General features: G+C 69.3%; 93 protein-coding genes, 1 tRNA gene and 2 pseudogenes (2 of these 96 cut by a window edge). 56 read left to right on the top strand and 40 right to left on the bottom strand.

What is annotated here, in order from left to right; translation table 11 throughout:
• From WMF19_RS23840 to WMF19_RS23830, 3 genes are all read right to left on the bottom strand, one after another.
• Positions 1-851, bottom strand: partial view of a hypothetical protein gene (locus tag WMF19_RS23840; protein WP_437901201.1) — the 5' end (the start) only. Its footprint begins 1,372 nt before the window's first position; only the first 851 of its 2,223 coding nucleotides appear in the window; it begins with the start codon at positions 849-851; its stop codon lies off the left edge, out of view.
• A gap of 279 nt (positions 852-1,130) precedes the next feature.
• Entirely contained in the window at positions 1,131-1,685 is a 555-nt protein-coding gene (locus tag WMF19_RS23835) for a hypothetical protein (protein ID WP_437901199.1), read from the bottom strand.
• A 307-nt stretch (positions 1,686-1,992) separates the two neighbouring features.
• On the bottom strand, positions 1,993-2,901 hold the full coding sequence (locus tag WMF19_RS23830; RefSeq protein ID WP_437901664.1) for an NmrA/HSCARG family protein: 909 nt from the start codon (positions 2,899-2,901) through the stop codon (positions 1,993-1,995).
• Between the two features lie 128 nt (positions 2,902-3,029).
• Between WMF19_RS23830 and WMF19_RS23825 the strand changes: the two genes are divergently transcribed.
• The 3 genes from WMF19_RS23825 (at position 3,030) to WMF19_RS23815 (ending at position 4,849) form a co-directional block, all read left to right on the top strand.
• Complete coding sequence (locus WMF19_RS23825; protein WP_437901197.1) at positions 3,030-4,064, top strand: AraC family transcriptional regulator; 1,035 nt, start codon at positions 3,030-3,032, stop codon at positions 4,062-4,064.
• A gap of 78 nt (positions 4,065-4,142) precedes the next feature.
• Positions 4,143-4,295 carry a hypothetical protein gene (locus WMF19_RS23820; RefSeq protein WP_437901195.1) on the top strand — a complete coding sequence of 51 codons (153 nt, stop codon included), beginning with the start codon at positions 4,143-4,145 and terminating at the stop codon, positions 4,293-4,295.
• The gene (locus WMF19_RS23815) at positions 4,289-4,849 is read left to right on the top strand and encodes a hypothetical protein (protein WP_437901193.1); all 561 of its coding nucleotides are present in this window, start codon (positions 4,289-4,291) and stop codon (positions 4,847-4,849) included. The genes WMF19_RS23820 and WMF19_RS23815 overlap by 7 nt, the downstream gene beginning before the upstream one ends.
• Positions 4,850-5,037: 188 nt before the next feature.
• Here WMF19_RS23815 and WMF19_RS23810 read toward each other — a convergent pair whose 3' ends face one another.
• Positions 5,038-5,802 carry a CAP domain-containing protein gene (locus WMF19_RS23810; RefSeq protein ID WP_437901191.1) on the bottom strand — a complete coding sequence of 255 codons (765 nt, stop codon included), beginning with the start codon at positions 5,800-5,802 and terminating at the stop codon, positions 5,038-5,040.
• Between WMF19_RS23810 and WMF19_RS23805 the strand changes: the two genes are divergently transcribed.
• The gene (locus WMF19_RS23805) at positions 5,747-6,292 is read left to right on the top strand and encodes an RCC1-like domain-containing protein (RefSeq protein WP_437901190.1); all 546 of its coding nucleotides are present in this window, start codon (positions 5,747-5,749) and stop codon (positions 6,290-6,292) included. The genes WMF19_RS23810 and WMF19_RS23805 overlap by 56 nt on opposite strands.
• 100 nt (positions 6,293-6,392) lie before the next feature.
• On the opposite strand, the gene WMF19_RS23800 is transcribed toward WMF19_RS23805, so the two are convergent.
• Positions 6,393-7,679, bottom strand: a complete 1,287-nt coding sequence (locus tag WMF19_RS23800) for an extracellular catalytic domain type 1 short-chain-length polyhydroxyalkanoate depolymerase (protein ID WP_437901188.1) — start codon at positions 7,677-7,679, stop codon at positions 6,393-6,395.
• A gap of 445 nt (positions 7,680-8,124) precedes the next feature.
• Here WMF19_RS23800 and WMF19_RS23795 point away from each other — a divergent pair, with 445 nt between their 5' ends.
• Genes WMF19_RS23795 through WMF19_RS23785 form a run of 3 tightly spaced genes read left to right on the top strand, consistent with a single transcriptional unit; the run spans position 8,125 to position 11,496 of the window.
• Positions 8,125-9,678 carry a protein kinase domain-containing protein gene (locus WMF19_RS23795; RefSeq protein ID WP_437901187.1) on the top strand — a complete coding sequence of 518 codons (1,554 nt, stop codon included), beginning with the start codon at positions 8,125-8,127 and terminating at the stop codon, positions 9,676-9,678.
• On the top strand, positions 9,668-10,660 hold the full coding sequence (locus WMF19_RS23790; protein ID WP_437901185.1) for a hypothetical protein: 993 nt from the start codon (positions 9,668-9,670) through the stop codon (positions 10,658-10,660). Before WMF19_RS23795 ends, WMF19_RS23790 begins: the two co-directional genes overlap by 11 nt.
• The gene (locus WMF19_RS23785) at positions 10,660-11,496 is read left to right on the top strand and encodes a hypothetical protein (RefSeq protein WP_437901184.1); all 837 of its coding nucleotides are present in this window, start codon (positions 10,660-10,662) and stop codon (positions 11,494-11,496) included. The genes WMF19_RS23790 and WMF19_RS23785 overlap by 1 nt, the downstream gene beginning before the upstream one ends.
• A 134-nt stretch (positions 11,497-11,630) precedes the next feature.
• Here the strand turns inward: WMF19_RS23785 and WMF19_RS23780 are convergent, their stop codons facing one another.
• From WMF19_RS23780 to rph, 4 genes are all read right to left on the bottom strand, one after another.
• A complete protein-coding gene (locus WMF19_RS23780; protein ID WP_437901183.1) occupies positions 11,631-13,421 on the bottom strand; it encodes a trypsin-like serine peptidase in 1,791 nt (596 codons plus the stop codon).
• A gap of 289 nt (positions 13,422-13,710) precedes the next feature.
• On the bottom strand, positions 13,711-14,715 hold the full coding sequence (locus WMF19_RS23775) for a peptide-N-glycosidase F-related protein (RefSeq protein ID WP_437901182.1): 1,005 nt from the start codon (positions 14,713-14,715) through the stop codon (positions 13,711-13,713).
• 370 nt (positions 14,716-15,085) lie between these two features.
• Positions 15,086-15,208, bottom strand: a complete 123-nt coding sequence (locus tag WMF19_RS23770) for a hypothetical protein (protein ID WP_437901181.1) — start codon at positions 15,206-15,208, stop codon at positions 15,086-15,088.
• Positions 15,205-17,817, bottom strand: coding sequence for a rifamycin-inactivating phosphotransferase (gene rph, locus WMF19_RS23765; protein WP_437901180.1), 2,613 nt, complete (start codon positions 17,815-17,817; stop codon positions 15,205-15,207). The genes WMF19_RS23770 and rph overlap by 4 nt, the downstream gene beginning before the upstream one ends.
• Before the next feature lie 208 nt (positions 17,818-18,025).
• On the opposite strand from rph, the gene WMF19_RS23760 reads away from it, so the two are divergent.
• The 3 genes from WMF19_RS23760 to WMF19_RS23750 all read left to right on the top strand — a co-directional run bounded on the left by WMF19_RS23760 (position 18,026) and on the right by WMF19_RS23750 (position 25,026).
• On the top strand, positions 18,026-22,060 hold the full coding sequence (locus WMF19_RS23760) for a protein kinase domain-containing protein (RefSeq protein ID WP_437901177.1): 4,035 nt from the start codon (positions 18,026-18,028) through the stop codon (positions 22,058-22,060).
• Positions 22,061-22,275: 215 nt separating this feature from the next.
• Complete coding sequence (locus WMF19_RS23755) at positions 22,276-23,550, top strand: hypothetical protein (protein ID WP_437901176.1); 1,275 nt, start codon at positions 22,276-22,278, stop codon at positions 23,548-23,550.
• A 96-nt stretch (positions 23,551-23,646) separates the two neighbouring features.
• Positions 23,647-25,026: a serine/threonine-protein kinase gene (locus WMF19_RS23750; RefSeq protein WP_437901175.1), complete on the top strand. Its 1,380-nt coding sequence runs from the start codon at positions 23,647-23,649 to the stop codon at positions 25,024-25,026.
• Positions 25,027-25,088: 62 nt separating this feature from the next.
• Here WMF19_RS23750 and WMF19_RS23745 read toward each other — a convergent pair whose 3' ends face one another.
• From WMF19_RS23745 to WMF19_RS23735, 3 genes are all read right to left on the bottom strand, one after another.
• Positions 25,089-25,874 carry a hypothetical protein gene (locus tag WMF19_RS23745; protein WP_272092956.1) on the bottom strand — a complete coding sequence of 262 codons (786 nt, stop codon included), beginning with the start codon at positions 25,872-25,874 and terminating at the stop codon, positions 25,089-25,091.
• Between the two features lie 195 nt (positions 25,875-26,069).
• On the bottom strand, positions 26,070-26,735 hold the full coding sequence (locus WMF19_RS23740) for a dihydrofolate reductase family protein (protein WP_437901173.1): 666 nt from the start codon (positions 26,733-26,735) through the stop codon (positions 26,070-26,072).
• Positions 26,736-26,933: 198 nt separating this feature from the next.
• Positions 26,934-27,956, bottom strand: coding sequence for an RCC1 domain-containing protein (locus WMF19_RS23735; protein ID WP_437901172.1), 1,023 nt, complete (start codon positions 27,954-27,956; stop codon positions 26,934-26,936).
• 28 nt (positions 27,957-27,984) lie between these two features.
• Here WMF19_RS23735 and WMF19_RS23730 point away from each other — a divergent pair, with 28 nt between their 5' ends.
• The 4 genes from WMF19_RS23730 (at position 27,985) to WMF19_RS23715 (ending at position 29,778) form a co-directional block, all read left to right on the top strand.
• Positions 27,985-28,302, top strand: a complete 318-nt coding sequence (locus WMF19_RS23730) for a hypothetical protein (RefSeq protein WP_437901171.1) — start codon at positions 27,985-27,987, stop codon at positions 28,300-28,302.
• A 228-nt stretch (positions 28,303-28,530) separates the two neighbouring features.
• Positions 28,531-28,779, top strand: coding sequence for a hypothetical protein (locus WMF19_RS23725; RefSeq protein ID WP_437901170.1), 249 nt, complete (start codon positions 28,531-28,533; stop codon positions 28,777-28,779).
• A gap of 139 nt (positions 28,780-28,918) precedes the next feature.
• Positions 28,919-29,284: an ArsR/SmtB family transcription factor gene (locus WMF19_RS23720; RefSeq protein WP_437901168.1), complete on the top strand. Its 366-nt coding sequence runs from the start codon at positions 28,919-28,921 to the stop codon at positions 29,282-29,284.
• Entirely contained in the window at positions 29,281-29,778 is a 498-nt protein-coding gene (locus WMF19_RS23715) for an SRPBCC family protein (RefSeq protein ID WP_437901166.1), read from the top strand. Before WMF19_RS23720 ends, WMF19_RS23715 begins: the two co-directional genes overlap by 4 nt.
• Before the next feature lie 85 nt (positions 29,779-29,863).
• On the opposite strand, the gene WMF19_RS23710 is transcribed toward WMF19_RS23715, so the two are convergent.
• From WMF19_RS23710 to WMF19_RS23700, 3 genes are all read right to left on the bottom strand, one after another.
• Complete coding sequence (locus WMF19_RS23710; protein WP_437901165.1) at positions 29,864-30,667, bottom strand: phytanoyl-CoA dioxygenase family protein; 804 nt, start codon at positions 30,665-30,667, stop codon at positions 29,864-29,866.
• Positions 30,668-30,939: 272 nt separating this feature from the next.
• Positions 30,940-31,518 (bottom strand): superoxide dismutase, encoded by a 579-nt coding sequence (locus tag WMF19_RS23705; protein WP_437901164.1) that lies wholly within the window; start codon positions 31,516-31,518, stop codon positions 30,940-30,942.
• Positions 31,519-32,189: 671 nt separating this feature from the next.
• Entirely contained in the window at positions 32,190-33,443 is a 1,254-nt protein-coding gene (locus tag WMF19_RS23700) for an acyl-CoA dehydrogenase family protein (protein WP_437901163.1), read from the bottom strand.
• Between the two features lie 270 nt (positions 33,444-33,713).
• Between WMF19_RS23700 and WMF19_RS23695 the strand changes: the two genes are divergently transcribed.
• A complete protein-coding gene (locus WMF19_RS23695) occupies positions 33,714-34,667 on the top strand; it encodes a LysR family transcriptional regulator (protein WP_437901162.1) in 954 nt (317 codons plus the stop codon).
• A 100-nt stretch (positions 34,668-34,767) separates the two neighbouring features.
• Here WMF19_RS23695 and WMF19_RS23690 read toward each other — a convergent pair whose 3' ends face one another.
• The 3 genes from WMF19_RS23690 to WMF19_RS23680 all read right to left on the bottom strand — a co-directional run bounded on the left by WMF19_RS23690 (position 34,768) and on the right by WMF19_RS23680 (position 39,404).
• Positions 34,768-35,991 carry a GNAT family N-acetyltransferase gene (locus WMF19_RS23690; RefSeq protein ID WP_437901161.1) on the bottom strand — a complete coding sequence of 408 codons (1,224 nt, stop codon included), beginning with the start codon at positions 35,989-35,991 and terminating at the stop codon, positions 34,768-34,770.
• Between the two features lie 102 nt (positions 35,992-36,093).
• A complete protein-coding gene (locus tag WMF19_RS23685) occupies positions 36,094-37,464 on the bottom strand; it encodes a sigma 54-interacting transcriptional regulator (RefSeq protein ID WP_437901159.1) in 1,371 nt (456 codons plus the stop codon).
• A gap of 152 nt (positions 37,465-37,616) precedes the next feature.
• Positions 37,617-39,404 carry a hypothetical protein gene (locus WMF19_RS23680; RefSeq protein WP_437901158.1) on the bottom strand — a complete coding sequence of 596 codons (1,788 nt, stop codon included), beginning with the start codon at positions 39,402-39,404 and terminating at the stop codon, positions 37,617-37,619.
• 669 nt (positions 39,405-40,073) lie between these two features.
• On the opposite strand from WMF19_RS23680, the gene WMF19_RS23675 reads away from it, so the two are divergent.
• A complete protein-coding gene (locus tag WMF19_RS23675; protein ID WP_437901157.1) occupies positions 40,074-40,391 on the top strand; it encodes a hypothetical protein in 318 nt (105 codons plus the stop codon).
• A 130-nt stretch (positions 40,392-40,521) separates the two neighbouring features.
• Here the strand turns inward: WMF19_RS23675 and WMF19_RS23670 are convergent, their stop codons facing one another.
• Together WMF19_RS23670 and WMF19_RS23665 are read right to left on the bottom strand one after the other, a co-directional pair.
• Positions 40,522-41,718 carry a hypothetical protein gene (locus tag WMF19_RS23670; protein WP_437901156.1) on the bottom strand — a complete coding sequence of 399 codons (1,197 nt, stop codon included), beginning with the start codon at positions 41,716-41,718 and terminating at the stop codon, positions 40,522-40,524.
• A gap of 125 nt (positions 41,719-41,843) precedes the next feature.
• Positions 41,844-42,656: an alpha/beta hydrolase gene (locus WMF19_RS23665; RefSeq protein WP_437901155.1), complete on the bottom strand. Its 813-nt coding sequence runs from the start codon at positions 42,654-42,656 to the stop codon at positions 41,844-41,846.
• 534 nt (positions 42,657-43,190) lie between these two features.
• Here WMF19_RS23665 and WMF19_RS23660 point away from each other — a divergent pair.
• Both WMF19_RS23660 and WMF19_RS23655 read left to right on the top strand, forming a co-directional pair.
• The gene (locus WMF19_RS23660; protein WP_437901154.1) at positions 43,191-44,891 is read left to right on the top strand and encodes a DUF1592 domain-containing protein; all 1,701 of its coding nucleotides are present in this window, start codon (positions 43,191-43,193) and stop codon (positions 44,889-44,891) included.
• On the top strand, positions 44,888-46,264 hold the full coding sequence (locus tag WMF19_RS23655; protein ID WP_437901153.1) for a DUF1552 domain-containing protein: 1,377 nt from the start codon (positions 44,888-44,890) through the stop codon (positions 46,262-46,264). The genes WMF19_RS23660 and WMF19_RS23655 overlap by 4 nt, the downstream gene beginning before the upstream one ends.
• Positions 46,265-46,428: 164 nt before the next feature.
• On the opposite strand, the gene WMF19_RS23650 is transcribed toward WMF19_RS23655, so the two are convergent.
• Positions 46,429-47,595, bottom strand: coding sequence for a S1C family serine protease (locus WMF19_RS23650; protein ID WP_437901152.1), 1,167 nt, complete (start codon positions 47,593-47,595; stop codon positions 46,429-46,431).
• Positions 47,596-47,778: 183 nt separating this feature from the next.
• Here WMF19_RS23650 and serA point away from each other — a divergent pair, with 183 nt between their 5' ends.
• The gene (gene serA / locus WMF19_RS23645; RefSeq protein WP_437901151.1) at positions 47,779-49,038 is read left to right on the top strand and encodes a phosphoglycerate dehydrogenase; all 1,260 of its coding nucleotides are present in this window, start codon (positions 47,779-47,781) and stop codon (positions 49,036-49,038) included.
• Positions 49,039-49,074: 36 nt separating this feature from the next.
• On the opposite strand, the gene WMF19_RS23640 is transcribed toward serA, so the two are convergent.
• The 3 genes from WMF19_RS23640 to WMF19_RS23630 all read right to left on the bottom strand — a co-directional run bounded on the left by WMF19_RS23640 (position 49,075) and on the right by WMF19_RS23630 (position 52,829).
• A complete protein-coding gene (locus WMF19_RS23640; protein WP_437901150.1) occupies positions 49,075-50,310 on the bottom strand; it encodes an MFS transporter in 1,236 nt (411 codons plus the stop codon).
• A 126-nt stretch (positions 50,311-50,436) separates the two neighbouring features.
• Positions 50,437-51,309: an alpha/beta fold hydrolase gene (locus WMF19_RS23635; protein ID WP_437901149.1), complete on the bottom strand. Its 873-nt coding sequence runs from the start codon at positions 51,307-51,309 to the stop codon at positions 50,437-50,439.
• A gap of 113 nt (positions 51,310-51,422) precedes the next feature.
• Positions 51,423-52,829: an FAD-binding oxidoreductase gene (locus tag WMF19_RS23630; RefSeq protein WP_437901148.1), complete on the bottom strand. Its 1,407-nt coding sequence runs from the start codon at positions 52,827-52,829 to the stop codon at positions 51,423-51,425.
• Between the two features lie 167 nt (positions 52,830-52,996).
• Between WMF19_RS23630 and WMF19_RS23625 the strand changes: the two genes are divergently transcribed.
• The 3 genes from WMF19_RS23625 (at position 52,997) to WMF19_RS23615 (ending at position 56,243) form a co-directional block, all read left to right on the top strand.
• Complete coding sequence (locus tag WMF19_RS23625; RefSeq protein WP_437901147.1) at positions 52,997-53,935, top strand: alpha/beta hydrolase; 939 nt, start codon at positions 52,997-52,999, stop codon at positions 53,933-53,935.
• A gap of 584 nt (positions 53,936-54,519) precedes the next feature.
• Positions 54,520-54,960, top strand: a complete 441-nt coding sequence (locus WMF19_RS23620) for a hypothetical protein (RefSeq protein ID WP_437901146.1) — start codon at positions 54,520-54,522, stop codon at positions 54,958-54,960.
• Positions 54,961-55,418: 458 nt separating this feature from the next.
• On the top strand, positions 55,419-56,243 hold the full coding sequence (locus WMF19_RS23615) for a CBS domain-containing protein (RefSeq protein ID WP_437901145.1): 825 nt from the start codon (positions 55,419-55,421) through the stop codon (positions 56,241-56,243).
• Between the two features lie 22 nt (positions 56,244-56,265).
• Here WMF19_RS23615 and WMF19_RS23610 read toward each other — a convergent pair whose 3' ends face one another.
• From WMF19_RS23610 to WMF19_RS23600, 3 genes are all read right to left on the bottom strand, one after another.
• Positions 56,266-58,077 carry a hypothetical protein gene (locus WMF19_RS23610; RefSeq protein ID WP_437901144.1) on the bottom strand — a complete coding sequence of 604 codons (1,812 nt, stop codon included), beginning with the start codon at positions 58,075-58,077 and terminating at the stop codon, positions 56,266-56,268.
• Between the two features lie 126 nt (positions 58,078-58,203).
• Complete coding sequence (locus tag WMF19_RS23605; protein WP_437901143.1) at positions 58,204-59,316, bottom strand: HmuY family protein; 1,113 nt, start codon at positions 59,314-59,316, stop codon at positions 58,204-58,206.
• A gap of 11 nt (positions 59,317-59,327) precedes the next feature.
• Positions 59,328-61,505, bottom strand: a complete 2,178-nt coding sequence (locus WMF19_RS23600; protein WP_437901142.1) for a TonB-dependent receptor plug domain-containing protein — start codon at positions 61,503-61,505, stop codon at positions 59,328-59,330.
• Between the two features lie 463 nt (positions 61,506-61,968).
• Between WMF19_RS23600 and WMF19_RS23595 the strand changes: the two genes are divergently transcribed.
• Positions 61,969-62,043 (top strand) — tRNA-Glu (locus WMF19_RS23595).
• Here the strand turns inward: WMF19_RS23595 and WMF19_RS23590 are convergent.
• Positions 62,015-62,413, bottom strand: a complete 399-nt coding sequence (locus WMF19_RS23590; protein WP_437901141.1) for a hypothetical protein — start codon at positions 62,411-62,413, stop codon at positions 62,015-62,017. The genes WMF19_RS23595 and WMF19_RS23590 overlap by 29 nt on opposite strands.
• Before the next feature lie 18 nt (positions 62,414-62,431).
• Positions 62,432-62,731, bottom strand: a pseudogene (locus WMF19_RS23585) (hypothetical protein); the annotation flags it as partial.
• Between the two features lie 1,058 nt (positions 62,732-63,789).
• Between WMF19_RS23585 and WMF19_RS23580 the strand changes: the two are divergent.
• The 27 genes from WMF19_RS23580 to WMF19_RS23450 all read left to right on the top strand — a co-directional run bounded on the left by WMF19_RS23580 (position 63,790) and on the right by WMF19_RS23450 (position 93,926).
• On the top strand, positions 63,790-63,981 hold the full coding sequence (locus WMF19_RS23580) for a hypothetical protein (RefSeq protein WP_272092922.1): 192 nt from the start codon (positions 63,790-63,792) through the stop codon (positions 63,979-63,981).
• 522 nt (positions 63,982-64,503) lie between these two features.
• The gene (locus tag WMF19_RS23575; protein ID WP_437901140.1) at positions 64,504-65,856 is read left to right on the top strand and encodes an eCIS core domain-containing protein; all 1,353 of its coding nucleotides are present in this window, start codon (positions 64,504-64,506) and stop codon (positions 65,854-65,856) included.
• Between the two features lie 98 nt (positions 65,857-65,954).
• The gene (locus WMF19_RS23570) at positions 65,955-67,250 is read left to right on the top strand and encodes a hypothetical protein (RefSeq protein ID WP_437901139.1); all 1,296 of its coding nucleotides are present in this window, start codon (positions 65,955-65,957) and stop codon (positions 67,248-67,250) included.
• A 307-nt stretch (positions 67,251-67,557) separates the two neighbouring features.
• Entirely contained in the window at positions 67,558-69,774 is a 2,217-nt protein-coding gene (locus WMF19_RS23565; protein ID WP_437901138.1) for an AAA family ATPase, read from the top strand.
• Positions 69,775-69,851: 77 nt separating this feature from the next.
• Positions 69,852-70,592, top strand: coding sequence for a DUF4255 domain-containing protein (locus WMF19_RS23560; RefSeq protein WP_437901137.1), 741 nt, complete (start codon positions 69,852-69,854; stop codon positions 70,590-70,592).
• A 421-nt stretch (positions 70,593-71,013) separates the two neighbouring features.
• A complete protein-coding gene (locus tag WMF19_RS23555) occupies positions 71,014-72,660 on the top strand; it encodes a phage tail sheath family protein (RefSeq protein ID WP_437901136.1) in 1,647 nt (548 codons plus the stop codon).
• A 55-nt stretch (positions 72,661-72,715) separates the two neighbouring features.
• Complete coding sequence (locus WMF19_RS23550; protein WP_437901135.1) at positions 72,716-73,156, top strand: phage tail protein; 441 nt, start codon at positions 72,716-72,718, stop codon at positions 73,154-73,156.
• Between the two features lie 24 nt (positions 73,157-73,180).
• On the top strand, positions 73,181-73,552 hold the full coding sequence (locus WMF19_RS23545) for a phage tail assembly protein (protein WP_437803716.1): 372 nt from the start codon (positions 73,181-73,183) through the stop codon (positions 73,550-73,552).
• Positions 73,549-73,737, top strand: a complete 189-nt coding sequence (locus WMF19_RS23540; RefSeq protein WP_437330783.1) for a DUF6760 family protein — start codon at positions 73,549-73,551, stop codon at positions 73,735-73,737. Before WMF19_RS23545 ends, WMF19_RS23540 begins: the two co-directional genes overlap by 4 nt.
• Before the next feature lie 59 nt (positions 73,738-73,796).
• Entirely contained in the window at positions 73,797-74,261 is a 465-nt protein-coding gene (locus WMF19_RS23535) for a phage tail protein (RefSeq protein WP_437901134.1), read from the top strand.
• A gap of 2,065 nt (positions 74,262-76,326) precedes the next feature.
• Positions 76,327-77,001, top strand: a complete 675-nt coding sequence (locus tag WMF19_RS23530) for a CIS tube protein (protein ID WP_437901133.1) — start codon at positions 76,327-76,329, stop codon at positions 76,999-77,001.
• Positions 77,001-78,029 carry a phage late control D family protein gene (locus tag WMF19_RS23525; RefSeq protein ID WP_437901132.1) on the top strand — a complete coding sequence of 343 codons (1,029 nt, stop codon included), beginning with the start codon at positions 77,001-77,003 and terminating at the stop codon, positions 78,027-78,029. The genes WMF19_RS23530 and WMF19_RS23525 overlap by 1 nt, the downstream gene beginning before the upstream one ends.
• The gene (locus WMF19_RS23520; RefSeq protein WP_437901131.1) at positions 78,026-78,721 is read left to right on the top strand and encodes a phage baseplate assembly protein V; all 696 of its coding nucleotides are present in this window, start codon (positions 78,026-78,028) and stop codon (positions 78,719-78,721) included. The genes WMF19_RS23525 and WMF19_RS23520 overlap by 4 nt, the downstream gene beginning before the upstream one ends.
• A gap of 8 nt (positions 78,722-78,729) precedes the next feature.
• Complete coding sequence (locus WMF19_RS23515) at positions 78,730-79,125, top strand: PAAR domain-containing protein (protein WP_437901130.1); 396 nt, start codon at positions 78,730-78,732, stop codon at positions 79,123-79,125.
• Position 79,126: 1 nt separating this feature from the next.
• Positions 79,127-79,522 carry a GPW/gp25 family protein gene (locus WMF19_RS23510; protein ID WP_437330777.1) on the top strand — a complete coding sequence of 132 codons (396 nt, stop codon included), beginning with the start codon at positions 79,127-79,129 and terminating at the stop codon, positions 79,520-79,522.
• Between the two features lie 131 nt (positions 79,523-79,653).
• Positions 79,654-79,812 carry a hypothetical protein gene (locus WMF19_RS23505; RefSeq protein WP_437901129.1) on the top strand — a complete coding sequence of 53 codons (159 nt, stop codon included), beginning with the start codon at positions 79,654-79,656 and terminating at the stop codon, positions 79,810-79,812.
• 10 nt (positions 79,813-79,822) lie between these two features.
• Entirely contained in the window at positions 79,823-82,834 is a 3,012-nt protein-coding gene (locus tag WMF19_RS23500) for a putative baseplate assembly protein (RefSeq protein ID WP_437901128.1), read from the top strand.
• Complete coding sequence (locus tag WMF19_RS23495) at positions 82,824-84,059, top strand: hypothetical protein (protein WP_437901127.1); 1,236 nt, start codon at positions 82,824-82,826, stop codon at positions 84,057-84,059. The genes WMF19_RS23500 and WMF19_RS23495 overlap by 11 nt, the downstream gene beginning before the upstream one ends.
• The gene (locus tag WMF19_RS23490) at positions 84,056-84,985 is read left to right on the top strand and encodes a phage tail protein (protein WP_437901126.1); all 930 of its coding nucleotides are present in this window, start codon (positions 84,056-84,058) and stop codon (positions 84,983-84,985) included. The genes WMF19_RS23495 and WMF19_RS23490 overlap by 4 nt, the downstream gene beginning before the upstream one ends.
• Before the next feature lie 77 nt (positions 84,986-85,062).
• Positions 85,063-85,950, top strand: a complete 888-nt coding sequence (locus WMF19_RS23485; RefSeq protein ID WP_437901125.1) for a tail fiber domain-containing protein — start codon at positions 85,063-85,065, stop codon at positions 85,948-85,950.
• Positions 85,947-87,758, top strand: a complete 1,812-nt coding sequence (locus tag WMF19_RS23480; protein ID WP_437901124.1) for a hypothetical protein — start codon at positions 85,947-85,949, stop codon at positions 87,756-87,758. The genes WMF19_RS23485 and WMF19_RS23480 overlap by 4 nt, the downstream gene beginning before the upstream one ends.
• Before the next feature lie 14 nt (positions 87,759-87,772).
• Entirely contained in the window at positions 87,773-89,746 is a 1,974-nt protein-coding gene (locus WMF19_RS23475) for a hypothetical protein (protein ID WP_437901123.1), read from the top strand.
• Positions 89,747-89,763: 17 nt separating this feature from the next.
• Complete coding sequence (locus tag WMF19_RS23470) at positions 89,764-91,437, top strand: hypothetical protein (RefSeq protein ID WP_437901122.1); 1,674 nt, start codon at positions 89,764-89,766, stop codon at positions 91,435-91,437.
• Between the two features lie 12 nt (positions 91,438-91,449).
• Positions 91,450-92,538, top strand: coding sequence for a pentapeptide repeat-containing protein (locus WMF19_RS23465; RefSeq protein WP_437901121.1), 1,089 nt, complete (start codon positions 91,450-91,452; stop codon positions 92,536-92,538).
• A 38-nt stretch (positions 92,539-92,576) separates the two neighbouring features.
• Positions 92,577-92,960 (top strand): hypothetical protein, encoded by a 384-nt coding sequence (locus tag WMF19_RS23460; protein ID WP_437901120.1) that lies wholly within the window; start codon positions 92,577-92,579, stop codon positions 92,958-92,960.
• Positions 92,961-92,996: 36 nt separating this feature from the next.
• Positions 92,997-93,398, top strand: a complete 402-nt coding sequence (locus tag WMF19_RS23455) for a hypothetical protein (protein ID WP_437901119.1) — start codon at positions 92,997-92,999, stop codon at positions 93,396-93,398.
• 120 nt (positions 93,399-93,518) lie between these two features.
• Complete coding sequence (locus WMF19_RS23450) at positions 93,519-93,926, top strand: hypothetical protein (protein ID WP_437594357.1); 408 nt, start codon at positions 93,519-93,521, stop codon at positions 93,924-93,926.
• A 661-nt stretch (positions 93,927-94,587) separates the two neighbouring features.
• On the opposite strand, the gene WMF19_RS23445 is transcribed toward WMF19_RS23450, so the two are convergent.
• The 4 genes from WMF19_RS23445 to WMF19_RS23430 form a co-directional block, all read right to left on the bottom strand.
• Entirely contained in the window at positions 94,588-95,040 is a 453-nt protein-coding gene (locus WMF19_RS23445) for a hypothetical protein (RefSeq protein ID WP_437901117.1), read from the bottom strand.
• 71 nt (positions 95,041-95,111) lie between these two features.
• On the bottom strand, positions 95,112-95,594 hold the full coding sequence (locus tag WMF19_RS23440) for a hypothetical protein (RefSeq protein WP_437901115.1): 483 nt from the start codon (positions 95,592-95,594) through the stop codon (positions 95,112-95,114).
• Positions 95,591-96,496 (bottom strand): PLAT/LH2 domain-containing protein, encoded by a 906-nt coding sequence (locus WMF19_RS23435; protein ID WP_437901113.1) that lies wholly within the window; start codon positions 96,494-96,496, stop codon positions 95,591-95,593. The genes WMF19_RS23440 and WMF19_RS23435 overlap by 4 nt, the downstream gene beginning before the upstream one ends.
• Positions 96,497-97,150: 654 nt before the next feature.
• Entirely contained in the window at positions 97,151-100,195 is a 3,045-nt protein-coding gene (locus tag WMF19_RS23430) for a class I SAM-dependent methyltransferase (protein ID WP_437901112.1), read from the bottom strand.
• 274 nt (positions 100,196-100,469) lie between these two features.
• Here WMF19_RS23430 and WMF19_RS23425 point away from each other — a divergent pair, with 274 nt between their 5' ends.
• A complete protein-coding gene (locus WMF19_RS23425) occupies positions 100,470-101,933 on the top strand; it encodes a methyltransferase domain-containing protein (protein WP_437901111.1) in 1,464 nt (487 codons plus the stop codon).
• A 79-nt stretch (positions 101,934-102,012) separates the two neighbouring features.
• Here WMF19_RS23425 and WMF19_RS23420 read toward each other — a convergent pair.
• A pseudogene (locus tag WMF19_RS23420) lies at positions 102,013-102,177 on the bottom strand (DUF5131 family protein); the annotation flags it as partial.
• Between the two features lie 569 nt (positions 102,178-102,746).
• Complete coding sequence (locus WMF19_RS23415) at positions 102,747-103,049, bottom strand: helix-turn-helix domain-containing protein (protein ID WP_437901110.1); 303 nt, start codon at positions 103,047-103,049, stop codon at positions 102,747-102,749.
• Between the two features lie 1,193 nt (positions 103,050-104,242).
• Between WMF19_RS23415 and WMF19_RS23410 the strand changes: the two genes are divergently transcribed.
• Both WMF19_RS23410 and WMF19_RS23405 read left to right on the top strand, forming a co-directional pair.
• Complete coding sequence (locus WMF19_RS23410) at positions 104,243-105,751, top strand: cytochrome P450 (RefSeq protein ID WP_437901109.1); 1,509 nt, start codon at positions 104,243-104,245, stop codon at positions 105,749-105,751.
• On the top strand, positions 105,748-106,239 hold the full coding sequence (locus WMF19_RS23405; RefSeq protein WP_437901108.1) for a nucleoside deaminase: 492 nt from the start codon (positions 105,748-105,750) through the stop codon (positions 106,237-106,239). Before WMF19_RS23410 ends, WMF19_RS23405 begins: the two co-directional genes overlap by 4 nt.
• A gap of 24 nt (positions 106,240-106,263) precedes the next feature.
• On the opposite strand, the gene WMF19_RS23400 is transcribed toward WMF19_RS23405, so the two are convergent.
• Positions 106,264-107,160 carry a LysR family transcriptional regulator gene (locus WMF19_RS23400; RefSeq protein ID WP_437901107.1) on the bottom strand — a complete coding sequence of 299 codons (897 nt, stop codon included), beginning with the start codon at positions 107,158-107,160 and terminating at the stop codon, positions 106,264-106,266.
• Between the two features lie 64 nt (positions 107,161-107,224).
• On the opposite strand from WMF19_RS23400, the gene WMF19_RS23395 reads away from it, so the two are divergent.
• A complete protein-coding gene (locus WMF19_RS23395; RefSeq protein WP_437901106.1) occupies positions 107,225-107,776 on the top strand; it encodes a ferritin-like domain-containing protein in 552 nt (183 codons plus the stop codon).
• A 91-nt stretch (positions 107,777-107,867) separates the two neighbouring features.
• Here WMF19_RS23395 and WMF19_RS23390 read toward each other — a convergent pair whose 3' ends face one another.
• The gene (locus WMF19_RS23390; RefSeq protein ID WP_437901105.1) at positions 107,868-108,896 is read right to left on the bottom strand and encodes a hypothetical protein; all 1,029 of its coding nucleotides are present in this window, start codon (positions 108,894-108,896) and stop codon (positions 107,868-107,870) included.
• 237 nt (positions 108,897-109,133) lie between these two features.
• On the opposite strand from WMF19_RS23390, the gene WMF19_RS23385 reads away from it, so the two are divergent.
• Positions 109,134-110,210: an ABC transporter substrate-binding protein gene (locus WMF19_RS23385; protein WP_437901104.1), complete on the top strand. Its 1,077-nt coding sequence runs from the start codon at positions 109,134-109,136 to the stop codon at positions 110,208-110,210.
• A 43-nt stretch (positions 110,211-110,253) separates the two neighbouring features.
• On the opposite strand, the gene nudC is transcribed toward WMF19_RS23385, so the two are convergent.
• Complete coding sequence (gene nudC / locus WMF19_RS23380) at positions 110,254-111,063, bottom strand: NAD(+) diphosphatase (RefSeq protein ID WP_437901103.1); 810 nt, start codon at positions 111,061-111,063, stop codon at positions 110,254-110,256.
• A gap of 102 nt (positions 111,064-111,165) precedes the next feature.
• Positions 111,166-112,212 (bottom strand): ABC transporter substrate-binding protein, encoded by a 1,047-nt coding sequence (locus WMF19_RS23375; protein ID WP_437901102.1) that lies wholly within the window; start codon positions 112,210-112,212, stop codon positions 111,166-111,168.
• A 719-nt stretch (positions 112,213-112,931) separates the two neighbouring features.
• On the opposite strand from WMF19_RS23375, the gene WMF19_RS23370 reads away from it, so the two are divergent.
• On the top strand, positions 112,932-115,265 hold the full coding sequence (locus WMF19_RS23370; RefSeq protein ID WP_437901101.1) for a glycoside hydrolase family 15 protein: 2,334 nt from the start codon (positions 112,932-112,934) through the stop codon (positions 115,263-115,265).
• A 37-nt stretch (positions 115,266-115,302) separates the two neighbouring features.
• On the opposite strand, the gene WMF19_RS23365 is transcribed toward WMF19_RS23370, so the two are convergent.
• Positions 115,303-115,343 carry the end of a polysaccharide deacetylase family protein gene (locus WMF19_RS23365; RefSeq protein ID WP_437901099.1) on the bottom strand. The gene runs 781 nt beyond the window's last position, so only the last 41 of its 822 coding nucleotides appear in the window; its start codon lies off the right edge, out of view; its stop codon occupies positions 115,303-115,305.

Below are 115,343 nucleotides of genomic sequence, written 5' to 3'. Positions count from 1 at the left end.
CTGCCGTCACCGGTGCCCGGCGCGCTGGCCTCGAGGACGACCGGGCTGTTCGGCCGTTCCGCGCCGGTGGCGAGGTCGAGCGCGCGGAGCCGATAGACCTGCTCGCCGCCGTTCTCCTTGGTCTTGGCGACCGCGTAGATCGTGCCCGTCGCGTCGTCGATCACGGGCGTGCTCAGGATGCCGATGTTGCCGCTGATGTCCCGGTAAACCCCGCACGCCTGGCCGACGTCGAGGTGGTCGACCGGCGTCACGCCGTTCGCCGGATCGTTGAAGTTGACGTGCCAGAGCGGCTCGCCGGCCTGCGGATCGCGGGCGTCGAACGCGTAGACCGAGTTGTTCATCGTGGCGACGTAGACGACGTCGCGCGTGCCCTGGCCGGGGATGGCCACGCCGGGCACGTAGAGCGGCTGCGCGTAGATCTGGTCGTCGACGGCGCGCCGGAACAGGAGCCCGAACTGGCTCGCGTTCACGTTCTCGGTGGTGAGCGTGGTCTCGGCGAGGTTCGCGCCGGTGCGCTCGTTGTCGTTGTGGAACGTGAGGACGCGCGTGCTGCCCGGCGCGGTGCCGCCGCCTCCGCCGCCCTGCTCTACCGCTCCGGCGGAGCCGCCGTCGCCGCCGTCACGGCCTCCGGCGCCGCCGCCGCCGTCACGGCCTCCGGCGCTGCCGTCGCCGTCGCCGTCGCGGCCTCCGGCGCCGCCCGCGCCCGGGGCCTGGGCCGGCGACACGACCTCTGGAGCGACGCACGACGCGGCCGCGGCGCCGAGCGCCAGAGAGAGCCCGAGCGCGGTGATGGACGTGAGATGCCGGCGCGGGGCGCCCATGCGCCGGCCTGTGGAGAGCGAGCTTGCCATGACGAGCCTTTCGATGAAATCGGACCGAAACGCGCCGGACGGGGCGGGCCGCGATGGCCCCGGACGTCCGGCGATCGACGGGCGGCCGGCAGAGGCGCAGCGGTGGATGCGCGCCTCCGGCTCATGAATGCACCCGGCTCATCCGTCCTTCATGTCATAGCGCTCATCCGTGTCGTTTTCGTGACACCGGCGTCGGTCGCGCCGCGGCGCGGGCGCGCCGTCGGCGAGGCGACATGAGCCCTCGCGTGAGCGTGGAGCTCATACGAAGCGCACGACGGGTCAGAGGCACTCGACGAGGCCGTCGTAGAGCGATCTGTCCGTTCCAGGGAGCGCCGCGTTGATCGCCCGACCTGACGGCGCCGAGAGCGCCTCGACGAGGTCGGTCACGGCGGTGTCCGGGGCGACGGGCATCTCGCAGAGGAAGATCCTCGCGTCCACCTCCACCTCGCCCGTGGAAGGCACGATCTCCTCGTTGCTCGCGGCGAGGACCCACACGCAGCTCCCTATCGTCCCGGCGTGCTCCTCGACGGAGCAACGGAGTCGAAGCGGCATGTAGTTCGTGAAATCGCCTTCGCAGAACGTGTCGCCGCACACGACATCGAAGTCGTCGTTCAGCTCGCGAAGCAGCCCGTACCAGGCGTCGATCTCGGCCGAGCTCGTGAAGTACGACTCGGCGTCGACGAAGCTCTTCGCGCCTGTCGAGCTGGCCGGCGCCGCTGCGTCGTCGTGCTGCGGTGTGGCGCTCTCCGGCGGCTCCGGGGCGCCGCCTTGCGCTGCGGAGCAGGCGAGCGCGAGGACAGGGAGAAGCATGGACATGGCATGATGAACCGACATGAGTGCCTCCATCCGAGCGCGGCGCGTGGCGCCGGCTCGGGCTAACACGCCGCTTCCGGGCCTCGCGCTGCCCCGCAACGGCGGGACCAGCGCGAGGTCGGACCTTCGCGGCGTTCTGGTGGGCACGTAGTGCGAGCGGTGTGCCGCGGCCTTTTTGCCGGATCTTCTGGCCCCCTCCGCGCTCCGGGACCTGGCGGCCGCCACGCGCGCCGCCAGTTCCGCCAGCTCGGGGCTATCGCACGCGGCGTTCAGATCAGGGCGGCTCCCGGCGTCGCAGCAACGCGCGTGATCGGGCCAGCCCCCGACCTCACAGGGGGTGGTGTCGAAGCCAGGTCTCGAAGCTGGTGAGTGGAATGCCAAGCGCCCGTGCCGCCTCGGGCGTGGCCGGGCTGCCGTGGTGGTTCAGCCGCTCGTGCGGGCGCGCGATCGTGGGCATCAGACCCCGGGCGATGGCCTCGTCGGCCGTGAGCGACGGAGCTTCGATGGGAAGGTCGAGCGCACGGGCCAGGGCCCGGGCGATCTCGCGCATCGTCAACCGTTCGCTCGCGAGCTCGAGCTCCACGCCGTGGAACCGTGACGGCTCCTGGACAGCGGCTGCGGCCGCTGCCCCGATGTCCTGCACGGCGACCAGGGCCAGCTCCGTGTCAGGCGCGATCGTGGTGAGCAGGCGGTCCCCCGTGCCCCCCTCGAACATGATGGAAGGGCGGACGAAGTTCTCCATGAAGAAGGACGGCTTGATGAGGGTCCAGAAGCGGAATCCGGCGTTCTTCACCAGCTCTTCGGTGTACGCCTTGCTCTCCCAGTAGTTGCGGATATGACCGCGCTCGAGCTCCCAACCCGGCGCTCGCCGGTGGTGCGCGCCGGCTCCGGACACCGAGGTGTGGATGAACTGCGGCACGCCGACGGCCCGGGCTGCCTCGACGAGGTTCTTCCCCTGTACTCGCTCGGAGTCCGACTCGAGATCGGCCATGTTCGGGTGCTGCACGGAGAACACCGCCCGCGCTCCCTCGCAGGCGATGCGCAGCGAGCGGGGCTCGTCGAAGTCGCCCCGCACGAGGGCCGCGCCTCGAGCGCGCAACGCGATTGCAGGGGCCGCGCCAGGGTCACGAACGAGCGCACGCACGGGGACGCCTCGCTCGAGCAGCGCAGCGGCGACGGCCCCGCCTTGCCTGCCCGTGGCGCCGGTGACCAGCACGGGCCCGGTGGTCGCTTCGATGGACATGAGTTACCCTTTCTGAGGCGAATGAAGGCCTCGAATTACCCCCCAACCATGCGGCGCTCGAGCGGCTGCGACCAGCCGAGCGCGTCCACGTTGTTTGCGAAATCGTCCAGCCGGGGCCGCTCATGGACGCGTTGAGCGAACTCCTGTCCTCGGTTCGAGCCAGAACGGCGTCGTGGGCCTGCCTCGACGCGAAGGCGCCATGGGGCGTCGCGCTTCGAGGTAGGCCTTCGACCTTCTGCGTCCACCACGTGGTGAGCGGCACGGCCTGGGTCTCGGCCGACAACGACGGCCACGCGCTCGCCCTGGCGACCGGTGATGTCGCCGTGGTGCCGCACGGCAGGGCGCATTCGCTCCGTGATCGTGCCGATACGCCGGTGGTCGCTCTCGAAGCGCTGCCCGGGGTCCGCGCGGGCGGCGACGAGCGCGTGTGGCGCCTGGCCCTGGGCGGCGTGGGGACCGAGGCGAGGGTCACGTCGGCGCTCGTCGAGCTCGAGGATCCGTTCTCCGTCCCGATCGTGTCGTCGTTGCCGCCCGTGTTCCGGCTCGCGGGTGCGGGCGCGGGTCAGACGGCGCTCGTGGAGCACCTCCGTCTCCTCGCGCGCGAGATCGAGTCGAGGCCGTTCGGCTCCGATCTCGCGCTCGCCCGCATGGCAGACGTGCTGTTCATCCACGTGATGCGGGCATACGTCGAGACGCTGGGCAACGAGCCTTCGCACTCGTGTCGATCGCTCGAGCTGGTGAGCGCGCTGCGCGATCCGGGCGTGGCCATGGCCCTGGGCCTGATGAGCGGCCGACCGGAGCATCCGTGGACGGTCGCCTCGCTCGCCGAGCAGGTCGGGCTGTCGCGGTCCGCCTTCGCTGCGCGCTTCACGAGCCTCGTCGGCGAGCCGCCGCTCGGCTTCCTCACGCGGATGCGCATGCAGAGGGCGACGATGTTGCTGCGCGAAGGCGCGACGCTCGCGTTGACGTCTCAGCTCACCGGCTACGCGTCGGAGGCCTCGTTCAGCCACGCGTTCCGACAGTGGTCGGGCATGGCCCCAGGGGCCTACCGTCGCCAGCAGCACGCGCGCCAGAGCAACCCACCCGCTGAGCCAGGCGCCCGGCCCCGAGCCGGGGGAGGCCAGGATCCGCCAGCCCGACGAGCCGCAAGGGCGTGAGGCGCGGGTAGGCGAGAGGCGACGGCAGAGGTGATTCCCCGTGGACGAGTCGCGCGAGGACCGGCACGATGCCTCGCCATGGGACGAAGGAACGCGCACACCGCGGCGGTTCAGGACAAGGGGTGCGCCCCGGGCTCGACGCAGGCCAGCGAGGCGCCCGCCCTGCCGCTCGCCGCGGGCGTGATGGTCTGTCTCGGTGGTTGGGCGCGGAGGTGCAAGGTCCGATGCTGAAATGGCTGCTCGTCGGGCTCGTTGTGTTCCTGATCTACCGGTTCGCGATGAAGCGGCCGCGTTACGATCGACTGTTCTCGCCGGACCACCTGATCGAGCTCTCGCGCGGGGTCGGCCGCGCGAAGGAGACAGCGCTCAGGCGCGTCGGGGAGGGCCCGCCCGCGGACCCGTTCGCCGAGGGCAATGCGTTCATCACGTCTGCCGACATCGCCGTTGTGTATACAGTCGCCGAGGCCGGCAAGGACGGACGCGAGCACCACGTCTCGCTCTCGTTTCGCGGCGGCGCTCTCGCTCGTGCTGCCGCGGGGTTCCTTGCCGCGGCGCTCTGCCGATTGCTCGGCCTGGGGGAGATGCAGCGCGTGCTCGCGGTCTCGAACAGCGGCGTCTACCACCTGATCTTTCAGGTCTCCTCCGCGGACGAGGCAGGATTCGCAGCGCGATCCGTCCCGAAGCTCGACGATGCGTCTGCGCGGAGGCTCGTCGGCGTGGCCATGGAGGATCGGGGCCCGCTGCTCGCGCGCCTCGGCAAGCTCGACGTCAAGGTCCCGAAATGACGCTCTTGCTTCTCGACCTCTCCGCCGCGCGCTGACCGGCTGCGCCGTCAGTTGCCGTCGGATACACCCCGTGAAAACCCCTGGGCCTCGATCGCATCGAGCAGCGATGCCGTGGCGGGATGGGGGGCGACCAGGGAATCGACCAGGGTTCGGGCGCTGGTCCACTGCCCTGCGTTGACGAGGATCCTCTACTCGCAGTCGACGAACACGACGTCGTAGGCGATGGTCGCCGAGATTCCGGAGACGCTCACGGAGTAGGTGTTGCCGGCTTCAGGGTCCCAGCCGTTCGGCACGATGCGGATGGCGTTCGTGGAGCCGTAGCGCCCCTGGAGCGGCTCGACATCGACGGCCAGAGGGGCTCCGGCGCTCGTGATCGTCACCTCGGCGTTCTCGAGCTCGATGTCCTCGCTCTGGATCGACCAGCCGGTGTCGCTGAGCGTGCTCCAGCGGTCGCCGTACGCCTGAATCGGGAACACCCCGGGCGGAGGCCATGCCGTCCACTCCTTGCCTGCGCGCCCCGTCCCTCCGATGTTCTGCATGCAGGAGGCGCCGTTCTTACCGGTGGAGCCGAGGCCGATCGGACCGAGATCGTTCGCAAGGATGATGCGCCGGTGGCCGAAGGTCGTCTCGTTCCCGGGGTCGATCAGATAGCCCTGAACGCTCGCAACGCCTGGGCCGCTCGAGATGTTGCTCGTCCTCGCGCCGTCCGCGCCTGTCTTCGAGTAGCACTTCCAGCTCTCCGGCGGCTCGTGCGAGAGCGAGTTGTTCGCGTCCATCATGAGCGCGCAGGCCTGGGCCTGGGCGTCGCGGGTGGGCTCGGTCACGACCGGGGGCAAGTCTGCCAGCCAGCGGTACAGGTTGAAGAGCCGGAGCGCGTTCGCTCGACCCTCGGCAGAGATGTCTCCCGGGTCGCACTCGGGATCGAGCGAGCCGCTCCACGTGCCTTCGCTCATGTCGGCCGTGTCGGCGTTGAAGCGCGCGCAGGTGCCCTCCGGCGAGCGATCGCCCGTCTCGGGCGTCGACCCTCCCGAACCCCCCGATGCCGTGCCTGCCGAGCCGCCTTCCCCTGCGCCTGTGCTGACCGCTGACGAACCTCCCGTAGAGCTGCCGCCAGTTCCTTGGGCGCTCGAGGCGCCCGAGCCTGAACCCACGCTGCCGCTGCTCGCGGCCGCTCCACCCGTCCCGCCCGAACCGCCGGCTGGCGGTGAGCCGCCCGATGAACCTGCCGTGTCAGGATCGGTATCTTCGCTGCCGCAGGACGCGGCGGCCGCGACGAGGAGCGCCGTCGATGCGACGAGTCGAAAGCGAATGAAAGCCGTTTTCATGATGGAAGGAAATCTAAACATTCCGGAAACGTCAAGCCCCAAGGGCACGTTCCTCCAGATCAGCGCAGGCGCGGATCACACCTGCGGACGAACCACGGATGGCGCGGTAGATTGCTGAGCGAAGCTCGAATGGAGGGGCTCAGGAGCCTGGGAGGCCGAGGAGGAGCGCCGGCGCGCCGGGTGCGAGGCCACCCGGGCCGTACGCCGGCGCTGCACGCTCACGCAGCCGATCGGCGACGGCGGCGGGCCAGCGCGCCAAGCCCTGCCACGAGCAATCCGACGAGCGCGCCGCCGGGCAGCTGACCACTGGAGGCCACGTTGAAGCTGCACCCACCGTCGTCCGACGCGCTGTCGCCGCCTGTCGTGGTCGGATCGCTGTCTCCGGAAGAGGTGCTTCCACCCGCGTTGCTCGTCGAGCCGCCCGTGGTGGCTCCGCTGGTGCCTTGCGCCGCGCCTCCGGTGGTCGCTCCGCTGCTAGCAGTGCTGCCGCTCGCGTTGCCACCTGCGCCTGAAGTGGCGCCGTTTGCGCTGCCACCTTCGCCACCTGCGCCGGAGGCGCTGCTGCCTCCGCCCGACGCGTCGCTGCCTCCGGTGCCATCACCGCCGCCCGCGCCTTCTCCGGTGGACGGAGGGTCCATATCCAGCCCGAAGAAGCGCACGGCGTCGGCCCACAGGCCTCGCCCCGAGAGATCGTGCGGGGCGCCTTGCGCGGAGTTCGTCTCCAGGACGAGCGTCCCGGCAGCATTCGTGTAAGAGGTCCGACTCCAGGTGTCCGAGGAACCCTTGAAGCTGCTCGTCTTGCTGTCGGACTGACTCAGACCCAGGACGTTCGTCCACTGCGCGGTCTCGGCAGGAAAATTCGGATCGTAGTTGAGGGTGGTGTCAGCCGTTCCGTGCCAGAGCTGAATCCGAGGCCGTGCGCCCGTGAAGTTCGGGCTCGCCTTGCGCACGATGTCACCCCACTGGGCAGCGGTCCTGTTGGCAGGGGTCGTCCAGCCATAGGCGTTGCCTCCCGTCCAGGCGCCGGCGGGAACACCAGCCAGCACCGAACCCCCGGCGAACACGTCGGGGTAGGCAGCGAGGAGCGCGTTCGTCATGCAAGCGCCGGAGGACGCCCCCGCAGCGAAGACCCGGGTCGGATCGGCGTGGTGCTGTGTGATGGCGTACTGGACCATCTTGGTGATGGCCTCTCGCTCACCGCTGCGCGCGGGCGTTGCATCAAAGCAGTTGCCGCCTGCTTGCGGCGTGATGATGAGGAAGCCGTGCTGATCCGCCAGACCCTGGAACCAGCCATGAGCGTTTCCTGCGTTCCCGCTGCAGTAGTGCAGCGAGACCACGATCCCCGGCGAAGCGTCGACCTTGTCCGGGACGTAGAGGTCCATGGGCGTGTTCCCGCCGTAGTCGACCCGGGTCTGCCACGAAGCCGCCAGTGACGGCGAGATCGCGAGCAATACAGCTGCGAGGGAAGCGGCGGCGGGCGCGACGAATCGAAGAGTGGTGATCATTGGCTACCTCGCTATCGATATATTAATAACAGTCGACGAGTAGAACAGAGATCGCGACGGACCGAGCTCCGAACTGTCGCTTCCGATCCTGATGTGAATTGCCGCGGTGCGGCTTCGATGTGTGAGAGCATTTGTATCATATTTCAGGCAAGCCGAGGTGCGTAGTCGAGGCAAGCCACGATCGCTGGGCGAGGAGGTGTGTCGTTTCGTAACAATCGGTCGGGGTGTGTCGTTTCGTAACAATCGGTGGAAGGATATGGAAGGGCCTGTCAGCGCCGCGGCCATCGCTGAAGATCAGGTCGTCGTCGCTCTACTCCCGGCGGGTCGCAACGAGTCAGGGTTGAGCGATCGCGACAGGACAGCATGGGCCCATCCATGGCAGCGCTGCCCGGCCGAGGCCGGTGCAGTGGAAAATTGCATGGGCCTCTGACCATGGCGTGGCATAGTGGATGCCCTTCTGCTGCCCTGGCCTGCCATGTCGAGCCCCGACGAGACCACGATTGCCCCCGGGGATGTCCTCCTCGGCAAGTATCGCGTGGAGAGCGTCCTCGGACGGGGCGCCATGGGGCTCGTCGTCGCCGCGCGCCACCTCGCCCTCGACGAGCGCGTCGCGATCAAGGTGCTGTTGCCGAAGTACGTGCGGGATCCGGAGATCCTCCAGCGCTTTCTGAGGGAGGGGCGCGCCGCGGTGCGCGTTCGCAGCCAGCACGTCGTGCGCGTCGCCGACGTCGGCACGCTCGAGAGCGGCGCGCCGTACATGGTGATGGATCACCTCGAGGGGAGGGACCTCGCCGCCGTGCTCGCGGAGAGCGGGCGCCTCGCGGTGCCCGTTGCCGTCGAGCTCGTGCTCCAGGTCTGCGAGGCGCTCGCGGAGGCGCACGCGCAAGGAATCGTCCACCGGGACGTGAAGCCGAGCAACCTGTTCGTCACGCGGAACGCGGACGGTTCGCCGTGCGTCAAGGTGCTCGACTTCGGGATCTCCAAGATGACGCACGCGGAGGACCACGCGTTGACGCGGGTGGGGGGAGTGCTCGGCTCGCCCCTCTACATGTCCCCCGAGCAGCTCCGCTCCTCGAGCGACGTCGACGGCCGCGCGGACATCTATTCGCTGGGCGTCGTCCTCTTCGAGCTGCTCACGGGGCGGACGCCGTTCTTCGCGCAGGAGCTCGCGCAGCTTGTCTACCTGGTCACGCAGGGGGAGCCGCAGCGGCCGCGCGCCCTCCGCCCGGACCTCCCGGAGCCGCTGGAGCAGGTGATCCTCGCGGCGATCGCGCGCGATCGCGATCGCCGGTTCCCGACCGTCGCGGATCTCGCGCTCGCGCTCGTGCCGTTCGCCCCGCCGCACGCGCGCGCGGCGGCCGAGCGCCTCTTCGGCGCGCTGCGCGGCGCGCTCCCGGCCGGGACCCTGACGCCCGGCGCTCCTCGCGTGGCGCCGGCGGTCACGGCGGCCGGGGCGACCCTGCCCGCGGCGACCGTGCCCCTCGACGCGGGAGCGCTCACGATCGCGCCGCTCGGTACGACGAACCGCAAGCCAGCGTCGCGCGACAGGCGCGCCGCTTCGATCGCGATCGGGATCGGGCTTGCGGTCGTGAGCGGCGGCTTGCTCCTCTGGCGCCTGCCGGACCGGGCCCCGCGCGACATCGAGCGCGAGGCCGCGTCGGCGGCCGGCCCGCAGGGCGCGGCCCCGGAGCCGCGCGCCGCGCAGCCGAGCGCCGCGCCGGAGCCGCGCCCCGCGCAGTCGAGCGCCGCGCCGGAGGCTGCCGTCGAGCCTGCCGCCAGCGCCGCGCCGGACGCTGCCGTCGCCGCGGTCGCCGGCGCCGCGCCGTCCAGCGCCGCTCCCCGCGCGTCGGCCGAGGGGCCGCCGCCCGAGGGGCGCGCCACCGCCCCCGCCACGCAGAAGCCCGCGAGGCCGGGCGGCTCGGCGCAGCCGGCGAAGCGCGGCGCGCCGCAGGTGAAGCGGCCCTCCAGCGCCGACCCGTTCTCGCGCGATGTCTTCTGATACCTTCGCCGACACGATGACGCCGCCGCAGACGAAGAGCCGACCGAAGCGCGGGCGCGCCGCGCGCCTCTGCGCGATCGGCATCGGCCTGGCGGCGGCGATCGCGGGGGGGCGCGCGGCGAGGGCCGAGGACAAGGCGGGCGCCGTGGCGCTGTTCCGAGAGGCGGGCGCGCTCGTCGACGCTGGCCAGGCGTCGCGCGCCTGCCCGAAGTACGAGGAGAGCCTGCGCCTCTACGACAGCGTCAACACCCGCTATTTCCTCGCCGATTGCTACGAGCGCATCGGCAAGATGGCCTCCGCGTGGGCGCAGTTCCTCGAGGTCGCCGCGCGGGTGCACGCGAGCGGCGACCGCGTGAAGGAGGCGAAGGCGCGCGAGCGCGCGGCGGCCGTCCAGCCGAAGGTCTCCCGCCTCTCGGTGGTCGTCGAGGCCGCGAGCACGCCGGGCCTCGAGGTGAAGCGCGACGGCACGCCGGTCGGCCCCGGCCAGTGGGGCGTGCCCATGCCGGTCGACGCAGGGACCCACGTCATCCAGGCGAGCGCGCCCGGCAAGCGGGCCTGGACGGCGCAGGTCGAGGTGAAGCCGGGCGGCGTGACCTCGACCCTCGTCGTGCGCCCTCTGGAGGACGACCCTGCATCGAGGGACGCGGGCGGCGCGGGGGATGGGCGCCGCACGATCGCGCTCGTCACGGCAGGCGCAGGGGTCGTGGGTGTTGGCGTCGGGGCGGCGCTCGGCTTCGCGGCAAAGTCGAGGTTCGACGAGTCGCGCCCGTTCTGCAACGGCGACCGCTGCGATCGGCGCGGCATGGACATCCGCGGCAGCGCCGTGGCGCGCGCGAACGTCGCGACCGTGGTCTTCGGCGTCGGCCTCGCGGCCATCGCCGGCGGCGGCGTGCTGTGGCTCACGGCGAAGAGCTCGACCCAGGGCGTGTCGCTCGGGCTTTCGCCCGCGGTGGGCGGAGCGCTCGTACAAGGCAGCTTCTGATGCGCTTCCAGGTGCTCACGGTCGCCCTCTGCGCGTCGGTGGTGCTGAACGGGTGCGGCCTCGTCCTTGGCATCTCGCCCGGCGAGTACGACCCCGATCCGTTTGGCCTCGCTGGAGGGGCCGGGGGAGCTGGCGGCTCGGGCGAGGGGGTGGGCGCCGCCGGCGGCTCGGGCGGCTCGGGCGGCTCGGGCGGCTCGGGCGGCTCGGGCGGCTCGGGCGGCTCGGACGCGGAGCCCGAGCTCCCTGCCTGCACCGCGCTCCTCGACGACCTGGAGGACGGCGACGGCGCGATCCTCCGGTGCGCGGACCGCGTCGGCAGCTGGTACACGTACAACGACGGTACCCGGGGCGGCACGCAGACCCCTCTGCCCGGCCGCCCATTCGTACCGGTCTCGCCCGGTCACGGCCCGAGCGAGTACGCCGCTCACGTCGCGGGGAGCGGCTTCGTCTCGAGGGGGGCCGGCATGGGGTTCGATCTGAACCTCGCCCCAGGGGGGGCGAAGCTCACCTACGACGCTTCTGCCTACTCGGGCCTGACCTTCTGGGCCAAGGCGGCAGCGCCGACGCACATCTACGTGAACTTCCCCGACCGCAACACCGATCGCGAGGGCGGCGTGTGTGAAGGCACGGGCTGCGGCGACCACTTCGGTGAAGGGATCGACATCACGACCGAGTGGGCGCAGTACACGGTCATGTTCGATATCCTCAGCACGGACGGCTGGGGTGTGCCTGCGCCCCCGGCGTTCGACGCTGCGCACGCTTACTCGATCGAGTTCCACACGGCGAAGTCGACCGTGTTCGACATGCTCGTGGACGACATCGCGTTCGTCCCGTGACGGTGATCCGACTCGGCCGTTCCCAGGTAGGTTATCGCGCCTGACAAAGCCTCCCGTCGCCAGGCGGTCGAGGGCTCAGGGCATGAAGCCCGCCCCCCACCATCCCTCACCGTCGTGGTCGTGCCGGCGTCGCGTCACATCGCGGTGATCGCGATGTTGTCGACGAGGACCGGATCTCCGGTCGTGACGCGGATCTGCAGGTTGTTGTCGTCCGACGGCGGGGTGAACGACGTCGAGCAGGTGGTGCTCCAGGCGCTCGAGGGCGAGAAGCTCGTCCACATCACCTGGGCGCCGCCGCTCACGACGCGGAGCTCGGCCTGGGAAGACCCGCTCGCGGTGGTCCTGCGCGCGTCGAAGCAGATCTGGTACGGCCGCCCCGCGGCCAGCGCGAGCTGGCGGTTGCGCACCGGGTAGCCCGTCGCGCTCTGCGTCACGCGGACCGCCCAGTTGGGCGCGCCCGTCACCCGTCCGTCAGGGACAACCTGCGCCCGGCTCCCGTCGATGTCGTTGCGCCAGTTCGTGCGCTTGTCGAAGGTGTCGAAGTTCATGACGGCGGTGCTCTTCACCACGCTCGGCGCGGACACGAGGATGTCCGCGGTCCCGTACACGCCGAGCCCGAGCGTGAGCCCGTCGGAAGGGGCGTTCACCTCGAACGTGTGCATCTGCCAGCCCGAACCCACGGTGTTCGCCACGTACTCGCCCCCGACCCACGTCGCGCCGCTCTTCAGCCCGACCCACAGCGAGCTCGAGTACTGGCTCGCCTGCGTGTAGGTCATGAGCGTGATCCGGTAGCTGCCCGCGGCCAGGTTCAGCTTGCCGTGCGACAGCGCGTCGACGTAGCCCGCGCCGGCCGTGCGGTTGATGCGCGCCCACCGGTTCGCCAGGTCGAAGGTCGCGAGCGCGGTGAGGTCCCAGAGCGCGTTGCGGCGCTGGCTGTCGAAGCCGAGGTTGTACCAGTCGCGCCGGGCCTCGCCGCGCAGCCGCTCGAGATCGCGCTGGATGTCGAACTCCCAGTCGAGCTCCTTGTCCGCCCAGCCGTAGTAGTTGGCCGGGGTGAGGCCGAGGCTCGTGACGAGCGAGACGTTGACCGTGGGGCCCTGGGCCGCGGGGTCGAAGCTCGGGTTGATGTACCCCCAGTAGAGCAGATCGCGCATCGAGAGCGCGTTGCGGCCCCAGCACCCGGCGGAGCACGCCGTGGAGAGCGGGGCGATGATCATCTTGCCGTTCGCCGCGTTGAAATGGGGCGAGCCGCTCATGCCCCCTTCTCCCCAGACGTTCATCTCGACGCCGGTGTTCGGCGCCGAGGACGGGGTGAACCAGTGCCCCGCGCCGGTGACGCTCGTGACCTGGCCGTTCGCGAACATCCGCGTATCGAAGGGGAGGCTGCCGTTCTGCTGGTTGTTCGCCGAGATGCTGTAGATCTGCTGTCCGACGACGGGCGGCGACACGTCGAAATCGACGTAGCCATACTTGTCGCCCGGGTTCTCGCCGGCGGCGTTCGGCCAGCAGAAGAAGAGCACGCCGTCCGTGTCGTTGAACGTCTGCTCCATCGCGTCGCACGTGAAGGCCTCCGTGTCCGACGTGGCCGTGCTGCCGTTTCGGTACGTCCGGAAGGTGATGGTCGTCGGCCCGCCCCCGCAGTGGGCCGCGCTGAAGAAGACGTTCGGGCCGATCATCACGCCGTTGCAGTAGCCGCCCAGCGACGCCTCGGCGAACTGGCTCACCGCGATGTCCGGGTTCACGGTGTAGAGGCTTGCGGCGTTGACGATCCGCTGGTTCGGGCTGAGCGTCATCTCGGCGGCGAGCGCGCTCTCGGCCTCTCCGACCGGCTCATCGTCGAGCTCATCGACGCCGGCTGTCGCGGCGCAGCCGGTGGTGATCAGGATTCCGAGGAACGGTGCGGTGCGGAAGAGGTGCTTCGACATGATCGTCTCCATGGCTCCTGCGCTCTCGCGCGGCGCCGCGGCGCTGGTGGGCTGACACGCAGCGACGCGCCTGGGTCGCTGTGCGTTCGAGGCCCGGCCAAGCAATCGACGTACCGCCCGCGAACCGCGGAATTCGCGCTGCCTTTGGCGAGCTTGTCGCGCGGCCGTCGCACCGCGCCGCGCGGGTGTGGCCTGCGCGGCCACAGCTCGATCTGCAGCCCCAGCCCGAGGCATCGAGCACGACGACGGCGCCGCGACGCGGGCCGTCGAGAGCGTCAAAGAGACGAATTCACTGAGCCTGCACGTAGAGCGAGAACGGGAAATTGCCCTCCCCGCCGACGAAGGTCGCGTCGGGGACGTCGATCACGAATTCGTGCATGCCGGCGCTCGCGGCCCCCCACGGGACGATCCGGGTGTCGATCGCGTCGCCGGGGCACCAGTTGCTGAACGACTGCCACGCTGCGTCCGACCGCGGGGACCGCCCGTAGATGCCGTTGGCCTGGGTGTTGTACTTGCGAAACGGCTCGCACGACGTGCGCCCGGGCGTGTACTGCAAGGCCAGTTCGCCGTCGACGTACACGTAGTGCTCGCGGCGAATGTACTCCTCGCCGCCCTCGTTGGCGCCGTGATTCGACGTGATCAGCACGAGCTGTGCATTCTGTGTGTCTGCCGGTAGCTCGAAGCCGACGGTCTTGCGGGTCGTGCCGACCTTGTCGCTGGCGCCCGTGGCGTAGTTGTTGAAATCTTCGCTGATCGCCAGCGGCAACAGGACGCCGAAGTCCTGGGCCTCCTTCGTGCTGTCGGTGTACAACAGCAGCGATCCGAGCTGCGTGTCATTGCGACCGGCGCAGCCGGGGACCTCGTCGTTCGCGGCGTAAGGCACGCCGAAGATGCCCAGCTCGAACCAAAAATCATGATCGGCCAGGAGGTCGGCGTCCTTCAAGATCGGTACGAGGTTGCTGGCCTCCCATTCGTAGGGGACCGTCGCCGGCTGCTTGTTCATGTCCATGAACGGCGTGACGAACCGCGCGACCTCGATCCGGTCGACGTCGCCTGGAACGTAGGTCTGGGCACCCTTGTGGACCAGCGCCAGGTTGACCGAGCCGAGTCGGTCGTAGTTGTCGCACAGCGCTCCCACGACCACGCGGATCTTCAGGGTGGTTTGGACCTTGGCGAGCAGCTCGTCGGTCAACCTGGTCGCGACCAGCGAGTTGTTGTGGCGGATCACGCCGTCCGGGATCGGTTCGTCGACCGTCTCGGCGTAGCCGTCGTAGAACACGACGTTCTCAAGCACCGGGACCTCCTCGGGGTCCCGTGGCGGCACGCCGCCGCTGCCTCCACTGCCGCCGCTGCCATCGCTGCCGCCAGCGCCTGCGCTGGTCCCGGTCGCTCCGCTCGTGCTCCCAGTGCTCTCGGAGGTCCCGGTGACTCCGCCAGCGCCCACGTCAGAGGGCTGTGCATCCGTGCACGCGGCGAGCAGGGCCAACGGACAGAGGCATGGGATCGCGCGACGCAGCTTCATTCCTCGAATTTATCAGAGCGCCCGCTCGATGTCGCGCTGGAGCGGCGGACCCACCACGCCCAGGTGGGTAAGGCCCGACGGACGGAGTCGTGCACGTTTTCAGCGCCGATTCAAATCTACGCCAAAAGCTTCGAGATGCTCGTCACAGCGTCTGTCCCTCGAGGTGGACGTACCCGAGCGATGAGGTGCGCGGTCCCGCGTCGGCAGGACGATCGAAGGTGCCCAGCGCGGCCCCGACGAGGAGCGCGAGCGCCGCGGATCTCATGTCAGGATCTCGACATACCCGTCCGTTCCATGCACGCGGATGCGTTGTCCATCCCGGATCAACTTGGTCGCATTCTCCACGCCGACGACGGCCGGCAAGCCGTATTCCCGGGCGATCACCGCGCCATGGGTCATCAGGCCCCCCACCTCGGTCACGAGGCCCTTGATGGACACGAACAAGGGCGTCCAGCTGGGGTCGGTGAAGGGGGTGACCAGGATGTCCCCCGGATCCAGCTCCGCGTCGGCCATGTCCAGGAGGACGCGGGCTCGTCCCTCGACGACGCCGGAGGAGACCGCGAGGCCGACGATGGCTCCGGCGGGGAGATCGGCTCGTCTGTGCGCAGCTGCCACGACTTCCCCGTCGGACGTGATGACGAGCGGCGGCGACAGCTTCTTGTGGAGCTCGTGTTCCGCTCTCCGTTTGCCGACGAGCTGGTCGTCCAGCCGATGGGTGCGCACGACCTCGCGGAGCTCGTCGAACGTGAGGTAGTAGATGTCTTCGGCGTCGTGGATCACGCCGGCCTGCACGAGCCGCTCGGCTTCTTGCAGCAAGGCCTGCTTGTAAACGAAGTAGCGATTGACGAGGCCGTACTTCGGATACTCGCGATAGCCAATGAAGCTCCGGAGCCGGTCGATCATCCGCTGGGCCTCGCTGGCCTTCTGCTCCCCGTCCGGCAGCTGCCTCAGCCGGTCGAGCAGCGCTCGCGCTCGCTGCGAGGCCTCCTGCCGCCCCCGCTCGAACCTCCGCGCGCCGGCGCGAGGCTCGAAGTTCTTGATATTGCTCAGGATCAAGGGGACCAGGGTCGCTGGCTTCTCGCTCCAGCGGGCCCTCGTGATGTCGATTTCCCCCGCACATCGCATACCGTATTTGTCGAGGTAAGCCTGGATGGCTTCCCGGGCTTCCTTGCCGCCGTCGAGCTCGACCAGCTCATCCAGGAAGCCGTCGTGCTTCACGTTCTGCAGATGAGCGACAACGTCCGGATAAGGACGGATCACGTCGGCGACATCCAGCAACGCCAGGCCCATCTCCGACGTGATGTTGTTCGACACGGACTGGGAGAGCGTATCGGCGACGCTCTTCTCGCCGAGCCACGCCATCATCTTCTCGTTGATCCACGATGAAGCGTTCATGCCCGCCATGATCACGCCCATGCTCTGCGGACCGAACATGGCCACGCTCCGTCGCTGGATGTCCTCCTGGATGAAGTCGAACAACGCCGTTCCGGTCTTGGTCCGGATGTCGCGCTTCAGCTCCGCCAGCGCTGCCTGGGTGCGCTCGATCAGCTCCGCGACGATCGCCGGGTCGTCATCGACCTGCGCGTCGAAGCGCCCCGGCGCCTGCTTGCCCTGGCCGGGGCGCGAGCCCGTCGGCTCGTCGGGCAAGGGCTCGATGAAGTCTCCCCGCTCGATGAGCGTCGAGAGGGCGTCCCTGAGGGGCGGATGGGAGCGCCCCAGGAGATCCAGGAGGGCGTCCCGGCTGGCCGGTGAGGCCAGCTGCTTCGTGGGATCGACGAACAACCTGCCGCCCGCCGCGAGCATGCGGCCACCCGAGGTCAGCTGGAACAAGGACAGCCCCAGGGGCTTCATCGCGTCGGTCATCATCTGTTGATGGCCGACGGAGATGTAGACGTGGTTGCCTCGATCACCGGCTTCGGGGATGGGGTAAAGGGTCGTGATCGGCCGGCTCTGGACGATGTGGAGCTCCTCGTCGACCAGGCACCACTCGATGTCCTGGGGGTGGCCGAAATGCCCTTCGATCTGCCGGCCCAGGCGCTCGAGCCGCAGGATCTGCGCGTCCGTCAGCACCTGCCCGTCCTGCCGCTCGGGCTCGATCGCCCGCTCTTCGGTGCCGCCCTCCTCCAGGGCGCGCGTGGCCAGCGTCTTTCTGGCGATCGCCTTCTCGATGATCTGGCCGTTCCGCACCTTGTAGCGATCGGCGCTCGCCAGGCCGGCGACGAGGGCCTCCCCCAGGCCGAAGCCAGCCTCGATCGACGACACCTTCCGGTTCGAGGTGACGGGATCGGCCGTGAAGACGATCCCGGCCGCCTGCGGGAAGACCATCTTCTGCACCACCACCGCCATGTGGACCTTGCGGTGATCGAAGCCGTGCTGGATCCGGTAAATCACCGCCCGCTCGGTGAAGAGCGATGCCCAGCACCGGCGGACGTGCTGCAGGATCGCCTGCGTCCCGATGACGTTCAGGTACGTATCCTGCTGGCCCGCGAAGGAAGCCCCCGGCAGATCCTCCGCCGTCGCGCTGGACCGTACGGCGTAGGCGTCGCCCGCGCCAAGCCTCGAAAGAACCTGGGTGAGCGCCTCTTGCAGGTCCTCGGGGATGGCCGTCCCTTCGATGATCCGGCGCAGCTCGCCGCTGAGCTCCCGGATCCCGTCCCGGTCCTCCGCCGCGAGCAACGACAAACGATCGAGCAACCCGTCGATCGACGGCGCTCCTCCCATGATCCGCTGGAAGGCCTCGGTCGTGACGCAAAAGCCAGGGGGCACGCGGATCCCCTCGATCCTGGTGAGCTCCCCCAGGTTCGCGCCCTTGCCCCCGACCAACCTGGCCTTCGTTCGATCGACCTCCTGGAGACCAAGCACAAAGGTCCGCATCCGTTCACCTCCATCCGAGCGTCAGCAGCTCGTTCGCCTCGACGGATCGTCACGCCCCCTCCGCCGAAGCGCGCCACTATAACGCGAACCAGGATGGGCTCTACCGGACGAAACCCCTGGATGGCGACCTCTTCGGGTCGGGGGGAGGCATCCATGCTTCCGGCGGCTCGACGCGCGCAGTAGCATCGCCCCGGAGGAAACCCCTCGGATGCGCTGCACCCTCTGTCACCGCAGGATCGGTGTCGTCGCGGGGTGCCCCCTGCACGGCGGCACGGCCGCGAGCGCCGCGAAGGAAGAGCCCGGGGCGGGGGAGGTCGTGCCCCGGGTCCCGGGGTTCGATGGGCTCCGCCTCCTCGACGAGGGCGGCTTCGCCCGCGTGTTCGCGGCCTCGCGGCGCGAGGACGGCCTCGCGGTGGCGCTCAAGATCGCGCGCCATCGAGGCGATCCGCGGTTCTCGCGCGAGGCGGCGGCGCTCCGCCGGGTCGGTCCGCCCGCGGTGCCGCGGCTGCTCGGGGAGGGCGAGATGGAAGGAGGTTTTCCTTATCTCGTCCTCGAGCTCCTCGACGGCGAGACGCTGGCGCGATGGATGGAGGCGCTCCCCGGGGCGGGCGCCGTCGCGCCGGCGGAGGCCATGCGGCTCGTCGACGCGATCGGCGCCGCGGTCGACACGGTGCACGCGGCCGGCGTCGTCCACCGGGATCTGAAGCCGGAGAACGTGATGCTGCGGCGGATGGGGGGGCCGGACGTCGCTCTCCTCGATCTCGGGCTCGCGCGGCCGGGGGCGAACGGCGCGGTGGAGGAGGGGAGCGAGGTCACGCACACGGGGCTCCGGCTCGGCAGCGTGCTGTACATGGCCCCGGAGCAGTGCCTCGACGCGCGCGACGTCGACGGCCGCGCGGACCTGTACGCGCTCGGGATCGTCGCCTTCGAGCTGCTCACAGGGCGGCCGCCCTTCGCCGGGGACGCGTCCGCTGTCGTGCACGCGCACGTCTCCCAGCGCCCGCCCCGGCCGTCGGAGATCGCGCCCGTGCCCCGGGGCGCCGACGAGGTGCTGCTGCGCGCGCTGGCCAAGGCGCGCGAGGAGCGCTTCGGGTCGGCGCGCGCCTTCTGCGAGGCGCTGCGGGCGGCGCTCGCGGCCGCCACGGCCCCGTCGCCGCGCCATGCGGTCGATCCGGCGCTCGAGGGAGCCGCCTCGCCCCTCCAGGGCGCCGCGGCGAGCGGACGCGCCCCGCCGCGACGGAGCCCCGTCGCGCTCGTCGCGGTGCGCGGCAACGCGCCGATGGACCGCGTCGTCGGCGTCGCAGCCCCCTTCGGCGGGCGGCTCGCCAGGGTGCAGGACGGCCTCTACGTCATCGCCTTTCCCGGGCCGGCCCGCCTGCGCGCGCGCGCCGCTTTCCGGGCGGCCCAGCGGCTCGTCGCGTCGCTGGACGACGTGACCTCGGCGGCGGTGCACGTCGCCGAGCTCCACGCGCGCGAGGGCGCGGGCGGGATGGTGTTCGCCGGGGCCGCGCTCGGGCGGCCCGCCGACTTCTGGCCTCCCGGCGCGCCGGATCCGGTGGTGGTTACCCCCGAGGCCGCCGCCCTCCTCGACGAGGGCGCCGAGGCCGCCAAGGAGGGCGCCGAGGCCGCCCCGAGCGCGAGCTCCGCCGCGCTGGACACCCCGGCGCTCGCGCTGCCGCTCCGCGGGCGGGACGATCTCGTCGCCGAGGTCGTCGCGCACGCGCGCGGGGCGTTTCGCGACGGCGTGCCGCTCCTCTTCACGCTGCTCGGCGAGGTCGGCCACGGCAAGACGCGCCTCTGCGAGGCGGTGACAGCGGCGCTCTCCGCCGAGCCGGGCGCGCGCGCGATCGCGGTCGCGGCGAGGCCGCCCGACCTCGCCGAGCCGGCCGGGCTCGCCCGCGCGCTGCTCCGCGCCTGCCTCGGCGTCGACACCGGCGCGGCGGCGGACTCCCTCCGCGACGCCTGCGTCGCGCGGCTCGGCCCCGAGCTCGGCCTCGCCTCGTGGTCCGCCGTCGCGTTCGCGCTCGACGCCCTGCCCGAGACCGATCCCGCCGTCGCGGCCGTGCTCGCCGCGCCCGGCGCGCTCCGCCAGACGCTCGCCCGGGCCGCCGGCGAGGCGCTCCAGCGGCTCGCGCGGGAGCGCCCGCTCGCGCTGGTCGTCGACGACGCGCAGTGGAGCGACCAGGGCGGCCTCGACGCGATCGAGATCGCGACCCTCGCGGGCGCGCGCGCGCCGCTCGCCGTCATCGTGGCGGCGCACCCCGCGCTGGCCGCCGCGCGCCCGCTCCTCGGCGAGCGGGCGGCGCGGGCCCGGCAACGGACGCTCCCTCCGCTGGACGCCGACGCCGCGCGCGCGCTGCTCCTCGACCGGCTGCACCCGGTCGAGTTCGCGCCGGAGCCGGTCGTCGCGAGCCTGCTCGGCGCCGCGCAGGGGGTCCCGCTCTTCGTCGTCGACCTGGCCGCCGCGCTCCGGCAGGCGGGCGCCATCAGGAAGGCGCGCGGCGGCCCGGGGTGGTACCTCGCCGGCGACGAGATCGCGCGGGGCGAGGCCGCGCCGGTCATGAGCGGCCTCGCGCGGCGCGCGCTCGCCGGCTTGCCGCCGCCGCTCGCCGAGCTCGCGGAGGTGTGCGCCCTCGCGGGTGACGAGCTCGCGATCGACGAGATCGGGAGGCTCCTCGACGAGGCGGCGCGCGAGCGCGCGGTCGACGCGTGCGCGGAGCTCGACCCCGGCGTCGGCCTGTCGCGGCTCCTGCGCCGCGGATTGCTGCGCGCCGCGGACGGGGGGCGGCTCGCGTTCGCGCACCCGCTGCTCCGCCGGGCGATCGAGGCGGAGGTGCCCGCCGCGAAGCGGCGGCGGCTGCACGGGATCGCGCTCCGGGGGCTGCTCGCGGCGCCCAGGGAGGGCGGCGCGGCGCTCGCCAGGATCGCGCGCCACGCGGCGGCGGCGGGCGCGCACACCGAGGCGGCGGCGGCTTGCTTCGAGCTCGCCGAGGAGGCGCGGCGGCGGCACCTCTACGTCGACGCCGAGCGGCACTACACAGCGGCGCTCGCGGCGCTCGAGGAGACCGAGCGCGCGGGCGCGGCGCCTGCGGAGGCTGCGGCGGCGCTCCGAGGCCGCGTGAGCCGGGGCGCGGCCCTCGCGGGCCGGGGCAAGGTTCGTTACCGCATCCAGCGCTTCGACGACGCCGCGGACGACCTCCGCGGCGCGCGGGCCATCGCCGAGGCTTCCGGGGACGACGCCACGGTCGCCGATCTGCTCCTCGAAGAGGCGACCATCCTGGACTGGTGCGACGACTTCGCCGGCTCGCAGGCCCTCGTGGACCGCGCGGTGCGCCTCCTGGAGCGGCGCGCGGATCCCGGCCTCGACGTGCGCTGCGACGTGGCCCTCGGGCGCGGGCACTTCCGCCGGCAAGAGCTCGAGGACGCCATCGCGCGCCTCGCGCCCGCGGCGAGGCGCGCCGAGGCGCTCGGCGACCACGAGAGCCAGGTGATCGCCCTGCTGCTGCTCGCGCCCGCGCTGGTCTACGCCGGCCGGTTCGAGGAGGCCGAGGCTCGGTTCGACGAGATCATCGCGCGCTGCGAGCGCGTGGGCGACCGCCTGCACCTCGGCGGCGCCTACCAGAACCGGCTGACGATCCGGTTGATGCGCGAGGACCCGGAGGGCGCCGTGAACGACCTCAGGACCGCGGTCGCGCTGGCGCGCGAGCTCGGCAACGCGTACCTCGAGCGCGGCCCGGCCCATAACCTCGCCGAGCTGCTCTACTGGGGCGGCGAGCTCGCCGAGGCGCTGCCCCTCGCGCTCCGCGCCCTCGAGCTCCAGCAGCGGTTCTTCGAGGCGAGCGCCATGCCGGACTACGCGCTGCTCGTCGCGCGGATCCAGTGCGCGCGCGGCGAGCTCGCCGACGCGAGGCGCCACCTCGACTGGGTGCGGACCCGCTGCGATCTCGGCGCCGCCCCGCCGGTCACGCGGGTCCTGGTCCGCCTGTGCGCGCAGGTCGTGGAGGGCGCGGGCGCGCCGGCGGAGGCGTGGGCGGCGCTCGTCGCCGAGGTGCGGGAGGCCGCGCTCCTCAGCGAGCACATCGAGGTCCTCTGCTTCGCCGCGGCCGCCGCGCTGGAGAGCGGCAGGCGCGAGGACGCCCGCGGCTTCCTCGGAGAGGCGACGCAGAAGACCTGGGGAACACGGTTCTGGAAGGGGCGGCTCTCGCGCCTCTCGGCGCAGCTCGACGGGCACGAGCTCCCGTGAGCGGCCTCCCGACACCCTCTGTCGCCGCCCAGGCGACAGGCCCCCGCCGGCTGTCGCGGCGCGCGCCACATCGCGCCCGGCCCACGGAGAGGAAAGCGCGCGTTTCCGGGGCCGAACGGCGTGGCGCGAGGCGTGCTTTGACGTGGACGTGCAGCTGACGTGTCCAAGACCTGCGTTAGACGTGCTTCCGACTCGATGACCGGAAAGGGGCAACGATGAATCGACGAACGGCTTGTCTCGGAGTGGCCACCCTGTCGCTGACCGCGGGCATCGTGCTCGCGGCCGGCGCCACGAGCGCGAACAGCGCGGTCCCCGTGCCGCTCATGGTGATCGCCAACCACCTGACGCTCGACCACCTGGGCCACAACCTGCTGACGACCAACCGGCAGAGCCTCCTGGCGCTCGACCGCAATCCGCTGACGACCGCGTCGTTCGCCGCCGGCCCCCTCCATGACGCCCTGCTCGACCCCTGGGCGCGCGATGTGATGAAGGATCTCGTCGAGTGTGCCCTCACCACGAAACAGCGCGTCGAGTGGACCCCGCCGGCGTACGAGGGAGCATGGGCCCCGACGGCGGAGGAGCGCGCTGCGCGCGCGCAGCCCGACAGCCCTCTCTCTTATTCCGGATCCATGGGGCTCTGCCCTGCGTGGGCTGATCCGCTGTGGCCCGAGCGGGACAAGGCGCATAACGCCATGAGGGCGAGCTGCCAGGAGCTGGTCTCGGCCTGCCTGCTCGCCAAGAACAACGCCTTCGGCGTGCGGGTCAATATCTCGGCTCGCGGACGTGTGCCCTCGGACAAGCCAGGGACGACCAGGATGCTCCAGGTGGATGCGGCGGAGAAGACGAATTATCCCTGGCGGGAGGGCGCTTTCTTCGGCAACCTCTTCAATGCGAGCGCGCTCAACACCGATTTCGAGGTCACGCTGGTCGCGGGCAAGATCGTCCGACCGAGCCTGACCACAGCGCACCTCGACGATATGATCTACAAGGAGGCGTTCGTCTGTCATCCGCAAGAGCACGCCGCGGGCCCGCAATACGACGACACCATTTACATGCAGCGGCGCGTGTGTGCCAGATCCACGGGGGGAGGTCAGCCGGGGTGCCTCGCGAAGCATGTCGGCGCGTGCCAGAGCTACGCGGCTAGCGTGCCCGGGGCTGCAGAGATGGGGCGCGCAAACGTCTGCGAGGGAGCGCCGGTCGACGGGACGTACACGGGCCCCTGCACCGGCGAAGCCGGCGACGCCAGGCGGTGGATGAACCCCGTGACCGTGTACCTGCGCCAGCCGTGTGATGTCTTCGGCCCCAAGGGATGCCAGGAGCTCAACGAGAGCGGCTCGGGCCCGGTCGCCGTTCGCTGGCCGCCCGTCATCGCCAGGCAGCCGCCGGATCCCATCATTCGCGTCCCCAAGGGGGACCCTCCTCCCACGGATGGTCTTCCCGCCCAGCGCAAGGCCGTTCCGACGCAGCTCAGCGGGCCGACGAAGCCGTGAGATTGCCGTCCGGCGGTCGCCCGGCCGGAGCCGCGCTCGGATGCGCCACCGTGGGGCTTGCGCTCTCGGGCCAGCTGCTGCGATCTCGGCGATGCAGTGACCGCACCGACCCGATCCCTCGACCCCGCCTCCACCCTCCTCGACGAGGAGCCGGGCGCGCCCGACGACCTCGCTCCCGGCACCCTCGCCGGGGAATTCCTTGTGGAGGCGGCGCGGAGCCACGGGGGCTTCGCCGTGGTCTACCTGGCCACGCAGATCGGGACGGGCCGGCCCGTCGCGCTCAAGGTCCTGCGGCGCCGGCTCGCCGCAAGTACGCGTATCCTTGAGCGATTTCAGCAAGAGGCCGCGGCCCTCCGGGGCCTCGCGCACCCGCACATCGTGGCGAGCGTCGGCGTGGGCGACCTGCCGGACGGCAGGCCCTACATCGCGATGGAATGGATCGAGGGCCGCACGCTGAAGCAGGAGCTCCGCGCGCGCGGCGCGTTCTCGGCCGCGGAGGCGCTCGCCGTGCTCGAGGAGGTCGGCGGCGCGCTCTCCGCCGCGCACGCGCTGGGCATCGTCCACCGCGACGTCAAGGCGCAGAACGTCATGGCGATCCCGAGGGACGGGTGGTTCACGACGCGGCTCGTCGACTTCGGGATCGCCAAGCTGCTGGAGCCCGAGCGGCTCGGCCGTGAACCGATCTTCACGCAGAGCAGCGTGCTCGGGACGCCAGGCAGCATGGCCCCCGAGCAGATCGCCGGCCGCCCCGTCGACGCGCGGACAGACGTCTACGCGCTCGGCCTCTTGCTCTACGAGCTGCTCACCGGGCAGCCCGCGTTCCACGCCGACAACATCGTCGAGCTCGAGGAGCTCCAGCTCTTCGCGCCGCCGCCCCGGGCGGGCGATCTCGTGACCGTGCCGCGGGCCTTCGACGCTGCGATCGCGCGCTGCCTCGAGAAGTCGCCGGACGCGCGCTACCCGGGCGTCGCCGAGCTCCTCGCGGATCTCCGCGCGGCGCTGCTCGCCGCGAGGGACGAGGCCCGCGTCTGCCCGGCGGCGGCGCTGCACGTCGCGGTGCAGATCGAGGGAGAGGAAGAGCTCGACGAGGCGGCCTTCGACGACGCCGAGGCGGTGCTCGCGGCGGCGCGGCGCGCCGTGGCCGGGGCGGGCCTGGTCACGCTGGTCGACGGCGGCGGGGTGCTGGTCGGCGCGACGACGCTCCCCGGCGATCCGGAGGGCAGCCGCGCCGCCCGGGCCCGGCTGGTCGGGGCGGTGCGCGCGCTCGATGCGACCCTCGCGTCGCGGCCGCGGCCGAGCCCTGCGGTCCAGGTCGCGCTGGTGCTGCACGCCGCGCCGGCGACGGTCACGGGCCCGGACGGGCGGGAGCGGGTCGCGGGGGGAGAGCTCTTGCGCCTCAATGAATGGACGGCAGGGCATCCCCGACGCGGCCTCGTCATCACGAGAGCCGTGCGCGCGGGGGTCGACGAGGGCTAGCCGGCTGCGTGAGGGCGCCTGTTTGAGATCTCAATTCAGGCCGGCGGCGGCCGAGGGCGATCTCACCTCACCACGAGCTTCCCAGCCGACGTGACGCACGACTTGTTGGGCTCGGGCGGCGTGTCGCCAGATTCGCAGTCCACCGGCACCTTGTAGTCCTTGCCGACCGTCCCCTTCGGGTACCAGCACTCCGCGTCGAGATAGCGTGTCAGGTAGTGGTCCCCGTCGGTCGACGACGCCTCGTTCGTCTTCCAATCCGTGCCCGTGTAGAGGATGATCGCGCCTTCCCCGCACATCCTTTCGGCCTCCTTGACGAGGTCCGGCCTCCAGATGGGAGCGGGCGCCGTGCCCTTCTCCGGCACCTTGTCGCACGCCGTGAGCTCGCGCGAGCCGTCGTCCTGGGCGCGGAGGTTCGTCCGCTCGTTCGTACCGAAGTTCAGGGCGCCGCTCACGGTGGTTGTCCAGTCCATGCCGGGGCGCTGCTGTCCGCCTTCCACGCGGAGCGAGGCATAGCCGCAGCCCTGCTCTCCCGAGTCCTTCTTGCGGAGCGCCGTCAGCATCTCGGCGCATTTGTCGCGCGCCTGCTCCACGTACATCTTCCCATCCACGGTCTCGGTCATCCACTCGTTGCCCACCGCCAGCTTGGTCTTGTCCGCACAGCTCGCGGCCACGATGATCGCGTTGAAATACGCCTCGTTCGTGTCGAGGCTCTTCTTCGACGCGGCGGACGTCTCGTTGTACCTCCTCGCGAACTCGTCGAGCTGAGCCTTCTCCTCGGGGCCGAGCGACGCGATGAACGCGCCGCAGCCGAGCGGCGCCGCGCACGAGAGGAGCAGAATCGCCGTCAATGCCTTTGACCTGTATCCATTCATGGGGCGGTGCGATAGCGTTGTGCGGATATGGCGTCAACGCGAATGCGCGCCGCACCGCGAGCCGGCGCGCGCCTCCGCAGGTCGCGCGCCGCCCTCCTGTGCGGCGGCGCCGCATCTCCGCCCACCTGCGCCGGGTGGATTCACGAAGGAGCTCTTCTCCCTGATATCAAGCTACTTCGTCAGGACGACATGGGTGGCGTGGTCCGTGGAGGCGTGCTCCGTGCATCGGTAGCCGAGGCTCACCGTATCGATGCCGGCGAGGAGGTGCTCGCCCCGGCCGAGGAGCACGGGGGAGATCACGAGGTGGAGCTCGTCGATCAGCCCCGCGGTGAGGTATTGGCGAACGGTGGCGACACCACCGCCGAGCCGGATCTCCTCGCCCTGGGCCGCCTCCTTCGCGCGCTTCAGCGCGGCGTGGATGCCTTCGGTCACGAAGTGGAAGGTCGTTCCGCCCTCCATGGTGAAGGACTCACGAGCATGGTGGGTGAGCACGAAGACGGGCACGTGGTAGGGCGGGTTCTTGCCCCACCATCCCTGCCAACCGTCGTCGGGCCACGGGCCCCGCTGCGGCCCGAACATGTTGCGGCCCATGATCCAGGCGCCGAGGTTCTCGAAGCCGCGCGCGGCGAAGTCGTCGTCGACGCCCGCTCGGCCGACCGTGTCGCCGATCAGCGAGCCGGCGAAGTCGGCGTGCATCTTCTGGAACGTCTTCGTGCCTAGGACCCACTGGTGCAGCGCCATCCCCCCGACGCCCATCGGATTGGCCAGATCCTGGCCGGGACCGGCACCATGACCGTCGATCGAGATCGAAAACGCGTTTACCCGAAGCCTCGACATGAACGCAACTCCTTCCGGCACAGGCATCGCCTGCGACCCTCCTGACGACCGTTCTTCTGAAGTGGCGACGAACGAGCCGGGGCCGGATCGACACGCCGGCGATTTTTTTCTCGCTGGCCGACTGTTGCATGAAAATGCTGTATATTCAATGGTTTGGGAGGTCCCTGGCGGGCGGACGGACGGACGCGCTCCCGCAGCCTACGGCCACACCACGTCGGTCGGGCTACTTCGATCCGTCGTCGTCCCGTCGCCGAGCTGCCCGTTCGAGTTCGAGCCGAAGCAGCGGATCGCCCCGGCGTCGACGAGCGCGCACGTGTGCAGATCGCCGAGCGCGACCTCGACGACGCCCTCGAGGCCCGTAATCTGGGTCGGCACGTGCCGCTCCGTTTGCGTGCCGTCGCCGAGCTGCCCAACATCGTTGCGACCCCAGCACCAGAGGGTTCCGTCGGACTTCACCGCGCACGTGTGCTTGCGTCCCGCCGCGATCTGCACGACGTCGGTGAGGCCCTCGATCGTCGTGGCCGTCGTGTGGAACGTGGTGCCGCCGTCGCCGAGCTGACCGTTCCGATTGTCGCCCCAGCACGCGACACGACGGCTCTGGAGCAGGGCACACGAGAACTGCTGGCCGGCCGCGAGCTGCAGCGGATGATCGATCCCGCTGACGAGCGTTGGTGTCGGCACCGGCTCGCTGCTGAACGTGCCGTTCCCGACCTCGCCCCAGCCGTTGGAGCCCCAGCAATGGACCGAACCGTCGTCGCTCGCCGCGCAGGTGTGAAAATAGCCGAGCGCGATCCGCTCGACACCGTTGACCGAGAGCGCGGTCGGCGTCGGGTGCTCATTGGTGTCGACGTCGCCGAGCCCGAGCTGCCCGCGGGAGTTGTCGCCCGAGCAGGAGAGCGTGCCGCCGCCATGGATCACGCAGTTGTGCCAGTGGCCGAGCGCGAAGTCGGCGAGGCGCTCGACGCCGGCGAGAGCGACCGGCGCCGGCGACGGCTCGATGGCCGTCCCGCCGTTGCCGAGCGCGCCGCTCGGATTCGCCCCCCAGCAGCTCGCGGCGGCCGCGTTCGTGCGTACGCACGTGAACTCGTACCCGAGCGCGACCTGAACGGCGCCAGTGACGCCCGGAACGGCGAGCGCAACGCTCGAGTCTCCGGAGCGTCCCTGGCCGAGCTGGCTCGCGTTGCCTGCGCCCCAGCACCGCACCGTGGTGTCGGAGAGCACGGCGCAGGTGTGTTGCCCACCGGCGGCGATGTGTATCGGGACGTCGCCCGGTGCGCCCCCGGCGCCGGTGCCGGAGCCAACGGAGATCGAGCTCGTGGAGCCGCCGGCGCCGGAGCCAGCGGAGATCGAGCTCGTGGAGCCGCCGGCGCCGGAGCCAGCGGAGATCGAGCTCGTGGAGCCGCCGGTGCCGGACGCGCTGGAGCCCGAAGTTGTGGAGCCGCCGGTGCCGGACGCGCTGGAGCCCGAAGTTGTGGAGCCGCCGGCGCCGGAGGCGGCGGAGCTCGAGCTCGTGGAGGCGCCGGCGCCGGACGAGCCGGAGCCCGGGGTTGTCGAGTTGCATGAGTAATCGGTCAGAGCGAGGGAAAGGAGAACGGCGCTGTGCAGTGTGAAGGTGCCGTTCATCTGGGATCGAGAAGGGTTGGACATGGGAACGAAACCTCCGAAACGCGCAGTATACGCGGGCGGGGTTGGGTCGAAAATCCCTCGCACGACGTCTTGAACGACTCGTGGATACCTGTCGGCGTGGAGTGGATAACATTGCTCAAACGAGTGAATCCGTTGGAGCTGTGGGGTCTTGTCGGCGGATCAAGGATTCGTACGTTTTGAACGTTTTTGTTGCTGCCGGTTATTGCTGGCAGCGCCGGCGACGTCGGGCGAATCCTTCGCCGCTGCGCCGGTCGCGCCGGCGGCTCGCCACGGCGCGGTGCCCATCGAGGAGCAGAAGCCGCTGCGGCGCCGCGCCGAGCGGACCGCGCGGGCGCGCCTGAAGGGCATGCTGCGGGCGCCGGGCGAAGCGCGGGTCGAGGGAGACCTCGTCCCCTGACGCGCCGTCCGATCCCCTCGCTGCGCGCTGGCCGCGCGCGACGCGCGCTCCACGCGAGGCGGCAAGGTCCGGCCGCGCGCGCAACCCCTCGCACGGTTGCGCTTGACCGACGTATGCACCGTGGTGTATATGTACCGTCATGCAACTGGACGTCTTCCAGGCCCTGGCCGACCCCACGCGCCGCCGCATCGTCGAGGCTCTCCTTTCTGGCGAGCAGCAGGTGGCCGAGGTCGTGGAGAAGGCCGGCATCCACCAGTCGGGCGTGTCGCGGCACCTGCGCATCCTCTCGGACTCAGGTTTCGTCTCGATGCGACCCGACGGGCAGCGGCGCCTCTACTCCCTTCGTCCCGAGCCTTTCCGCGAGCTCGAGGACTGGCTCGGCCGCTACCGGCAGCTCTGGGAGGAGCGCCTCGATCGTTTCGGTGCCGCGCTCGAGAAGAAGCGCGCGTCAGCTCAGAAGAACCCGGCCATTCAAGACGGCCCAACCACGAGGAAGCGACCATGAACAGCGCAGTCAAAGCCCAGGCCCGATCCAAAGTCAGAGTCGAGCGCACCTACCGCGCTACGTTGCAGGAGGTCTGGGACCTCTGGACCACGCGCGAGGGCTTCGAGTCCTGGTGGGGGCCGCGAAATTTTCGGGCCGCCGTGGCGGAGCTCGACGCGAGGCCGGGCGGCACCCTGCGCTACGAGATGATCGCCGCCACGCCCGAGATGGTCCGCGCCATGGCGGAGATCGGCCGGCCACCCTCGCACGGCGTCACCTCCACCTTCGCCGAGCTCCGGCCCATGACACGGCTCGTGCTCCGCAACGTGATCGACTTCTTGCCCGGCGTGCCGCCCTACGAGGCCGACATCGAGGTCGAGCTCACGGAGCTCGGCGACCGCGTGAAGATGGTGGTGCTGCTCGACACCATGCATAGCGCCGAGTTCACCGAGATGCAGAAGGAAGGCTTCACGAGCCAGCTCAGCAAGCTGGACGAGAAGTTCGGGGCGGCGTGAGCGTCACCCCCACGACGCTGGCGCCCACGCCAGCGTCTCCTTCGAGGCCGAGGAACTGCCGCGCCTGGGCGAGCGGCGTCGCGCGTCAGTAGGCGAAGGCCTGGTAGACCTCGGTCTCCTCGGGCACGTCGAGCGACTCGACGATGGGATTGAAGCGGAGCATGCGCTTCGCCCGCTCCGACAGGTGGGAAAGGCTCTCGCGGGGCACCCGGATCGAGACCTCCGGGCGGAAGAGCCAGCGGCGGCTGTAGCCGATGACGACCATGGGCCGCGGCTCGCGCGAGCGGTTCGGGGTTCCGCGGTGGAGGCCGCGAACGTCGCGGACCATGACGTCACCGAGCTCCATGGGGATCGGATCGAGCGCGATCTCGCCCTGCTCGAGGCGCCGCATCCCCTCGGCCTTGGAGAGCATGTGCGTGCCGCGGGCGATCTCGATCGGGCCGTTCTCGGCGGTGACGTCGACCAGGGGGAAGTTGACGGCGATCTGGAACGCGGGCGTCTCTTTCCCCGTCTCGGGGAAGAGCGGCGGCGCGTCGCGGTGGACGTCCTGGTAGTCGGACCCGAGGAGCGGGGTGTCGGTCGCGAGCTGGACCATGGTCATGTCGGCGCCGACGAGGCGCTCCACCACGCCCAGGATCGTCTCGTCTTCGTAGATGCGCGGCTCCGCGAAGGGGGCTCTGAACGGGAGCGTCACGTAATAGCGACCCGGCCCCCGGTTCTTGAGGTGTCCCTCACGCGCGATGTGCGCGTCGAGGAGCGGCGCGAAGGCCTCACGCCACGAGAGCAGCAGGCGCTTCGGAATGAGGTTCTTGATGAGGCAGAACCCATCGCGTTGCGCTGCGTGGGCGAGCTCATCCATCTCGGCGCTTGTGTGGCGGGCGTGGCTCATGGATCGCGCCAAGCTTGGAATGGCTCGAGCGGAATCGTCAAGCCCAGCGCCCGCTCACGGCCGGTTCATCCCCAACCCACCTTTGCCGGAATCATCGTCTTGGGAGGAGAATGCGGCGCTCGAGGCACCCGGCCCACGCACGCGGGACGGGCAAACGATCTCAGCCTCACGAGGCCGACGTCCGCGCGGCCCCGCTCTTCGTCAGCTCAGGCTGGTCGCTCTGATGCCTAGAGACATGCGGCCCTGACGCCGCCTTCGCGGGAGCGCGTGGATCACAGCTTCGAGGCGGCGTGGTCCCAGTTCACCAGGTTCCACCATGCCTCGACGTACTTCGCCCGGGCATTGCGGTAATCGATGTAATACGCGTGCTCCCACACGTCGCACGTGAGCAACGGCGTCTTGCCCTCCGTGAGCGGGGTCCCGGCGTTGCCCGTCTGCACGATCTCCAGCTTGCCGGAGCTGTTCTTCACCAGCCAGGCCCAGCCTGAGCCGAACTGACCGACGGCCGCGGCGCTGAACTTCTCCTTGAACGACGACACGCTTCCGAACGCCTCCTCGATCGCCGCACGGAGCGCGGCGGAAGGCTCACCGCCGCCCTGCGGCTTCATGCTGTGCCAGTAGAACGTGTGATTCCACACCTGAGCTGCCTGGTTGAAGACCCCGCCGGACGTCGTGCGGACGAGATCCTCGAGGCTCTTGCCCGCGAGCGCCGGGTCCGCTGCCACGAGCTCGTTTAGCTTCGTGACATAGGCGTTGTGGTGCTTGCCGTGGTGGAAGTCGAGCGTCTCCGCCGAAATGTGGGGAACCAGCGCGTCTCTGGAGTAGGGGAGCTCGGGAAGAGTGAAGGCCATGGTCTCTGTTCCTCGTGTTGCTTGTCGACGGCTGCGCGCTCGTCGCAGCCTGTTGTGAGTAGCTCGGCGAAGACCTTCGGGTGGCGCTCCGGCCACGGATCGAACGTCCGCGCATCGCGGCCAGACAGCCGCTCCACGTCGCCGAACCGGCGGCAACGTAGCAGCCCCGGTGGATGCGCGTGGCGCCTTGCCAATGAGTTGGCAGTTTTCCATCCATTTGGAGAGGTGGCCTCCCGGCCCGCGGTTCCGCTCGCCTGCCAGACCCGACAGATGGCGCCCTGTTCCATGCCTCGAACGCGGCCGTTCCAGATCGCCGTCTGGCGTCGCTCCGGGTAACGCCGCATACTCTGGACGTGATCCTTGAGCGGTCGCGGGCGGGTCTCGTATGCCCGCCTCCGGCCCTCCCGCACCGGTGGTCCCCCCACCGTGGTCGACCCGGTGTGCCCGATGGGCCTGCTCGGAGTTGCCGTCGCCGGGTCAGGCATAGCGCGATCACAGGGGCCGTCAATCCGATTGCTGAGAACGCTTGCTCGACCTCGATGACGCTGGCAGCCGCATGGCAGAGGCGGGCTCCTCCGGCGCGAACGAGCGGCGCCGCGCCTTCGCCGTGGCGCGCCTCCGAGAGCGCCGGCGCGAGCGACCCGAGCTCGAGGGCGCGGGCGACGTCGCTCTCAGTAGGCCCCCTTCGGCTCGAGGCCCATCATGTGCTGGCCTACCATCGTGGACACGGCGTCCCAGTTGAGGGTGATGTGCTGGGCGATCGCGTTGCCGTCTCGCCACATGCGCTGGATGGGTTGAGCGAGCGCCAAGCTGCTGCCGCCGACGCACGAGAACAACGCATCGATGGCGGAGTGCGACAGCTTCGCCGCGTAGGCGTGGCCCCGCCGATTGCGGATGCGCTTCTCGACGCTCACGGACCTCCCCTGGGCTGCTGTCAGCTCCACCTCGGTGATGTCGCGGTCGAGGACGAGCCTCGCCGCGTCCACGGCGGCCGCCGCGTCGGCCAGGCGCGACTGGACGTGGGCGAACTGGCTCAGGCGCGCTCCCGCGCCGCCGATGCCGCCGCGCGTGACGCGGTCCTCACAGAGATCGATGAAGGCGTCGATGGCGCCCTGGGCGGTTCCCAGGAGCGGGGCCACGAGGCAGACGGGGATCGCCGAGAGGAACGAGATGCTGTAGATACGGTTGGGGTTCACAGCGGCCCCTGGCGGCGCGCCGGACGCGGCCTCGGCAAAGGTGAGCTTCCGATGACCCGGGACGAAGGTCGGCTTGTCGAGCACCACGGTCTTGGACCCGGTGCCCGCTTGACCCGCGACGTGCCAGTCGTCCTCGATCGACCAGTCGGAGCGGGGCACGAGCAAGAAGCCAGCGTTGGGGGTGGCGTCGTCCTCCCTCGGAAACTGGACGCCCAGCACGGCCCACTGTGAGTTGTCGACGTTGGACGCGAAGCGCCACTTGCCCTGGATCAGGTATCCGCCATCCACCGCGTGCGCCGCGGCGACGGGCGAGTAGGAGCCGCACATGATGGCCCGGGGACTTTCTCTCCAGACGTCGTCCTGCGCCTGCCCCGGGAACAACCCAAGCAGCCACTGGTGGATCGCCCCCAGCGAGCATGCCCAGGCGGACGAGGTGCAGCCTCGCCCGATTTCGCTGATCACGTCGAGGAGCGCGGTGAAGCCGTACTCGTAGCCGCCGTAGCGAGCCGGCTGCATCAACCGATAGAAGCCGGCGCGATGGAAGAGCTGGTTCGTCTCTTCCGAGACGCGGCGCTCGATCTCCGTTTGCTGGGCTTGCTCGCGGAGACACGGGACGAGCTCGCGCGCAGTGGAGACCAGAGCCTCGAGGGATGGCGCGTTGGCGGCGGGGCTGATCCGGCCGGGGGCCTTCATGACCGCAACCCTGATCGAGGACTGTTCGAGATTCATAAGCTGTCCATCGGCTGCATGCATCTCCCTACCGCGCGCTGCTGCTCGCTGGACACCATCTTCCGGATGGCATCCACCGCCGGAGGGGTCGCGGAGAGATCCCGGTTCACGGCGACCTCTCTGAACGCGTCGAGGTGCGCGCTGCATCTTCAGGGGCCTCGGGGAGACCGGCACGCCGATCGCGGCCCGTGCATCCGCGCGGATCGCCGCGAGGCGGGACGCCGCGCCGGCGCCGCCACGCTTAGGGATCACGTCCGGAAGTATGCGAAGATGCCCCGGACGGCGCCAGAGGGCGCTCTGGAACGGCCGCGTTCGAGGAGTGGAACGTTGAGGGAGCCCGATGATCTGACCGGTCTGTCGATGTTCGTGCGCATCGTCGAGGAAGGCTCGCTCAGCGCGGCCGGCCGGGCGCTCGGCCTGCCCAAGGCGACCCTCAGCCGCAACCTCGCGCTCCTGGAGAAGCGGCTCGGCGCTCCGCTGCTGATCCGCTCCACGCGCGCGCTCAGCCTGACGGATACGGGCAGGCGCTTCTTCGACAAGGTCCAGCCCATCGTTCGAGAGGCGCAGCAGGCGACCGCCGAGGTCAAGATCCTCCACGCGGCTCCCTCGGGGCTGCTGCGCATCACCGCGCCCGTCGCCTACGGTCAGGCGGCGATCGCGCCCCGCCTGCTCTCGTTCATGAGGCGTTATCCGGCGGTCCGCATCGACCTGCATCTCCATGACGGGCGCGTCAACCTGGTCAATGGCGGCTACGACATGGCCGTCCGCATGGGGGCGATCGAGGACAGCGAGCTGATCAGCCACAAGCTGGCCGATATCACCATGGTCATCGTCGCCTCGCCGACCTGGCTGGAGCAGCACGACGTGCCCCAGAGGCCCGCCGACCTCGCCCGGCATGCGGCCATCGTCACGCGGCCCGAGCTCGTTCACTGGAAAGTCGGCGGGGAGACCGTGCGTGTCCCCTGGCGCATGAGCACTGGCAACATGATCGTCACGCGGGATGCCGCGAGGGCGGGGCTGGGCATCGCTTTCGTACCCGAGTTCCTCGCGTTGCCTGACCTGGAACGCGGGTCGCTGGTACGCCTGCTCCCCGACCTCGATCTGCCGATGATCCAGGCGACCGCCCTGTATACGCGGGCCGCCAGCCAGTCGGTGGCGCTGCGCGCCTTGCTGGACGACCTCCTGGCCAGCCGGCCCATCGAGGCCGACGCCGCGCCGCCGTGACCCTGCCCGGGCGCGGGTGTAACCCCCCTCTGCTGCGACATGCGATGTGGTTACACCGGCTTTTTATCAGGTGGGGTGAGGGGGAACGAGCCGGCGCCCTTCAAAACCTGTCTGCCAGCGTGAGCTGCGGGTGCTGCGCCGGGAAGAGCACCGGGACGAGCCGGGCGGCGTCTCCGGTGAGCCGGAGCTTCCCCGCGTCGCACACCTCCAGCGGCGCGTCCGACCCGAGGAGGAGCCGCGCCACCGCCCAGCCGCCGCGGACCGCGCTGCGCGCCCCCGCGGCGCTCCGCCCGTGGACGACCTCGACGCGGCCGCGGTCGAGGCGGAGCGTCGCCGTCTCTTCCGTGCCGGCGAGGGTGAGCGCGCCGCGGTAGCCCGCGAGCTCGGACGCGGCGAGCCGGGCCGCGAGCTCCGGCGCCATCGCCGCGAGGCATCCCGGGAGGTCGACGACCCGGACCATCGCGGCGCCGCTTTCGGCGTACCGCTGCTCGTAGCGGCTGTTCAGGGTCCGGAGCCGCGCGGCGAGCGCCGAGCGGTAGGGGAGCGTGTCGAAGCGCAGCTCGGGGAGCGCCTTCCGCCGGCAGAGGGCCCCGAGCGCCGAGAGCACCGCGTCCGGTGCGCCGGTCGCCTCGGCGCAGACGAGCCGGTTCCTGCCCGCCTGGACGACGACATGCCCTTCGGGGCGCTCTCGATCAGCGCCCCAGCGCCAGGCCTCGACGTCCTTGCGCATGCCGCTCCACGAGCGCAGAAAGGTCGGCCGCACCGCCGTGCCTGTGAGGCCGGCGTTCCACCGGTTGTGCAGCCGCACCAGCGCCTGCGTGGGCGCCGCGGGGATCCGGCGGAGCCCCCGCGGCGGAGGCAGCGTGGCCGGGAGATCGGCGAGCTTCACGCGCCACCGCGACTCGGGCCAGGCCGGCACGTAGCCGAACCGGTGGTAGAAGTCGTCGATCCCGAACAGGATCGAGAGGTGATAGCCGCGGGCGCGCATGCGGTCGAGGCTGTGCGGAGCCGTGCGGGCCATGAGCCCTTTGCCGCGGTGGGCCGCCTCCGTGGCCACCGCGCCGATGCCGCCGCAGCGCACCTCCGCCCGACCGATCCGCATCCGGTAACCCCACACGCCCCAGTGGGTGACCAGCGCATCACCGAGGAATCCGACGGCCGAGGCCTCCCAGTCGTAGTGGCTGTGGTTCACGTACCAGGCGGCGCAATCGGCGCGGAAGCTCGCGTAATTGCCAAAGGTGCGCGCCGCGATCTCGATCACCGCCGCCGCGTCGGCGACCGGAGCGGGGGAGCGGACGGCGAGGGGCGGAGTCTTCAGAGGCATACCCGCCCTCGGTAGCAGCGATTCGACCACGGCGCGGGATCGAGCATGGTTCCCTCCTAGCCGGCCCCCGCCAACCCTGTCCAAGTTTCCGACGCCGCGGCGCTACCCCTCGGGATCGCGCTCCGGCCCCAGCCCGTGCCGGTGGAGCAGGCGGTACAGGTACCGCCGATCGAGCCCCGCGGCGGCCGCGGCCCGCGAGACCTTGCCGTCGTGGGCGCGGAGCAGCGCCTCGAAGTAGCGGCGCTCGAAGTCCGAGAGGACCCGGTCGCGCGCCTCGGCGTACGGCACGCTCGCGTCGACCGGCGGCGGGGCGTTCACCGGCGCGAGCTCGCTCACGGGCGGCGGCGCGCGGAACACGAGGTACTGCTCCACGTAGTTCCTGAGCTCGCGCACGTTGCCCGGCCACGCCGCGCGCTTCAGGCGGGCGATGACCTTCGGCTCCCGCAGCGCCGCGGCCTCCTCCGGCGTCGCGTGGAGCGCGGCGAGGAGATCGTCGAGCAGCGCCGGGATGTCCTCCGGCCGCTGCCGGAGGGGCGGCATCGGGATCCGCACGACCGCGATCCGGAAGTAGAGATCGGCCCGGAAGCGGCCCGCGTTCACCTCGGAGCGCAGGTCCCGGTGCGTGGCCGCGATGACGCGCACGTCGACCGTCCGCGCCGTGTTCGTCCCGACGCGGCGGATCTCGCGCGCCTCGAGCGCCCGCAGGAGCTTCGGCTGCAGGTCGAGCGGCAGCTCGCCGATCTCGTCGAGGAAGATGGTCCCGCCCGACGCCTCCTCGAAGGCGCCGACGCGCTGCTCCGCCGCGCCCGTGAACGCGCCCTTCGCGTGCCCGAAGAGCTCGCTCTCGATCAGGTTGCCGTGGATGGCCCCGCAGTCGACGACGACGAACGGCTTCTCCCGCCGCGCGCCCCGCTCGTGGATCGAGCGGGCCGCCTGGCTCTTGCCTGTGCCGGTCTCGCCCTCGAGCAGCACGGTGACGTCGCGCTCCGCCGCCCGGGCCAGGAGCGCGAACACCCCGCGCATGGCGGCCGACGCGCCCGAGAGCGCGCCGAACCGCGCCTCGTCCCACAGCGGGAGGCGGTTGTGCTCCGTGCCGAACTCGAAGCGCGCCACGGTCTTGCCGACGCGGATGAGGCTGCCGGTGCGCAGGAACGCCTCGACGACGGAGACGCCGTCGACGGCCGTGCCGTTGCGGCTCTTCAGGTCGCGGACGCGCGCGCCGGCCTCGTCGATGCGGATCTCGCAGTGGAAGCGCGAGACGGTGGGGTCCGCGACGACGAGGTCGTTGCCTTCGTCCGATCCGAGCGAGCACCGATCGGCGGAGGAATCCCACACGACGCCCCGGGCCGGCCCCTCGACGAGCTCCAGACGAAAGCGGCGCACCGCGCTCGCGCCGTCATCTGCGGGCGAGCCGGTGTGCGTCAGCGTCTCGGGGCCGCCTTCGGCCGCCTTGCTCGGAGGTCTGCTGGGCACGCGGCCAAGGTATCACAGCGGGCGCGGGGGCCATCGCGCCGCGCTCGGGCGGCTCGAACGCGCGCCGGGCGGCTCGAGCGCACGCCGGGCGGCTCGAACGCGCGCCGGGCGGCTCGAGCGCGCGCCTGGCGTCCGTGGGGCCAGCGCCGCGCTCAGAAGAACCCGATCGGCCCCGGCGACCACGGGAACTCCACCGCCTCGCCGACAGCGGGCGGCGCGACGCGGCGGAGCCTCCCGTCGCGCCACGCCAGGATGACGAGCCCCGGATCCTCGAGCGGCGCGCCCAGGTCGACCTCGAGCCGCGTGGGCCTCCCGTCCGCGACCTCGGCGACCCGGATCGTGGCGCCGCACTGGCCGACCTCGTAGCCCGCGGCGATCGGCGAGGACGGCGCGCGGTAGAGGGTCTCGAACGCCCCGGTCAGCATCGTCCCGCCGATGGGCCCGAGGGAGAACGAGGACGGGCCCGTGCGCGTGAGGCGGTGCGTGCCCTTGTTCATGGAGAGGATCGACCAGCAGGAGAACGACTCGGGCGACTCCAGGGCGCGGATCGCCTGAGGGTACATGGCTGCCATGGGATCCGAGGCGGCCGCGATGAAGACCCGCTTGCGTGGCGGCGCGTCGATCTCCGCGCTGCGGGCGATGTCCTCGACCTTGCGCGCGATATCGATGCTCGATGAGGTGGCGGCGAGGAACAGGAGCGGCGCGAGCCCGAGGTGCACGGCGGCGAGGAACCAGGCGCCGGCGCGGCGGGGCCATGACGCGACGCCGGGCGAGGGGGTGTGGCCCAGCCCGCGCAGGACGACGACGGCGAGGAGCGGCGCGATCCCGAGGCCCGGCATCAGGAGCAGGCGCGACCCAGGGAAGCCCCCGAGGCTCGTGAAGAACGCGAGGAGCGCCCCGGGGACGAGCCAGCGCAAGGCGGCGCGCTCGCGCTCGGGGACCGCGGGGAGGCAAGCGCGGTAGAGGAGGGCCACGCCGGCGGCCGCCGCGAGCCCGACGGCGATGAAGGGGAGCTTGGGGAGCGGGACGGAGAGATCCGCGGGCACGGCCACGAGGGCGCCGCCGATCAGGATGGGCAGCCGCTCCGCCGCGGCGGCCACGAAGGCGAGGGGGCTTGTGAGCGGGTCGATATACCCGCCGGTGTGCGCGGCGCCGCCGCCGAACGCCTTGTACGCGGCGAAGTACCCGAGGAGGCCGAGCACCGGGAGCACGCTGGACGCCCGGGCGCGCCACCCGGCCGCGCGGCCCGGCGGCACGGGACCGGCGATCTTGTAGGCGATCCAGTACGCCGCCCCGCCGAGCGCCGCCTCGCCGCCGAGGAGCCCGATCCCGAGCCCGATCGGGCCCAGGTACCGCCCGGGCCGCCACCCCTCTTCGCGGTAGCGAAGATACGCAAGGAGCCCGAGCACCACCGGGAGCGCCGCGAGCAGCAGGTGCTGGCACGCGATCCAGCCGACCGGGTGAACGTGGTTCCCGCTGATCGCGAAGATCAACATGGCGAGCGCCGCGGTCGTGCTCGGGAGCACCCGCAGATACAGCCTGCCGACCGCAGCGACCAGGGCGACGTAGAGCGCGATCGAGACGAGGTGGTACCCGAGCGGGGTATCGCCGAAGACCGCGCGCTCCAGCGTGAACAGCGCGCTCGCCAGGGGGCGGACAAGGTGGATCCTGAGCTCCGGATCGGTCCACCACGGCAGTCCGGAGATGGAGACGGCAGCCCGTGTCTCCTCCGGGGCGCCGGGGAAGAAGTTGTAGAGATCGTACCAGGGAGGCGAGGCAGGGATCAGCTTCGCGAGGTAGCAGAACAGGATGTAGTCATCGGCATAGAAGGCGATCGCCACCGTGGGCAGCGCCAGGGCGAGCGCGGCGAGCAAGACAGCCGTGAAGAAGCGAGGGTGGCTGAGCCACCGCGCGAAGCGATCGGGAGGGTCCGGTTTCATTCGGGCCCACAACGTAGGGTAGGTCGCGCGCGCCGTGTAGATGGACTGGAGCGCTGCGCGCGGCGCCGCAGTTTCTGCGGTTCACTCCGCCATGGGGCATGAGCCGCAGGGGAATGTGAGATACGTTACTTTGTGCGATGGCGAGGTCTCCTGGGGAGTTGCGCTGAGCGAGCCCTGTCGCGGAGGAGTGCAGCGTGACCCGGACACGTGCTCCATCCGTTCGGCGCACAAGGCGGTCAGAACGCGCAGCTCCGTGACATGCACGCTGCGTTCGCGGCGAGCGCGACAGCACGCACCGTTGCCCATGTTCCGGCTGGACTCGGACAGCGCGAATGAGGCTCGTCATTACTCCTGAGCCAGTCTCGGCTCCTGCCTGCCTCCTCTGTTTGAGAATTCACACGACGAGCGCCCACGGCGCTGTCGGCGCGCGTCGAGCGGCGACCAAGACGCTCGACGCCGCGGTGTCCCGCGACGCTCCGGAGCCCTCCAGTCTGCTCTGCGCGCATCATCGTTTGACGGCGTCGGAGAGGAGATGGCAGCGTCGGAGAGGAGAAAGTCAACACCATGAAATTTGTTGATCCTCAGAGTCTCGCGACTACGTTTCATGACCGTGGTGGTTGATGGTGCGCCGCGGCGACGCGTGCGGCGTCTTGACAAGGGGGTTGAGTCATGAACAAGATCATCGGTTATGGTGCTTCGCTTCTCGTGCTTGCCGCTGCCGGCGGCGTCTTCTTCGGCGCGTCGCCGGCGCAAGCCGGCGACTCTCACTGGACCGAGCCCGGGCCGTCCGAGGGCGATGAGTGCAAGGACAAGCTCAGCGGCCTCTGTGAATGCGTGAAGATGGTCCTGAAGGACATCAAGCACGCTGAGAAGAATGGAGCCGGCAAGATCAAGCATCCCGAGGATGTCCTGGATGACGCCAAGGAGGATCTCAAGCAGTGTGTGAAGATGTTCTGCAAGGACGACGAGAGCAGCTGTGATTGGTAGCCGGCCCTGAGCCGGATGCGAGCGAGCCAAGCGGGGTGTGGCCGGCTGCCTTCGGAAAGGGCCGTCCGTAGCCAGCCTGCAACGTCCGATGCTCGCCCGCGCTCCCGGTGTCGAGGAGGCGACCGCGGCGTCAGGGCAGGGTCAACGTCGTCCGGTAGATGATCGTCGGCCCGCCCTGCGCCCGGAACCAGTCGAGATCCTCGCCGTCCAGCGGAGAGGTATAGTTGTACACCGTCATCTCGTGCTCGCCGGCATCGAGCGCCGAGGCGAAGCACGTGTCCCCGCGCGACGGCAGGTCGAGGACGAAGGAGACCGACAGCGCGTCCGGGTCGACCTTCCAGAGCGAGCACCGCTTGGGCTCGAACGAGTACTCGACGAGGTATTTCTGCGCCTGCTGCGCGGGCGGCAGCTCATCCATGTCGAGATCGTAATTGCCCGTCTCGTTCAGGTTGCGGCGGCCGATGAGGTAGATCTCGTCGCCGCGGCGGAAGACGAGGGGAGAGTCGTATTTCCTCTTGTCGCTCTTGCACTCCCAGTCGCCGAGCCGCTCCGGCTCGGCGCGGCATATCTTGGAGCCCCACCCGAGCTCGTCGCCCGCCTCGTTGCGCGTCACCGCGATGACCGAGCCGTCGTCCTGGAACACGAAATCGGTCTCGGAGCCGCCGCCGACCTGCACGGTCGGCTGGCCGGGGACGACCGGCTCCCAGGCGAGCCCGTCGCGGCTCTTCAGCCACTTGACCCGGATCGGCTCGCCGTCGGGCTGATAGATGTTCTCGCCGCCCTCGTAGCCGATCATAGTGGCGACGCCGTCGATCACCTTGAGCCTCCAGGGGATGAACCCCGGCTGATCCTCCCACCAGGAAGGCTCGCTGAACCGGCCGGGCCCCTCGTACACGGCGAACATCGTCCCCTGCGGCTCGAACTTCGTCGGATCCTTGCCGAGCACGGCGAAGTAGAGGTAGAGCGCGCCGCCGTAGGAGAGCAGCCGCGGCTCGCGCACGTCGGTCCCGAGGGCGACGCGCGTCTCCACCGTCCAGCGCGCCTGGTCGGTCGAGCTGACCACGTAGAGCTCGGCCCTGTCGCTGGCGAAGTGGTTCGGGGCCGTGCGGAACGCGAGGAAGTACCGGCCCTCGTGGGCGACGACATCGAGGTTGTTGTTGGCCTGCTGCGTCTCGACGCCCTCCGTCGTCGCGGTGAACGGCACGACCTGGATCGGCTCGCCGACCGCCGGGCCGAGGGGAGCGATGCCGTCCTCGGCGCCGCAGCCCGAGAGCGCGAGCAGCAGAGCTGCCGGAGAGAACGAGACGAGAGGCGAGTTCGAACGCATGAGCCCCACTCCTCGCGGCCGTCGGCGCGGCCGCGCTCCTGCCGGTGCGGGTAGCACACTCGCCCCTGGAAAACAGCGCATCGGGACGGGCGAAGGCGAGGGTCGTGGCTGTGCCCGGGCGGCCGTCAGCGCATCTCGGCGGCGGCGTCGCGGATGAGCTGCAGGAGGTCGCGCCGCATCTCGCCGCTCACCGTGTGGCCGACGCCAGGGTAGCTCGCCAGCCTCGCCTTGACGCCGCGCGCGTCGAGCGCCGCGATCGCGTCGCGGGTCGGGCCGATCGGGACGCGCCGATCGTCCTCGCCGTGGAGCGCGACGAGCGCCGGAGGCGCCGCGCCTGCGCCGGGGAGCACCGCGGGGGGGACCCAGCCGCCCATGGGGAAGGCGGCGCCGACGACGCGCGGGTGGTGCAGGGCGAGCGCGAACGTGAGCGCGCCGCCCTGGGAGAAGCCGGTCACGATGGCCTTTCCCCGCGTCGGCCGCTCGGCGGCGACCCGCTCGATCGTCGCCGCGAGCGCGGCAGCCGCGCGCAAGATGCCCTGTCCCACGTCATCGCTCGCGAGCGCCTGCTGGAGCGGAAACCACGAGTAGCCGCCGCCGTACGGCGCGAGCCCGCGCGGCACGACGAGGCGCACCTTGAAGTCGGCGCCCGACAGCACACCCGCGAACGACTCGGGCCGGTCGCCGAGCCCGTGAATCGCGATGACGAGGGGGAGCGCCTCGTTCCGGTCCGCGCCGCCCGTGATCTCTTCGAGGTACTCGACCGCGGCGGCGGGGACCGTCGCGCTCGCGGCTGGCGCGGCGGGAGGCGCCTGCTGCTCGGTGCCCGCGGCGGCGCCCCCGGGCGGGGCTGCCCGTCGCTCGCACGCGGCGAGCAAGACGAGCGACGCGAGCGCCAGCGCAGACAGGGCGTAGCAGCGGCGGAGGCGGGTGGGGCGCATCGCGGAGATGCTTGCTGAACCCGCTGCTCGGCAGCAACAGCGAACTTCCCGGCGGCAACACCGCACCCGCCTCGGCAGGATTGGCCAGCCATCGAGATCTCCTGCCATGGCCGGCATGCATGGGAGATCACACACACGAGAACGAGAGCTTCTGGTGCCGTTGAATTTGTCTGCTCCAGGGCGATCGCCGCGCATCTGCCATCGACCAAGATTTTTTGGGGTTGTTAGTAAAGTGTATTTCCTACATAACTGGATCTAGCTGCTTGGCTTAGAGCGAACGAAACCTCTTGTCGCCAGGCAGCCGATGGTCGGCGCGTCGCGTCGTTGCTCCGCGACGCCCTGCTTCAGCAGGGCGCCTCGTTGCACCCGGCGCTGCGCCTACCGTCGGCTGCCTGGTGCAGTCCGGATTTGTTCGGAGCCTTTCTTCAGGAGAGGTCGGCGACCTCACCGGCTTATCGATTGACCATCTCGTCGCGGTGGCGGCCAAGGTGTGTCTCCTGCGTACACAATCGATCTGCTCATCAGGAGAGCTCGATGATCTCACTGGCTTGTCGATTGACCGCCTTCCCGCGGTGGCGGCGGCTGCTCGGCGCGCAGCTGAGCGTCGCTGCGCTCCTGATCTCGGGGTGTACCGGCGCCGTGGGTGATCCGCGGGAAGGCGAAGCGGATGGCGTCATTCCGGGCGGGCCGACAGGGCCCGAGGTCGCCGAGCGGAGCATGTTCCCGCGGCTGAGCCACGCGCAGTGGGAGAACACGGTGCGCGACCTCCTGCGCCTCGACGACAGGCCCGGGCTCTCGGCGTCGTTCACGAGCGACCCGCTCGGCGGCGTGTTCGACAACAACGAGGCTGCGCTGCTGGTGGCGCCGGGCCTCTGGGGCGATTACCAGCGCGCCGCCGAGGAGCTCGCGGCGATGGTGACCGCCGACCAGGGCAAGCTCGATCGGATCGCGCCCGCGGACCTGCCGGACGCGCCGGAGGCGCGGGCGCTGGCGTTCGTCGAGCGGTTCGGCGAGCGGGCGTTTCGGCGCCCGCTCACGGCCGAGGAGCGGGATGCGTACGTCGCGCTGTTCCAGCGCGGCGAGGAGCTCTTCGAGGGCGAGGAGCCGTTCGCCGCGGGCGTCCGCGCGGCGATCGAGGCGTTTCTGCAGTCCCCCTATTTCGTCTACCGCGTCGAGATCGGCGCCGGGCCGGCGGAGGGCGGGCTCATCCCGCTCGGCGGATACGAGATCGCGACCAAGCTCGCCTACACCCTGTGGAACACGATGCCGTCCGACGAGCTCCTCGAGGCGGCGAAGGCGGGCGAGCTCTCGACCCGCGAGGCCGTCCGCGCCTACGCCGGGGGGATGCTCGAGGACCAGCGCGCCCGCGAGGTCGTCGGCGCGTTCCACCGGCAGCTCTACGACTACGAGCAGTACCACGACCTCAACAAGGACCAGGCGCTCTACCCCGAGTTCGTCCCCGAGATGGGCGACGACATGCAGCGCGAGGCGGAGCTCTTCGTGGATCACGTCGTCTTCGACGAGGAGGGCGGGCTCACCGACCTGCTCACCGAGCGCACGGCGTTCGTGAACGATCACCTCGCCGCGGTCTACGGCGTCGAGGGCGACTTCTCGGACGAGTTCAAGCGGGTGGAGCTCGACGAGGCGGAGCGCTCGGGGCTGCTCACGCGCCTCGGCTTCCTGGCGGCCAAGGCGACGGCGCGGCAGCCGGACTCGATCCACCGCGGCGTGTTCGTGAACCTCAGGATCCTCTGCGCGGCGCTGCCGCCGCCGCCCGACAACGCGACCTCGCTGCCGCCGGGCGAGCTCGCGACCAACCGCGAGCGCGTCGAGGCGCACACGGGCAAGGGGACGTGCGGCGCGTCGTGCCACGGGGTGCTCATCAACCCCGCCGGGTTCGCCTTCGAGCATTACGACGCGATCGGCAAGTACCGCACGACCGACAATGGCGCGCCCGTCGACTCCGCGGACGTCTACACGCTCGGCGGCCAGCCGAGGAGCTACGCGGATGCGGTCGAGTTCAGCCAGCTCCTCGCCGAGAGCAGCGAGGCGCACGCGTGCTACGCGCAGCGCTGGATCGAGTTCTCCCACGGCCGCGGCGTGCGCGCGGAGGACCGGGCGCTCGTCGAGGAGCTCGGCGAGGCGTCGCGCGGCGGCGCCTCGACCAAGGAGCTCATCGTCCGGATCGTCTCCTCCACCCCTTTCCTCGCTCGCGTTCCCGCGGAGGCGCCATGATCACCCGACGACGTGTGCTTCGAGGCCTGTTCGGCGTCACGGTGGCGCTCCCGTTCCTGGAGACCTTCGCGCCGCGCCGCGCGGCGGCCGGCACGGGCGACGTGCCGCCCTTCGCCATCTTCATGCGCCAGGCGAACGGCGTGGCGCAGCAGGTCGGCGACGAGCCGGAGATGTTCTGGCCCAGCGCGACAGGCCCGCTGACCGCCGAGTCGATGGCCGCGGACGCCGATCGGGCGGTGAGCGAGCTCAAGGACTACGCGAGCCGGCTGATCATGGTGCGCGGCGTCCGCTTCGCGTTCCAGGGCAACGGGTGCGGCCACTCCGGCGGCGGCAACCAGTGCCTGACGGCCGCGCAGGTGTCGGAGGATCCGGCGGGCAACGAGTCGCTGGCGATGGGCGAGTCGATCGACAACCGCATCGCGACCGAGCTCAACCCGGCTGGCGTCGAGCCGCTGACGCTCTACGCGGGCAGGATGGCCGGCTACATCAACGAGGTGCTCTCGTACCGCGGGCCGAAGCAGCTGCGCGCCGCCGAGCGCGACCCGTACAAGGCGTACCAGAAGCTCTTCGGGCTCGCCGAGGTGGACGCCGAGGCCGCGAAGGCGCTGGCCGCGCGCCGCGCCAGCGTGAACGACCTGGTCCGGGAGCAGATGCAGGCGCTCATGGGCCGGAAGGACCTCAGCAAGAGCGACCGCGAGCGGCTACAGCTCCACTTCGACAGCATCCGCGACCTCGAGGTCGGGCTCGCCTGCGCGCTCCCGCCGGAGCGGGTCGCGGAGATGGAGGCGATCTCCCCGAACGTCGGCAGCTACGACAACGTGGAGACCGTCACCCGCATGCAGATGGACATCATCGCGCTGGCGATGGCGTGCGGCGCGACGCGCGCGGCGACCCTGCAGGTCGGCGACGGCAACGACTCGACCGAGTACACGATCCACGGCGTGCGGCAGAAGAGCTTCCACAAGATCTCGCACCGCATCGACGGCGACGGCGAGGTCGGCCCGCCGATCGAGGGCGCGCAGGAGCTGCACCACCAGATCGACCGGATCCACGCGCGGATGTTCAAGCACCTGCTCGACAGGCTCTCGTCGTACGATCTCGGCTCGGGGACGCTCCTCGACCGCGGCGTGGCCGTGTGGCTCAACGACCTCGCGGACAAGTACCACGCCTACTCCAGGGTCCCGTACATCCTCGCCGGCGGCGCCGCGGGCTACCTGAAGACCGGCCAGTTCATCGACGAGCGGATCACCGTCAATAAGCTGCTCAACACGATCGGCGCAGCCGTCGGCTGCACGAACGGCCAGGGCGGCCCGCTCGACGACTTCGGCGACGAGAGCCTAGAAGGCGGGCTAGTCGATACGATCATTGCCTGAGGTGAGGAGCTCGCCCGCTTCGGATACGGGCCCACCTCGGCGTTTTCGGTGCTCGGCGTACCTGAGTACGCCTCCGCGCCGAAAACGCCGATCTGGGCCCGTCTCCTGTGCGGGCGAGCTCCGCCGGCGCTCGGGTAACTCGGGAGGAGGGGGAGAGGGGCGGCTCAGCCGAGGAGCTCTACCGCGACCTCGACGGTGGCCTTCTCGCCGTTGGGGCCGCGGAGCACGTCGACCTTCACCTTGTCGCCCGGCTTCTTGCCGTCGAGCACCTGGTACAGCCCGTCGTAGTCCGCGACGGGCGTGCCGTCGATCCCGACGATCACGTCGCCAAGGACGAGCCCGCGGTCGCCCTCGGAGAGGCCGTGCAGGCCCGCCTTGTCGGCGGGGCCGCCCGGGACGACGCTCATGATGATGAGGCCGCGGATGCCGTTGCGCCGCTCGAGGCGGCGGGACTGATCGAGCTGGATGCCGAGGCCGACCTGCTCGGCCTTCCCGGTCTTGATGATCTGCGGGACGATCCGCGCGATCGTCGTCGACGGCACGGCGAAGCCGATGCCGGCGGAGCTGCCGCTCTTCGAGAAGATCATCGTGTTCATCCCGATGAGGTGCCCGTTCGAGTCGAGCAGCGGGCCGCCGGAGTTGCCGGGGTTGATGGCGGCGTCCGTCTGGATCATGTCGCGGATGGTCACCTCGCCGACGCCCTGGACCTGGCGCCCGAGCGCGCTGATGATGCCGGTCGTCAGCGTGTGATCGAGGCCGAACGGGTTGCCGATCGCGATCGCCTTCTGCCCGACCTCCAGCGGCTCGCGCAGGGGCGCGACCTGGATCGGCTTCAGCATGTCCTTCGGGGCGTCGATCTTGATGACCGCGATGTCCTTGCGCGGCTCGACGCCGACGAGCTTCGCCGGGAACGTCTTCTCCCCCTGGAGCCGGACGACGAGCGACTGCGCGCCGGCCACGACGTGGTAGTTCGTGACGATGTGCCCGTCGGCGTCCCAGACGAAGCCCGAGCCAGAACCCGCGGGCACCTCGACGGCGGTACCCCAGAAGCGGTCCACCACGAGCCGCTGCTGGGTCACGAAGACCGTCGAGGGCGCGACGTCGCGGAACACGGCGATCGAGTTGCGCTCGTCCTCGATGAGCGCGCCCTTCGACGGCGGGACGGGCGGCGGCGTCGTGTCGATCGTCGCGGACGCCGTCGGCGCGTCGGGGACCTTCGTCGCGTTGGGCGACGGTCCGCTGGGGCCGGGCTTGCCCTTGCATCCAGGGGAGGCGGCGAGCGCGGCGACGACGAGGACGGCAGGGAGTCGAGCGTGTCTGCGGTGGCGCATGCGGCGCAATCTAGCTTGCTAACGGCGAGGCGTCTCCCCTGCGGCGCGCGGCGGGACGGCGCGGCAGTCTGCCGCGCGCAACGGATGCGCGGAACGGTCGCGCCCTGGCATCGGCGCGCGTCGGCGTCGGGTCGGATCCTGGGATGCAAAAGGGCGAAGTTGCGGTAGAGGTGGCCTTGACGGATGAAGCCCATGACGCCCTCAGCAACGAAATTCCAGACGACCCCCCCTGTCGCGAAGGAGCCCGTCAAGGTGCTCCTGCTCGAGAACATCCACCAGAGCGCGCACGAGCTGTTCCGGTCGCGATCGTTCGAGATCGAGACGCGGAGCTCCGCGCTGAAGGAAGACGAGCTCATCGCCGCGCTCGCGGGCGTGGACATGCTCGGCATCCGGAGCAAGACGCACGTCACCGCGCGCGTGCTGGAGAAGGCGGACAAACTGACCGCCATCGGGTGCTTCTGCATCGGCACGAACCAGGTCGACCTCGACGCGGCGAACCGGCGCGGAGTGCCTGTGTTCAACGCGCCGTTCAGCAACACGCGCAGCGTCGCCGAGATGATCATCGGCGAGTCCATCATGCTGGCCCGGCAGCTCGGGGACAGGTCGCGCGAGGTGCACGCGGGCACCTGGAAGAAGGTCTCGAAGGCCTGCTACGAGATCCGCGGCAAGACCATCGGCCTCATCGGCTACGGCCACATCGGCCAGCAGCTCGGCGTGCTCGCCGAGGCGATGGGCATGCGCGTCGTCTACTACGACATCGCCCAGAAGCTCCCGATGGGCAACAACCGCGCGCTGCCGACGCTGCAGGCGCTGCTCGCGGAGTCGGACTTCGTCTCGCTCCACGTGCCGGCCACGCCGGAGACGCGGGACATGATCGGCGCCGCCGAGCTCGCGCACATGCGCAAGGGCGCGTACCTGCTCAACGCGAGCCGCGGCTCGGTCGTGGTGATCCCGGCGCTGGCCGAGGCGCTGAAGAGCGGCCACCTCGCGGGCGCGGCGATCGACGTCTACCCGGAGGAGCCGGAGTCGAACTCCGACGGCTTCCTGACCGAGCTGCAGAAGCTCCCGAACGTGATCCTGACGCCGCACATCGGCGGCTCGACCGAGGAGGCGCAGGAGGCCATCGGGCGCGAGGTGTCGCGCGCGCTGACGCAGCTCGGGATCACCGGGGCGACGACGGGCGCTGTGAACTTCCCGAACGTCGAGCTCCCGCCGCTCAAGGGCACGCACCGCATCCTCAACGTCCACCGCAACGTGCCTGGCGTGCTCCGCGACGTGAACCGCATCGTGTCGGACGTGAACGCCAACATCGACAGCCAGGTCCTGTCGACCGACGCCAACATCGGTTACCTGATCATGGACCTGTCGCAGGACGTGTCCGCCGAGGTGAGCCGGCGCATCGGGGCGCTGGAGACCAGCATCCGCACCCGCGTGCTCTACTGAAGCCGCGTCGAGCCGGGGCGCCGCCGCGCCCCGGCGCTATTCATTCCAGACCGGGACGCTGACGCGCTCTCCGGCGCTGCGCCGCGAGGCCGGGTCGTCGCCCGCGAAGACGACGGTGAACACGACGAACGCGGCCCACAGCACCGCGAGGTGGTAGATCATCGCGATGCCGCCTGCGGCCTGGTAAATAGCGCTCGACGCCGGAGGGCCGAGGAGCATCCCGGCGGCGTAGAAGACGTTGTAGATCGAGTTCGCGCGGCTGTAGTCGCGCGGCGCGGTGACGACGCCCTGGAGCGCCAGGCTGAGCGGCGATATCGACGCGAGCGTCGCCCCCGCGACGAACACGGCCACGCACATCGCGTCGTAACGATCGAGGTACACGAAGCCGAGGATCATCAGCGTGCCGATCGTGCCGAGCACGCGCATGAGCAGGAGGTGGCCGCGGCGGTCGCCGATCCGGCCAAAGACGTTGGTGAAGAGGAGCATGCCCACCGCGAAGTAGGCGGGGATCTGGATCGTCTGATCGCGCGTGACCCCCTTGGACGCCATCAGGTAGAGCGGGAGGAACAGCACGACCGACGCCTGGAAATAGCCGTAGGCGAAGGTCGCGAAGCACGCGGTCTTGATGCGCCAGAGGATCGAGGCGGAGGACGACGAGGGATCCTCCGCGCTCGCCGCGCCGGCCTTCCCGTGGGCCTCGGACATGCCCGGCAGGTCGCGGTCGAGGCGCGCGAGCACGAGGACGGCCGAGATCAGCGAGATCACGCACGAGAGGAGGAACGCCGCGGGCATCGAGGAGAGCGCGACGATGTGCGGCGCGCAGAGCGGGCCGAGGACGTAGCCCAGCGCCATCGAGACGGCGTAGAGGCTCGTGACGAACGCCTTGTTGTCCTTGTCCGACCGGGCGAGCAGGATCGTCTCGCAGCTCACCCAGATGCCGACCGAGCAGGCCCCGTCGAGGAAACGCACCGCGGCGATGGCGGCGAAGCTCGGCAGGAAGGGGAAGGCGCCGACCGCGGCCGCGTACCCGGCCAGCGCGAGCATCAGCGTGGTCTTCGCCGAGAACCGGCGGATGAGCGTGTCCATCGGCAGCGAGAGCAGGACGATGCCGAGCGCGAAGCACGACGCGAGCAGGCCGATGTCGGTCTTGGTGAACCCGCGCGCATCGAGGAAGACCGCCGTGAGCGAGATGGCGATGCCGTACGCGAGACCGAGGAGGAAAATCGCGCCGAAGACGAGCCAGATGTTGCGATCGGGGATGCGGCGGAGCATGAGCGCCCGCCAGGTTCGATCGGTCGCTCCGCCGTGTCAAACGGGTACGTGCGGCAGAAAACGCGCCTCGCCGGCGGTCGCGCCGCTCGCGGGACAGCGCGGCGCGACCGCGCTGCAGCGAGCGCGTCAGCGCAGGAACTCGAGGAGGAGCTGATTGACCTTCTCGGGCCTGTCGTAGTGCACGAAGTGGCTCGCGTCGGGGACGCGCGCGACTCGGGCGTTCGGGACCAGCGCCGGATCCGGCTCGGCGAGCTCGGAGCCGAGGTAGCGATCGTGCTCGCCCCAGATCACCAGCGTCGGGGCGTCGATACGGGGCGGCCTGCCAAGCCCGCGGAGGCTGGCCGGACGGAAGAGGGCGCGGTAGTAGTTGATCATCGCCGTGAGCGCGCCGGGCTGCGACCACGCCTCGACGTAATGGGCGAGATCCTCGTCGCTCACCGCGCCCGGACGCCGCGGGTCGTCCTTCACCGCCGCGCGTAGCCACGCGAAGCCGTCCCTCCGCGCCGCGAGCTCCGGGAGCTTCGGGAGCTGGAAGAAGAACATGTACCAGCTCTTGCGGAGCTGCTGCGCCGTGCGGAACCCGGCGAGCAGCCGCGCGGGGTGAGGGCAGTTGAGGACCACCAGCCGATCGAGGAGCGCCGGATACCGCGCCGCGAACTCCCAGGCGACGCCGCCGCCCCAGTCGTGGCCGACCACCGCGGCGGCGCGCTCCGCGCCCGAAGCCTGGACGAGCGCGGCCACGTCCGCGGTGAGCTCGCCAACCCCGTAGGCCGAGGCGCCCTCGGGCTTGTCCGAGAGGTTGTAGCCGCGCATGTCGGGCGCGATCACGCGGTAACCCGCCTCCACCAGCGCGGGTATCTGATGGCGCCACGAGTACCAGATCTCGGGAAAGCCATGGAGGAGCACCACGAGCGGCCCGTCGCCCGCCTCGACGTAGTGGAGGCGCACGCCGCCGTGCTCAGTGAACCGGTGCGAGAGCTTGGATTCGTCGAGGGTCATCGTCTCTCCTTGCGCTGATTCCATCGAACGGCCGCCGGCGCTCTGCCGTGCGGCCACGGGTTGAATCGCTGTTGCACCATGGGGGGCCGCGGGCGTTTCGAGCCGGAGGGCGCTCAGACGTCGATGATCTTGCCCGGGTTCATAAGGTTCAGCGGATCGAGCGCCCGCTTGATCGACCTCATGATCGCCAGCTCCTCGGCCGAGCGAGAGTAGGGCAGGTAATCCTTCTTGAGCAGGCCGATGCCGTGCTCGGCGGAGATGCTGCCGTGGTACTTCTTCACGAGCGAGAAGATGGCGTGATCCGCCTCGTGGGTGCGCTTCAGGAACTCCTCGCGCGTGAGGTCGTCGGGCTTCATCACGTTGATGTGGAGGTTGCCGTCGCCGATGTGGCCGAAGAGCGCGATCTCCCACCCTGGATAGCGGGCCTCGAAGAGGCTCTCGAGCTCGGAGCAGAAGCCCTCGAGCTCCTGGATCGGGAGGGACACGTCGTTCTTGTGCGGCAGCCCGGTCGCCGACAGGCTCTCGCTGATCCCCTCGCGGAGCGCCCAGAGCTCTGCGGCCTGCGCGCCGTGCTGCGCGAGCGTGCCGTCGGTGACCAGCCCGCGCTCGAACAGCGAGGTGATCCACGCCTCGAGCGCCTCGGGCTCGCCGCGCTCGACCTCGATGAGCACGTAGTAGTCCGACGGCGCGGAGAGCGGCACGCGCACGTTCCGGTGGCGGCGCAGGCGCGCCTGGCACTTCTCGGTGAAGAACTCGTAGGCCATCACCACGAACGGCCCCGTCCGGGCCTCGCGGAACAGCGCGAGCACGCCGGCGAGGTCGGGCACCGCGAACAGGAACACGTTGAGCGCCTCGGGCACCCGCGTGAGCTTGAGCGTCGCCTCGGTGATGATGCCGAGCGTGCCCTCGCTGCCGATGAACAGCTGGCGCAGGTCGATCCCCGTGTTGTTCTTCTCGAGCGCGCCGTTCAGCTCGAGCACGGCGCCGCTCGCGGTGACGACGGTGAGGCCGAGGACCCACTGGCGCGTGAGGCCATAGCGGATGACCTTCACGCCGCCGGCGTTCGTGGCGATGTTGCCGCCGACCTGGCTCGACCCCTTCGAGGCGAAGTCGACAGGCCAGGTGAGGCCGTGCGGCGCGACGTGCTGGTGCACCGCCTCGGTGACCGCGCCGGCCTCGACGCGCACGGTCGCGCCGAGGACGTCGACCGGGCCCATCTTGCGCATCCGCTCGAGCGACACGACGAGCTCGCCCCTGGCCGCCACGGCGCCGGCGGCGAGCCCGGTGCGGCCGCCGGAGGGCACGACCGGGACGCGGTGCTCGGAGCAGAGGCGGAGCAGCCTCGAGACCTCGTCGGTGGAGCGCGGGAGCGCGAGGGCCGAGGGCCTGGGCTCGTGGACCTTGGTCCAGTCGCGGCCGAACGTCGCGAGATCGGCGGCGTCCGTCGAGAGGAAATCCGCGGGGAACTCGCGCTGGAGGGCCGCGAGGAAGGGGCCGGGGAGGCCGGGAAGCGGGGTCATGGCTGGGTCGGTAGTGCGGCATCGCCGGGAGGGCAAGGGCAGGCGGTCTTCGCCCTCACCCCGGCGCCGGCGCGCCGAGCGGGCCGCTTCGCCGGCGGGAGTCCTCGCGGCGCAGCGCCGTGCGAGCGTTGCGGCGCCACGACCGACAGGGCATCTTGGACGCGCGCATGGACAGGGCGGACCGCGCGGCAATCGTGGCGAGCATGGCGGTGCTCGCGCTGGCCGCGTGCGAGCGCGCTGCCAGCGAGGCGCCGCGTGGATCCAGCACCGCGGGCGCCGCCGAGGGCGGCGGGGGCGGCGCCGCCGCGGACCCGATCGAGGCGAGCAGCGGCGGGTCGGGCGCGAGCGAGCAAGGGAACGCGGGCGGCCAGGGTGGCGGGAGCGGTGGGGGCGGCGCGGGCGGGGCACTGAGCTGGGAGCCGGTCGAGACGGACTGGTGCTCGGCAGGGTGGATCGGCCTGGACGACCACACCTGCTTCCATGTGCCGGAGACCGCGCTCCGCGGCGCGCCGATCCTTTATGTGCTGCACGGGGCCATGGCGCCCGACTCGCTGCCCGTGGACCTCCAGGCGACCGCCGCGGAGGCCGCCGAGGCGCTCGGCGCCGTCGCCGTGTTCCCGCGCGGGAGACAAGGACTCTGCACCTGGGATCCGTCCGTGGAGACCTACTCCTGCTGGCCAACGCGCCGCGAGACCGTCGACGCCGCGGCGCCCGCCCTGCTCGAAGAGTGGATGCGCGCAGAGGCGCTGATGGAGCGGATCCTCGGCCAGACGTTCGGCGGGCGTTATGTCATGGGCTTCTCCAACGGCGGCTATTTCGCGAGCTACGTGGCGCTCGAAGGCCTCGTCGCCGTCGACGGCGCGGCGCTCGTCGGCGCGGGGCGCATGGTCATCGAGGAGGACCTGTTCTCCGAGGAGAGGCCGCCGATCTTCATCGCCGTCGGCGAGCTCGAGCTCGCCTCCACCATCGCGAGCGCCGAGAACCTCGCCGACGTGCTGACCCAGCACGGCTGGGAGCACGAGCTCGTGGTGCACCCGGAGCGCGGCCACGAGATCCACGCCGACGACTTCTCTCGAGCCTGGGAGACCTGGCTCGCCGCGCCCTGAGCGGCCCCGCGCCGCCGCCGCGCTCGCCCGGCGCCGGCGGAGGATGGGCCGATTCGATAGCACCCCTGACGCTCGCAACGCGGGATGCCCGGAGCGTCTTTTTTGAGCACTCTCGCGTACACGAGCGCAGAGGAGATGGGCTGAGCGCGCCGAGCGGCGCGGCGCTGATCGCCTGAGGACGGCCAATGGATCTGCGGCGCTATCGCTCCTTGTCTCATGTTGTCGGCGCGGAGGTTCGACATCGTCGGAGACGCCTCGTCGAGGCGCGCCGCGCCGAATAATCCGCAGCGCGCGAAAGGCGTGTTATTGCCGGAGCCGCCGCGTCGCGCGCGGCGCTCCCGGCGGGCGCCGAGCGCGCCTGGAAGCGCCTTCTCTGCGCAGTGATCCGGCGCGGGGGGACGCGCTGGATCACCGCGGGGTCGTGCGCTGTTTAGGAATGTCGGTTTGTCGTTGCCTCGCGCCCGCCGCGCGCGCCCTTGGGCGGCAGGCTCTGCACACCAGCTCTCGGGCATGAGCGCTGCTCTCTCCGCAACCCGACTGGCGCGACGGTCTTGCAGACGTCGCGGGCAGGGCAAGGAGGAGAAATGATCGAGCTGTTGAATACCAGGTTGATGTGCGTCGCGATGGCGATGGCGGCGCTGACCACCGGGTGCGCGGTGGGCGTGGGCGACGAGGGCGTCGACGAGAGTGGCGCGGACGAGGCCGTGACGGTGGAGGAGACCTCCCAGGCGCTGTGCGGCGGCTCGCGGAGCTGCGGGGCCCCCGGCGGCTTCACCGACCCGAACTGGGGCTGGAACAACCCGGGCTGGGCCAACGGGACCTGGGGCGGCGTCCCGGGCTGCGGCAACAACTGGGGCAACCCGGGCTGGAACAACTGGGGCAACCCGGGCTGGAACAACTGGGGCAACTTCGGGAACTTCAAGCCTTGCGGCTGGAGCCCCTGGGGCAACAGCTGGAGGCCGGGGTGCGGCTCCGGCATCGGCGGCTTCGCCCCCGGCTGGGGCGGCGGCTGCAACAGGTTCTAGCCCACGGGCCCGGAGTCCATCCGCGGCGACGAAGGCGAGCGCGGGCCCCGGCTCGGCGCGTGACGGGCCCTCGGAAGGCGAGGAAGCCCCTGCGCGCCCGATGCCTGAGCAGCGGGTCGTCTGACGGGTCGCCCGGGGGAAGTCACCGGGACCCTGGCCTCCGGGAGCTCGCGGCAAACGCGCAGCTCCTGGAGGCCAGGCGCCCCGGGGAGCCATGCGGCTGACGGCCACGTTCCGGGGCCCCCACCTGTCGCGTTTTAGGACATCGCCGCCTGGCACGCCCACCTGGGTCTGGCGGCCCGGCCGCTGCCCAGTCCGTTGCACACCTCGGCGCAGATCGCGCGCCAACGCGCGGTGCCTGCGCGTGTGCCAGGCCCGGCAGCCCTCGTCGCATGGCGGATCGCTTCTTGCTCCCTCGGAGCGCGCCGGTTCGCCGGCGTCCTCGAGGAATGTTCGCCATGATGTCTTTTGCGACACCTGTCTCGCGTTACATGACCTGCGAAGTCATCGCGGCGTCCGACACGACGCCGCTGCCCGAGGTGCACCGCACGCTGGGCGAGCGCGCGATTTCCTGCGTTCCGATCCTGGACGCGGCGTCGCGCGCGATCGGCGTGCTGTCCCGCACCGACCTGCTCCGGCTCGGCAGGTTCGAGACGAAGACGAACAGCCGAGGAATGCTGCTCACCTTGCCCGACGTCCCGGCGCGGGCGGTGCTGCGCCCGGGCATCATCACCGTCGGGCGCGCGACGCTGGTCGTCCAGGCGGCGAGCGTGCTGCTGAAGCACCGTATCCATCGCGTGTTCGTGCGCGAGGACGAAGCCTTGACCGGCGTGTTCAGCACCAAGGATCTCCTGCTCTCCCTGGTCGAGGCGCGGGACCCGACGCCGATCGCCGGGCTCATGTCGGCGCCCGCGTACACGATCCCGCTCGACGCGCCGCTCGCGCTCGCCGCAGACCGGCTGACGACGGCGCAGGTGAGCGGGCTCGTTGTCGTGGATCCCGGCGGGTGGCCGGTGGGGATGTTCACCCAGACCGAGGCGCTGCTCGCGCACGGCGTGCTCTCCGATTCGCCGGTCGAGGACGTGATGAGCCCGGCCATGGTCTGCCTCGACGTCCGGACGCCGCTCCACCGCGCCGCGGCCGCCGCGCACGCGGCGCAGGCGCGGCGCGTGCTCGTGGTGCAGGGGCGGCGGCTCCGCGGCGTGCTGACGGGGCTGGACTTCGCGCGCGCCGTCGCAGGGACGGGCTTGATCTCCGTGGCCGCGAGATCCAGGGCGGGATGACGCCCGCCGCGGGAGCGCGGCGTCACCGTGCGGCGCGGGTCGCCGTGCGCTCGACGACCCTGTCGGCGTCGCCGGTCAGGCGCGCGGCGAGCGCGCGGGCGGCGGCGGGCGAGGCGGACGCGACCCCCTGGACAGCGCCGAGCCGCGCGCGGCGCGGGAGGCGCGGATCCGCGGCGAGGGCCTGGAGCTCGGCGATCACGCGCGCCGAGGCGGAGGAGCGCGCGGCGGCGCGGCCCGCCGCGGTGAGGGCGCGCGCCCTCATGTACGCCGGCGCGCCGGGATCGCGGCCGACAGCGAGCAGCCGATCGGGGTCGGCGCCGCCGGCCGCGCGGAGCAGCTCGTCGAAATCCGCGCCTCTGGCCGCGCTCTGGCCGCAGAAGTGCCCCGCGAGCAGCGCCGCGGCGTGCGGCGGGAGCGCGGCGGTGGAGGCGAGGCGGTCAGGCGCAAACGAGCGAGCACGCTCGCCCGGAGCCGGCGGCGCGATGGGCGCTCCGCTCGCCGGCGTGTCCGCGTCGGCCGGGAGCGGGACGGCCGCCCCGCCGCCCTGCTCGACGATCCCGCGGTAGAGCGCGCTCGCCCGCACGATCGTCGTCTGTTGCGGCGTCAACGCACCCGAGAAGTCGCCCCCTGTCGGGAACATGAGATTCCCGAAATCCGGGCAGCGCTCCATCAGCGCATTCACGTCGCTGCACCGCGAGGTGTCGTCCAGCGGGTCGCCGAAGTCGGCGTCGAACTCGGTGGTGTGGAACAGCCCGGCGAGGTGGCCGAGCTCATGGCGCAGGATCACGGTGTCAACAGATGGCTCCTCGTAGAGCGTGACCACGATGCCGCTCAGGTGGGTGCCGTGCTCGACCGCGACCGCGGGCACGGCGGGCGTCACGCCGGACGCCTGCGCAAGCCTCCCCCCGAACGCCGTCACCGCGATCACGTTGAGGGCCGGCCTGCCGGGGGCGCCGGCCGTCTGCTCGAGCACGCCGGGGAGGACCTCTTCGTCGACGAACTCCCACTCCGAGCCGATGTGGTGGACGTTGATGCTGCCCACGCCGAGGCCCACGTACCCCTCGTATGCAGAGGCCAGCACGCGCCGCATGTACTGCTCGGAGACCGCGTCGCCGGCGATGAAGGCGTTGATGTCGATCTTCCCGCCGTGAAAGCGCCCGTCGAGCGTCTGGCGGTGCCACACCGTGAGGCGCGCCGGCTCTGCCAGGGGGCCGGCTCCGCCGTTGCCGAGCTTGACCCAGTAGACGCCCGGCGCGAGCGGCGAGGATGCGTCCGCGCCAGTCTGGGGGACGGCCGCCGTGCCGATGCCATGATTGAAGAACGCGGCCATCGTGCCTGGGATTGTGTAGTCGGCCGCCAGCAGCCTGCCGTCGGGGCCGCGGATGCTCTCGATCCCGATCGGATCGAAGCTCGGCGATGACGCCATGATCTCGGCGACGGCCGTGAAGCCCAGGGTGCCCGGCTGGACGAAGACCGGGATGGACCCGTCGACGCCGACGTTGTTGTGCTCTTCCTTGACGAGGGGCGGAATCGGTGGCGCCCCCCCCTCGCCGATGCTCCCGCCTTGACCGGCCCCGGAGGAGCCTTGCGGCGCGGCGCTCGTGGTGTCTCCCGAGCTCCAGGAGCCGCCGGTGCCATCGGAGCCGTCGGGCGGCGGCTCGAACCCGTCGACCACCACCCTGCCGCCGCAGGCGCCCGCGACGAGGGCAGCGAGCGCGCCCGCGGCGAGGAGACCGCCACCGCGCATCGGCGTTGCCCGGCGCTCGCCGCCCGGCTTCCCGTCCACGCGAGACGGATCGATGGCGCTCGATGCCGGTGCAAGAGACGTTGACATAAGCATGCTCCTGCGTCGGTAAGGGCCCTCCCTCACCGCGCGCGCAGTATGCGCGGGCCCTCGCGCGGTGTCACGCGCTGCGCACGCTCGTGACCTCGGCGGGGTGCGCGATGGCGCATGCCGCGCTCATTCCACTTGCTTGACGCGCATTCTCACGCGACCTGGCGATGCTTCCGTTGCGCCCTCGAAGCGCTCGATGACGATCACGAAGCGCGATACGCCGTCCGCGCTCTGGACGAGCCACGCGGCGTCCCTGGCCGGCGCGGGGGGCGTCGCGCCGGGCTCGAGCCACCGCCCCGTGAAGGCGGTCGCGATGTGGTCGCCGCGGTACGGGACGGCGGGATCGGTGAGGGCCGCGTGGTCGGCCGCGTCGAACCGCGCCTGCTCCGACGCGGCGGTGCGCGCCTGGACGTCGGCGAGCTCCTCGGAGGCCGACGCCTCTGCCTGGAGGTCGGCGGCGCGCGTGGTCCCGGGGCCGCCGAGCTCGCCGTTGACGCTGACGAGCGATCTTCGGAAGCAGACGTTCCAATCGGTCGACGCGCGCGCCTCTTCCGGCGTGAGCATCAGCTGCCGGTTGCCCGCGAGGTCGAGGCAAGCGCTCGGCTCGGTCTCGACCGCGTCGATGCCGCCCGCTGTCGCGTCGAGATCCTGAACCTCGACGGTCGGGCCGGAGCCGTCGGGGAGCACCTCGGCGTAGCGGAGCTGATAGAGCGCCGTGACCGGCGTCCCGTTCACCTCCCCGTAAAAGGAGGAGATCTGGAGCTTCCAGTACCGGCCCTCGTGCTCGATCGCGTGGACGTGGTAGCGGCTGAAGGCGACGTGCTCCTCGCCGTCGTAGGCGTACCAGCGCGAGAAGGCGCCGCCGGAGTCGTCCGTGAGCAGGAAGGGGGTGCTCGGCAGGTCGCCCGCTCTGTAGTCGTCGAGGCCGATGGGCAGGGCCCCGCCGTCGCCGGGGCCGCTGAGGCCGCTGTTGGTGAAGACGTCGTAGCCCGAGAGCGCGAGATCCCAGTCGGTGGACGCCGCGCCGTCGCCTTCCGGGACCACGATCTCCGGGGTGGCGAGGTGGAGGAAGACGCGGCCGGCGGCCGGCACGTCGACCTCGAGGAGCGCACCGTCGTTCGGGGGCTCGGGGTCTCCGGTCGAGCTTCCGGCTCCCGTGCCGCTGCTCGTGGTCCCGGGGGTTCCGTCCGCCGTGCCGTCGCTGCACGCCGGGGTGAGCAGGAGAAGCGCCGCCGTCATCGATGCTCTCGTCATGAGTCCTCCCACGGTAGCTCGGCGCGGACGCCGACGTAAAAGGTGCGCCCCTCGAGGGGCCGGTGGTCGCCGCGGCGATCAGGGTCCTTTTGCGCGCCGAGCAGGTTCCTGACGCCGATATATGCCTGCGACGAGGGCCAGAGCGGCCGCGCGAGCCGCGCGTCGAGCGTGGTGAACCCGGGGGCGCGCACGTCTCTCGCCTCGCTCGGGTCTCTCTCGACGAACGCGCTGCTGATGGTCCGCAGGCGGGCGACGAGCTCGAACTGGAACGGCAGATCGGCGCGGAGCGCCGCCTGCGCCGTGTGCGGCGGTTTGCCGGAGAGCGGCTGTCTGGGATCGGCCGTGTCGTCGCGCGTCCAGAGGTAGGCGTAGCCGGCCTCGATGCGGAGCCACGGTGTGGCCTGGAGCGTGGCCGAGAGATCGAGGCCCGCGGTGCGCGCCTCGGCGATGTTCATGTAGGTGTACGTGTCGACGCCGGCGGAGGAGCTGAGGGGCTTCGGGTTGACGTCGATCAGGTTGTCGACCCAGTTCGCGAAGGCGCCGGCGCGCGCCGTGAGGCCCTCTCGGGGGATCCACGTGACATCGCCGTTCACGCCCCAGGACGTCTCGGGGGCGAGCGCCGGGTTGCCCTCGAGGATGTAGCCGAGGCTCGAGTGGTCGAATGAGAAGCCGAGCTCCTTCGCGCTGGGGGCGCGGAATCCCCGCCCGCCGGAGACGCGCAGGGTGAGGGGCGGGGCGGGCCGGTAGGCGAGGGCGAGGCGTGGGGCGATGACGCCGCCGTAGCGGAGGCGGAGCTCGCCGCGGACGCCGGGCATGAGGGTGAGCTCGTCGGTGAGCTTCCACGCGAGCTGGCCGTAGAGCGCGGCGCTGCCGAGCCGGGTGTCGGGCACCTCCTCGATCGGCGGGGTCTCCTCGGTGCCCGAGGGGGTTACCTTGGTGATCTTGAGCACCTGGTCGAGCGTCTCCACCTCGGCGCGCGCCCCGGCGACCCAGGTGCGCGGCCCGTCGGCGATGGTGGCGATCGCCTCGTAGCTGTGGAGGGCGCCCGAGCGCTCGCGCAGCTCCTCGTCGGGCGAGCCGCGCAGGTCGCGGCCGCTCGTCCGGAGGGCCCATTGCCGGCCCGCGGCGAAGCGCAGGTTCGAGCCGCCGCCGAGGTCGATCGTCTCGGCGAGGTGCAGGGTGACGCGGTCGGTCACCTCGGGGAGGTCGTAGAGGTAGGCCCCCAGGACGGGCCACACCTTCTGCTCGACGCCGTTCTGCTCGTCGTGGATCCATCGCGCGCGGAGCCGCACGTCGATGCCCTTGCCGAGCGTGGCGCCGGCGCGCAGGCCGAGGAGGCGCTGCGAGCGCTCGGGCAGGACGGTGGGGGCGTCGGCGCCCGCGCCGGGATCGGCGAGGTTGTCGCTGGGCTCGACGAGGGAGAGGCTGTCCTCCCGCTGGAACGAGGCGTCGGCGCTGACCCAGGCGCGCTCGCCGCGGTAGGCGCCCGAGCCATGGAGGACGAGCCCGGCGCGGCTCCGGCCTTCGAGGCGGGCGCGGCCGCTGAAGCCCGGGTGCTCGGGGGGCGCGGAGAGCACGTTGACGACGCCGCCGATGGCGCTCGTGCCGTAGAGCGAGCTTGTCGGCCCGGTGACGAGCTCGATGCGCGAGACGTCGCCGAGCGGGAGGGACGAGAGGTCGATGGCGCCGCCGGCGTCGCCGATGACGCGCTCGCCGTCCTCGAGGACGAGGACGCGGTCGAGGTCGAAGCCCTGGATCTGGATGGCGCTCGGGTTGCCGAGCGCGCCGTACGCGCTCGGGTTGACCTGGACGCCGAGCTCGCCGTCGAGCGCCTCACCGACGTTGGTGGCGCCGCGGCGCTCGGCCTCGTCGCGGGTGACGACGCGCGTGCGCACCGTGGCGCGCTGGCTGCTCTCGGGGGTGCGGGTGCCGGTGACGACGACCTCGAGGGGGGGCGGCGCGGCGGGCGAGGGGGGAAGCGGTGGAGAGGAAGGAGGAGCAGCGGGAGAGGGAGGCGGAGGAGCGGGAAGAGGCGAAGAGGAAGGGGGCGTGGCCGAGGGCTGCTCGGAAGGGAGCTGCGCGAGCGCAGGGCGCGAGGACGCGGCTGGGACGAGCGCCGGGAGCGGGCAGAAGGCGAGCAGCGCGGCGCGCGTCAGGCGCCGACGCCGGGGCACGGTCCTCCCTGGGACATCGGAACGGCAGGCTCGAGGCGCGGGGACGGCAGCATGGGGAGAGCTCGGCCTGTGCGGCGTTCGGTCGATGGGGTGAGGTGGGGTGGGGGATGGTCGCCCGATTCAGAGCGGTCGTCCAGCGGTTCGGGGGCGTGCGGGCGCCGTGGGCGGGGGTGGACGGCGTGCTGCGAAGCGGGAGCAAGGGAGGAGCTCGCGTCGGGACGGAGGCTCGTGGCGGGCGAGCGGCGAGCGGCGATGCCGGGCGACCGACGAGCGGCGATGCCGAGCGACCGACGCCTCGGCGGGTGGCCTGCGGTGCGCCACGAGAGGCCGCGCGGTTGGCGCGCGCCGCGGCTGCGGGAGTCGCGGGGCGGGAGCGGGCCCGACGACGGAAACCCCAACGGGCGACGCGAGTTGGGCTTGCATTGCTCGACGACGGACGGTAGGGTCCCGCGCCGAATCGCCGGTCCCCATCGTCTAGCCCGGCCCAGGACTCAGCCCTTTCAAGGCTGCTACGCGGGTTCGAATCCCGCTGGGGACGCAGAGTTAAGACATCCCGCATCGGTCGCGAGCATCCGCCCGACCACCGCGGCGCCCTCGATCCAGAAGCACCTCCCCTCGGCGGTCTCGACGGGCGTGACGTTCAAGGGAGTCTCGAAGAGGGGGGCGAGGACCTGCCGGGCATCCTCGGGGTTGCGGTGCTTCTGGTCGGTGCTGGCGAGGGCTTGCACCAGGCGGTTCCTCTCCGTCCGGAGCCGCACCGCTTCCTTTTCGAGCTGAGGGACGTCGGACGTCGTCAGCTTGGCTCGCTCCGCGAGCCGATGGCGTGGCTGTTTGAGCACCGCCAGGATCAACTCTTCCGACAGGGCTTTGGTGAGCAGGTGCTCGTGCGTGCGCTCGGAGATCTTCACGCGTTCGAGCTCCGCTTCTCAGTCGTTGACCACGGGGATGGTGAACGACACGCCATCACCGCCGTAGCCTGATCCATGTCCGTTCTTGCAGGGCAGCTGAACCGCGAAGACACGGCTTACTAGATCAGCAGCCCTCTTTATCGCCATCGTGAGCTCGATGTCCTCAGGACTGGGCATCGGATCCGCAGCCCGGCGGTTGTGCCAAGCGCGCGTCTCTCCCTGTAGCCTCGCCCCCTCGAAGTCGTCGTACAGCTGCACCAGCACCTCCGCGTCCAGCGCGGCATAGGCGACCTGGCCTTCGGTCAGCGGCCGTCGCGTCCAGTCCCATGTCTGCTAGCCGAGCGTGTCGATCAAGTATGTCGCGGTAGAGTCGGCCACCGCCGCGCTCGACGATCACCTACAGAAAGTGGAAACGACCGCGAACGGTGGTCTTGAGATAACTGATACCTCAGACGATGGGCCTCGCGCAGCCACCTCGACACGGCGGGCTGCGGGACACCGACTTGCTTGGCGTCGCGGCGAGGGCGCCCAGCGCGGCCATCCGCTGGACCATCTTTCTCGAAACGCCTCCTCGTACGGCGGCCTCAAGCGAGCTCTCCGGGCTCGCCCTGATCGCGATCTCCTGAACTCCACAGGCCGGACTGCCGGACCGAGGAGACGGCATCCTCTCTGACATACAGGGCGACCCGCGCCGCCGGTCGGATCCATGTCCTTGCTCTCGGTCGTCAAGCCCTGGGTCATCCGCGCCAGGGTGGCCCCATGATCCTGGCGAGCGGCCGGCCCCATGACCCTGGCGAACTTATGTCAGGCCACCTCGCGACTGGCCCCATAAGGGTGGAAAAAAGGCCGCAGGCTGGTCCCATGTGCGTGGCGATCAACACTCTAGACGGCTTGCAATCTCCACGCCGATCGCTGATCTCACCCCGGCAAGCGCGATCTTCAACGCGTTGCTAACTGGGCGACACAAGAAGTGATTCAGCGCTGACGCGGACTGACGCGCACCGCTGGCGGTCGAGGTCCGGAGACGGGACTCCGTCCGCTCACGCCGCTCTTGGGAGATACAAATGAGCTTTAGACAGCTGAGCATGACGGATGTACGAGGTGTAATCCATCGCTGGCAGGAAGGGCAGAGCGCCCGGCAGATCGCACGCGCCGGCGTGGTCGATCGAAAAACGGCGCTCCGGTACATCGAGACAGCGCGCCGATGCGGGATCGAACCGCGGAGCGATATAAGCGACGAGCTCGTCGCCGAGGTCGCGCGGAAGGTGCAGGCGCGCCCGCACCCCCCGCCGTCATCGGCGTGGCAGACGCTCGAATCCCGCCGCGCTCAAATCGAAGGGTGGCTCATGGGCCCAAAGCCGTTACAGCTGGTCCGCGTGCAGAAGCGATTGGCGCTCGAGGGCGTGCAGGTGACATACAGCACGCTGCGGCGGTTCGCGCACAGGGAGCTCGGCTGGCGCGAGCGGCCTTCAGGGGTGTCCGCGAGGGAGGCGCCCCCGGCCAGCGAGGCGCTCGCCCAGAGCGCGGTCAGCGGCCGTGACGAACAGGAACATCCTGACGAGCTCTGACCGGGGATCCGCGGAAGAGCCGGAGGAGGAACTCGCGCTGTCCGCCTCCGGCGAGGGGCCCGGGGGAGCCGCCCCCCGGGGCACCTCTCCGTCGATTCTCAGACGGTGGCGCAGGCTGGATGATGCGCGTGGTGGTGGGCAATCCTCCGAGCTCCAGGAGAGCGAAGAACCAATCGACATGCGCTTCTTCTTTCCTGGCCTGTCTCGCTGGCCCCATGACGCTGAGAGAGGGGCGGCCCCATCACTCTGAATATTGGTGTGCTGAGCGCGCACGGATTTGTGTTGACACGGCGGACATGCGCACGGGCGAGCTGGATACCTCGTGGCTCGAGCGCTATCGTAGCTCCGGGCGAGGCCGCTTGACTCGACAAGCCGTTTGCCTTCCTATCCCCGATAGGCTCCCGATACCCCATGAGCAAGCAAGCCATCCGCCGCGAAGGCGCTTCTGCCGTGAACCGCGCACCGACGACCGCGAGGCCGATCCCAGAAGCGGCGCCGGCGGCCCGGTTCGCGGCTTACCCTGTGCTGCAGCTCCAGGCGAGGATCGGCAACCGCGCGACGCGGCACGTGATCCAGCGGCTGTCCGCCGGGCGAGCGCCTGCGGAGGCCGAGCGCGACGTGCCCGCGTCGACGTCGGGCCGGCCGCTGCCGGAGGCGGTGCAGCAGAAGATGGAGGGTGCTTTCGGCGCCGGCTTCTCGGACGTGCGCGTACACCCGGGCTCGCCGCGCGCGACGGCGCTGGGGGCGGCGGCATACACCCAGGGGAGCGACATCCACGTGGCGCCGGGGCACTGGGCGCCGGAGACGACGCGGGGACAGGAACTGCTCGGGCACGAGCTCGCGCACGTGGTGCAGCAGCGGGCGGGGCGCGTGCGGGCGACGGCACAGATGAAGGGGGTGGCGCTCAATGATGACCCGGCACTGGAGGCCGAGGCCGACGCGCTGGGGGCCAGGGCGGCGCGGGGGGAGGCCGGCGGGCCGTGGGTGTCTGCGGGGGTGGGGAGGACAGGGGGACACTCTTGGGATCGCTCTGCGCAGCCCAACCAGCCCCCGGGAGCTACCCCCCCAGCCGACGTGGCCGTCCAGCGGTTCCCGGTCAAAGCCACCTGGGGAAAGCCAAGCCCCTACTACGGGGGCACCAGGATGGAAGCCGAGGTCGGCGCGGAAAGCGAATGGAAATATGGGTCCAAGCCCGACGCGAACACCCCGACCATCATCAAGAAGGTCGGTAAGATCGTGGGCGGGAAGCCTCGGTACATCGCGGGGCATCTGCTCAACGACAACATGGGCGGGCGGGGCGAGAACCAGAACCTGACCGTGCTGAGCTCGGACGCCAACAAGAGGCACCGTGGCGTGGAAGGGAAAGTCAAGGCCCTCGCGCAAATTGCGGATCAGATCAGGCCAGGAAGCCGGCTGGGCGACTCCCGCTACCAGCACGGGGCAGAGTACACGGTCACGGTCCTGCCTCCCAGCCCGAGCGGGAGCGTTCCGTACGACCCGAGCGAGAAGAAGCTGGCTTCCGGGCTGGAGATCACCCTCAAGCCCATCCGCAAGGACATCACTGGCAAGAACCACCCCTGGCCGGAGCAGCAGGGTGGCCCCAACGAGCTGACGAAGCACCGCGTAGACAATGTGCCGCCCTATCCGAGCGTGCCAAATGTGACGAAGGTGAGCCCTCTGGAGAAAGAGGTGATCGACGCGATCAAGGCCCTCGGGCCGACGCACCCTTTCAAGGACATCCTGAACCACATCAACGCAAATCGAGGCGCCAGCACTCCTCAGCTCAAGCCCGGAGCGCTCAAGGTTGCGTTGAAACGGGCCATAAAGAACCGGCGTATCACTCGCAGCCGAGGCGGCTTCAAGCTCGCGGTGTGACAGCATGCAACCAGGGGCAAATTCGATGGACCGTGGAGGATTCCTGCATCAACGTGAACCACTTCAATAGCGTCGATACTGGAGACGAGGTGCGTTAGATGGCACAGAGACAGACGGCATCAGCCCGAGCAGCCACCGTTCGAAAGGCGGCGGTAGCGGCCGCCCCGGCGGCCCCGCCCCCGGTTCACCCGGTCTTGCAGCTCCAGGCGAAGATCGGCAACCGCGCGACGCGGCACCTGATCCAGCGGCTGCCCGACGGACAAGCGGCGGCCGCCAAGGACCCATGGGCGGTGGATGAAGAGACCTGGAAGGGGCGCAGAAAAGGGCCGGACGGCGAGCACACCGAGTCCGAAGAGGACTTCATGGTGCGCCAGCTCAACGAGATTGACCCGGCGGTCATGTTCCAGACGATGTTCGCCGATCCCAAGGGGTCGGACAAGAGCATGAGCGCCAGCGCGAGGCAGAAGCTGGAGGCGTCCGCGGAGATGACGCTCGCGAAGCAGAAGTTCATGCGACGGCTCCACCTGACCATGGCGCTCGGCGGCGTGGATATGTCGACGCGGAACAACCCCGATCTGTCGAAGTCCGAGGACCTGGTGACCGAATATCCGTGGCCGCTGGCGAGCGTCCTCGGTCACGGGCAGCGGCAACTCTTCGAGATCCAGGAGAAGAGAGGCCTGGGCGAGGCCTTCTATGACTACCTGGGGCGCGGACCTTCGCAGGATGGCCGCAACGTGCTGGACAAGAGCGCCTGGCGCGGGTTCGCCTCCCACGCGACGAAGGTCGGCGAGAGGCGCGAGGACGGGACGAGGCGCGTCGAGGAGCTGAAGCTCCCATTTCACGCGCAGATGGGTCTGCGCCGGCACAGGGGCGTGAACGTCCCGTTGGGGGGCATCGGGAACCGCAACGTGAAGGGGGACATCATCGGCCCCGGCGGCCACCCGATCGACCCCGCGACCGGAGAGTACCTCCGGAAGCGCCAGCTCGTGGCCATCCCCAGGAAGAATCAGCACGGCCACATCTACATGAACAAGCACGTGAGGGGCGACACGATGGCCCTGATGGTCGGTCTGGAAGGGTCGGCCCCCCTGACCGCGAACATGTACGGCACGGCGCACACGGCCTCGAGCGGCGCCGAGGATCAAACCACGAAGCTCTCGGCCACGGGCGGGCAGAAAGCGTCGAAGCTGTTCGGCGCGAAGGCGCCCGCAGAGTATGGCGGGAAGCGGACCGTCGTCGACGAGGAGCTGCTGACCAGCCTCAAGATGCTTGAGAGGCTCCTCGATTCGCTCCCGCGTGAGCAGCAGGAGAGTTTCTTCAAGGAGATCCTCGTCCTCCCCCCCAAGGAAGCGAAGAAGAAAGCGATAGAGCTCGTCCGGCGGGAGAGGTACTAGCACTACAGCCGTACTCCTCGACCGCAATCGCAGGCGAAGATCCATGATAACGCAGGGGCTTTCGACGCTCAAGCGTGGACTCTGTCTATCATGAGCCTCATGGGGCCACTTGAGCCCCATTTTATGCAGCCTCATGGGGCCAGTCGGTCGTCAGGATCATGGGCCAGCCGAAAAGTGACATGGCAGCGCCGCTTCTGCCGATCCCTCTATTGCGCCTCGCCCCCTACCCGGGTGAATATGAGAGCCACGGAGCGAGCCCAACAGCTTGGAGCGAGCCGCCCCGCGTCCCACGACGACCGCCTCTTCTATGCTGGAGCCGCATCACAACATCGCAGAAGAGCCGGAAGGCGCCGCGGACCCAGCGGGCGATGCGCCCTTCGCGCGGTCGCTCGATCACCTCATGGCCGAGCTCGACCGCGTCGATCGGATGGTGCGCATCGGCGTCGCTCAGGCACGTCTCGTGGCAGAGGAGGATTCGCTCCCCGGTCTTACCATCTCCGAGGCCGAGATCGACGCGCTGCTCGAGCGGGCGCCGGGCGAGCCCCACTGGACGACCGGGCCCGAGGGGCCGGAGGTGATCGCGGTCAAAGAGGCGATCGAGAGGCAGGCCGCCGTGCTTTCGCGCCGCGCGGCGGAGAGCGGGAGGCGCGGCGTCCATCTTCGCCTCGTGGCGCTCGCCGAGCGGTTCGGGCTGACGCGCTTCGACCTGGATGTGCTCCTGCTCGCGCTCGCGCCCGAGATAGACCTTCGCTACGAGCGCCTCTTTGCGTATCTCAACGACGATATCACGCGCAAGCGCCCGACGGTGAACATCGGGCTCTTCCTGCTCGCTGCTTCGTTCGAGGAGCGCATCGCCGCGCGACGCCATTTCACGCCGCGCGCCCCGCTCGTGCGCCATGGCCTGCTCCGCGGCCTCGATGCCGCCGCCCGGCAAGGCTCGCTCCTGGCCGCCCCGCTCGAGGTGGAGGAGCGCATCATCTGGTATCTGCTCGGCAGCGAGGAACTCGACCCGCGCCTCGGCCGCGCTGTGCGGCTCGTGCATCCTCGAGCGCGGCTCGAGGAGCTGCTCCTGCCCGAGGAGACCAAAGAGAGCCTGCTCCGGCTCGCCGCGTCGCATCGGGGGCAAACGTGGCCCGTGGTGACGCTGAAGGGGCCGGAGAGCGTGGGGAAGACGTCGCTCGTCGAGGCCCTTTGCGGGGAGATCGGCGTCCCCGTGCTCGTTGTGGATCTCGAGGCGCTCCTCGCCGAGGGAGACGCGCCCTTTCGCGCGGCGCTGCCGCTCGTCGCGCGCGAGGCGAAGCTGTGGAGCGCGGCGCTTTGCTGGGATGGATCCGGCGCGCTCGGCGCCGCGGACCGGAAGGCGCTCGAGCTCGCCGTGGCGGCGGCGATCGCCGAGCACGATGGGCCCGTGTTCCTTCTGGAGCGTGGGCCGTGGGCGCCTGCGGGCGCGCTGGGCGGGCGTCCGCTCCTTCGCCTGGAGATCCCCCGGCCTCGCATGGCCGAGCAGGCAGCGCTGTGGAACGCCGCGCTCCGCGCCGGCGACGCGCCGGCGATGGCCATCGACGTCGCAGCGCTGACGAGCCGCTTCCGCTTGACCGGCGGGCAGATCCACGGCGCTGTCGCCGCGGCGCGCGCCCTCTGTCTCACGCGCGGACAGGGCGCGGTCATGAGCACGGCCGATGTGCTCCAGGCGTGCCGGCTCCGGTACGGCGGCAAGCAGAGCTTCCTCGCGCGCAAGGTGCCGCTCGTGCATCGGTGGGACGACGTTGTCCTCCGCGAGGATCGGCGGGAGCTCCTCCGTGCCATCTGCCGGTTCATGCAGCAGAGAAACCAGGTTTTTGTCGCGTGGGGCTTCGATGACAAGCTCTCGCTGGGCAAGGGGCTCTCGGCCCTCTTCTCGGGCCCGCCGGGGACGGGCAAGACCATGGCCGCGGCGGTGATCGCGAGCGAGCTTGAGCTCGACCTCTACCAGATCGATCTGTCGCAGGTGGTGAGCAAATACATCGGCGAGACGGAGAAGCATCTCGGCGAGCTGTTCGACGAGGCCGAGGCCACGAGCGCGATCCTGTTCTTCGACGAAGCCGACGCGCTCTTCGGCAAGCGGACGGAGGTGCGGGACGCGCACGACCGCTATGCGAACGTCGAGACGAGCTATCTGCTCCAGCGCATCGACGCGCACGAGGGGGTGGTGATCCTGGCGACCAACCTCTTGAAGAACATGGATGAGGCCTTCATGCGGCGGCTGTCCTTCATCGTCGACTTCCCGTTCCCGAGCCCCAAAGAACGCGCGGCCATCTGGAAGAGGGCTTTTCCTGCCGAGACGCCGCTCGATCCCGACGTCGATTTCGAGCGCCTCGGCGTCCGGCTGGAGCTCGCCGGGGGCTCGATCCGGAACGTGGCGCTCGCCGCGGCGATGCTCGCGGCGGAGCAAGCAGCGGCGGTGGGGATGTGGCACCTCTTCCGGGCGGCGCGGCTCGAATTCCAGAAGATGGGCAAGGTGGTGAAGGACGAGACCTTCGGTTAGGTCACAGCCCACAGCCGGTGAAGATCGATCGGCCGGCCATGAAGCGCGGTCGAGCGCGCACGAGGGAGCGGTTTACCATGAGAGATCCCGCAGGATGGGTCCTCCGCCAGGTGAGCGAGAGCCTGGGCACGCTGATCCGCGAGAACGTATTTCTCAACGATCCTCCGGGCCCGGCGTCTCCGGTTGATGACGATCATGATTCGCTCTACCACGGCCGCCGACCTGGAGACCTGGAGGACGTGGACAGGGTGGAGGTCAAGTATCACTCTCCCTCGGACGAGCCTGATTCAGGGCAGGGGCGTTCTCCGCTTATCCTGGTCTATATGTATCGGGTAGCCGACAATCCCTACCTGATCAACGAGCCCCCGTCGATCGTGAGAACGGGGACCGGCTTCGTGCGTCGAGCGGCGCCGCTCGCCGTCGATCTCTCCTACATGATGGTCCCGTACGCCCAGAACGCGGAGAACGAGCTCCTGCTCGTGAGCAAGCTCAAGCGGCTGTTCTCCGACTGCCCCGTGCTCGAGGACAAGAGCCCGAACGGCGTGCTGTTCGTTACAGGCAACGAACGGTTGCCCGTCCTGTCGGACGCGCCGAGCATGGAGCAGATCCATCAAATCTGGGCGGGTTTTCCGAACAAACCCTACCGACTTTCGCTCTTCTATACGGTGACGCCCGTGCGCATCCCGCGAGCCGTCACGGAGGAGGGAGCCCTCGTCCGCAAGGTCCGGTCCACCTTCCACGTGAACTCGCCCACCGAGGGGAGCCCGCCCTCCCCGGAAGAGTGGGTGATCGACACAGACCCCCGATCGCCGGGGTGACCCCATGAGGTTGACGAGATCACCGTTCCACAAGGCACTGCTGGTCCCATGAGGGTGACAAAACGATCGCCTGAGGGATAGACCCGGCCCCATGATTGTGACGAAAGATCGGATCGGGCATCCTCAGACCGCGTTGACAACTCTGGCAAAGGAAACCTAATGTCCAGGCTCTCTTCGGGGGGGTAGCCGAGATCAGCTGGCGGACTCCGCCCTCGCGATCTTGTCTTCCAAGCATCTCCCTCTCCTCAAAGAGAGGTGGAGGGAGATGCCCTCGAAGGCGGCCTCCACCGTTCCCTCCATGGGGGAGAGGCCGTGGGGAAGAGGCCATAGGGAAGAGGCCGAGGTCTGTCGCGATGCGGTGTGTGTCGAAGAGGATCTGGCAACCTCCTTCGTCCGAATCGTCTCTGGAAAGGTTGAACCCGTGTCCAACTACTTGTATCCGGGCGTCTACATCGAAGAAATCCGGGGACCGCAGCAGATCTCTGGCGTCGGCACCAGCACAACCGCCTTCGTGGGATGGACAGAAATAGGGCCGGACGAGCCCACGCTGATCGATAGCTGGAACGCTTTCCTGGCGAAATTCGGGAACTTCACGTGGGGCTATAACGTCCCGTTTGCGGTATACAATTTCTTCGCCGAGGGCGGCGCGTACGCGTACGTCGTGCGCGCGAAGGCGAGCGATGGCCTCGCCGCGGCGACGGTCGTGCATGCGCCTCTCAAGTTCACGGCGTCGTCACCGGGCCTGTGGGGCAACGATCTCGCCATCGCGATCGAAAACTACCCTTGGGAGGACACGCCCAGCACGACCCTCACGCCCACCTTCGGCGTCCGCGTCCTCTACTCCGCCGCAAAGGTGGACCAAGACGACAGCAAGAAGACGGTCCTCGAGCGTCTCATCACCCGCTACATCAAGAACAACAGTCTCGATTCTGCCAAGATCACCCGCACTGTCGACTATTACGTCATTGAAGAGTTCCCTGGGCTGACCATCAAGGATCTCAAGAAGGGAGCGAACGGGCCTAGCTCGCTGGAGGCCAAGATCAACGGCCAATCGCTCTTCCTCCGTGTCACGGTCAACGCCGAGACGCCACCGGCGCCGACCGCCCTCGCCCCGGCGTTGCTCGTGACCGGCGCTGACTCCACGTCGGGCACTCCGGTCGACTACCAAGACGCGCTCGCCAGGCTCGATCCGATCACCGACGCAAGCCTCCTCGTGATGCCCGACACGGGCATGTTGGACGATCTCAAGACGCAGCAAGCGACGATTCAGCAGGGTATAAATTACTGCGAAGGTCGGACTCCCTGCGACATGTTCATGATCGCAGACGCCCCTTTCTGGCTGGACCCGCCGACGCTCAGGTCGTTCAAGAGAGGCGAACCGATAACTCCCCCGGGAGCAACCGCAGCGATTGACCTGGAGAACGCGCTCAACTCGGACCGCGGCGCGATCTACTATCCATGGATCGATTTCTTCAATACGTCGACGGCGCGCAGCATCACGATCCCTCCCGCCGGGGCCATCGCAGGGACCTATGCCGAGACCGATAGTCGCGTCGGCGTGTTCAAGGCTCCGGCGGGTATCCGCGACGGCAAGCTGTCGTCGGCGGTGAGTCTCACGGCGCTCGTCACGGAGAAGGCTCAAGGTATCCTCAACCCGGATGGCATCAACGCCATACGGAGCCTGCCGACCTACGGCATCGTGACGTACGGCGCGCGCACCTTGTCGACGGACCCGAGCCTCATCTACATCAGCGTACGCAGGCTGCTGACGTACATCGAAATGTCGCTCTACCGGGGCCTGCAATGGGTCGTGTTCGAGCCGAACGATCAGAAGCTCTGGGGCACGGTCCGTCGCGACGTGACCGTGTTTCTGACCCAGGTGTGGACGGCAGGAGGCCTCTTCGGCGCCAAGGACTCGGACGCGTTCGAGGTGAAGGTGGACGCGTCGAACAACCCTCCGGCGACGAGGAACCAGGGGCTCCTCTACATCGACATCAAGGTGGCCCCCGTACGGCCTGCGGAGTTTGTCGTGCTCCGCATTCAACAGCAGACGCTACCATCGGCTTGATCGAGCCTGATGTGGAGCCCTCCGGGGCCGGGCATCAAGAGAGGCTATAGTTATCATGGCGGAGAGAACGGACCCTTACAGGAATTATCGGTTCCGCGTCGAGATCGCGAGCATTCAGGTCGCCGCCTTCGCAAGCGCGACGATCCCGGACGAGTCGTCGGACCAGATCGAGTACCGCGAGGGCACCGATCCCTTCACGCGCAAGCTCTCCGGGTATCCCAAGGTGGGGTCGCTCACTCTCAAGCGCGGCATCACGACGTCAATGGAGCTTTACGAGTGGTGGCAGATCATCCGCCAGACCGGCACCGGCGTGCCGAACGCTCGAAGGAATATATCGATCATCCTCGTCGATGACGCCGGTAACGACGCCGCGCGCTGGGACCTGGTCGGGGCCTGGCCGTCGAAGTACCAGGCGGGCGATCTCGACGGCAAGGGGAACGACGTCCTCATCGAGACGTTCGAGGTGGCGGTGGAGACCATCAAGCGCACGCAATGACAGCGCCGGAGAGAGGAGGCTGAAATGACCGCGCTAATCACCGAATTCCCATTTGTCTTGAAGCTCGGCTACGCTGACGAAAATGGCGATCTTCACAAGGAAGGCACCATGCGCCTCGCGACCGCGGCCGATGAGATCCTGCCGCTGCGCGACAGCCGCGTTCAGCAGAATCAGAGCTACCTCTCCATCATCCTCCTCTCGCGCGTCGTGACGCGGCTCGGCTCGCTGCCCACCGTCACGCCCAAGGTCGTCGAGGGCCTGTTCGCGGCGGACTTCGCCGCTCTCCAGGAGATGTACAACCGCATCAACGAGCGGGGGCGAAACACAGTCGAGGTGCTCTGTCCGAAATGCAACCATGCGTTCGAGTTCGAGGTGGACACGTCCCGGGACCAATGAAGGGCTATCCCCTCGATGCGATGCACGAGGAGATAGCCTTTCTCGCGTACTATTTTCACTGGGAGTATGACTCGCTGCTCAGGCTCGAGCACCGCGAGCGCAGGCGGTGGTGCGAAGAGGCGAGCAAGATCAACCGGGAGATCATGGGTTCCGAAAAGAAGGAGCGGTCGCTGCTCGACTTCTGATCGCGAGGCGAGCGGACGGCCTTCGGTCCTGGGTTTAACCGTGGCGTGAGGGAGGCGGTATGGCGAACGGCAGCAGGGGCTCGTCGTCGGGCGGACGCGCGGCTCGGAAGGATCCGTACCTGGGCTTCAACTTTCAGGTCGAGATCGGGTCGCTGATCGTTGGCGGGTTCAGCAGCATCAGTGGCTTGCGGATCCAAACGGCGGTCGAGTCGCGCCGCGAGGGCGGCGTCAACACGCATGAGCACCGGCTGCCCGGCCCCACGTCGTACACGGATCTCGTCCTTCGGCGTGGGATGTCCGATATGGACAATCTATGGAGCTGGTACCAGCAGGTCATCGCCGGGAAGTTCAGCCGCCACGACGGGACCGTCCATCTCATGGACCGGACCGGTGCATTCCTCAAGCAATGGCACTTCCGTAGCGCCTACCCGATCGCTTGGGAAGGTCCCGAGTTCGACACAGCCTCGAACCAGGTGCTGTTCCAGTCGCTGACGCTGGCGCACGACGGGATCTTCGAGGCATAGGGGCCTGAGCGATGCTGGATCGTGTTCAGCGCGAGCAGGTCAATCGTCCAGCGTGGCCGAGCGCGGCTCGGGCCGCCATGCGCTCATCGCGCGAGATCCGCGAGCGGTACGGGCGAGGCGAGCCGCTCGGACCTCGTCCGCTCGGCCTGACCCACGTTGCCGTCGGGGCATCCACGGTCATCCGGCCGGTGTGGCTCACGCTCAAGCTTGCGGTGTTTCAGGCGCTCGGCGCCGCGCTCCGGGCGAGCGCCGACCGGCGCTCGCCCGGAGCGCGGGCCGAGCGATACGAGCGAGCCGCGCTGCGGCGGCGGACGATGGACGAGGTCGGCCCGGAGGTGGGGCGGCTCGGGCGGCAATTGCGGCCAGCGATCGGTGCCTCGCACGCGCGCCTTCGGGTCGCCGCCACGGGCGGCCGAGCGGGTGTGACCGACCACGATGCCCGCAGCGTGGGCGACGGTGCCCGCAGCGTGGGCGACGGTGCCCGCAGCGTGGGCGCTGCGCTCGCGGTGAGCCTACCGCGCGCCGTGGCGACCGTGCTGCGCTCCACCCTCGCGGCGGGAACGTGGCGCTTCCCGGAGCCTCGGCGCGTGCGAGCCGCTGCGGCCCTTCTGCGCCGGACCATCGCACGCCTGCTGCTCACGCGCTTGCCACTCCTCGGCTCGTCGCCCCCAGGCGTGCTGCTCGTGCGAGAGCCCCTCGACGAGGGGCGGGTTTCAGAGCACGCGCGACCGGAGATGCGCGGCGCGCGTTCGTGGCATGTACCCGCTGCCTCCCCGCAGGCGCCGCGCCGGTATGGCACCGGCCAGGCGTGGCGAACGTTGGCAGCGCCTCTCCGGCTGTTGCTCTCGATCGTCACGGAGCAAGCCACGCCGACGGCGCCTTCTGACACGCCACGCCGCTTGGCGACGGCGCTGTTCGCCTTGCCGCTTCAGCTCGTCGTTCGCCCTCCCTCCCTGATGCTCCCCCGAGCTCGAAGCGTGCCCGCGACCTACCCGAGACAGGGCGTCAGCAGGCGCGAGCGCACCGCGTCTCTCATGCTCTTCCCTGGAGCCCCAGACGCAGCCCCCGTCCGCTGGGCGCCGAAGAGCGTAGCTCCTCGCGCTGTTGCCGTGCGCCGGCGCGCGAGGGAGGGGGAGCGAGGGGCGCGGGGTTCCCGGCTATCTCGAGCCGGAGAGGCGCGTCGGGGATACCGGACGAGCGCCGCCCATCAAGCCTTCGGGCGCACGACGGGCGGCGGCTTCGCGGCGGCATTGCGCGCGGGCCGAGCCTTGTTTCCCTGGCGCGACGCTGGGAACCCCAGCATCCGCTTCGCGGCCGCTCGAGCGGCGCCCGGGCGCAGCGCGGCCGCTCGAGCGGCGCCCGGGCGCAGCGCGGCCGCTCGAGCGGCACCCGGGCGCAGCGCGGCCGGCGCTGGAGCGGCGCTCGGGCGCAGCGCGGCCGGCGCTGGAGCGGCGCCCGGGCGCAGCGCGGCCGGCGCTGGACCGGCGCTCGGGCACAGCGCGGCCGGCGCTGGAGCGGCGCTCGGGCGCCTCAGCCAGCATGTCTCTCGGCATCGGCCGGCGGCGGTGCACGTTGCCTCCACGACCCCACTCTCGCTCCCGGGCCCTTCGAACGGCAGTCTCGGCGGCAAGGGGCAAACACTGCAAACGTCGGCTGCTCCCTTCCGGCCTTTGTCCTTGACGACCACCCATGTAGCCGCGCCGGCAGCCGACGCCCACGCGTCGCACCGACCGACGGCAGCGTTCCGCGCGCATGCCGATCGCGTACTCACCCATCCTTCGCAGCTCCTACAGGTTGGTCCTTTGCCCTCGCTCGAGCACCGGGGGGCTCCCGCGGCTGCCCGCCCGACCGAGAGCGCGCCCGCCGCTGCGCTCGCCCGCTCACCGCTCTCTCTTCCGCACATGCAGGCCGAGCTCGAAGGCGCGCGGGCGCCTCGACCGGCTGCCTCGAGAGCGCCACGGCTCGCCGACCAGCCCTCGCAGGCCGAGCTGCGAAGGCTCGTCGATCGTCTGATGGCGGAGATGGACAAGCGGATTCGTCACCGCGAGGAGCGGACGGGGCTGCGATGACCCTGAGCAAAGCGATCATCAAGAATATCGATACGGGCGAGCAGATCGAGGTGATGTACAACCCGGATCAATATACGAGCTCGTCCCAGGTCCTGTACTCGGGGAGGGCCGGAACGTTGCAGTTCGACCGCCTGGAGCGGCTGCCGTTCACCGTGAAGCTCTTTTTTGATACGTACGAAAAGGGCACCGACGTGCGCGCGTTGATCAAACCCATCGCCGCGCTCCAGAGGCCGACGGTCGGTGAGGGGGAAAAGCGCCGGCCGCCCGTCTGCCTCTTTAGCTGGGGAGGTTTTTCTTACCAGGGGATCGTCAGCCAGCTCGACCAGCACTTCACCATGTTCCTCTCGACCGGCACCCCGGTCCGCGCCGATCTCACGGTCACATTTCAGGAGCAGCTCCTGCCGAGCGAGGTGGAGAAGGACGCCGGCCTCGATAACTGCCCAAAGCTCCACCTGGTCAAGGTGGGAGAGCGGCTCGACGCCATCGCGGCCCGGGAGCTCGGGGACGCCAGCGCATGGATCTGGATCGCCAGGGCCAACAACATCGATGATCCGCTGCGCTTCCCGAGGCCGGAGCAGATCGGGACGCTCCTCGCGATCCCTGACGCGGCCGATCTACCGAAGAGCGACGCACTCTCTCAGGGCGGCAACGCTGCCGGAGCGGATCGGTAATGGGCGTCGTCTCGGTCACCGTTGCGGGCAAGCCGCTTCCGGACAGCATGAGCGCCGCGCTCGTCCGCGCCGAGGTCGAACAGGAGTTGAACCTCCCCTCGACGTGCGCCGTCGAGGTCGGCAGCGTCGACTTCGAGCGCTCTGTTTTTCAGGGGATCGATCTGAACTCCGCCCGCATCGGCGACCCTGTCGTGGTGGGCTTCGGCATGGAGAGCACGAAGCCCATTTTCGAAGGCCGCCTCGGCGCGCTGGAGATGGTCTTCGGCGACGAGAGCGCCGTCGAGCTCCAGGGCTATGACGCGCTCTACCGCCTCCAGTTCGGGACCACGACGCGCACGTTCGAGAGATCGAGCGACACCCAGATCGCGACCCGCATCGCCCGCGACAACGGGCTCGACATTCGCGCCGACGACAGCGGCGTCACCTACCCGTACGTGATCCAGGCCGATCAGAGTGATTTCGCGTTCCTCTCCGCGCGCGCGGCCCGGATCCATTTCGAGCTCTTTGTGACAGGGCGCACGCTCTACTTTCGCCGAAGCATCGCGGGCCAGTCGCCGACGACGAAGCTGCGCCTCGGCCTGGATCTCACGACGTTGACCGTGCGAGCTCGGGCGCTCAAGCAAGGGTCGCGCGTGACGCGCGTGGGCTGGGATCCGAAGAAGAAGCAGTCCATCGTCGCGACCGTGAGCTCCGGCCCCGCGTCGCTCCGCATGGGCGGCCAGAAGACGGGCTACGAGCAGTCCGCCGCCTACGCGGCCTCACCCGTGTCGGCGATGGATCCGGAGATCCTCGATCAGAAGAGCGCGCGCGCCATCGCCGAGGCGACGTACGAGGCCGACATCGAGGGGTTCATCGAGGTCGAGGCGTCCGCGACCGGAAACCCAGCGCTCCGGCCCGGGGTCAACGTCGAGATCGAGGGCATCGGCGACCGCTTCAGCGGCCTCTATTACGTGACCGCGGCAAAGCACATCTATACGCAACAGGATGGCTATACGACCAACATCTCGCTGCGGAGGACCGGCGTATGAGCGCGTGGCAGGGGAGCAATGCGCACCATGAGCGATCCATGACCGGCGTGATCGTCGGGATCGTCGAGGAGACGACGGGCGACCCGGAGAGGCTCGGGCGCATCAAGGTGCAATACCCGCTGTTTGGCGCCACGATCATGTCGAACTGGTGTCGCGTCGCATCCTTCTTCGCCGGCAAGGACGTCGGTGCGTATTTTCTCCCCGCGAAGGGCGACGAGGTGCTGGTCATCTTCGAGGCGGGCAACTTGAACGTGCCTTACGTGATCGGCTCGCTGTGGAACGGGCAGGATCGCCCTCCCGTCGCCGGCGAGCAGAAGCAGCAGGACGTGCGCATGATCAAGACGCGGAGCGGCAGCCATATATGCATCGACGACACGCCCGGCGCCGAGAGGATCGAGGTGACCGACAAGAGCGGTGGCAAGATCGTCCTCGATTCCAAGCCTGGCGCCGAGAAGATCGAGGTGACCGACAAGAGCGGCGACAAGGTGGTTCTCGACGCCGTGAAGAGGAGCGTCACCATCGCCGCGGGCGGGGACATCGACGTGTCCGCTGGACCGGGGAAGATCACGCTGAAGGCCACGCAGATCGAGCTATCAGCGACGGCGGCGGTGAAGATCTCGGCGCAGGCTCAGGTGGAAGTCTCGTCGACGGGCGATGTCGCCGTGAAGGGCGCGCTCATCCGGCTCAACTGAGGAAATCTATGGGACTACCGGCAGCCAAGCAAGGAGATCGCGTGCAGGCGATCGACACGCATATCGTCCTCGTGCCTTCGCCTACGGGCCCGGTGCCTGTCTCGCAGCCGTTCCCGTTCAACGGGATCATCACCGGCGACCTCTGCCCGAGCGTGCTCATCGAGGGGCGGATGGCCGCCGTCCTCGGATCGACCGCGACCAACATCCCCCCTCACATCCCGGTCGGCGGTACGTTCGCGGTGCCGCCAACGAACCAGGCGCAGATCGTCAAGGGCAGCGCGACGGTGATGTTCGGAGAGCGCCCGGCCGCGCGAGCGGCCGACCGCGCCCTGACCTGCAACGATCCTGCGCCGCTGCCTTCCGGGACCGTCCTTGCGCAGAGCAGCGTCCTCGTCGGAGGGTAGCGTGAAAGGGTCGAAGAGCTTCCTCGGCGCAGGGTGGTCGTTCCCCGTGACGCTCTCGGGCGGGAAGGTGGAGCTCGCGTCCGACGAGCTCAAGGTGCGTCAATCGATCCAGCTGATCCTCGGCACCTCGCCCGGCGAGCGGGTGATGGAGCCGGAGTTCGGCAGCAGGATCTGGGAGCTCGTCTTTGCTCCGCAGAGCCCGGCGACGTTCTCCCTCGCCTCGTTCCACGTGAAGCAGGCGCTGGAGCGGTGGGAGCCGCGCGTGGAGGTCGAGGACGTCCGCGCCTCGATGGACCCGAAGCGGCCGGGGGTGATGCTCATCGCCATCGATTATCTCGTGCGTTCGAAGAACCAGCGCGGAAATCTCGTTTACCCGTTTTACCTCAACCAGAAGTGAGCGCGACGGGCAGATCGGATGTGACGACAGGCGCAAGCCAGAATCGGAGAGATGGCATGAGAGACTATGTGGAGCAGAGGCTCAGGGATCTTCGCGAAGAATTCGAGACTGGGCAAAAGCAGCTCGCGGCCATGGAGGTCCGTACGAATGACCTCAAGAGCACGCTCTTCCGCATCAGCGGCGCCATCCAGGTGCTCGAGGAGGTCCTGTCGCAGCCGCCGCGCGCCCCGGGCGCTGCCGCGGAGAAGAGCAACGGCACGCAGCTCCGCTCCGCCCTGCCGGAGAGTTGAGTCGCAGCCCATGCGCCGTGAGCCCTATACGCTGGATGCCCGCTCCGGGGATGACGTCTACCGCGACGCCATCAGGCTCGCGCGTTACTACCTTCCCGAGTGGTCCCTCCTCTGGCCGGACCCAGCTACGGCGGAAGGCCAGAGCTACTTTGACCCGACCGATCCTGGGCTCGTCCTCCTCAAGCTCCTCTCGCGGCTGCACGCCTCGCTCGCCACGCAGCTCAACCGGGCCCCTGACAAGCACTTCCTCGCGTTCCTGAGCTTCTTCGGCATGGACCTGCGCGCGCCGCGCCCGGCCAAGGTCGTCTTGACGTTCACGCTGGCCGAGGGGAACGCGCCAGTCTTCATCGCCGAGAGGACGCAGGTCGGCGCCGCCGCTGACCCCGAGCTCTTGTTCGAGACGACCGGCGAGCTCCTGGCGCTCCCGGCCGAGCTCGAGGCGGCGTGCACCCTCCTGCCGGCAGCAGACGCATGGATCGACCGCGGCGACGTCCTCCGCGAGGACGTCCTCTCGGAAGCGGACCGCGTGGAGCCCCAGCTCCAGCCGTTCGAGCACGCCCTTCACCTGGGCAGCGAGGCGCTCTTCAAGCATCGGATCGCCCTCAAGGAGCTGCGTGTCCGGCTCGAGGGCATCAATCTGTTCCAGTATTTCTTTGCCCGATGGTCGGACGGCGCGGGCCGCGAGCTCAGGCCGAGGTTTGGTGTCGAGCCCGATGTGGCGGTCGATGAACCAAGTCAGGCGGATTCACCGTACTCGCCTCCGGATTGCTCCGACACCGAGGGGGATGCCGAGCGTTATGCCGTGCTCGAGGCAAGCTTCGTCGACTTTTTCCAGGCGTCTCCGGCGGAGGTCAAGGGCATCTCCTCGTTCTGGATCGCGGTGAGGCCCGCCGAGACCGTCGGCGTTCGCGCCGCCGATGCGGAGATCCTGCCGCAGATCTTCAGCATCTCGGTGACAGCGAGCTCGCAGCGGCAGAAGGCTGAGGCGGCGTACGCCAACAACACACCGGTCGACCTGATGATGGGTGGCCGCCCGTTCGGCGAGACCCCCGCGGTCGAGGACGCATTCTATCTCGCGTCCGAGGAGGTGTTCTCGCGCGCCGGGGCCACGGTGACCCTGGAGGTCCAGGCGGAGACCATCACCCCGAGCCCGTCGGTCCAGCTCGCCTGGGAGTACTGGACCGATGCCGGTTGGCAACCGCTCCTCACGGTGCAGGACGGGACGAACGCGCTCATCCAGGGCGGCACGGTGACCTTCACCTGCCCGGCCATGGATCCCGTATCGATCCACGGCCTCGAGAGCCGCTGGGTGCGCGCGCGCATCGCGGCGGGCGGCTATGGATCGCCCGGGCAGGTTTCGGTGATCCCGCCGCAGGCGGATGCCCTCAACGAGTGGCTCGACAAGTACGTCGCCGACAAGAGCGCGGCGCTCACCGATCTCCGCACGAAGAACATCAACTTCGGCGTCTACGTCCCTCCGGCCTACACGCCGCCGTACATGTCGTCGCTATGGCTCTCCTACGAGCTGATCGGCCGGCCGGACACGACCATCGCTCACAACGCGTTCGACGTCGTGGAGATGCCGCTGGGGATCGTCGCTCCTTATCGGCCCGAGCTCGAGCCGGCGTCGTCCTACTCGTTCGGGTTTTCGCCGGCGAGCTTCCTCCGTCATGTGCTGGGCCGCACGCTGTCGCTCTTCATCGTGCTCGAAGAAGACGCGCCAAGCCGCGGCGTCGAGCAGCAGATCGAGGACGAGCTTGTCTGGGAGGGCTGGGACGGCACCGCCTTCCGCCCGCTCACGGTCACGGACCGCACGGACGGTTTCACGACCAGCGGGTTGGTCGAGATCCAGATCCCGACCTGGATCACCGAGAGCACCCGGTTCGACAAGACCCTTGTATGGCTGCGGCTGTCGGCGCCGCAGAGAGAGCCCAGGTGGCTGCCGCGGATACAGCGCGTCGTGCCGAACGCAGTCCTGGCCGAAAATGCCCTCTTGTGGAAGAACGACGTCATCGGCTCGGGCACGGCCGCGCCGGGGCTCGTGCTCGAGTTCCCGCGCAAGCCGATCCTCGACGGCGAGGTCGTGGAGGTACGCGAGCAGGTGACAGGGCAGGCAGGCGCGGCGCCAGCGGAGCTCTACGCCTGGCGGCGCTGGGAGAAGGTCACCACCTTCGCGTTCTCGAAGGCGGACGACCGGCATTACATGCTCGATTCCACGACCGGAGAGCTCTCTTTCGGGGATGGGATTCGCGGCATGGCCCCGCCGCTCGGCGAAAACGACATCCGCGCGGCGAGCTATTCGAGCGGCGGCGGCGCGCGCGGGAACCTGCCCGCCGGACAGTTGGCCGTGCTCGAGCAGGCGATCACCGGCGTCGAATCGGTCACCAACGTCCTCGCGGCCAAGGGCGGAATGGACGCAGACGACCTCGACACCCTGCGGAGGCTCGGGCCGAAGCGTCTCAAGGCGATGGACAGGGCCATGAGCGCCGAGGACTTCGCGACCCTGGCGCTCGCGTCGTCGCCGAGCGTCGGGCGGGCCACGGCGTACGCAACGGGCGAGCGGCTCATCGTCGCGATCGTGCCGCGCGAGGACACGGAAGAGCCCATGCCGACGTCGTTTCTGATCGAGGAGGTCGAGGCGTACCTGCGCGCGAGGGCCTTCTTCGCCGTCGCCGACGCGATCACGGTCGTGGAGCCCGAGTACGTGGCCATCGACGTCGAGGTCGGCGCGTCGCTCGATCCGGGCGCGAACGAGACCGATGTCCGCGCGAGGATGATCGGCCGCCTCAGCGACTTCTTCAAGCCGCTCGGCGGCGAGAAGCAACCAGCGGGCTGGGATTTCCGCGCGACGGTGACCTGCGACATGGTCGCTCGGGGCTTGCAGGGCATCCCCAGGGTCGCCCGGATCCACGACGTCGCGATCTCCAGGCGCGACCCGATCCAGCGGGCCGTCGTCACGATGGTGGACCGCCAGCTACCGGCGGCGGGCGCTCTCCGACTCGAGGTGCGCCGTGGCGGTTGAGCGGAAGCTCCCGAACCTCGCGCCCGAACGCTACGCGGAGATCTTCCGGTGGCTTCGAGAGACGCTCCCCGCGCTGAGTTCGAACTGGACCGACTACAACGCGTCCGATCCAGGCATCACGCTGCTTCAGCTCTTCGCCTTCATCGCGGAGGGGACATCCTACCGTGTCGATCGGGTCCCGGCGGGGGCATATCGCAATTTCGCCCTGCTTGCCGCCGGCACGCCGGAGCCGGGCCTCGAAGAGACGCTTCAAGAGGCGGAGCAGGACGTGCTGAGGGATGCGGACGACGATCCGCTAGAGTTCGCGGGCAACGTGGTGCTGCGCGATCCCTCGTACGTCGAGCTCTTGCGGGCCCTCCGCTCGAGCTCTGGCCGAAAGAACCCCGATCCGGCCGATCTGTATACGGCATTGTCAAGGGTTTGGCGCTCCCCGTACCGGGCGATCACGGAGCAGGACTTCGCGGAGATTGCCCTGGAGTGCAGCGCGAGCGTCTCCGAGGCCGCGTCCAGAGCGGAGCGCGCCATCGTCAGAAAGCGCGGGGAGAGCGTCGAGGTGACCATCGTCTCCGGAGCCAATTTGTCCTACGTCATGGGCGGACCAAGCGTGTCTGATTCGTCCAATTGTTTGGCTTCGATCTATGACTTTTACGACCCCATAACTGACTCTAACTATTATGACAAGTACGGCGCTTTGACGGATGTCATCGGCCGGTACCTTGCGCCACGCTGTCTCATCGGCACGAGTGTGTCCGTCGTGAGGCCGCAGTTCGATCCGACCCGGGTGGTCGCCACGGTCGCTGCCCTGGTCACGAAGACGCCCACCAACCGTGACCCGAGCATCATCGACGCGAACCCGACCACCGTGCTGCGCAGAGCGTGGGAGCGCATCACGGCGCTGCTCGATCCCTTGATCGGAGGCCTTTCAGGGCAGGGCTACCCGTACCGCCGCCCCCTCACGAGCGAGGACATCGCGTCCGCCCTGCAGGGCGTCGACGGGCTCGATGCCAGCCAGCCGGTCCGTGTATATATCGAGCGGATGACCGGGCTGCGCGTAGGGAAAGCGAGCGTGGGTAAGACGACGGTCGTGCTGCGCTCGGCTCGCGATCTGGGCTTTCCATGGCTCGTGTCGCTATCGCTCCAGGCCGTGACTTCCACGTATGGCATGCTGGTAGGTGCTAGTCAGATCGGCAAAGACACGATGGTTGCGAAGGTAGGTGGAACGTGAGCGATGAGGAATCCGAGTACCTGCGCTTGCTCCCCGCGGCTCACGCGAGCCGCGGCGAGGATGGCACACCGTCGTTCGTCGAGCGCTACCTGATGATCGCGGAGAGCCTGCTCGGGCGGAGGGACGGGGGCGAGGCCGGCGTGCAAAAAGGGATAGCGGCGCTCCTGGATGCGCTACCCTCGCTCCTCTCTCCGCGCCTGTCGTTCCTGTTCCCTGATTCGACGGAGCTTCTACCTCTGATCGAAGTCGCGGACACGGCAGCCCAGTTCCCCCTGGCCCCGACGGAGGACGTCCTGGAGGTGCTGAACCATTTCCTGGGCATCGTCCCCTTCGTTCCCCCGGAGTCCCTGGAGACCCTCGCCGTCTCGAAGCGCCGGCAGCGGATGAGCCTCATCCTGGAACCTCTGGCACAACTCCTGGAATGGCTCTCGGGGTGGATCGCCCTCGTGCCTATTCGCGACTGGAGCGTTGATAAGCGGCGAGATGTGCTCTCAAGGATCATGCCTCTTTACCGGAAGCGCGGGACGCTGGAAGGGCTGAAGGGGCTCATGGAAGCATTTTTTGACAACGTCGTTGTTGATGAATCTGGCAGGCAGACAGTATGGATCAAGACCAATGTGGTCGATATGACTCCGGCGCAGCCCGTCAAGCTCGGCACGAACACGACGCTCTCAGAGACGGCCTCGCCCAAACAAGAAAAAGAAGCTCTCAAAAATATTGAAACGCTGCCCATGTGCCTGCCAGTGCTCGATGGCATGCGCCCACATTATTTTGTTGTGGGGATCTATTTGAATACATCCAAATATAATATTCAGGCGCAGCTGGGGCGGCTCAAAAGTGCGATGGTTTCGTTTGTGGACGAGGAGAAGCCCATTCACGCGCACTGTACTTTCATTTACGTGAGCAAGCCGGACTATCTCGGCTGATACGCTCCGTGTGTGTACGCGAGATGAAGCGCCCAGGTCTTCGGCGCCAGTACAATTAGGCAGCTGTCAGAGGAAGCATGACGGAAAAGTTCGATTGGCTCGCAACAACAAACCAGTTAATTCGCACATATTATTATGATGGAGAGCTGCTCATTGAGGATGATTTTAATCGGGAGCAAAAGTATTTGCGTGATCTGATTCGTCAACAGAACTTGTTCCTGTTTGGTCCCGGTGTTGTCTCTGGTCTTGAGTTGAACTGGGATGAAGATAATGGCGTTACTGTGACTCTCGGCATGGCTTTCGATTACCAAGGGAGACCGCTGATCCTCGACTATGCTACCGAGGAAAGTATGAGTTACCCTTTAAACGTAGGTGAGCTTGATCCTGGTGCAAGTTACACGGTCTACATGGCATATGGCGAAGATCCCGACGACGACCAGAGTAAGCAAGCTGGTCATTTGGTTGCCGAGAGTGTCCAGCTGGCGTATGTCAAAGGCGATTCGGTACCTACGGATCCTGACCGTGAGGATGAGAACGGGATACAGATGCCGATAGGGATTGCTCTTGGCACCTTCACGACCGACGAAAATTCACAGCCCAATGGTGCGGATAGTTCTGGACGGGAATCGGTCGCGTGGGGCCCGGAATCGGCCACATCTTCACCCAGTGACGCCGCGCTGAAGGTCGAGGTATCTCCTATCGATGGCGCCCTCGCTCGCGTCGCCAAGCTGAATCCCGTGTCCTTCGCCTGGCGCTCCGATCCCGCACGCCGGCGCCGGCTGGGGCTCATCGCGCAGGAGGTCGCGGGCGTCGTGCCCGAGATCGTGGGGGAGAACGCCGCGGGCTTGAAGACGGTCGCATACCAGGAGCTTGTGCCCCTGCTGATCCGGTCGATCCAGGAGCTCAGCGCCCGTGTCGCGGAGCTCGAAGCCGAGGGCGCTCAGCGAGGCGGAGGGCGAGGGTGAAATCGCCGGAGTGCGAGCGTATCGCCTTCTTCGACGGCCAGCTGCTCACCGCCTCGGTCTTCCGCGCGGACCAGCGCTACTTCGAGCAGCTGATCGCGGAGCGCCACGCTGCGCTTCACTCCGCGGGCATCGTTCAAGGGCTCACGCTCTCGCTGACGGTGGGCCCGAAGAATGCCGTGAACGTGAACCCCGGGATGGCGATCGACGACCAGGGGCGTCCGCTCTTCCTCGACAAGCCGAAGAGCCTCGACCTCGGGCATCGACGGGGGACGGAGCTCTACGTGCTCCTCGCCATGGCGGAGCGACCGGACCCTGCTTCAGCTTCCTCCCAGTACGAGGCGCAGGGATTCAAGCGGTTCTTGCTCGAGCCGCGCATCAAGCTCGTGGAGAAGGGCGAGGCTCAACGCGAGGCGAGCATCGTGCTCGGAAAGTTGACGATCGACGACGACGGCAAGGTGGCGATTGATCCCAACACGCGCGCGTGGAGCGGCGTGCGCGTCGGCCAGGCGGCCTTCGTGCTCGACGGCACGGACCCCGAGCCCCCGAGCCTCTGCGCGAGCGTCGACAAGGAAGAGCCTCGCGCCTCGGCGCTGGAGGTCAGCGCGGACCAGGCCTCGTTCACGGGCGCGCTGAAGATCACGGGGACGCTCACCGTGTCGAACGCGCTCGGCCTGGACAGCCCCACCCTTCTGGGCGGCCCGCCCGGTGAGGAGAACCTGCTCGGTCCGGCGCCGCGCGACTGGCCGAAGGCGCAGCTCGACGTCACCGGCACGGGCGGTCCGCTGGACAAGGTCCTGTTCGTGGGGACCGAAACGAACACCTCGCCGGGGATGATCGAGCCGGTGCTCGCTCTTACCTGCGAGGGCAATCTCGGCGTGGGCGTCGAAGCGCCGACGGCCAAGCTCGAGGTTGACGGGGACCTCCTCCTCGACGGCGACAAGACGATATTCTTTGGAAAAGAGGGTTCGCTTCGTGGCCCGAAGGGGGAGACCGTCACCTTCCGCAAGCGCGGCCTGAAGGTGGCCGTCCCTTGGCCTCTGACGATCACGCTCCAGGCCGGAGGCGACTCGAGGAGCGGATGCTCGGCTCTGGAGATCTTCCCTGACAGGGTGAATATCGACCCGAGCGATCAGCTCGTGTCTCCCGACGCTGGCGCGTCTCTCGACGCGATGCTCAACGTCGAGGGAGCCGTGCAGTCGCTGCGCGGCGGCTTCCTCATCGGAGCCCAGCAGACCCCGCAAACGACCGCGCACCCCACGCTCCCCATCGGCGCCGTGATCGATTGGTGGTCGGATCCGAGCTCCCCCACGCCCCAATGTCCCGAGAACTTCCAGCTCTGCGACGGTGAGACCGTCTACGATAAGGATAGCCCGCTCCACGGGAGAGCGGTCCCCGACCTCCGGCGCTATTTCGTCCTGGGCACCACGGACTCCCGAAAGGTCGGAAAGACAGAAGACGGTGCTCACCGGCACAAGCTGGTCGTCCCGCCGCACAAGCACTCGGTTGACCATGGTCATGGCGGCCCGCTCCCCTTCGCCTCGGGCGAGGCGAGCACCACATCTCCATCCAAAGGCGGCGGCTCCAACGGGCTAAGCGGAAAAAAGCATACGCATATGATCGACGTCACCGTCGATCCCACGAGCGGGCTAGAGTGTGACGAGTCCGCTATACCCTCCGGCGAACTGCAGACGGGCCCTCCAGTGGCAGAGGGCTCTGCAGAGGGTGAAGGCTCTCCACCGGTGGGTAGTGGCTCCGACGAGGTTCTGCCGCCTCACTTTGACCTGTTGAAGATCATACGGATCAAGTGACCGAGGTGCTCCTGATGGCGAATGAGACGTCGCTGCGCCGACCCAACTATTTCCCCGGAGAGTTCCTCACCGTGGGCGATTACACCGCCGAGCAAGGCTACGTGGACGCCCTCCGCTGTGCGCACGACTTCGGGCTGCACACGTGGGGCATCGCGGTCGGGCTCGACGTGACGCTCGAGAGCGGCATGGTGACCGTTTCTCCGGGGATCGCGTTCGATAGGAGCGAGCACATCCTGGTCGTCGACGATCCGTGGTCAGGCCCGACTCCGCCGGACGACGCCTGCCTGGTCGCCAGGAGCACAAGGACGTCGGTCTATGCCACGAACAAGACCAGGGTTCCGTGGACGCGCGAACAAGTGAAATTCTCCTGGTACAAAAAGGCCGAAATCAACGTAGAGAGAGAGATCGTCCTCGCCGAGCTCAGCCATCCGTCCTCGTCGCCGGTCCTCACGACGCGCTGCCGCCGCTATGTCAGCATGAGCGCCGGGGCGCTGCGCTTCGCGCACGCGCTGCTCCCCAGCGACAGGGAGCCGAGGATCGTCGGCTGGTCGGCGGGCGACCAGGAGAGCGCGACGACGGGGCTGCGCGCGAGCGCCGACGAGGTGCGCTTCCGGACGCGGAGCGGAGGCGCCCCAGCCGTCAAGCTCTCGGTGAAAGGGCCGGTCACGATCGGCACCACGGTCCACAGGGCCGTGTTCGAGGTGAGAGCCCCCAACGCGCCGCTCGCCGGCCCTGGGACGATACGGAGCAGCGGCAAGGCCGTCTCGGCCACCGTCCCCGGTAACGGCGCTCCCATCCGCATCCCCATCGATCGGATCGTCGCGCCCGGAGACCGGATCTTCACCCAGAACCTCGCCGGAAATCCGGTCCAGGCCGACGTCAAGGCCGTCGGACCGGGCGAGACGGTGTCCACGAGCGAAGAGCTGAATGCCGAGGATGCGACGTGGACGTTCCAGCGGGCGCGCGTCGCGCGATTCGCGTGCGGCGGCGAGGCTGCCCTGCTCGTGTGCAATGTGGGTGATGGGGAGCCACGCGTCGGGCTCGGGACGGAGAGCCCCGACGAGTGCTTCACGGTGTCCGGCGGCGACGTTCGGCTGACACGCACCGAAGCCAGGGCAGGGCAAACGCACCAGAACCGGTATGATGACAGTGAATCGGGAGGAGGCAACGTCGTCTTTGCCGGCGGCGGTGGAATCCAATCAAGAGCGTCCATCGCGCCAGAGATCCGCTTCGAGGAGCGCGGCGGTGTCGAGCTGCGCACCGAAAAGACGATGGATCTGACGGCGCGGCCACCGCCGAGCCCGCCCGGTGCGCGACAGGTGGCGCTTCACCTCTCCGACGAAGGCACGGTGAGGCTCAGCGAGGTGAACGGAGGGCACAGCCAGCTGAGCTCGAAGCCGAAGCTCGTCGTGGAGGGCGCCATCCGCGCGTCGAAGGGGTTCATCTTCCCCGATGGCACGGAGCAGAAGGAGGCGGTGATCGCGGTGCCGATCGGAGGGATCATCGACTGGTGGCGTCCGGATGCGAAGCGCCAGATCCCGGAGGGATTTGCGGTCTGCGACGGGTCCAAGGTGAGCGCACCGGGTAGCTCCCTCGACGGAAAGACCCTCCCCGACCTGACGGGCTACTTCGTCCGCGGCGCGTGGGACGGGAGCCAGATCAGCACCCAGGGCAACGACGGTACACAGCACGTTCACACGTTCGGCGAGCTCACGCATCAGCACCTCTTTCGGCATTCGCACACCAGCTCGGCCACGGTCGATAGCGGCGCCGACGGCGCGGGCCAGGGGTCAGGGCCCGGGGCGAGCTGCATCCTCGCGCATGAGCACACACCGGTCGTTCTCGTGGATCCAGCGGATACCGTGATGACCGGCGTCAGCAGCGAGGGCGGATCGCGCGCCCCCGGGTCGACGAGCCCCTATCGAACCGGGCCGGCGGCCATCACGCCGCCGTATGTCAAGCTGCTCAAGCTCATGCGGATCCAGTAGGAACGAGGGGGTCGGGAATGGAGAGGCCTAGCTTCACCGCGGACAAGCTCCTCCGGGCGATCGATCTCTCGCAGGAGCAGCGCTATCAGATCGACAGCTACCGAGCGGCCAATCGGGCGCTCCACACATGGGGCATCGCGAGCGGGCTCGACGTCGTCCTCGACCCGGAGGACCCGAAAGGCGTCGTGGTGCAGCCAGGCTTCGCGCTGGACTCGCTCGGCCGCGAGATCGCCCTCGCCGCGCCCGAGAAGATCGACTTTGGTGTGGTCCGACAGCCGGAGTCCTTTGTAGCGCCGTGGAATTTTCGCATCACGATCTGCTACCACGAGGACGCCGCGTCGCCGGCGCGCGACGCGCGCGGGCTCGAGTTCAGAGCGTGTGCCGTCGCGCCGCGCGTCTCCTCCCGATGCGTCTCCGCCCGCTCGACCCGCCGCGATCGCGATGAGGAGCCATCGATCGAGATCCTGCTGGCGACGATCGGTTTATCGAAGGAACGTTACGTTGCCTCCATCGACGTAGACGGCCGGCGATACAGCGGCGTGAGGCTCCACCATGTGGCCTTCAACCCCACTGGCACGGGGGACGACGGAACGAATATCTCCGCGATAGAGCCCGGTGAGCTCCAGTTCCAGGCGAGCGAGATGGACGTCTTCGGCTCCGTGGTCGTCCACGGGTCGATGAGCGTCGGCAGCGGCGTGGCTCCTTCGAACGTGGGCCTGGAGGTCGTCGCCAAACCTTGTAACAAGCTGCTCGCCGTGGTGAGGTTCGGCGACGGGCGGCCGTTGCTCGCCGCGGCGAGCAACGGGTGTGTCGGTATCGGCACGGAGAACCCACAGTCCAGGCTCCACGTCAAAGGCTCCCTCGCGCTCGGCGCCGGCTGCGCGCTGGTGCTCCCGGAAAATGGGCAGCTTGGGATCTTAAAAGGCGGTTCGGGGCAGAGCCATCACCTCTCCGACGGGATCGCCTTCAAGGCGAGCTCGCTCGCGGTGATCTCCAAGGGGGATATCCGGCTCACCTCGGGCGCGAACGCTCAGACGACCGACGCCACGCTCGTGGTGTCCGCAAAGCGCGGCCACGTCGGGATCGGCACGTCTGACGCCGAGAGCGAGCTGACCGTCAACGGTATCATCTATGCGAAGGACGGGCTCGTCTTTCAGAACGGAGAGAGGCAAACAGAGGGCGAGCGCGAACTCCCGATCGGCGCGATCCTCGACTGGTACCTGTGGCCGGAGGAGCGCAACAGCCCCAGGCTCCCCGCGGGGTTCCAGCTCTGCGATGGCTCGGAGGTCGTCGATGCGAGAAGCGAGCTCGCAGGCCTGCGTGTCCCCGATCTGAACGAGAGGCTCGTGTTGCCGATCGCCGGCGATCAGGCGCCCGGGGAGGTGGGCGGCGGAGCGGCGCACACGCACCAATTCAAGTGGCAGACCACGCACAGCCATGGCATCCAGCACACGCATCCGGTGAGCATCGAGCTCGAGCGCACGGGGCCGGAGGGGACAGCGAACGAGAGCTCCTACTACGGAACGGAGGAGCTCGCCGGAGCGGACCACGAGCATCAGATCACGGCGAGCACGTCAGAGTATTACCCCCTCCAGTCAAGCACCTTCAACGGCCAGTCCACGCAGGAGACGGAGGGCGCAAGCTCGCTGCCCAGATGCATGCGTCTCCTCAAGATCATACGCATCTGGTGACAGGGGAAAGCCGTGCCGAACGTGATCCTTGTGGCGAGCGCGACGGAGATTCTTGCGACGGAGATCGAAGCGGGGCTCTCGGCCTTCGCTCACGACGTCGAGCGCATCGACGCCGGCCGCGCGTCGCTGGGCGAGCTAGCCGCGGCGTTCGCCGGGGCTGACGCCGTGGTCGTCGTGCGCCCTCGGAGCGGCGCGGAGATCGTCGCTGTCGGCACCGCCTTCGGCCTCGGCAAGAGGCTCGTGCTGCTCGACGCCGGGCCGGAGCTCGCTGCGGTCCCGGGCGCGGTGCACGCTCCGAGCATCGACGCCGCCGTGACGAGCGTCCGCGCGCTCGAGCCGATGCCCCTGTCCCGAGAGCAGGCTGGCTCCTCCGGCGACATCGACACCCCGAGCTGGCTTCGCCGTCTTTACCCCGAGGGGCTCTCGGAGAGCGACTGGACGGTCGAGGAGCAGGTGCGCGCGCTCGCGAGCGGCGGGGCCCGCTTCCTCGTGAGCGCACACCGCGCGGGCTATTTCCCGCTATGGCCGATGGACGGCGTCGATCTTTGCGGGGCGGACCTCCGGCGCGCGGACTTTCGAGAGCTCAGCTTCGCCGGCGCCCGCCTCGACGGGGTCGACCTCAGCGAGGGCGATCTCCGCGAGGCGAGCTTCCGCGGCGCGAGCCTCGTGGGCGCAAAGCTCTCTCGGGCTCACCTCCGCGGCGCCGATTTCCGCGAGGCCAACCTTCGCTCCGCGGTCTTCCACAGGGCGGAGCTCGTGCGGGCGCGCTTCTCTCGCGCCGATCTGCAGCGCGCCGACCTCTCCCTCGCCGATCTCTCGGGCGCCGATCTCTCGGACGCCGACCTCCGCGGCGCCTCGCTGAAGGGCGCGTGCCTGGCCCAGATCGTCGCTCAGGGAGCGAACATCGAGGGCTGTTTCCTCGAAGGCATTCTCCTCAGCGACGCGGACCTGAGGGGCGCGCGCCTCTCGGGCGCGCGCCTCTCGCGCGCGAACCTGACCCGGGCGAACCTCTCGGGCGCGCTGGTCGACGGCGCCGATTTCAAGGGCGCGCACCTCGCCTCTGCGATGGGCGTGGCAGCGCCGGCTGGCCGATCTCGATAGGAACCCACAACGCTCTTCAACCGCTCCAGGGGAACGACGTGCAGCTCATCTATCGCCGTGTTCGCGTCATCCTGCTCAACGCGACCAACGAGGCGCTCACCGTCGAGGGGGCCGAGGTGCTCGTCGGGGCGTGGTCGGCCGGGCGGGTCATCAGCCATGGTGAGACCGTCGCGCGGCAGAGCGCGCGCACCTTTGGGACCGAGTCGAGCACGCTAGGGCGCGGCACCGAGGCATTCGTTCGGTTCGCCTCGACGACCGGATATTTTCAACTTCATTGGCATCTGCCGTGGGTGGGCGAGCTTCGCTGCGAGCCCGTGCACGACGACGTGGCGCGACGCATCACCGTTTACACGAACGACGACGATCCGGCCGATGTCGCCGTGCTCATCACGCTGCCTCCTCACCGAGACCCTCTGCGGTGAGGCGCGCGGGCTGGGGACCTTCCAGAGGAGGTAAGTATGGTTGCCATTCGGAAGAGCATCGATCTCATCCTGCAGAACAGCACCAACGAGCTTTTGACGATCGAATCTTACAACTTGATTCGCGGCGAGTGGGGCCCGGCAGGGCCGCCTGTCCGCGGGGACGTCATCCCGAAGCAGGGCTCGAAGAGGTGGATGAGCCTGTCGAAGGCGTTCACCGGCGTGGACGGCTACCTGCACCTCGGGTCGACGAAGGGGTACATCAAGATCACCTGGCATGTCCCGCTGTCTGGCATGCAGAACCTCGCGGTCGATGTCACCGTTCCGGACAGGCTCGCGTCCCTCGCTCCGTGCTACAACACGGAGCTGGCCGATTATCCTGTTGTCCTGGTGACGCTCGTCCCGAGCCTGGTGGGGTCTCCGCCAGACAGGGGCGAATGAGCGACGGAGGGACGACGGGGGGCCCGGGGGAGCAAGGGTTCGGTGAGGCGAGCGGCGCCCCGCGCCGCTCGCAGGAGTGGAACACAAGGAGTGCGTGCCTCGAGCGCGCCGGAGGGTGCAATGGCGACCACGTATCGCAGCGTGAAGGTGATCTTTCAGAACAACACGAATCAGACCCTGACGGTGCACGGCTGCGCCGTCCTCCGGGGGATCTGGACGAAAGACGTGGAGGCGAAGCAGGGCGCTGACATCCAGAAGCAGTCGGTTGCGGTCTGGGGCAGCGAATCCCAGGAGATCGTGGCCGGCACGAGCGCTTTCGTGCGGGTCGGGTCGGTGCACGGGTATGTCAAGGTGTCGTGGTCCCTCCCGTGGGTCGGCGCGTTCGATTTCAGCGCTCAACCCGAGGAGACCCTGAAGGACGTCCTCCGGGTGCTCCCCTACGAGGTCGATGACAGGCGGCCCGACGCCGTTGTCGTCTCGGTAACGCTGGAGGAGGTGCCGCGGCCCGAATCGCCGCCAGCGGGATGAGAGGCCAAGGGGACGCGCTCGGTGGAGAGGTCCGCCTCGCCGAGGCTGCACCGCCTCCGGCTCCCTGAGCTCACCTGAGCTGCTCGCGCTCTGCCGGCCGGCGCTCTCGCCGTGCAGCTGCCCGCGGGCTCAGCGGAGCCGGCCGGCGCTGCACGGCGAGCTCGCCTGAAGGCGGCGGCGCTGCCCGGCTCCTCCGGAGGCGGCACCGACGGGCGAAGGATCACCCCGTACGGGCGGCAGAAGCTGCCGGGGCACCTGCTCGTCGAGCGCCTCGGGCTGCTTTCGCCCGAGGTGCGCGACGAGCGCGCCACGGAGGTGGTCCGCATCGGCGAAGAGGTGTCCGAGACGCTGGAGTGGAGGCCCGCGAGCTTCGTGCTGCTGTGGATCGGGCGACCCAGATCTGCCAAAGAGGGCGAGCCCGAAGACGGCGTCGTCAATCGCGGACGTGGCCGACAGCCCTGTCCGCGGTACGAGGGCGACGTCCACGCGGACGCATCGAGCGTTTACGAGGAGCTGTTCCGGATCGAGCAGATCACGGAGGTGGGCTGCTGGGCGCATTGGTCTGCCCGATGCGGCGGCAGCCTCCGGACGAAGGAGTGTATGCGCTCAGTGGGAGGGAGCGCCGCTTCCGGATGGCTCCTTCGTGTTACGTCCCAGAGCTCTAGGTGCCGTAGTTTATCGATACGGCAGTGGTGTTGTAGTTGCCAGTCGGGTTTGGGATCACGGGGTTAGGAATATTAAGCCCCGGATGCGATTGCGGCGTAATCACTACCGTTGCCGCGCCACTCTTCGGCTTGTTCGCCGTGATCGTGATCTCCTGGCCAGCGCAGAAAAGCTTAACGGTGAAGCCGAATTGATTGAAGTTGATAGTGTCTATGTAGCTTCCGACCCAAATAGAGTTGTTGCCATCAGGTGGGATGACCTGGCCGTCGTAGGGCTGCTGACCGTCACACCAGTCCGCCTCGTCATTGGCCAGGCTAAAACTCACCACCTGGAGTGCTTCGCGGAGGTTGTTTACGATCTGAACGGAAATGCTGCGTTTGCCCTGAGCCGCTGCCACCAGCCATTTAGCACCAGGAACTGATTTGTCGCCAATCGGTCGCAGATCCAACATGTTTATCTCCTTCAGCTATCTCGGCTAGAGTGTGTCTTGCCTCGGTCTGAGTGCGTCTCGGACTGTATATATCACAACCGAGAGCTGTCAAGCGATATGCAGGCACTGACGTCGAGAATGTTGCTTTTCACGACGTTCGAATAGTTTGCGCGGCCAGGCCGGTCCCCCGAGTATTGCTGGATCTGAGCAGCTATGGTCTCGCGAAGGTCTTCGGCGATATCCTCGGCGCTGGCACCGGTGACCGTCGAGCAGCTCACGCTATCCTTTGGATCGCCGGTGTCCAGGTTGATGTGAGCGCCCGCCTGGATAAGGGTACCCTGGTCGTCGAACCAAAGCATCAGCACGCAACAGTCCGCTGTCGGCGGCGTGTCCGGCCGATCGATCCTGGTCGAAACGAACAGACCCTTTTCTCCATAGGAGACCGAGGTGTCCGGCTTCCACACCTCGTAGTAGAAGCGGTTGTTACTATAACTCGCGGCATCCCCATCCTGTTGATCCCACCCGTAACCAGCATTGAGCCGGGCTCCCAGTTGCTCCATGTTCAAGTGGATCATGGCTTCGATTCTCCATTCACATGGTCTCGCTCTCGGACGAAGATGCACGCGTCGATTTTGTTGATCACGTGGTTGATGATGGCGGGGAAGTTGAGTTGACCCGGCTTGGGCCCGAGCTGGACGAGGAAGCCGCCGGCGTCGTTGAAGAGCTTGCCGGATAGCTGCACGACCAGAGGGATCGCGGGCGATGGTTTCGGCGCGCTCCAGTCGAGATTCAGCGATTGCGGGGTGCCGCGGACGGTCAAGGTGCCCTGAGCGCTCTGCAGGGCTCCGTTCGCGGTGAACACCAGGTTCAAGGTGCATTCATCGACGACGCCGTTGCGATCGACATGCTGCGCTGTCGCAGCGACTGTCATACTGGTGACTTGGTTGTGGCCGTCAAGCTGCCACGTGCACACCGGTAGCCGCAGGCGGTAGTCCCTGGAATAGATCGTGAACGTGGCGGAGGCGCCGCCCTCGTCGTTCCAGCCGTTCGGGAGCCTCTCCCCGAGCTCACAGTAGTCGAGGAGGATGGGGTAGCTCCGCTCGAGCGTCCTCTGCCATGGAGTGTTGGGATCATTGGGTTGGGAGCCGTCCGACCCAATCCAGGCGTTGCACGGGAACTCGCATGGCGTCCGCGGGATGTTGTCTTGAACGGTGAGCTTGACCAGCCACCAGCCTGCGTTCGAATTTTCGTTGTCGGTGCGGACGGTGACGGAGATGGGCTCGCCGATCTCCTCGTCGATGTCAATGTCGAAAACGTCGGTCTGGCCGAGCTGAAAGGGCGGGCCGCCCCCCTCGCGGTCTTTGAGCGGGTACTCTTTGGAGGACGCCTGCCTGCCGTGGATGGTAACGAAGATATGCGAGTATGTCTGAGCATACTGCATAGTCCCGGTTACGGTCGTTATCTTGTAGTGTGTCATGGCGTGTTCGCCCTGTGTACAAATGTTGTACTAGCGTTTTCGCAAGAGGGTCCAGCCGCATCGCCGGCCGGGTAGACTCCCCTGCGTCTTCCCATGAGGCGAGGCTATTGCCGCCTGGGAGCCTTCCTGGCTCCGTTGACCTGGGCCATGAGACTCCAGGCAGGTTTCTCATGTCAATTACAAATGCAATCGAGGTAACAGGTCCGGACGACGTGGCGCTGCTTCCGTACCCTGTGTCGTCATGACATTGGGGTTCAACGTGGGCGGTCGCGTGGTGCCGACGCGGAAGGCCCGAGCCGCCTCTCCCGGCGGTAGCCCCCGCCCTCGAGGCGTCGGGACCTGAGACCGCGATGTGCCGGACCACCGTTCAGATCTCCGCAGCGCGCCTGGGTGCGCCTGGCTCTCACCCGCTGGCGCCCGGCCTCATACGTGGCACACTACCGGATCGACGAGAGCGAGCCTGCGAGCGCGTCTATGTGTGGACCTGGCGGCGTCATGCCGAGCGCTGGTCGGGCGAGGTGCACACCGGACACGGGTCAGCGCTGTCCGTCTCGGACGGCATCAGCGCGACGAGCTCAGGGAGGCTTCAGGCAAAGGGCGCTCGCTGCCTGAATGCAGGCCCGTGCGGCGACTACCCCGACGTCCACCGGACCCTCATTGCCTGCGCTCGCTCGCGAGCAGCGCCCGGTACGCCTCGAAATCGTCGCCCATCACCGCGCGGATTCGCTCGGGGGCGAGGGGCCGGAAGGCGTTGTTGCCCACCCGCTTCCGGCTCACATTGGCGCTGTGGATGATGCCCACGATGAAGGAGTCGTCCTCGAGCGCCGTCATCGGACTGGCCCGATCGCTCCATACGAAGCGCGCGTCCTCGCCGACGTTGATGTCCGGAAACGGGTTCTTCGCCCAGAGCGCCTTGCGGTAGCAGAGCGTATTGCCTCCGAACCACCGTGACGGCCCGCCGCCGTAGACGAATTGCCACGTTTTCCCGGAGGCGGGCTGGTAATAGAGAATACGCGAGAGGCCCGAGAGCGCCGCGCGCTCGGCGAGCAGGCGCTCGACCTGGTAGCGGATCCGGTTATCGGCCATCCAGTCGTCATCGTCCCAGTGGATGATCACCTCGCCTCGCGCCTCGCGGCAGGCATAGTTGCGCTTCCACCCCACCGTCCGCCTGGAAGGCAAGCGCAGGTAGCGAATGCACGGATCGTCGGGGACGATGTCGCTCACGGGATCCGCGCCGTCATCGACGATGACGAGCTCGCGGTTCGGGTAATCCTGCTTCTGGAAGTGGCGGATCGCGTGAGGAATGAAGCGGCGGCGGTCGGCCGTGGGCATGATCGCGGTGACGAGCGGCTGCTCCGAGAGCTCGATTCGCAGCGGTGGAGCGGGCGGCGGGGCATCCAGCGCTGGGGCGGGTGCCTCCGATCCCACACCTCGCGCAGCCAGAGGCCCGGCTTCAAGCGGCGCAGCCCGTTTCTTGAGCAGGATCATGCTGCCTTCGGCGTGCACCTGGACGTACGCGCCTGCGCAGAGGATCGCGTCCACCACCCGCGTCACCCCGGGATATCCACCGCCGTAATCGTGAAAGAGGACATACCCGCCCTCGACAACCCACGGATCGAAGTGCGCGAAGTCACTGCGCACGCTCGCCTCATCGTGCAGCCCGTCGACAAGGAGCAAGCTTACCGGGCCTGCCCACGCCACCTCGGGCGCGCGCCTCTGGAGGGGCACGATGTACGCGCCGAGCTCCGCGTGGGCGATCGTGCGGTCGAATTTGAGCCGCGTCGGCGGTGTGCTCACGATCCGCCAGTCGCGGGCGCCCACGCGGCCGTCATGCGGATCGATGGCATAGATGCGGGCCTCCGGCCGCAGGGCCTGGACCACGCGGCCGAGGACGACGGTAGCCTTGCCGCAATAGCTGCCGATTTCCACCATCGCGTGCGACGCTGGCAGCTCCTCGAGCGCGCGAGCGGCCGCGGTGATGACCAGATCGGCCTCCTCTTCCGAGAGCCAGCCCTCGATGGCCTTCATCTCGGCGAGGATCGGGCAGCGTAGGAGCAGGCGCGGCGCCTCGCCCGCGGGCTGCGCCTTCTGGAGCACGACCAGGGTCCCCACGGCCCCGATCCGGCGATAGGAGCCGGATGCGCAGAGCTCGTCGACGACCTGGATGACGCCAGGAAAGTAACCGGCATGATCGTGGAAGGCCACGTACCCGAACGGCGCGATCCATCGCTCGAAGTGCTCGAAATCCTCGCGTACGCTCTCGTAGTCGTGCAGGCCATCGACGAGGAGCAGACTCACCGGCCCCTGCCATGCCACCTCGGGTGCGCGCTTCTCGATCGTCACGACCTGCTCGCCCAGGCCCGCGGCCGCGACGGTGAAATCGAACCGCGCGCGCGTCGGGGACGTGACCGACAGGCCGGTGTCGCGGGCGCCGACTCTGCCGTCGTGCGGATCGATCGCGAAGAGCCGCGCCTCCGGCTGGATCGCCTGTGCGGTGCGGCCAAGCACGAGCGTGGCCTTGCCGCAATAGCTGCCGATCTCCACCATCGCGTGGGTGGCTGAGAATTCGCACAGAGCGCGGCCGGCGGCAGCGATGAGCAGATCCGCCTCGTCGTCCGAGAGCCAGCCTTCGATCGGCCGCATCTCGGCGAGGACGCGCGTGGCGAGGAGGACATCGCGTCTGTCTCGGGGGGCGCTCTGCGCCCACGAGAGAGCTTCGGGCCCGGGGGGTGGAACGGGGCCGTTCTTGCCAGCGCGCTCTGCCGCGGCGTTCGCGGGAGGCAACGCCGCTGCGGGCTCGCCGTAGTTGCCGAAGCGAGCCTGGATATGGCGCCGGAGCGGGTCCTGCGAGCGCCTCGGGATGGGGTGGACCCAGTAGACGCGCGGATCGGCAAAGGCCGTGTTGAGCTGCGCGACCGAATACTGGACGCGAAACTTGACATACTCGTAGCTGCACGGGTTCTCGGCGACCTCATAGCCGAGGAGCGCGGTGAGCGTCGGGAAGAGCACCTCCTCCGTGGCCCACATGCGCGAGCGCTGCAAGATGGCCTGGAGCTCCACGTCATGGAAGAGCGAGACGATCTCGCGCGCGGCCGCGGCGGTGATCACCGTCGAGGGCCAGAACGTCCAGTGAACGAACTTCGCCTCCCCGTCAGGGAAGCGCCGGAGAAAGCGCCGCCAGAGGTCAATCTCGCGGCGGGCGGCGATCGCCGGCGGCGTCGTCGGGACGGGACCCTGAGGAGCGGGGGAGTTGCCGAGCAGGCCCACACGCGGTCGCGAAGCGAGGAACGCCTCGAGGTGGCCCGAGTAGCCGGGCCTGGTCGCGAGCTGGTCCGAGTCGACGATCGTCATCGCGTCGAACGGAAGCGACTCCAGCGCAAAACGCATGCAATCGACGGCGAATCCGTGCAGGTAGCCCCACTTCATCGGCCGCGGCGCCGGGTGGACCATGGCGCCGTACTGCTCGAAGGGGAAATCGTCGCCGAGGAGCTTGCGGTTCGTGCCGCCGTTGTAGAGGAGGATTGCCGATGCAGGATCGAGGTAGTGGAGATTTCGTATCAGGTCGATGACGCTCTCACGGTCCTCGTGCACGAGGCAGGCATAAACGTTCCGGAAGGGCATGTGCTCACTCGAAACGAGACACGAACTATGGGGCGCGGCGAGAATCTGCTCGTCAGGCAGATTGACGGAAACTGCCATAACATGCCTTCGACATAATTCAAGACCCGATCCTAGACACGCCGGACGAACAATCTTCAGTCTCATGGGGCCGCGCGAGCTCCGATCCTTCGCCCGCGGGCCCGGCGAGCCTTGCCATCGACGCGCGTGCGCCGCTAGTGTCATGCATCATGCCGACCGCGAACCGCCGCCGGCTCGTAGCGCACGCGATCGGCCGCTTCCTCGAGCAAGATTGTGCCGTGCACCGCCCAGAGCCCCGCGGCGGAGATGCGTCCGCGAGCCAGGAGACACCGCGATGAACGAGGTGATGTCGAGGCGCGACGCGCCTCCCGTTTGGACGTACTGGGAGGGTCCCTGTCCGCCCTACGTGGAGCTCTGCCTCGACAGCCTCCGCCGCCACGCGGGCGCGCGGGTGCTCGATCGCGCCTCGTTCGACAGGCTCTGGACGAGCGATCGCGATCTGCCCATCGACGCGCTGTATGTCGCGCACCGCGCCGATTACATCCGCGCGTATCTCCTCCGCCACTACGGCGGCTTCTGGATCGACGCCGACTGCGTGCTCCTGCGGCCCGTCACGCCGCTCGCCGCGCTGCTCGACCAGCATGATCTCGTGACGTACCGCGAGCCGGCCGGGACCATCGCCAACAACTTCCTGCTGGCGCGGCCTGGCGCGCCCGTCGTCGCGGACTTTTACGCGCGCGTCGCCGCGCACCTGCGCGCGCGCCGGCCGATCGACTGGCTGGAGATCGGCAGCGTGCCGCTGATGGCGGCCATCGAGGCGCACCCGGGATCGACGCACATGCTGCCCACCGCGTGGATCATGCCGGTCTGCTGGAGCCAGGCCGCCCGCTTCCTCGACGAGGTGGCGCCGGAGCCCCGGGACGGCCTCGTCGACTTCCACGCGCGTTTCGAGCCGGACGCCTACTGCTACATGCTCTCGAACCACTCGATGCCTGCGTGGCTCAAGGGGAGCAGCCGGTCCGAGGTCCTGTGTTCACCCATGTTTCTTGGCCATCTGCTCCGCACCAGCCTTTCAGGAGACCCTGCCATGTCGAGCCATCCTTCCAATTACGCGTACTGGCATCAGAGCGGCGGCGAGTGGGCGTCGGAATACGACCGGCGCAAGACGAGGCACTCGTTCTATCACATCGCCGAGATGATGATCGCCGACCACGTCGCGCACCACGCGCCCTGTCGCGTGCTCGAGTTCGGTTGCGGGCCGGGGCGGCACCTGCTCAACCTGAGCCAGATCGAGGGGGTCGACGTGCATGGCTTCGATCAGAGCCCGACGATGGTGGAGGCCGGCTTCGGCTGGGCCTCACCCGAGTGGCGGGCCGCGCACGTCACGGTCGGATCGCCAACGGGGGCGCTGCCGTACCCGGATGGCCATTTCGATATCGTCTTCACCTCGGAGGCGCTGCTCCACACCCGCCCCGAGGACCTGAAAGGCCGCCTCGCCGAGCTGCTCCGCGTCTGCCGGGGGCACGTGCTGCACCTCGAGAACACGCCGTCCTGGACCGGGTACTCGGCGTGCCACAACGGCTGCTGGGGGCACGATTTCGTTATGGCCTATCAGGAGCTCGGGCACACGTGCGAGGTGCTGCCCTCGGGGTTCACGCGGCAGACGCCGTACCGGACGGCGGTGCGGCCCGAGTCGGTGACGTGGACGTGGCGGCCGGCGATGCTGGCGCTCTACCGGCGCATGGAGGAGCAGCTCGAGGAAGGGTTCCAGCGTGCCGGGGCGGCGGGGTACGCGTGAGCGAGGCCGGCGCGCGGGCGGGCGCGAGGCTTCCTGGAGGCGCCGACGACAACAGCAAGTACAAGTCCCTGATGCAAGGCGCCCGCGCCCACACAGGCGGCATCGGTCGCGCGCCGTGCCCGCTCTCGCCGCCGACGATCACCCAGTCAATCTCGCCCATCCACGGGCTCAGGTCGATCGGACCGAGGAGGGGCTCGCACGACAAGAAGCGGATCACCGCCGAGTGTTGGAGCAGCGCCGGGATCGCCGGGCGGCAGCATACCCGCGCATCGAGGGGACCGCCTTCGGTGCCCGAGTTCGCAGGGCCACCTCTTCCGCTCGATGCCTATGCCTGCCTGTGCGTGGAACTGGCCTTGAATCCGGCGGCGAGCCTCGACATCCTCCGTCGCTACGGCCTTGACGAGCAGCAGCAAAGGCAGCTCGACGCCTTCTGGGGCGCGCGGATCGCGATCGATGCCGCCCTGCGAAGCAACTGGGAGACCTTCTGTTCCGTCCACCGGGCGCGACTCCTCCGACCTCAGCGCCCTCCGCGCTGAGTGTGCGCTGCGGCGTCGCCGAGCCCGTTGCTGTGCAGCGCGGCGCCCAGCGCGTCCCGAATGACGCGTATTCGTGGCTCGGCCGCGCTGCCCCGGTCAACCGCGTGGGCGACGGGCGCCGAGCGGAAACGCGGTGTGCCTCCGAACCAAAGGGCACGACGACGTCAGGAAGAATTCGTGGGTTTCTCTTCCTGCCTTCCCGCCTTCCTATTGATTCTCTCTGGCTCTCAACCTGATTTCAACGCGCCGCGACGATCTCGTGCCTGAGTGGAATCTTCTACTCCGCGAGTTCGGCGTCGGGGGGCCGTTCCATCTCCGCAGGGCTGGTGGGCCCCGCAGCTTTCACGCGCTTGAAGGGCCGGATCCCGCCCGACGAGACGAGGCTGTACTCGGCGCCCCTCGCTGTCCCGGCTCTCGCCACGCGGCCGCGAGCCACGAGCGCGCGAAGCGCGACGTACACGCTCCCGTTCGGTAGCCCGCTGCGCGTGGCGATCTCCGTCGCCGTCCCTCGCACGAGGGACCGCACAGTTTCGAGCACCACGGCCTCCCGATCGCTCGTCGAGGCTCCCGTCGCGGTCATCGTGCCAGCCGTGGCTCGGTCCGCGCCGGATGCCGGTGCCGAGGTCCTCCTCGCGGCCGGTGCCGAGGTCCTCCCCGCGGATGGTGCCGTCGTCGAGGAGCTTGACGCTCCCGAGAGCGCGCCCTGCTTCCCGCTCCTCGTAGGCCTCGCCACGCTCCTTTTGGCCTGCGCGGGCACCTTCCGAGGCTTCGGACGGCGCTCCGAGGAGGCGTTCGTCGCTGGCCGTTCCAGATCGGCCAGCATCGTCGTCACCGTCCGGTGCGCTGCGGCGCGGTGCTCGTCCTGAACCCGTTCGACCAGGCTCAGGATGTCCTTTACGAAGCGGTCCACCCGCTCCTTGATCGCGTCCGAGGCGTTCATCGGGGGCGCCGTAGTAGCACGAACGCTCCGACAGTCGAGAGCTTGCAAGCAGGCTGGGCCGGTCTGGGCAACCGGTGGCGTCGACCACGTGAGCGAGGACCCGGATCCCGAAGGCCATCCGCGCGCTCCGCGCCGGCATGTCTTCGGCAACGTCCAGCGCGCTCTCGGGTCAGCCCCGCCGAGCGGACTCGCCAGGCGTGCGGGAACGAGCGTCCGGTCGAATGCCGCTGCCGCGCGCCTCCCGGCACCCGCTCACGCCATGGGGGCGAAGGGAGCGGGGAGGGCCTTCCGGGCATTCCGAAGATCACGAGCCCAGGGCCCGCGCAGCGCGTGTCCGGCAATGCGGTGTTGAACGTAGAGGTGCTTGCCCCCGGATCTCTCGCCGGCGACGTTCACCCGGGGCTGGCTCGCGGGCGCCGATCGCGGGCCGCCTGGGCAATGGCAGCGCCCTGAGCCTTGCCGTGGGAGTTCGCGGATCGACACCGGCGTCGGGCCCGGTCGGGGAGCTACCCCGCAGGACGCCGCGGGCGATCGGCCTCTGCCGTTGACACCGCATGGGCGGTGCGGGAGGATGAGCTGACGCAGCGACCGTGAAGGCATCACACAAGCCCAGTCGCTGCCTCGTCGTCTCGCCCTGTTCAATCGTTGACGGCGGATAAATCGGACGAAGGCAGACGCGGTGCCGTGAGGGGGCGCGCGGCACGATGGGGGTGGGGGGAGGACCACCAAGGGGCAGCAGACGGATGACGCCCATGGGCGAGCGTGGCATTCGGCTCTTCCCTTAACAGCGGTCGTAACTCTCGCTCCTATGCGAGCGTTGGAGTCACCATTGCATGCAAAATACATCTCGACCGCAGGTGGATAGCAGCGCTCCCCAGCCTCTCACCGGCCGCGCCCGGCGGAAGATCGTGCGTGCGCTCATCCGCGCAGAACCCCGGTCCAACGGGGCGGGGCCGCCGCGGCTGGGGGTGATCGTGCCGGGCATCGGAACGGCGATCGCGCTGCTGGCCGACCCGACCGAGCTCCAGCGCGCAGGCCACGAGGCGCTTGGTGATGTATTTACCCTATCGCTGTTCGGGCTGCCTCTCACGTTCGTCGGTGGCAAGGACGCCGCAGAGCGCTTCATCGACGCGGGCGAAGAGCTGAACCTCGTGGACGCGTACCGGCGGCTCGCCGGCAGGATCCTCGGCGAAGACCTCTTCGTCGAGGTCCAGCCCCACGTGCTCCGCGCGCTCTCCGGCGCGTCCGTGCGTCGCCAGAGCGGCCCTCTCGCGGATTTCACGGCGCGGTTCCTGCGCGCGCGGCTCGCCGGCGTCGGTGAGATCGACGCGCTCGCGCTCGCCAACGACCTCGTGCTGCACATGGCTTGCCGGTTCGTGTGCGGCGACGCCATCTCCGAGGCGCTGTGCGACGAGCTCGCGCGCCAGTTCCACATCCTCGAGCGCGAGCTGAACCTCACGGGCTTCTTTCTGCCGATCGAGACGCCCTCGGCGAGGCGCCGCAAGCAGGCGCGCGAGCGCATCCTCTCGATCTTCACGAGCGAGGTGCGGCGCGTGGCGGCCGAGGGCAGCGCCGATCCGGAAGGTTACCTCCACGCGGTCATCACGAGCTCCGTCGGGGACGAGCCCACGGCCGCGACGCCCGAGCAGCTCCGCAATGCCGCGCTCGCCGTGATGGGCGCGGTGCTCGGCGCGCACACGAACACGGCCATGAGCCTCGCCGCGAGCCTGTCGGAGCTGCTGCGGCACCCGCGGGCGCTCGCGGCGGTGCTCGAGGAGCAATCTCCCGTCCTCCAGGATGGGCAAGCCCTCGATCTCGGCGCGCTCTGCCGCATGCCGGTGTTGCTCCGCTCGATCAACGAGTCGCTGCGTCTCCATGGCAACGGCGGCCTCTGGCGGCTCTCGCGGAGGCCGGTGGAGCTGGGCGGCCACGTGATCCCGGCCGGCAGCCTCATCGGAATGTCGATGGGGCTTGTCAACGGCGACTCGTCCTTCTACCACGATCCGGCTCGCTACGAGCCCGAGCGGTATTGCGACATGAAGACGGACGCTTTCCAGAGCCCGGCAGTCAAGGATCGGCGGTTTGGCGCGTTCGGGCTCGGCCATCACCTCTGTCCTGGCCGGACGCTCGCCTATACGATGCTGGGGATCGCGCTCACCGTGCTCCTGCGCGACTTTCGGATCGAGGTGCTTCGCCGGCCGCGCGCATGGCTCGACCTCATGATGGGCGGCATGGCACGCCCGGTCGGTCAGCTCCGTCTCCGCGTGACGCCTGCGCGCCGCGCGCCCGCAGGCGTGATCCAGCGCTCGAGTGCAGTGAACGGTGAGGTCGGTTTACCATGACCCATCAAGTGGACGACCCCCTGGACGTTGGCTTCATGCAGCTCGCCGTGGACGCCGCGAGCGACACCCTGCGCGCCGGCAACATGCCGTTCGGCGCGGTGCTCGTGCAAGGCGGTCGGGTGCTCCAGGTGAGCAGCAACCAGCGGCGCACGGCCAACGCAGGGCAGGGAGACTGCACCGCACACGCCGAGGTGGTGTTGATCCGCGAAGCGACGGCGGCGCACGGCCCGGAAGCGCTCGAGGGCGGCACCGTGTACGCGAGCGGGGAACCTTGCGCCATGTGCTCGGGGGCGTTGTTCTGGGCGGGGGTGAGCCGCATCGTCTACGCAGCCAGCACGCAGGACATCATCGCGGCGCTCGGCGGGCGGGCGCTGCCGGTGCGCTGCCACGAGGTGCTGGCGAACGCCTCACCCGCCGTGCGCGTCGATGGGCCGGTCTTGCGAGAGGCCGCCGTGGCGCTCCTGCGAAGCGCCGTGGAGCGGTCGTAGCCCGCTCCGCGCCCCGACGGGCCATCACCCTGCCCGCGCGGCGCCCTTGCCGATCTCCACGATCCGCGCCGCCAGCCGTTCGGCCGCCGGAGGCAGCTCGGCGCCGCGGCGGGTGACGAGCCGGTAACACACGGTGCCCAGCTCGGGCACGGGCCGCAGGATCACCCCGCGCGGCGGCGCGCAGATGCCGTTCACGACGGCGACGCCGAGGCCGAGCGCCGCGAACTGGAGCATGAGCGGCCAGCCGTCGGCCTCGATGGGCGGATCGACCTCGTGGCCGAGGCGCGCGATGGCGCGGCCGATCAAATCGCGGTGCGATCGGCCCGCGGGGGGCAGCACGAGGCGCTCGCCCGCGAGATCCATGAGGCGCAGCGAGCGGCGGCGCGCGAGGCGATGGCGGCGCGGCATGGCCACGCAGAGCGGCGTGCGCAGCACATCGCGCGCAACGAGCTCGGGCGGCACGAGATCGAGCACGCCGACCGCGAGGTGCGCGTCGCCCGCGCGCACGGCCGCGCAGGCCGACGGCGCGCCCAGCGTGAGCAGGCGGAGGCTCGCCCCCTCGGCGGCGAAGCGCGCCAGGGCCGGGCCGAGCAGGTAGAGGAAGGCGCCCTCGCCGGCGGCGAGCGTGACCGACTCGCGCTGCGGCTCGCCGCGGAGATCCCGCGCGAACGCCTCGGCCCGCGCGACCGCGTCGCGGGCGTGCGCGGCCACGCGCAGGCCGCGATCGGTGAGGCGGATCTGCTTGCCGGTGCGCTCGTAGAGCGGCGCCCCGAGCTCGTCGCCGAGCCGGCGCACCCGCTCGAAGAGCGCCGGCTGCGAGAGCCCCACGCGCCGCGCGGCGTGCGTGAAATTGAGGGTGTCGGCGAAGGCCACGAACGCGCGGAGGAGGTCGCCGTCGAGTATCGGTCCAGCCGATGGCATATCCGATCATTCTAGTCGACGCCGATGGTCCGGTCCCCCAGATCGAACGTCGAAGGAGGCCGCCATGAACGCTTCGAATCCCGTCGTTCTCCGAGACAGCCACGCCTGGTGGGAGGCCGTGAAGAAGGATCCGGAGGCGCTCGTCGCCTGGCTGCTGGATCAATACCGCGGCGAGGCCACCGCGGCCGGCCGCATCGAGATGCTGCGCGACGCGTTCGCCGAGCCCGGAACGCGCGCGCACCGGATCCTCGGCGTCATCGCCGGGCAGGAGCGCCGCCACGCCGTCTGGGTGGGGGACCTGCTCACCGCCCGCGGCATCGAGCCGAAGATCGGCGCGAAGCGCGAGCGTTACTGGAAGGAGACCCTCGATATCGTCCGCGATCTCGAGACCGGGTGCGCGGTGGGCGCGCACTCCGAGCGCATGCGCCTCGAGCGCATCGAGGTCATCGCGGCCGACCCGGAGGCGCCCCCCGACGTGCGCGCGGTGTTCGAGCGCATCCTGCCAGAGGAGCGCTTCCACGCGCGCGCCTTCGCGGAGCTCGCGGGCGCGGAGGCGCTGGCGGCGACGCAGGGCGCTCACGATCTCGGCCGCCGCGCGCTCGGCCTGGCGCCGTGATCTGCGCCGCGGCTCGTTCACGGCGGCTCCCACCAGCTCGGTCGCCGCGCCGCGCAAACGGGTCCTCGTGGGCCGAGCGCGATGTTTCCGCTCAGAAGGCGATCGTGGAGTACGGGCAGCGCTTCTTGATCTCGTCCACATCGCACGCCTGAGGTGGCATGCAGTTGAACGAGGGCGGGCAGCTCGGGTCCTGCTCGCAGCCGCACCCGCACTCGTTGGAGACGTAGGTCAGGCCTCCGGTGCAGGCGAAGTCGATGACCGCGCACTCCTCCGGGCTGGTGCTCACGTACTGGCGCCACCACTCGCTCGACGGGTCGCACCCGCAATAACGCTCGGTGCACGCCACGCCCCCGCCGGCGGTGCAGGTGCAGGTGTTGCAGCCGTCGAGGGAGGGGAAGCTGTCGCCCTGCTTGTACCCCGCACCTCCGTAGGTGCAGGCCTCCGGACAGCCTTTCTCCGTGCATGCGACGCTGCCATCTCGGCCGCACGTGCAGGTGTTGCAGCCGTCGAGGGCAGGGAAGCTGTCGCCTGGCATGTACTCCACGCCTCCATACGCGCAGCCCTCCGGGCAAGCCACGTCGGTGCACACGATTTCGCCGTCCGCGTTGCACGTGCAGCTGTTGCAGCCGTCGTCCGGTGGGACCGGCGCCCCCGCCGCGTAACCGATGCCGTCTCGTTCACAGCCGTGACACGCGATCTTGGTGCAGCCGACGTTCCCGGAGCCCGAGGGATCGCAGGTGCAGGTGTTGCACCCGTCGGACGCCGGGAACGAGTCACCGGGCATGTAGGCGAGCCCGTCGTAGGTGCAGCGGCCGCTGCAGTCAACCAGGGTGCAGGCGACGTTCCCGTCCTCCATGCAGAAGCAGCTGTTGCACCCGTCCCCGGCAGGGAACGACTCGCCCGGCGCGTGCGTGACGCCTCCCCACGTGCAATCGGAGGTGCACGCCATATCGGTGCAGGCGACGTTCCCGTCCTCTGTGCAGGAGCAGCTGTTGCACCCGTCCTTGTCACGAAATTCGTCGCCGGGGCTGTACTCGACGCCGTCGTACTCACAGGTCGTCCAGCCGATCGGCCCGCAGCCCGCGAGCGCGCCAGAAAGGGCGATCGCGAGCGAGAACACGGGGCCCAATCGAAACCAGGTTGGTCGTAGGTCTGTCATTGGATTCGCTCCTGTGCCAAAGAGTGCCAGGGCCGCGCGCGGGAGGATCCCGACAAAACCGCGCGGTTTGATGCAAGACAGCGTTCAAGGAAAACCTGTGCCAGGTGCGTCGAGCGCCACGCGTTCCGACGCACGCGCGAGTTCGTCGGCAAGAGTAGGGGCTTGTACTGTAGCGGATGATCGTCTAATATAACGGATATGGCTCCTCTGCGCCCCATCCCTGCTGGCCTGCTCCGCGCCGCGTTGCGTGCGGTCCTCCTCTTCGCCCTGCTGGTGTCGTGCGGCGCGGCGGGCTGCTCGCGCGACGACGCTTCGCGTGCCTCCGCCGCCGGATCGGAGAGCGAGTTCGAGACGCTCGAGCTCCGCTATCAGGGCAACAACGGCACGGTGTCGCCGATCGAGCTCGCGGAAGATCTCGGTTACCTCGCGCCGATCCGCCTGCAGTTCGTCGGCAGCACGGTGAGCGGCCCCCAGAGCGTGCAGGCCGTGGTCACCGGCGACACCGACTTCGGCGGCGCCTTCAACGGCGCCATCATCAAGCTGATCGCGGCCAAGGCGCCCATCATCGCCGTGGCGGGCTACTACGGTGTCGACGAGCAACGCCAGAGCGGCTTCTACGTGCTGAACGACAGCCCGCTGCGCACCGCGCGCGATCTGCTGGACAAGACGATCTCGATGAACACGCTCGGTGCCCACAGCGAGTTCATGGTCAAGGAGTTTCTGTCGCGAGGCCAGCTCACGCCGGAGGAAGCCCGGCGCGTCACGCTGCTCGTCATTCCCCCGGTGAACGGCGAGCAGCTGCTCCGCGAGAAGCAGGTCGACGTGGCGACGCTCGGCGACATCTACCGTGATCGCGCGCTCGAGCGCGGCGGCATCCGTTCGCTGTTCTCGGACTATGAGCTCTACGGCAAGTTCACCGCGGGCAGCTACGTGATGAAGACGAGCTTCATCAAGGAAAACCCCAAGACCGCGCGGCGCTTCGTCGAGGCGACGGCCAAGGCCATCGAGTGGGCCCGGGACACCCCGCGCGAGACGGTGGTGGCGCGCTGCATCGCGCTGATGAAAAAGCGCGGCCGGAACGAGGAGGACTCGGCCATCAAGTTCTGGCGCAGCTACGGCGTCGCCGGCAAGGGCGGCCTGATCACGGAGCGCGATTTTCAAGTATGGATCGACTGGATGGTCAAGAGCGGCGAGCTCAAGCCGGGGGAGATCGCCCTGAGTCGCGTCTACACGAACGAGCTCAACCCCTACGCGAACGACCAGGCCGCGAAATAGGCGACGTCGGTCGCCGAGGGGATGGCCTGGCGTGCGCCGTTGCTCAAGACAGCGGCGCGGAGCGCTGGACGAAGGCGTCGATCAAACGGCGCGCGATGCTGACCTTGGGTGGGAGGTCGGGCAGTTGCTCGCGCGAGAACCAGTCGGCTTCGACGATCTCGTGGCCGTCCGGCGTGAGCGCGCCGCCGGCATACGTGGCCGAGAAGCCGATCATCAGCGAGCGGCCGAACGGCCACGGCTGGCTGTCGAAGTACTTCAGATCTCGGATCTGAACGCCGACCTCCTCGCCGACTTCGCGCGCAGCCGCTTGCTCGAGCGACTCGCCGATCTCCACGAAGCCCGCCACCGCGCTGAAGCGCCCGGGCGGAAAGCGCGCGCTGCGCGCCAAGAGCACGCGATCGTCGCGCTCCACCAGCACGATCACGGCGGGCGCGATCCGCGGGTGCACGCTCAACCCACAGCTCGGGCAGCGCCGCGTCTGCTCACCGACGCTGAGTTCGCGCCCGTCCGAGGCCGCGGCGTCCTGTTGGGTGGCCGTTCCGCAGCGCCCGCAGTAGCGGTGCGTCTCGTCGAACTCGACCCCAGCGAGCGCGCGCCCCAGGATGTGCAACGTGGGCTCGGGCAGCTCGGAGAAGAGGGAGCGGACCGAGGCGAACGCGAGCTCGGCCGGAAGCTCGACGCTGGGCCGAGCTCGCGCCGCGTACCAGCCGCGACCCTCGAACCTGCCGAGGAACACGGGTGGATCGGCGAACGCCTCGATGGTGTCGCGCCGGCCGAGGAACAGCCCGCCGGCGCGCTCCACGACCACCTCCAGCCCGCGCACGATCACCACGACATCTTCGTCGACCCTCATCGCGGGGCCAGGGTACCAGGCTCGCCGAGCGCCGCCAGCGCCGCGCACGACAGAAGCTCGGGTCGCCTCACCCGGCAGCTCCGCTTCGGGCTCCTGGCTGCGTCAGGGCAGCGTGCGGGGCTTCCAGAAACCTTCGAGCTTCTCCTCTCTCAGGACTTGATCGAGGAAGCTGCGGTCGACCCAGGGCTCGAAGTCGAACGTCGCGCGGATCAGGCCCAGGCGCTTGGCGTCGGCGATGCTCGTCTTGTAGCGAGCGACCACGTACGCGTCCACGAGCGGGCTGTCCCTGTCGCGCACCGACTCGCCGGCCCAGTCCTCCTTGAAGGCGGCGAACGGGACGCCGGAGCGCGACCAGACGCGGTATGCCGCGCTCAGGTCCTTCTCCTGATCTGCCAGCCACTTCGCTGCCAGGACGTACTGCCGCACCACGCGCTTGGTGATCTCGGGGTACTTTCGGATGAAGTCGTCCGAGCCGATGATGGTGCTGTTGCAGGTGTAGCGGGGGTCGCCCTTGGTCGAATAGATGATGCGCACGATGCCTTGATCGCGCTGCGCGAGCAGGTCGGGGCCGCCGATGGCGGCATCGACGTCCTTGGTGGCCAGGGCCGCCTTGGTGGTCGCGTTGTCCATGTTGATGGCGCGGGTGTCGCGCTCGCTGAGCCCGTTGGCCTCCAGGATGCGCGCCGCCGAGAGCTGCAGGCAGGTGCCCTTGAACACCGCAAAGCGCTTGCCCTTGAGATCCTTGACGCTCTGGATCGGCGAGTCCGCGGGCACGGCGATGTACAGGTTGCTCTTCGGCCCGCTCGCGAGGATGCGCGTCTTCAGGCCGCCGGCGCGGCCGATGATCGACGGCAGATCGCCGAGCAGCGAGAAATCCGTCAACCCGTTGGCGTACGTCTCGTTCACCGCCGGTCCGGCGCCGCGCAGGAAATTCCAGCGCACCGGCACCCCATCGCTCTTGAATTCACTCTCGAGCGCGCTGTTCAGGTTGAGCAGCGACCAGGCCGAGCCCCCCACCACCGGGCGATTGCCGACGCCCACGCCGGGGTTGGCGACGCGGATCTCGCTCGGTTTTTCTGCAGCCTGGGCGCTCAGCGCGATGGCGAGCGGCGCGAGCACCAGGGCGAGCAGCTTGAACAGCTGTTTCATGCAAAGCTCCCTTCCGTTGGGCGTCCGTCGCGAACTATCGAACGGACGATTCGTCCACTATAACGGATGAACTGGGTGAGCGAAAGTGGGCATCGCGCGGTGACGCTCTTCTCTGGGGAGAGCGATGGTCGGAGGCGAGGAGCTTGCCGCTCAAGCTGCTGAGGAGCTGCTGCTGGAGCAACAGTGGCGGCGAGGGGCTGCTCGAATCCGTGCAGCGGCGCGACAGCGGCGCAACAGCAGAAGGCCGCTTCTGCGGCCCCAGAACCGCCCTCCACGGCGGGAGACGGGCGCTCCGCGTCGCGGCACCTGAATCGCTATTACTGCCATGCCTGGACAAGCCGCCTCCTGTTGATCCAGGAGTTACCGCCACAACCTCCCTCTTTGCCGCGCGAGCACGTCAGGTACGCCGCTCCAGGTCGAGCCCGACGCGCCGCTGTCCGCTTCATGGCGCTCTTCCTGCTTCACCGCGCGCGACAGCGGCGACCGGCCTGCCTCGCGGCGGCGCGCGGGCGGGATGGCGGAACGCGCGCTGCCCCAGGGGAACCTCGGTGCTCACGCCGGCGCGCGCAGGAGACGCACACAGCGCCGCGCTAGGCCGATGACCCCAGCGGAGGAGCGTCGGCCATGCGTTGAGGGCGGTGGGCTGGGCGTCAATGGACCGGGCGTTGCACGCTTCGAGACCGACGCGCGGCGCGTTCATCGCAGGTCGGAGCCGGTCCATGCGAAATCTCGGGAGAACGTTGCTGTTCGCAGCCCTTGGCGCCTCGCTCCCGCTCGCTGGCGTGGCGCGCGCCGCAACGCCCTCGGGCGTGGCGCCTGGGTCCTCGTCCGCGGGAAGCTGGTCTCACGGCTCCAAGGATCTCTTCGGCGCCGCGTACGAGAGCTACGACGAGGACCTCAAGTACTCGGCGCGCTCCGACACGGCCCCGATCAGCAATGTATGGTTCACCGGAGCGAGCGGCATCCTGACCGAGGTGTTCTGGCCGACGAACGATACCCCGCAGACGCGGGACAGCCAGCTGCTCGTCACGGCGGCCGACAGAGGCCTCTTCGAGGAGCGGCGAGACGCACGGCGGAGCGTCCGCTGGATCGAGCGCGGCGTGCCAGCTTTCCGGGTGATCACCGAAGATCCGGGCGGCAGGTTCAGGATCGAGAAGATCATCTTCGCCGATCCCGACAGGGACGTGGTCCTGCAGCGCCTGAGGATCACCAGGAAAGTCCGAGGGCTCAGGTTCTTCGTCCTTCACAACCCCAGCGCGGGGAACACGCCGCTCGGTGACAGCGCGATGGCGAGCACCGGAGGCGCGCCGGGAGCGGGGCTGTTCGCCTGGCAAGGCCCCTTCGCCCAGGCCCTCGTGACCTCCATCCGCTGGCGCGACGCCACAGCCGGCTTCTCGGGGACCGAGAGCGACGGCTATCGGGACCTGCAGAACCACCGCACGTTGACCACGCACTACCGCGACGCGAGGGACGGGGACGTCGTGCTGACCGGGGAGCTGGATCTGCCGCTCTCGCCCGGGGTCTGCGAGCTCACGCTGGCGCTCGGCTTCGGACGCGACATCGACGAGGCCCACCGCGCCGCCCAGGCGTCGCTCGGCGAGGACCCCGACGCGCTCCTCGACAGGTACCGGGCCCAGTGGCGCGCCTATCAGGCGTCCCTCCGCCCGCTCGGGAGCGCTTCGCCCGACCTCGCGCGCCTCTACCGGAGCTCCGTGGCGGTGATGAAGTCCCTCGAGGACAGGGCGCACCCAGGGGCCTTCATCGCGTCGCCGTCCGTGCCCTGGGGCGACGTCAGGCTCGACCGGGCGAGCGCGATCTCGCCGAGGACCTCGAGCACGATCACGGGCGGTTACCACCTCGTGTGGCCGCGTGATCTCAGCCAGATCGCGCTCGCGCTGCTCGCCGCAGGCGACACGCGCTCGCCCGTGGCCGCGATGCGGTTCATGAAAGGTATCCAGCTCTCCGCGTCGGACGGCACCTGGGATTTCGGCTCTCTCCATGTCTCGAAGGAGGGTTCATTCTACCAGAACACCTGGTCCGACGGAGAGCCGTACTGGCGAGGCCTGGAGCTCGATCAGGTCGCGCAGCCGATCGACGTCTGTTATCACGTGGTCGAGGCGCGGCTCGTCGCGGCCGGTGCGTGCTGGGATCTCGCGCGCCGCGCCGCCGATTTCCTTGTCGCCTTCGGCCCCTGGACTCCGCTCGATCGATGGGAGGAGGTCTCGGGCGTCTCGCCGTCGACCCTGGCCTTCGTCTGCACAGCGCTCGTCCATGCCGCGGAGCTCGCGGGAGCGATGGGTGACCCCGAGCGCGAGGCCCGGTACAGAGAGACGGCCGAGCGCTGGGCCCGGCAGATCGACGGCTGGACGTTCACTACCCAGGGGGGCACCGCCAACGGGCGGTATTTCGTGCGCGTCGACGGGACCGGCAGCCCGGACGCCCCGAGGGACCCGAACGACGAGCGACGCTACGTGTTGCGTGGGCGCTCCTGGCTGGAGCGCGACATCGTCGATTGCGGCTTCCTCAGGCTCGTCGTCCTCGGGGTGCGCCCGGCGCTCGCCGCGAACATCGCCGATTCGCGCGCGGCCTGCGACGCCGCGCTGCGCGTCGAGGTCCCCGGGGTCGGCCCCGGATTCTTTCGTTATGTCGGCGACGGGTATGGCTTCGACCCGCTCTCCGGCGAGCGGACAGGAGGCATGTTATGGCCGATTCTCTCGGGCGAGAGGGCCGAGTACGAGCTCGCGAAGGCGCTCGAGAAGCCCAGCTCGCCGGCGGCGGCGCGCAAGGGGATGCGCCCCTACCTCGACGCGATGGGGCGCTTCGCGACCGCGTCCCAGATGCTGCCGGAGCAGGTCTTCGATCGCGGGCCCCGCGCCGGCCAGCCGACCGGCTCGGCGGCGCCCCTCGGGTGGGCGCACGCCGAGCTCGTCCTGGCCCTGCGCGCGCACGACGACGCGGCGCTCTTCCGCCGGCCGATGAGCAGCGCCGGAGGCGCCGCCCGAGGGGACGCGACCCCTCGCGGGACGGGCGCGGCTCCTCCGCTCCGCGACTGATCCGCATCGGGGGCGCCTCGTCCACGCCACAGGCAGCCTAGCGAGGCACCTCGCCGTGGATCACCTGCCGCACCGTCA

Source organism: Sorangium sp. So ce124 (genome assembly GCF_051525235.1).
Taxonomy (GTDB): domain Bacteria; phylum Myxococcota_A; class Polyangia; order Polyangiales; family Polyangiaceae; genus Sorangium; species Sorangium atrum.
The sequence above is the reverse complement of the archived record's forward strand: the minus strand, read 5'-3'. Positions and strand labels throughout refer to the sequence as shown.

Excerpts from the sequence above, each read along its gene's own strand:
- WMF19_RS23525 (WP_437901132.1), top strand. The coding sequence starts at position 77,001 with ATGGGCGTCGTCTCGGTCACCGTTGCGGGCAAGCCGCTTCCGGACAGC.
- WMF19_RS23370 (WP_437901101.1), top strand. The coding sequence starts at position 112,932 with ATGCGAAATCTCGGGAGAACGTTGCTGTTCGCAGCCCTTGGCGCCTCG.
- WMF19_RS23700 (WP_437901163.1), bottom strand. The coding sequence starts at position 33,443 with ATGAATCTCGAACAGTCCTCGATCAGGGTTGCGGTCATGAAGGCCCCC.
- WMF19_RS23785 (WP_437901184.1), top strand. The coding sequence starts at position 10,660 with ATGCGCTTCCAGGTGCTCACGGTCGCCCTCTGCGCGTCGGTGGTGCTG.
- WMF19_RS23405 (WP_437901108.1), top strand. The coding sequence starts at position 105,748 with ATGACCCATCAAGTGGACGACCCCCTGGACGTTGGCTTCATGCAGCTC.
- WMF19_RS23820 (WP_437901195.1), top strand. The coding sequence starts at position 4,143 with ATGGGACGAAGGAACGCGCACACCGCGGCGGTTCAGGACAAGGGGTGC.
- WMF19_RS23540 (WP_437330783.1), top strand. The coding sequence starts at position 73,549 with ATGAAGGGCTATCCCCTCGATGCGATGCACGAGGAGATAGCCTTTCTC.
- WMF19_RS23805 (WP_437901190.1), top strand. The coding sequence starts at position 5,747 with ATGTCTCCCGGGTCGCACTCGGGATCGAGCGAGCCGCTCCACGTGCCT.
- WMF19_RS23675 (WP_437901157.1), top strand. The coding sequence starts at position 40,074 with ATGAACAAGATCATCGGTTATGGTGCTTCGCTTCTCGTGCTTGCCGCT.
- WMF19_RS23800 (WP_437901188.1), bottom strand. The coding sequence starts at position 7,679 with ATGATCACCACTCTTCGATTCGTCGCGCCCGCCGCCGCTTCCCTCGCA.
- WMF19_RS23625 (WP_437901147.1), top strand. The coding sequence starts at position 52,997 with ATGGACAGGGCGGACCGCGCGGCAATCGTGGCGAGCATGGCGGTGCTC.
- WMF19_RS23660 (WP_437901154.1), top strand. The coding sequence starts at position 43,191 with ATGATCTCACTGGCTTGTCGATTGACCGCCTTCCCGCGGTGGCGGCGG.
- WMF19_RS23385 (WP_437901104.1), top strand. The coding sequence starts at position 109,134 with ATGGCTCCTCTGCGCCCCATCCCTGCTGGCCTGCTCCGCGCCGCGTTG.
- WMF19_RS23815 (WP_437901193.1), top strand. The coding sequence starts at position 4,289 with ATGCTGAAATGGCTGCTCGTCGGGCTCGTTGTGTTCCTGATCTACCGG.
- WMF19_RS23500 (WP_437901128.1), top strand. The coding sequence starts at position 79,823 with ATGCGCCGTGAGCCCTATACGCTGGATGCCCGCTCCGGGGATGACGTC.
- rph (WP_437901180.1), bottom strand. The coding sequence starts at position 17,817 with ATGCGGACCTTTGTGCTTGGTCTCCAGGAGGTCGATCGAACGAAGGCC.
- WMF19_RS23475 (WP_437901123.1), top strand. The coding sequence starts at position 87,773 with ATGGCGAATGAGACGTCGCTGCGCCGACCCAACTATTTCCCCGGAGAG.
- WMF19_RS23450 (WP_437594357.1), top strand. The coding sequence starts at position 93,519 with ATGGCGACCACGTATCGCAGCGTGAAGGTGATCTTTCAGAACAACACG.
- WMF19_RS23730 (WP_437901171.1), top strand. The coding sequence starts at position 27,985 with ATGTGTATCGGGACGTCGCCCGGTGCGCCCCCGGCGCCGGTGCCGGAG.
- WMF19_RS23395 (WP_437901106.1), top strand. The coding sequence starts at position 107,225 with ATGAACGCTTCGAATCCCGTCGTTCTCCGAGACAGCCACGCCTGGTGG.
- WMF19_RS23375 (WP_437901102.1), bottom strand. The coding sequence starts at position 112,212 with ATGAAACAGCTGTTCAAGCTGCTCGCCCTGGTGCTCGCGCCGCTCGCC.
- WMF19_RS23710 (WP_437901165.1), bottom strand. The coding sequence starts at position 30,667 with ATGAGCCACGCCCGCCACACAAGCGCCGAGATGGATGAGCTCGCCCAC.
- WMF19_RS23570 (WP_437901139.1), top strand. The coding sequence starts at position 65,955 with ATGGCACAGAGACAGACGGCATCAGCCCGAGCAGCCACCGTTCGAAAG.
- WMF19_RS23810 (WP_437901191.1), bottom strand. The coding sequence starts at position 5,802 with ATGAGCGAAGGCACGTGGAGCGGCTCGCTCGATCCCGAGTGCGACCCG.
- WMF19_RS23720 (WP_437901168.1), top strand. The coding sequence starts at position 28,919 with ATGCAACTGGACGTCTTCCAGGCCCTGGCCGACCCCACGCGCCGCCGC.
- WMF19_RS23630 (WP_437901148.1), bottom strand. The coding sequence starts at position 52,829 with ATGACCCCGCTTCCCGGCCTCCCCGGCCCCTTCCTCGCGGCCCTCCAG.
- WMF19_RS23740 (WP_437901173.1), bottom strand. The coding sequence starts at position 26,735 with ATGTCGAGGCTTCGGGTAAACGCGTTTTCGATCTCGATCGACGGTCAT.
- WMF19_RS23530 (WP_437901133.1), top strand. The coding sequence starts at position 76,327 with ATGACCCTGAGCAAAGCGATCATCAAGAATATCGATACGGGCGAGCAG.
- WMF19_RS23470 (WP_437901122.1), top strand. The coding sequence starts at position 89,764 with ATGGAGAGGCCTAGCTTCACCGCGGACAAGCTCCTCCGGGCGATCGAT.
- WMF19_RS23695 (WP_437901162.1), top strand. The coding sequence starts at position 33,714 with ATGCCCCGGACGGCGCCAGAGGGCGCTCTGGAACGGCCGCGTTCGAGG.
- WMF19_RS23550 (WP_437901135.1), top strand. The coding sequence starts at position 72,716 with ATGGCGGAGAGAACGGACCCTTACAGGAATTATCGGTTCCGCGTCGAG.
- WMF19_RS23650 (WP_437901152.1), bottom strand. The coding sequence starts at position 47,595 with ATGCGCCACCGCAGACACGCTCGACTCCCTGCCGTCCTCGTCGTCGCC.
- WMF19_RS23505 (WP_437901129.1), top strand. The coding sequence starts at position 79,654 with ATGGAGGTCCGTACGAATGACCTCAAGAGCACGCTCTTCCGCATCAGC.
- WMF19_RS23635 (WP_437901149.1), bottom strand. The coding sequence starts at position 51,309 with ATGACCCTCGACGAATCCAAGCTCTCGCACCGGTTCACTGAGCACGGC.
- serA (WP_437901151.1), top strand. The coding sequence starts at position 47,779 with ATGAAGCCCATGACGCCCTCAGCAACGAAATTCCAGACGACCCCCCCT.
- WMF19_RS23425 (WP_437901111.1), top strand. The coding sequence starts at position 100,470 with ATGAACGAGGTGATGTCGAGGCGCGACGCGCCTCCCGTTTGGACGTAC.
- WMF19_RS23755 (WP_437901176.1), top strand. The coding sequence starts at position 22,276 with ATGAATCGACGAACGGCTTGTCTCGGAGTGGCCACCCTGTCGCTGACC.
- WMF19_RS23665 (WP_437901155.1), bottom strand. The coding sequence starts at position 42,656 with ATGCGCCCCACCCGCCTCCGCCGCTGCTACGCCCTGTCTGCGCTGGCG.
- WMF19_RS23835 (WP_437901199.1), bottom strand. The coding sequence starts at position 1,685 with ATGTCGGTTCATCATGCCATGTCCATGCTTCTCCCTGTCCTCGCGCTC.
- WMF19_RS23620 (WP_437901146.1), top strand. The coding sequence starts at position 54,520 with ATGATCGAGCTGTTGAATACCAGGTTGATGTGCGTCGCGATGGCGATG.
- WMF19_RS23780 (WP_437901183.1), bottom strand. The coding sequence starts at position 13,421 with ATGTCGAAGCACCTCTTCCGCACCGCACCGTTCCTCGGAATCCTGATC.
- WMF19_RS23415 (WP_437901110.1), bottom strand. The coding sequence starts at position 103,049 with ATGACCGCGACGGGAGCCTCGACGAGCGATCGGGAGGCCGTGGTGCTC.
- WMF19_RS23610 (WP_437901144.1), bottom strand. The coding sequence starts at position 58,077 with ATGTCAACGTCTCTTGCACCGGCATCGAGCGCCATCGATCCGTCTCGC.
- nudC (WP_437901103.1), bottom strand. The coding sequence starts at position 111,063 with ATGAGGGTCGACGAAGATGTCGTGGTGATCGTGCGCGGGCTGGAGGTG.
- WMF19_RS23485 (WP_437901125.1), top strand. The coding sequence starts at position 85,063 with ATGACGGAAAAGTTCGATTGGCTCGCAACAACAAACCAGTTAATTCGC.
- WMF19_RS23520 (WP_437901131.1), top strand. The coding sequence starts at position 78,026 with ATGAGCGCGTGGCAGGGGAGCAATGCGCACCATGAGCGATCCATGACC.
- WMF19_RS23690 (WP_437901161.1), bottom strand. The coding sequence starts at position 35,991 with ATGCCTCTGAAGACTCCGCCCCTCGCCGTCCGCTCCCCCGCTCCGGTC.
- WMF19_RS23565 (WP_437901138.1), top strand. The coding sequence starts at position 67,558 with ATGCTGGAGCCGCATCACAACATCGCAGAAGAGCCGGAAGGCGCCGCG.
- WMF19_RS23445 (WP_437901117.1), bottom strand. The coding sequence starts at position 95,040 with ATGTTGGATCTGCGACCGATTGGCGACAAATCAGTTCCTGGTGCTAAA.
- WMF19_RS23435 (WP_437901113.1), bottom strand. The coding sequence starts at position 96,496 with ATGACACACTACAAGATAACGACCGTAACCGGGACTATGCAGTATGCT.
- WMF19_RS23615 (WP_437901145.1), top strand. The coding sequence starts at position 55,419 with ATGATGTCTTTTGCGACACCTGTCTCGCGTTACATGACCTGCGAAGTC.
- WMF19_RS23715 (WP_437901166.1), top strand. The coding sequence starts at position 29,281 with ATGAACAGCGCAGTCAAAGCCCAGGCCCGATCCAAAGTCAGAGTCGAG.
- WMF19_RS23605 (WP_437901143.1), bottom strand. The coding sequence starts at position 59,316 with ATGACGGCGGCGCTTCTCCTGCTCACCCCGGCGTGCAGCGACGGCACG.
- WMF19_RS23705 (WP_437901164.1), bottom strand. The coding sequence starts at position 31,518 with ATGGCCTTCACTCTTCCCGAGCTCCCCTACTCCAGAGACGCGCTGGTT.
- WMF19_RS23410 (WP_437901109.1), top strand. The coding sequence starts at position 104,243 with ATGCAAAATACATCTCGACCGCAGGTGGATAGCAGCGCTCCCCAGCCT.
- WMF19_RS23790 (WP_437901185.1), top strand. The coding sequence starts at position 9,668 with ATGTCTTCTGATACCTTCGCCGACACGATGACGCCGCCGCAGACGAAG.
- WMF19_RS23560 (WP_437901137.1), top strand. The coding sequence starts at position 69,852 with ATGAGAGATCCCGCAGGATGGGTCCTCCGCCAGGTGAGCGAGAGCCTG.
- WMF19_RS23545 (WP_437803716.1), top strand. The coding sequence starts at position 73,181 with ATGACCGCGCTAATCACCGAATTCCCATTTGTCTTGAAGCTCGGCTAC.
- WMF19_RS23535 (WP_437901134.1), top strand. The coding sequence starts at position 73,797 with ATGGCGAACGGCAGCAGGGGCTCGTCGTCGGGCGGACGCGCGGCTCGG.
- WMF19_RS23455 (WP_437901119.1), top strand. The coding sequence starts at position 92,997 with ATGGTTGCCATTCGGAAGAGCATCGATCTCATCCTGCAGAACAGCACC.
- WMF19_RS23640 (WP_437901150.1), bottom strand. The coding sequence starts at position 50,310 with ATGCTCCGCCGCATCCCCGATCGCAACATCTGGCTCGTCTTCGGCGCG.
- WMF19_RS23670 (WP_437901156.1), bottom strand. The coding sequence starts at position 41,718 with ATGCGTTCGAACTCGCCTCTCGTCTCGTTCTCTCCGGCAGCTCTGCTG.
- WMF19_RS23515 (WP_437901130.1), top strand. The coding sequence starts at position 78,730 with ATGGGACTACCGGCAGCCAAGCAAGGAGATCGCGTGCAGGCGATCGAC.
- WMF19_RS23400 (WP_437901107.1), bottom strand. The coding sequence starts at position 107,160 with ATGCCATCGGCTGGACCGATACTCGACGGCGACCTCCTCCGCGCGTTC.
- WMF19_RS23760 (WP_437901177.1), top strand. The coding sequence starts at position 18,026 with ATGCGCTGCACCCTCTGTCACCGCAGGATCGGTGTCGTCGCGGGGTGC.
- WMF19_RS23770 (WP_437901181.1), bottom strand. The coding sequence starts at position 15,208 with ATGAGATCCGCGGCGCTCGCGCTCCTCGTCGGGGCCGCGCTGGGCACC.
- WMF19_RS23440 (WP_437901115.1), bottom strand. The coding sequence starts at position 95,594 with ATGATCCACTTGAACATGGAGCAACTGGGAGCCCGGCTCAATGCTGGT.
- WMF19_RS23655 (WP_437901153.1), top strand. The coding sequence starts at position 44,888 with ATGATCACCCGACGACGTGTGCTTCGAGGCCTGTTCGGCGTCACGGTG.
- WMF19_RS23825 (WP_437901197.1), top strand. The coding sequence starts at position 3,030 with ATGGACGCGTTGAGCGAACTCCTGTCCTCGGTTCGAGCCAGAACGGCG.
- WMF19_RS23680 (WP_437901158.1), bottom strand. The coding sequence starts at position 39,404 with ATGAAACCGGACCCTCCCGATCGCTTCGCGCGGTGGCTCAGCCACCCT.
- WMF19_RS23430 (WP_437901112.1), bottom strand. The coding sequence starts at position 100,195 with ATGGCAGTTTCCGTCAATCTGCCTGACGAGCAGATTCTCGCCGCGCCC.